The sequence below is a fragment of the Bacillus tianshenii genome, from assembly GCA_020524525.2.
GTDB lineage: Bacteria > Bacillota > Bacilli > Bacillales > Bacillaceae_N > Bacillus_AV.
The window spans coordinates 2,767,528-2,882,870 of sequence record CP129018.1; the positions used below are offsets into that span (position 1 = coordinate 2,767,528).

The following is a 115,343-nucleotide window of genomic DNA, read 5'->3' on the forward strand; positions in this document are numbered from 1 at the left end:
ATTGTGGATTCAAAATAGCATCGAACATTTTTGTTTCACCCTCCTCTCCACTTACTATGAAGGAAATTCCCTATGATTGCAGTACAAATTGAACAACAAAATTAGACACTTTACTTACATAACGTTCTCTTACAAGCTCTTTAGCTCCATCCTTTCCACTTACTTCTACTTTATTCGACTTAATTGGATATTTGTGCATAATCAAACCTAATCTGGAAATCATAAATGATACAAATTGTCTTGAGTAAGGCGGGTGTTTTTTATGCATTGGCGTAAGCACACAGGGTTTTTAGGGAGAATTGAATATATAAAAGATTCATTCGAAAACCCTGCTGATCTAATCATCCATCATATTAAAAAGTCGACTTACTCTGTAGCTGTGATTTACTTCAAAAGTCTAGCTGACAAAGAAATTGTTCAAAGAGAGATTATTGATAGACTCCAACACGCAGAATTGCATGAGCCGTTAACTGAAACTTTCAGAAGAATCATTTCGACACCCTCAACCTTGGAGAAAACGGATGATAAAACACTGCTAGATGAACTATTAGATGGAAGTGCAATCGTTTTAATCGAAGGTGAATCTGATTACATTTGCTGTAGTGTATTTGCAGTTAGAGGACGTGAACCAAGTCCTTCTGAATCTGAAATTACGATACGCGGTCCTCATGAAGCATTTACAGAGCGTTTAGAAATGAATATAAGCTTACTTCGTATGCGTATTCGCCATCCAAAGCTTCGCTTAAAATCTGTAACAGTAGGAAAGGAAGTACGTACTAGAGTTGTTATCGCCTATCTTGAACACATCGCCCCCCAATCCGTTCTTGACGAACTAGTAAAACGATTAAATAAAATAGATGTGAATTATGTCCTGGAATCTCAACAAATTGAAGAAAATATTCAAGATAAAACACTTTCAGTATTCCCGACAATTGCAAACTCAGAACGTACTGACGTCATCGCTGCAAAAATTGTTGAAGGTAGAGTAGCGATATTCACAGACGGTACACCGTTCGTCTTAACTGTCCCAACATTATTTGTAGAGTATTTCCAAACACCAGAGGATTACTATCAACGTTGGGACATTTCAACATTACTTCGTATTCTCAGATTTTCCTCTTTTTTGTGGGGAATATTTGTACCTGCACTTTTTGTGGCACTGACCACGTTTCATCAAGAAATGATTCCAACCGAACTCTTAATCAGTATCGCTGCTCAACGTGAAGGCGTCCCTTATCCAGCTTTCTTTGAGGTAATGGTCATGGAGCTAATATTTGAAGTTTTACGGGAAGCTGGTCTACGAATGCCTAAACCAATTGGTTCTGCCATCTCAATTGTAGGCGCTTTAGTCCTTGGGCAATCAGCTGTACAAGCAGGGTTAATTTCTGCAGCGGTCGTTATTGTTGTATCGATTACAGCTATTGCAAACTTTGTAAGTCCTGCATACAACTTTGGTATCTCAGCAAGAGTTTTGCGTTTTTTCTTTTTGATTTTAGCTGGTTCACTTGGTTTCTATGGCATGTTCTTCGGTATTATGATGGTTCTTATTCATGCTGCGTCACTACAATCCTTCGGCGTCTCATTCCTTTCTCCTTTTGCGCCATTAAACTTAAGAGATTTGAGGGATTCTTATATTAAACTTCCCGACAACTGGGTGAAAAACAAGCTACCAAAGGCAATTGCAAGAAGGAGAGAGCGCCATTGACATACTTCAGCACTTACTTTTGGAAAGTTGTCATCTGTTCGATTATCTTTTTTATGCTTACAGGATGCTGGGATCAAAAGGACATTTCACAATTAGCGATCGTAGATCTAGTTGGATTTGAAAAAGACGAACGCACTGATGAATTCATTGTCTACTTTCAAGTCGTATATCCTTCTGGAACAGCTTCCCAAGAAAAAAGCATAGAAGCAAGTCCAGTCTATACAATCTCAAGTCGCCACACTTCCTTGAAGGAAGCAGTTGAGCTTGCGTCATTAAAGCTGCCAAGAAAATTATTTTTTGCAAAAACGAGAGTAATCTTACTTTCCCAACAACTTACACCAAAGGATTTAACGGAGATTTTTAATTTTCTAGAGCGTTTCCGGGAAACACGCGGTTCCATTTTAATGGCTGTTTCTACCTCGCCTTTAGAAGAAACGATGTATACAATGACGAAATTAAATGTTGTGCCTGGAGCATGGATTTTTAGTAACTTCCAAAACGTTCAAAAACAATATACAGCTACAGACATGAACTATCGAATTCGCGATGTCGTGGAACATTTTTTCAATGAAGGAAATGTGTTATTTCCTGCCATCACCACAACAGACAGCAATACCGACCAAGCATCAACTGATTCATTACATAGTATGGATGCAAGCGAAGGGATGTTTCAGCTTGAAGGAGGGATTGCTTTTCAAAATAAAGGTGAACCCGTGAAGTTTTCCATAAAGGATATGACAATGTATCATTTGTTAATGAATCGATTGGATCAAATACCCCTTACACTTAAGGAAGAAAACGGCTTACCTGAACAATATATTGAACTTACTGAATGCACGGTGCAAGATAAAAAACTCAAAAAGAAATCAATTCCTTCCTACCAATTTGATGTTTTCTGTAAAGCGCAATACTTAAATAGCAAAGGCACCGTTAACTTAAATTTACCTACAATCAACAAATTAGAAAAGATGGCAGAAAAGCAATTAGAAGCACAAATAGGTTCTTTTATAGCGAAGCTTAAAGAAGAAGATATTGATTTATTAAAGCTAACTACAAACCTCCCAAAAGAAGATAAAAACATAAAGCTAAAAGAGGTAAAGGTTAACGTTAAAACAAAAGTAATCTTCAATGAAGTCGGCAATATTACAAACCCATATAAGGAAGAGGAAGGAGGCTAAGCAAAGTGAACAAAACAGCCAATCCGAACCAACAAAAAAATGAGCTTACTACATGGCAGTTTTTCTTAATTGCTGCGAATTACTTAATCGGTCCTACTTACTTTGTTCAGATGAGTGGTTTAATTGGCAGCACAAAACAATGGGCTTGGCTTCCACCAACGCTTGCCTTCCTCCTTAGCTTAGGACCGATATGGGTCTGGCTTCATCTGCATAAGAAGTACCCTGGGAAAAACTTCGCCGAAATTTCAACAGAGCTTCTCGGCAAGAAATTTGGAGCTCTCATTACAATCATTTTTATTTATCTCTTTGTCCTTGTTGCAGCTTTCTCCACCCGAAATGTCGGTGATTTGATTACCACTGTATCCATGAAACGAACACCTATTACTGTGTTTCACTTTCTCACTTTAATTCCAGCTGTATATATGATTTCAAAAGGCGTTCGAACAATGGGACGCCTCGTCGAAATTTTAACCCCGGTGATTTTTTTAATATTCTGGGGGTCCCTCTTTTTGTTAATAGGAGAGTGGAACCAAGATCGCGTAATTCCTCCCCCAGATTCGTTCAATTGGAAAGCAATTCAAACTTCTACATTGGCTTTTTTTAGTTTTCCATATTTACAATTCATCGCAATTACATCCATTCTTCCATTAGCTCGAAATGAAGCTTGGGGAAGAAGAAGCATACTTGGGGCAAGTGCCGTGGCTACGATTTCAACAATTGCCGTCGTGTTTCTATTAATCGGCACAATTGGTGTCACTCGAATATCACATTTAACTTATCCAACCATTGCAGCTGCTCAAGAAATCCGTCTCTTTGGTGGTACGCTTGAAAACCTTGATGTGTTTGTTTCTTCAATTTTAATTAGTACAGTGGTCATTAAAGTTGCTGTCTTATTACATGCCTCTTTAGTATTTATTCAGCATATCTTAAACTTTCCATATCAAATACCGATTCTTATGCTGCTTACATTTGTGACGTTAGCTTTTGCCTTAGGTGTGCATGACAATATTATTGAAAACATTGATATCGCTCAAAAGCTAACACCATACTATTCCTTTTTGTTAGGTATTTTACTTCCGCTCCTCTTACTTGTCGTTTCTCTGTTTCGAAAAAAAGGAGGAGAGGGACAATGAAAACCTTTATGCTATTCTCTTTTCTTACCCCAGTCCTCTCTGTATTCATCTATATTGGCATGAAAAAAGATTGGAAAAGCTTCTTTACTTTTCTCTTACTCGCCTCTCTATCTGGATGGATTTGGTGGACATGGATACAAGGTGAAATAGCTGATCCACTTCAACCTATTCGCTTATTTACAAAGGCATCCCAAAGTATTTTTCCGTTTTTGAAATAGAGAAATCCCCGCTTCAAGTGGAGCGGGGATTAGAGCTAAGAATTTTCGGTAATTTGAGCTATTTCTTTATCTGCAATATGTTCATTTGCTGCTTCAATTTGTCTGTATTCATCTACTGAATCCCCTGCATAGTGGTCAATACTACTGTATGGATGCTCAGAGTTTATGTCTGTTCGAATTCCTACCTCTCCTCCCATGCTTGCTTGATTTGGTATTGGGAACTTTTTTGCGTCTTTCATGTTATCACCTCAATTATAGTTTTTATCGTTCACCTATTATCATGCATCTATTTTTCAAACGACAATTATCATAATTCTCTGCTACAATAATAAATAGCTGAACAAAGAAGGGAAATGGATAAGATGGCAACGGATGGACGTTATCGAAAAAACATTCAACCAGGATTAGAGGTTGACATTGTATTGAAGAAAGACCAAAGAACAGGAAAAACAACTCGAGGTACAGTCAAGGACTTGCTAACAAATTCTCAATATCACCCACACGGTATTAAAGTTCGCCTACATGACGGACAAGTCGGTAGAGTGGATACAATTATTGAGTGAAATCCTACAATAGGATTAAATTTATCTTGACATACCATTAAGAACAATGGTAAAAAAAGATAGTAATAAAAATTTGATATAAAGACATGCATTGAGAGAAATTCAGTAATGTTTCTTTTCCCTGTTATAGAGAGCTGATGGTTGGTGTAAATCAGTACATAGAAGAGCATGAAATTCACTTCTGGAGCAGCTTTTGCAGTATCTTGTAAAAGCCGGTTTTTAAACCGTTAACACAATAAAGTGATGAGGATTCGTCCTCATAACTAGGGTGGTACCGCGATGATAATCGTCCCTACGTAATTTCGTAGGGGCGTTTTTTATAACCTTTATTAGTTATCGGAATAATAATTAAATTTTTACAATTCAATATTTATACGTTGAAAGGAACAACAGTAGCTTCTTTATCCATGTTACAGCGAACTGATGGTTGGTGCGAATCAGTACATATAAAGCAGTGAAATTCATTCCTGGAGTAATACGGTTTGTCTCGATAAAGACTGAAAGAGGTAGAGAACATACAATGTTCTCTGAATTAGGGTGGTACCGCGGTGAAAGTCGCCCCTACGTTTGTGGGGGCGGCTTATTTGCGTCTACATAACAATGAAATAAATGGAAGGAGTAAGGAACATTGAAACAGACAGAACAATGGTCATCAAAGCTTAGCTTTATACTGGCTTCTGCAGGGTCTGCAATTGGACTAGGAGCAATTTGGAAATTTCCGTATGTTGCTGGAAACAGCGGAGGTGGAGCTTTCTTCTTTATCTTTTTACTGTTCACTTTTTTATTAGGCTTACCGCTATTATTAGCTGAGTTTGTTATCGGCAGAAGTACACAAAAAGATGCGATTGAATCTTATAAGGCAATTGCGCCAAATTCATTATGGCAATCGATCGGTTATTTAGGAATGATTACTTGTTTTATTTTGCTTTCTTTCTATAGCGTTATCGGCGGTTGGATACTTATTTACCTTTTCAAAGCACTTACTGGGCAATTAAGCGGGCTAGATGAGGGACAATACGCAGAAATTTTCCAAGCAACGATTTCAGATCCTGTAATCAGTGTCGTTGTACAATTTATCTTTATGTTTATTACAATGTTTGTTGTCGCCCGAGGTATTAAAAGAGGAATTGAGCGTGCTAGTCAAATTATGATGCCTATTCTATTCCTTATTTTTATTGTATTAATTATCCGTTCTGTCTCACTTGAAGGAGCAATGGAAGGAATTCAATTTCTTCTCCTTCCTGACTTTACGAAATTAACTGGAGAAACGATCTTGTTTGCTTTAGGGCAATCATTTTTCACATTAAGTGTTGGGGTATCTGTGATGGTAACGTACAGCTCCTACCTTTCAAAGGCTGAAAACTTACCACGTTCTGCAATATCAATCGTTGGGATGAATATCTTTATTGTTTTGCTTGCCGGTTTAGCTATTTTCCCAGCCGTCTTTTCATTCGGGTTAGAACCGAATGCTGGACCAGTTTTATTATTTAATGTACTTCCAGTTGTCTTTAATCAAATGGCATTTGGAATTGTCTTCTTTATTGCTTTTCTCTTGCTATTCTTATTTGCAGCATTAACGTCAGCATTCTCAATGCTTGAAATTATCGTTGCTGTTATTTCAAAAGGAGACAAAGAAAAGAGACAAAAATGGTCATGGATCATCGGGGGAGCGATTTTTGTCGTAGGTATCCCTTCCGCATTATCTTTCGGAGTGTGGAGTGATATCACCCTATTTAACAAAACAATTTTCGATTTAGCGGACTATTTAGTAAGTAACATCCTTATGCCGCTCGGAGCATTAATGATTGCCATTTTCGTTCCACTAAAAATAAAAAAATCAGCATTGCTTGAAGAGCTGCAACATGGTGGTGGGCTTGCTGTTGGATTATTCCAACTCTGGTATGTACTCATTCGCTTTGTAGCGCCAATTGCAATTTTTCTTGTCTTCCTTCATGTCGTTGGAATATGGAATATGATCTTTGGATAGTAATAACGAGACCTTCACCTGTTGAAGGTCTTTTTTAGTACTAGAAAAAAAAGCCTACTCCAAATTCCTCTGTTTAATAATGAAAAATAAAAGGTAGACAATCACTAAACACCCATTTATATATACAAAGCTTATTAATCATGAAAGACAGAGGCGAAAATCTTTATTGAGGAGTGTATAGAATGCAAGCACAAACGAAAGTGAAAACTGAAAAGCAACAACAGAACAGTAAGCTAGTGAAGGGTATGGTTGCAGGCGCAATTGCCGGTGCAGCGATTACAATGTTAGATTCTTCGACCCGCACACAAGTAAAAACAAAGACTAGAGGAGCGACTAGCTCTGTCAAACGAATAACAGGCAAAGTAAAAGAAAATCCTTCTGGCACTAAAGACCAAGTGATGGAACGTGTCCAAGGAGCTTCAGAAGTTCTGAAGGAAGTGATTAATGACCTTCAAAACATTTACGAGAAAGCAAGCGGAGATATCGTTGAAAAAGTAAATGACGTACAAGAAGATTCACAAGAAGCTTTCTCTTCTACAAAAGAAGCAGGAAAAGACTTAAAACAAGTTGGCGGAAAGCTTAAAGAGGCAAAGGAAGAATTAGTGAATGGGGCGGACCAATCACTTGAAAGTGAAATTAATGAACAAAGACGTGTGACACCTCCAGAATTGTAATATTCTCCACACAAAACCTAAGCCACGCCCTATTTGGGTCGTGGCTTAACATATGGCTAAGACCCCAATCCGACTGAAGGATTGGGGTTTCTTTAGTGAGTTTCCTCAATTAATAAAGAGCAATTTTTTGTGCCTAAACGCGCTTTATGTCGATTATTGTCGTTTTGTAATGGATACAATAATCTTACCGAATAGGTCATAAGGAGGGATTTAGAGATGTTCATTAACATTACAATTGGCTTAATTATTCCGTGGTTAATCGGTGTTTACTTATATAGGAAAGCACCGATTATGGTTATTTTAATCGCTCCAATCGGTGGGCTTATTTCTTTCATCTTAAATGATTGGGGATTTAATTATTTTTGGGAAGTTACACCTGTCTATAAGAACACCTCATTATCTGCTCTTCCTTATTGCCTTGGGTTGTATCCGATTTTAGCTTGCTCCTTCATTTATTTTTTGCAAAAGAAAGTCATAAATGACCTTATCTTGATGTTGCTATTCACCATTGTTTCCACCATTTCTGAGCGAATTGCAGTCATGCTTGGTAAAATCCACTATACAAATGGATGGAGTATCTTTTTTACCCTTACCTTCTACTTTGCTGGCTTTTTAACGACCTTTATTTATTATCGAATTTTAGTCAACCGAAAAATTTTACCGAAATAAAAAAGAGCAAACCACTATCAGTTTGCTCCCTTTCTCTCTTCTTATTATACATCCTTTAATTTATTGTTAATTGTGACACCTTCTGGCTTATAGTGAAGCTTCACATTTGTAATAACCTCTTTTGCGCCTGAATCGACGCCTACTTGTTGTGCTTCTTCAACAAGGTTCAAAATTTCTTTCACATTTCCTTCCACAACTGTTTCCATTGGGCCTACTTCATATTTTAACCCTGAGTTTTTAACAACTTCGACTACCTTTGGAATAAGACCATCCGTATCCATATCTTTTCCATTCGGCAATACTTGAATGCCTGCAGTCATTGTTGGCACTGTATCTCTCCTTCCTATTTTTGTCGTTTGTAAACCGTTCCTTTTTTCAATATTTATTAAACATGGTGGTTAGCTGTTTTACCAATATTTCTAAAGGGTAAAGCGCTAGTAGATTCCATTAATTCGATAAAGGAATGTACACAATGATGTTCAAAAAACTACTACCTCTTGAAATCCAGAAATATCTAGCTATGTCAAAGCGACAAAGACAATATGAGCTTTCTTTAACCTTGTGGTATATGCCTCTTGTTTATATCGGAGTAGCGTTACTACTTGTAGCTTTAACACTTTATTTAGACTTAAGATTAGAGATTTCTAATTATGTAGGTTCATTCTTTCACGCAAAAGCACAGCCTACTCGTTTGTTAGTAAGTGCGCTAATCGGGGGTATTTTAACACTTAGCGCATTTACTTTGAACTCTGTACTCGTTGTTTTAACAACGTTTAGCGGTCAATTTTCTCCCCGAATGTTACTAAACTTTATCTCAGACAGAATTACTCAACATATTCTTGGTATTTTCCACGGAAGCTTTGTCTATGTATTAGTTGTCTTTCTTTTTATTACAAGCAAACCAGAGGAATACTTTGTTGCAGTGCCAAGTATGACTGTTTTACTTGCTTTCCTTTCAGCTGTAACGTTTATCTTCTTCATTAACCATGCAACAAGCTGGATGCAAGTTCATAACATTACGTACAACATGAAGAATGAATCAAAAAGTATTATTAAACAGTCATTGAAAGATGAACTTGAACGATATCGAGTTGTTAAACCAGGAAACATGTTAGAAGATTATCGAAACCATGAAAAATTAGCGCTTTCCCCTCAGTCAGGTTATGTTCAATGGTTCAACTTTCGAAAAATGCTAGAAGAAGCACGAAAAGATGATATTGTTATTCAGTTATATAATAAAGTTGGCGATTATACGTTGAAAAATAACCGGCTTTTTTCTTATTGGGGACCCGGCGCAGAACAAATTGATGTAGCTAAATACTGCAGTTTAATTGAAATCGGCTACAAAGAGACAGAAATTCAAGATATTAAGATGGGGATGAATAAGCTTACAGAGATCGCAATCAAATCACTCGGCAATGACGACCCAAAAACAACAATTACAACTATTCATCAAATGGCTGACCTACTTTTAGCTGTCGAAGGTGACATCACCTTTACCCCATACTTAGCAGACAAAAACAATCAAACTCGTATCGTCATGGCCTCAGAAGATTTTAATTATTATTTATATCGAGGGTTTGGTTATATTCGTCATTATGCAGGTGATAATTATCTAATCATTACAGAAATTATCCTAGCACTCAGCATGATTGCTCAATCAATCAACAGCGACAAACTTGAAACGATATGGGAATTCAGCAGAAATACAATCGACCACATTCCAACTGAATTTATATACGACCTAGATCGTGACTATTTATTAGAGAAGCTGTACCATTTAGCTTTATTCACAGACCACGAAGAAGACTATTATACTGTAGAAAGACGTTTACTAAAAATCGAAGAGCAAATATAACGAAACGATGGCTGCTATTGCTTAAGCCATCGTTTTTCTGTTTCTAGGTTATTCGATACACTCTTGTTTCATACGGCTTTAATGTAAAGCTTTTTATTGCTTTGTGCTTTCTAACCGGATAGTTGTTTAATAATAACTGTTCAAATTTCAGAAAGAAATCATCTGCTTTAAACCGTACTCTTTTTGTTGATAAATTACATATCACCAAGGCTCTATCTTCATCAATGGTTCTTTCATAGACAAAGGTATGTTTATTTTTTGGGTTCAGCAGTTTATACTTCCCATAAGTAAACACAGGATTATCTTTTTTTAATTGAATCATTTGTTTATAAAAATGAAGAATGGAGTCTTTTTCATTTAACTGTTTCTCAACATTAATGACTTTATAGTTTGGGTTAACTTTCAACCAAGGTTTGCCTTCTGTAAAGCCGGCATTGGGCTTGTTTGACCATTGCATCGGTGTCCGGCTATTATCACGGGACGATGCCCAAATGAATGCCATTATTTCATCATGTGATATGCCTTCTTCTTTTTTCTCAGCGTATAAGTTTTTGGCTGCAATATCATCGTAATCCTCAATAGAAGGAAATTGGACATTCGTCATCCCAATCTCTTGCCCCTGATAAATAAATGGCGTGCCTTGCATTAAGAAATACATCGCCCCCATGGAAGTCGCGCTTTCTTTCCAGTACTCATCGTCGTTTCCCCATGTTGAAACGACCCGTGGTTTATCATGATTTTCAATAAACAGCGCATTCCACCCATCCTCTTCTAAGCCATTTTGCCATTTCGTTAATACTTTCTTAAATTTTACGATATCTAATTCTGGCTTTGTTTCAGCGTCCCAAAGCCCTAAATGTTCAAATTGAAAAATCATATCCATCTTACCTTTTGCTTCACCAACCCAAAGGTCAGCCTCTTCAATACTGACGCCATTCGCCTCTCCAACGGTCATCACATCATAATTACCATAGGTACGGTCTTTTAATTCTTGAAGAAATTCGTGAATGCCAGGTTGATTCATATGCATCGCAAATGAGGAAACATACTTTTTCTTCTTTGGGTTTGGCATATCTGGTAAATGAGGACGTTTTTTGATATGACTAATCGCATCAATTCGAAATCCATCTACTCCTTTATCAAGCCACCAGTTTACCGTATCGTAGAGTGCATGTCGTACTTCTTCATTTTCCCAGTTTAAATCAGGCTGCTTCCTTGAAAATAAGTGTAAATAATATTGTTGGGTCTCTTCATCATACTCCCATGCAGATCCGCCAAAAATACTCTCCCAATTATTTGGTTCCTTCCCTGATTTTCCGTCTCTCCATATGTACCAATCTCGTTTACTATTTTCTTTAGAGGAACGTGATTCAATAAACCAAGGGTGTTCATCACTTGTATGGTTCAGCACAAGGTCGATGATTAACTTCATTCCCCGCCTATGCACCTCGTGAAGAAGTTGATCAAAGTCGCTCATTGTACCAAAATCAGCCATGATATCTTGGTAGTCAGATATATCATAGCCATTATCGTCATTCGGTGACTGATATACTGGACATATCCAAATGACATCAATCCCTAAATCTTTCACGTAATCTAATCGTTGAATAATTCCTTGCAGGTCACCAATGCCATCCCCATTTGAATCTTGGAAGCTACGCGGATAGATTTGATAACCAATTGCTTCTTTCCACCATTTTTTCTTCTCCACATCATAACCCCCTCTTCATGTTCATAATACCCTGAATTTTCGTTTGTATGTCTTTGTTTAGGATAATGGATGAGCTTAGGGATTTGAGCCAGTTCCTTTCTTCCCTTTTAACTTAGAGAGCAGGAATTCTAATTTACTAAATAACCATTGAATAGCTAAACCATGCAGAATAACGCCAATGATGGAGGTAATAGTAAGAAGCCATAATGTAGCTGTAGTTGGAGCAACCCCGGAGTTATGACCAAAAAACATCAGTTGCCTTATTATAAAAAGTAATGAAGTATGATATGCACCAATGCTTTCTTCTATTTGCCAGATTATAAGAGCTTCAGTTGCTAAAAATACAAAAATTGAAAGGAAGAGCATGGTTTTCGATTTGTAGGTTAGTTTGTCAACGAGAGGCTGGAAATAATACTTTGTAATCGTTTTGATTCGAAATAAGTAAATGATCCGTACAACTCTTGCTACTTGAAAAAACTGATCAAGCGGAATAATCGCAATCACAAGAAAAGGATTCTGCTTCAGAAACTCCCACTTATTCTCCGAACGTATAAATCGCACTAAAAAATCAAGAAAAAAAGCAGCCCAAACAATTAAATTAATTGTTGTGTTATATGATTGATTTGTCCAAAGAGTAAGGATTGTAAGCATAACAAGTACAATCATTATCACTTCATAAATTCGTTTCATCACACTTTGCATAGCTCATCCCCCATTTATAAGCTCTAGTTCCATTATACTTGTTCTTTCTGGAAATCGCTTACATATTGAGATAATTTGCAATAGAAAAGCTCACTTCCTATACAATAAGAAAGTGAGCTTTTCGAAGAATGGAGCCAAGGGGGCTCGAACCCCTGACCTTCGCGCTGCCAGCGCGACGCTCTCCCAGCTGAGCTATGGCCCCGTATATGTATATCTAATATTTTATTCACAATTCCTTCTATTGTCAATCATTCTCATATATACGTACAAACCTGCCTCAATAAATTGTATAATGAAGTAAAGCTAGAGAAAGGATGAGCGCCAAGATGGGAATGCCGCTTGAATTAATTACGAATATCATTACGAATGGAGAAGCAAAACGAATTCAAGACAATACCTTTGAACTTATAAAGGATGGATATCGTCTCTATCCATTGGATGTAGTACTTGAAGTGCGGAAGACTGAGGACGGCGATGTAAATGCACAAGCGATGATTCGTAAAATTACGTGGGAAGATAACAAAACGATTTTAATTTATGATTTAACAAGCTTACATTCACCTAATTAACAGTTCGCGCAAAGCGAGCTGTTTTTTTGCTTATACCCTTCTTGTATTCTGCCCATACTGTAAAAGATATCATAGAAGGAGGGCAGCGTATGAGAAACAGTCGAACAATCGGCTCGTTGTTACGTGCTTCAAATATTTTACGTTTATTTTTTATCATGTGTGGGTTAATCGTAATTTTCGGCATTATTATTCATTTTCTTGAGCCGAATATTTTCCCAACGATCTTTGATGGAATTTGGTGGGTTGTAATTACCGCTTCCACTGTCGGGTATGGCGATTATGTACCAACCAGTACTGCTGGTCGAATTATCGGTATTCTATTGATCTTGTCTGGCGGTGCTTTTGTGACGTTTTACATTACAGCCTTGTCTGCGTCAACGATTAATTTTTTGAATGCTTACAATGAAGGGGCAGCCACTTTTCGCGGAGAGAAGCATGTTGTTTTTGTCGGTTGGAATCAACGGGTTAAAAGCACGATTGAACAAATTCTTAACTTAGAGCGTAACACTCATGTTGTTCTAATTGACCAAACCCTACAGCAAAATCCATACTCCTTACCGAAAGTTCATTTCGTAAAAGGCGATCCAACAGATGATGCTACCTTACAACAAGCAAACATTCAAAGGGCTGAAACAATCTTAATTACAGCTGATCAAAATAAAAATGAAAAAGATGCAGATATGAGCTCTATTCTTACGCTAATTACTGCAAAAGGATTAAACCCACAAATCCATAGTATCATTGAAATTTTAACTGCTCAACAAGTCGCAAACGCCAAAAGAGCTGGTGCTGATGAACTAATTGAAACGAATACTTTTTCAAGCTTCGTCATGATGAATAGCTTCTTATCACACGGAATGTCAGATACCATCTTTACAATGTTGAATCATATTAAGGGAAGTAAGCTGAAATTTGTTGCAGCACCTGAAGATTGTATAGGAGCGATATTTGGAGAATGTAGTCAAGCTTTTCTCAAGGAGCAAAAATTATTGCTTGGAGTAAAAAGAAACGACGAATCCATTGTGAATCCGCCGCTTGACTTTCAAATTGCTAAAGGAGATTATCTATTAGTTATCGAAAATTAAACATGTAACACTTGTTCCAACTCTTTTACTAATGACTCTCCTACTTGAACAAGCTCCTTTGGAAATTCTGCATCTGGGTCTTCAGGTTCTGAGAACTGGTCAAATGAAGCTTTGAAGTTAAAAACGTGCACATTATCATCTAATCCACGCTGGTATTTATGTGACAGTAGAAACGGCTTCTGAAGACGTACAGTACATCCCTTCGAATCAAGCTGTCCGTCAACGGCTTCAAACGGCACCCGTAGAAACTGATAGCCTACTTCATCATCAATTTTATAGTCGAAATAACCATGATCATAATCCCAGTTTCCACCAATATCATATCCAATCGGCTTCAGTGTTTGTTCTAACTCAAACAATCCGATGACCTTTCCTTCGACCTTTGAATTTACTGGTATCATAAGCTCGGACACCACCCTTTATATCATTCTGTTATTAGATTGCCCAATCATTTAAGAATCATAATCAAGTATGCTAATTTCCATATTATACAAACAAGCAACTTGTCGTTTTTCATACAATAACGCTTTTCTTCATAGGTATAAATATATGTGTCTTAAGGAGGCGTAATATTTGAAAAGAATTGTACTCTTATTGCTGAGTTGTTTGTCCCTCCTTCTTGTGCCTACCATGTCTTCTGCAGCGCTTAAGATAAATCCACCGATCTATGTTTTTGTTGATGGAAAAGAGCCAAACTTTGTTAATCAACCTTATGTGAAAAACGGCACAACTATGGTTGAATTTCGTCCGATTTTTGAAATGTTAGGTTTAACAATTGATTGGAATGCCAAACAAGGAAAAATTACAGGCAAGAACAGCAATAAAATTATTCAGTTATTTCTTAATCAACGAAATGCCTACATTAATAACAATAAACAAATCCTTACTAATGCTCCGGTGCTCAAGAATGGCAAAACAATGATACCACTTCGTTTTGTAGCCGAAGCAACAGGTAAAAAGGTCTTCTGGGATGAAAAGACACAGATGATTATTATTAATGATGGTAAGTTTGCAAAAGCTGATTTTTCTTTTTCATTAGATGATTTAAATGAGCAGTTTCTTAAAGATGCCGAAAATGGATTCCTAGGACCCTTTCATGCCTCACTTACAGCTAATTCATTAGGACAAGTCGTTAACACGTATGGCTTTCCAGAATATCGTCATAACGGCTCTTACGCCTCAGAAGACATACCTGGACTGAAATACGGGCATTATTGGATTTTCTTCCTCGGTGAGAAAGGAAATACGTATCTCCTTCAGCCGAAAATTACCGAAATTGCTGTGAGCTTACCGAATAAAACAACAAATGCCCATATTACGAATCGCATCGGAAGTCCACATGAAATCGACGAAGGACTCTACACAAATCTACGCTACTATACTGGACCATATACTCTGACCGTTCTTTCAGCAAACAGCAACCTTGATGGGAATGCGTGGTGGCTGAAGATTAATTAAGTAAACCATCCTCTTATCAGACTCTAAAACAACAAAGAGCTTCGCCGCTTAACACGGTGAAGCTCTTTGTCATCATGAATTATTTTTTAAGGCGCAGTTCTAATGCGGCTTTGTCTGCTTCATAGCCAGGCTTTCCTAAGAGGGCAAACATGTTTTTCTTATAGGCTTCAACACCAGGCTGGTCGAATGGGTTAACGCCTAACAAGTAACCGCTCATTGCGCATGCTTTTTCGAAGAAATAGACAAGGTAGCCAAATGTATAGGCATCAAGCTGCGGTAAGTGGATGACAAGGTTAGGCACGCCGCCATCTGTGTGGGCAAGCATTGTTCCTTCATATGCTTTCTTATTGACGTAATCAACTGTTTTTCCTGCAAGATAATTCAAGCCATCTAAGTCTTGTTTATCTTCATCAATTGTGACTTCTTTGCGCGGCTTTTCAACCATTAATACTGTTTCAAATAAGTCACGGCGACCTTCTTGGACGTATTGACCGAGAGAATGTAGGTCTGTGGAGAAGTTTGCAGAAGCAGGGAAAATTCCTTTTCCATCCTTTCCTTCACTTTCTCCAAATAACTGCTTCCACCACTCGCCGAAATATTGTAGGGCCGGTTCATAATTGACAAGCATTTCAATAGACTTTCCTTTATTATATAAAGCATTTCGAATAACAGCGTATTGATATGCAGGGTTTTGCTCAAGTTCAGACGCACTCAGTTGTTCACGTGCATCGGCTGCGCCTTTCATCATCGCTTCAATATCAATACCACTTGCCGCAATCGGAAGTAGACCTACTGCCGTTAGAACAGAGTAACGACCACCAACATCATCCGGAATGATGAATGACTCATAGCCTTCTTCTTCGGCTAGAGTTTTAAGTGCACCTTTTTCTTTATCTGTTGTAGCGTAGATTCGTTTGCGAGCTTCTTCTACGCCGTATTTCTCCTCTAGATGCTTTCGGAAGATACGGAAAGCAATTGCCGGCTCTGTCGTTGTACCAGATTTTGAAATTACATTAATCGAAACGTCTTTATTTTCAATTACATCAAAAATATCCTGCAAGTATGTGGAACTAATATTGTTTCCAACAAAGATTACTTGCGGTGTTTTACGTTGTTCCTTGCTTAACGCGTTATAAAACGAGTGATTTAACATTTCCATTGCTGCACGCGCACCAAGGTATGAACCACCAATCCCAATAACAAGCAACACGTCAGAATCATTTTTTATCTTCTCTGCAGATTTTTGAATACGAGAGAATTCTTCTTTATCATAATCACGCGGCAAGTCTACCCAACCAAGAAAATCATTGCCTGGACCTATTTTCTCATGAATCGCATGATGAGATACCTTCACAATATCACGCAAATATGTAAGCTCGTGTCCTTCGATGAAATCTGAAACATTTGAGTAATCAAAACGGATATGTGTTGTCATTAAATTGTTCCCTCCATATTTAAAGGTTGGCTCTTTCACTTTATCGAAAGAAAACAGCGGAAGCAAGAAACTAACCAAATGTAAACGTTGACATCCCCAAAAAAGTTCAAGTTCCCATCGTTAAGGCAATTTCCCGCTCCGCTGTTTCATAAAACATTGGAATAAATGATATTATTTAACTGTAATCCGAGCCTTTACTTCGTCTAGTTCGATTGCCATGTCATTATATTCATCAATACAATTTTGTTCATTTGTATAAACCATATCCATTGGCGTAAATGCAACATAATATATTGGGCCAACTTGGGACAATAAGCCATCTTTGTATTTACTGTTCTTTACTTCTTGCTGATACTCTTCTTTTTGAATTTGTGCAAGTGAAAACAATGACTGTTTGCTTTCGGATTCTTTACAAATGTGCAAGACCTCTAATCTGTTTCCATCTTCAACGACTTCATATTTTCCAGTCCAGCTTTTTGGTGTTGCAAAGCTGACATCACCTAAGCCAAATTGTTCAGTAATTGGACCTTCACCATTGTTCGTATTTTGCCCCGTACAACCAGCTGATATGAAAACGACAACCATCATAACGAAGAGAAAGAACTTTTTCATTTTGACAACTCCATTCAAAAAATGGTTATGATTTCATATTCTATCGCATTTCACTCAGCAAAGGTATGAACAAAAAAGTACAAAAGAGCTTGGACAAATCAATTTTGCAAAAAGAAAACCCGAACAAAGTTGTTCAGGTTTTCTTTAAACAGCAACAAATGCAGTGACCGCTCCGTCAACATACTTCGCTTTCCGCGGGCACGGCCTCAGCCTCCTCAGAAAGCAAAGACCGCGCTTTCTTGCGGGGTCTTCGGATCGTGCTGTTCCCGCAGGAGTCTACGTATGTTGACTACGCTAAAGCTTATCCATTTGATGAATAATCTTTCATTGTTCGTCTTTTCTATTAACAATTAATGTTGTTGTCTCAGCTTCTTCTAACTTAAAGAGACATATGCAATATTTGCAGTACGTCCTCTCTATTTAATTTTTTGAAGTTACCAAATTCGCCATTAACCATTGCTTTATCTGCAATAACCTCTAGCTTAGAGTCGTCAATATCATAATCAGCAAGGCGTTCAGGTGCACCAAGGTAGGACCAGAAAATACGCACTTTTTCAATTCCTTCAAGTGCAATTTCTCGGTCAGATTTCCCTGATGGATTAACATCAAATACACGAATCGCAAACTGTTTAAACCGTTCAACATTTTCATCTAGTACATGCATCATCCAGTTTGGGAAAAGAATCGCAAGTCCACCAGCATGAGGTATGTCATAGACGGCTGAAACAGCATGCTCAATGTTGTGACTTGCCCAATCACCACGAATCCCTACTTGAAGCGAGTTATTCAAGGCGATTGTACCAGAGTACAGAATCGTCTCGCGATGCTCGTAGCTTTCTAAGTCTACCAACAGCTTTGGTGCTGTTTCGATAACTGTTTTCAATAACCCTTCACACATCCGATCTAGGAGCGGGGTATTTGGCGTATTATGAAAATATTGTTCAAACGTATGCGACATCATATCAACTATGCCATAAATCGTATGATCCTTCGGCACGCTCATCGTATACGTTGGGTCCATAATCGAGAATTTTGGATAGACAAGCGGACTGTTCCATCCATATTTCTCTTGTGTTTCCCAATTTGTAATTACAGAGTTCGGATTCATTTCTGACCCCGTCGCCGCTAATGTTAGGACTGTACCAAGTGGAAGTGCTGTTTCTGGCTTAGCTTTTTTCGTAACAAAGTCCCATACATCGCCCTCAAATGGCGCTCCTGCTGCAATCGCCTTGGCACAATCAATAACACTGCCACCACCGACAGCTAACACAAACTCGATACCTTCAGCTTTACAGATTTCAACACCCTTATGTACAGTCGTCAAACGAGGATTAGGCTCAACACCAGTCAATTCATGCACTGATGCATCTATCTTCTTTAATTCAGCTAACACGCTGTCATATACACCATTCTTCTTAATGCTTCCTCCTCCATAAACAAGAAGCACTTTTTTTCCGTAGGAAGCAACTTCCTTCCCTAGCTTTTCAATTTGATCTTTACCGAAAATTAATTTAGTCGGATTGTAATAAACAAAGTTATTCAACTTCTCCACCTCCATCAAAAAATTAAGAAGCCCTTTATTATTATGAACGTACTAAAAAATAAAAGTAAAGCAATATACATTTTGTTAAAAAATGAATGAATAAATAACCATATCAATTCGCATGATATCAAGTGAACGATGAAATTTAAGGAGGCAATAATATGAGTGGTTTACAACGTACAGCACTTGCACTTGTTATTATCGGTGCAATCAACTGGGGACTTATTGGTTTCTTCAGATTTGACTTAGTCGCAGCAATCTTCGGAGGACAAGACGCTGCTCTTTCACGCATCGTCTATGGCCTAGTAGGCATCGCAGGCCTCTACGCCCTTACACTTCTATTCAAACCAGACCAAGAACTAGAACGCGCCCCAGAACCAAGCCGTTAATACGAAAAGCGGAGGCGCCTTGCTCAGGGGCGACAAGCATAAGACAGAATGCGGAGAGGACCGCTTTTTGTCCTCGCAGCAGGCTGACTTATGACCTCGAGCCCCTAGGCGCCGCAGCTGGATCAAAGGAACGCTGGCTAAGAACGTCACGTCCTGTGACAACGCCTGCACTAGCACATCCTGTGCGTCGAAAGCGGAGGCGCCTTGTTCAGGGGCGACAAGCATAAGGCAGAATGCGGAGAGGACCGCTTTTTGTCCTCGCAGCAGGCTGACTTATGACCTCGAGCCCCTAGGCGCCGCAGCTGGATCAAAGAAAAGCGGAGGCGCCTTGCTCAGGGGCGACAAGCATAAGGCAGAATGCGGAGAGGACCGCTTTTTGTCCTCGCAGCAGGCTGACTTATGACCTCGAGCTCCTAGGCGCCGCAGCTGGATCAAAAAAGGAAGGCGTCCACATGGACACCTTCCTTTTTCACCTTAATTACTTCTTAAGGAATTTTTTACGGTCTGAAGACTGGTCAATCCACTCTTCCAGCTTGTCTTTCAATGTGTTGAAACCAGCTGGAGTTGTTTCTTCTTCCTGCTTCTTCGCATTGTTTTGACGCTTAGGACGACGCTCTTTCTTTTCCTCTTGTTTTGGAGGCTCTTGTGTTGCACGAATTGATAGGCTGATTTTGCCTTTTGCTTCGTCAACTGAAAGAACTTTCACGTTTACTTCATCACCGATTGAAAGATGCTCATTTACATCTTTTACATAGCCATGAGTAATTTCAGAAATATGGACAAGACCTTGAGTCTCTTCATCCAAAGCAACGAACGCACCGTATGGTTGAATACCAGTTACCTTACCTGTTAATACACTTCCAACTTGATATTTTTCTGCCAATGGAAACACTCCCAATTTTTCGTTTTTGCGCAATTTTAGATTATAGCACAAGTCGGGAAATAATGCAAAGAACTGTTTGTCTTTCTGGATGCTTCAAGCTTGCTTGCTACGTGCATAATAAATTGATAATATTTCTTAAAATATTGTCACTGCATCGGTAGCCAAGATACCTTCCAAATACCTTGATCATTCTTCAATAATCGAAAGTACTTTGGCTCCTGCTCTTCAGTTAGGATTATTTTCACAACTCGTGTTTGCTCATCAATTGATTCTGTATCAATTGAATCAATTTGTTCATTAATTGATTTCCAGTCAACTGAAGGAACTTCATTCACTGAGCTCATATATTCATCCTTCGCAGGAACATAATAATTGTTACCATGCATATATAACGCATACTTTGTTTCAATATCATTGATTTCTTCTGCATGTACATATAGACGCATCACATCAAGCGGACTTAACCCTTTTAACTTGGCTTCATCCTTAGAACTTGCAAATTCCCTATATACGCTTGATAAGTCATCTCCTAGTGGAAGAAGCTTTTCTTCTGATTCGGATTGTTTTGGTGATTGAATTGAAACTCGCTGACTTAATCCTCCGATAACATAGGAAGAAGACTCTTTCGAACGTACAAATTGATTTTTTTGCAGGATATCATAATAACCTTTAATTGTATAGTATGTTTGTTGATTATCGTACATTTGCATAAAACGTTCATAGCTGTCTTTCACTTCCGGTAGTAACTTTCCATTCGAATCAAATACAGGTGAATTATCTATCCCAAAAAGATAATAGGTTAAAAATTGGTAATAATATTGATGCAAATCAGGACTCTTACTGAAAGTAGGATTTCTCATCATAAAATCCTCAAGATTGATAATACGATCAGCTAATTCATCCCAACTAATTGTTAACGTTCCATCAGATACGACATTAAGGTTTTGGCGAATTGCAAAATAATCATTTATTTGTGCAGATAATTCATCATACAATTGCTTCTGCATCCATTTATAATTTATTGCAATCCCGAGCATTCCTTCTCCATTTTCCACAAAGACAAGACCATTTTTCTGAACAAATTCTGCAAAATGACGAACTTGAGCATTTTCTATCGTACTTGGTTCATTCAAACGATGAATTAACTTATCTTGCGGAATAGAGGAAACCTGCTGACGGAAATTCTTTTCCTGCCATTCAACGATCAAAATTTCACTTAATTGTTGTTGTTTTTCTAAAATATCAAGAAGCTGTTCTTCGCTCTCATACCACTCAGCTCCATTTTTTTCAAAGGCTTGAAGATTGGCTGCTGGAATATTCAATTTATAATCTAGATACGCTTTTGCATCTTTCTCAATTCCCTTTGACGTCTTCTTATCCCCAACATATAGCATATCTCCATGTTCATAAATGGTATATAAATTCTCATTCACTTGTTGTACAACCTGGTCGACATAATCTATTTGCTCTAAATTTGTTAACGTTGTCATGCTTCTTAATTGCTCAAGCTTCTTGTCAATATGAGTATTGATTTCCTCTTTAATAAGAGCTTTTTCTTTGTCTGTCAGCTGGTCAGCCTCCTCTTTCGCTGAAAGAACTTCTGACCCTTCCTTACTTAGCTGCCCATCATTTTGTGGAAGAATATATTGAGCACCTAATATGCATGCAATTAAAATAACAGCAACACTACTGACAATAGAAGGAAGCTTTGAGAAACGCATCTTCTTACATCGCTTCTTCTCTTGTGTAAAGACATAATTAGTTACCTTATCAGCAGATGTTGAAGAAGGCATTTTTTCATATTCATCTTTTAATTTATTTAGGCGTTTTTCTAATAATCGATCATCCATGATGCTCACCACCTTCTGCTTGTTCTTTCAACAGCTTCTTCAACATTTGTTTGGCCCGTAGCATACGGGTTTTCACAGTCGGAAGGCGGACATCTAATATATGGGCAATTTCATCGTATTTTTTGTCATGAAAATAAAACAATAAGATCGGTAGTCGATATTTTTCGTCCAGCCTTTGGATGCATTGATGCAACACCCTGTCATCTTCATCCTGCAAAATGTATTTTTCCACAGGAGGTTGGTCCTCTGTACGTTCTTTTTTAATCTTGACGACTTTTCGAAGGTTTTGCGACTTCTTCCTTGCCATATCACGTGTAACGTTTAATGTGATTTTATAAAGCCAAGTCGAAAATTTATTTTGAGAAAACTGATCTAGAAACCTGTATACCCTCAGGAAGACTTCCTGTACGATATCGTCGACTTCGTGATGTGGATTTCCTAGCTGAAAGGCAAAACGTTCGACAGTTGGGTAATACATTTCAACAAGCTGCTGAAACGCTTGGCGGTTCCCATTTTTTGCTTTTATTATGAGTTCTTCTTCCGACATTCCCTTGCTCCCCCTCTCACCTCATTAAACGCATTTATCCTTTTATTTGTTTCATTGCCTCTAAGAATTTTTTCCCAAGTTGACAAGCAAGCAAGGACATTTTATAGTGAAAAAATCGTTTAAACTTGACAAGTAAAAAATGAAACAGTTACAGCAAAGGAGTGGTACAGCTATGACAAATCATGAACAATGGTCCTCAAAGATTGCTTTCATTCTTGCTGCAGCCGGTTCAGCAATCGGCTTAGGGGCAATTTGGAAGTTCCCATATATGGCCGGAATGAATGGTGGAGGCGTCTTTTTCCTTTTGTTCTTAATTTTCACAATTTTCCTTGGAGCTCCAATGCTTCTCGCAGAGTTTGTAATTGGACGCCGCTCTCAGAAAGATGCGGTGGATTCATATCGTACACTGGCTCCGAATAGTAAATGGCACTATGTCGGCTATTTAGGAGTTGTAACGTCCTTTCTATTACTTTCATTCTACAGTGTCGTTGGCGGATGGATTCTTTCTTACCTATTCCGTAGTCTCACAGGGCAACTAAGTAACTTATCAAATGATGGGTATGGTCAATTATTTAATTCCATTATTGCTAACCCGTGGGAAGTGCCGATTGCACAGTTTATTTTTATGCTCCTCACAATTTTCGTTGTACAAAATGGTGTTAAAAAAGGCATTGAAACAGCCAGCAAATATATGATGCCAGCACTATTTATTCTTTTCATTGTGCTTGTGATTCGCTCCCTTACACTTGAAGGGGCAATGGAAGGCGTTAAATTTTTATTAAGCCCTGACTTTTCAAAATTAACAGCTGAGACGGTGATTATGGCGTTAGGCCAAGCATTCTTTGCGTTAAGTGTTGGAATCTCAGTAATGGTAACGTACAGTTCTTACTTACCAAAATCAGAAAATCTTCCACGGTCAGTCACATCTGTTGTTTCGTTAAATATCTTGATTTCTTTATTAGCTGGACTAGCAATTTTCCCTGCTGTTTTCGCGTTAGGGTTTAATCCAAGTGCTGGACCTGAGCTTATTTTCATCATCTTTCCAGCTGTATTCGATAAAATTGCTTTTGGTGGTTTTTTCTTTGCCATTTTCTTAATTCTTTTGTTATTTGCAACATTAACATCAGCATTTTCAATTCTTGAAATTGTTGTTGCTTCTGTGGCAAAAGATGATACAGAGAAAAGACGGAAAAGCTCTTGGATTATTGGCTTACTCGTATTTATTACAGGTATTCCTTCAGCCCTTTCATTCGGGTTGCTTGGAGAATTCACACTGTTCGGTAAGGTTTGGTTTGATTTCGCAGACTATCTTTGCAGCAACATCTTGCTTCCACTAGGCGGCTTATTAATTGCTTTGTTTGTAAGCCGGCGTATGTCCAAGGAAAGTCTATTTGCTGAGGTAAATGAAGGCGGTACAATGAGCGCCTCATTGTTTGCAATCTGGTATAACGCTGTTCGATACCTACTGCCTATTGGCATTATTCTCATCTTCCTTAATGCAGTTGGGCTGATTTAAAATATACCAAAAAACGCTTGCCCAATGATTCTATTAGGCAAGCGTTTTTTGCGTTTAAAAGGAGGTTATACTGGTTAAAGTATTAATGTATAAACAGTATTCCCCCCTATTTTTGCAAAGCTACGTATGTGGCTTTGCTTTTTTTATACAGGCGCTTTTCTATTTGGCTAGCTTCAAGCGCCATCGGCTCGAGGTCACAAGCCATTCACTTCTGAAGGCAAAGAGCGCCTTCGACAGTGCTCGTCTTGTGCTTGTCGCCGATAACCGGGCGCTTTCCGCTTTTCTAGCTTCCGGTTTTTGCTTTGATGGTTGGCTTTACGTTGATTTTCTCCATAAAGCGACCCATTCGTTTAATTGCTTCTTGTAATTGTTCAATTGATGATGCATATGAACAACGCAAATGACCTTCACCGCCGGCGCCAAACACATTACCAGGAACAACGGCTACACGTTCTTCTTTTAATAGATTTTCAGCGAATTCTTCGCTTGTCATGCCCGTTTGCTTAATTGAAGGGAATGCATAGAACGCGCCGCCAGGCATATGACAGTCCATACCAATTTCATTTAATGAATTAACAAAGTAGTTACGACGGCGGTAGTAATCTCTCCGCATCTTTTCAACATCTTCTTGACCATGTCGAAGCGCCTCTAATGCTCCATGCTGAGCCATCGTAGGGGCACACATCATTGCATACTGATGAATCTTCAGCATCGATTGCAATATCTCTGCAGGAGCAGCTGCATAACCGAGACGCCATCCTGTCATCGCAAAGCCTTTCGAAAATCCATTAATTAAAATCGTCCGTTCAAACATTCTTGGTAAAGAAGAAAAACTACAATGTGGGTCGTCATAGCTTAGTTCTGAATAAATTTCATCAGAAATGACGACAAGGTCATACTTCTCTACGATTTCTGCAATTGCAGACAGCTCTTCTTTATTTAGAATCGAGCCTGTCGGATTATTTGGAGTACATAGCATAATTCCCTTAGTACGCTCTGTAACAGCTTCTTCAATTTGTTCTGGTTGAAGCTTGAACTCATTTTCACTCGTTGTTGCTACTGAAACAGGCTTACCTCCAGCTAAAGAAACGAGCGAGCCGTATGAAACGAAGCTTGGTTCAACAATAATTACTTCATCACCAGGGTCTACAATTGCCCGTAACGCTAAATCTAATGCTTGTGAAGCTCCAACCGTGACAAGAATTTCTTCCTGTGCTGAGTATTGTACTCCATAAGACTGCAACAAATATTGAGAAATAGCCTCACGCAATTCCAACAAGCCTGCATTTGCTGTATAAGCTGTAAATCCATCTTCCAATGATTGAATACTTGCTTCACATACAGACCATGGTGTGACAAAATCAGGCTCTCCAACACCAAGAGAAATGACGTCATCCATGCTTGCCGCTAAATCAAAAAAACGACGAATACCAGACGGCTTCAATTCTTGGACAGTCTTCGATAAGTATGTTCCACTCATGGTGACACCACAATTCTGCGATCTTTTTCTTTTTCAGCAAAAATCGTTCCGTCATGCTTATATTTTTTCATAATAAAATGAGTCGTAGTTGATAAGACAGAATCCAATGTTGATAGCTTTTCTGAAACAAAGCGCGATACTTGGTGAAGTGTTTTTCCTTCTATGATAACGGACAAATCATATGCCCCAGACATCAAATAGACTGACTTCACTTCATCAAAACGGTAAATTCTTTCGGCAATATCATCGAACCCGACATCTCTTTTTGGTGTAACTTTCACGTCAATCATTGCTGTTACACCTTGCTGGACATTCACTTTTTGCCAATCAACAACTGTTGAATATTTTAAAATGACTTTCTCCTCTTCTAACTGTGAAATCATTTTTTCAATTTCAGCGTCCGTACAATCAAGCATCTTTGCTAGATCTGAGATTGGCAACCGTCCATTCTTCTCTAATACTTCCAGTAGCTCAAGTTCCTTTTCCCCCATGTTAACGAACATCCTTTCCTAACTGATTTCAATACGATGAATAAAAGATTTTCTACCCATTATAGCAGAAAATACTGATAATTTAAGCTTCATTAATGGAATTTTCTCATAGCTTTTATATAACAGATTATTTTTTGCTGAAAACAAAGGGATTAACGGCCTAATTCTTTCCACAATTTATAAAAATAAGCTGTATTTTGCTGAACAGCAGAAGCATCCTTCGCTTCAATGGCACCTTTCATTTGATAGATTGAAGCTGTAACGTCATTAATCGATTCCCTCTCCACACTATATTGAATTCGGTTTACGACTTTTTCCCAGGCCTTTGTTAAATATTCAGCTTTTTCTTCTGCACGCTCCCAATTTTTTTGTTTTGCTTCCGCTTCAATTGCTTGGACAGCCTCTAATACTTGGTCATTTTTACTATAAGAGTCCTTCACCCACTGTCCACTTGTCATCACGACAATACTTACAACTATAAATAACCCTGAAATGATATAGATAAGAAGATGCTTCATGCCATCACCTTTATACATTAATATGCTTATTGTTCTTCACTGTTCAAATAAGGATCACTTTGAAGTTGATCTTTAAATCTGTCCACATACAGCTTGTTGTTAGGCAATAGTGCGGCATAAGCCACTTCGCTAATTTGCCTCACACCTTGCTTATGTAGTTCATCTAACAGCCAATGTACCTCTTTATTACGTTTATGAAGGTTTCCTTGTAGAATTAACCCATCATAAATGACATCTGTACTTAACCCTGTTTCGTTAACAGTTAAAGATAGATCCTTTGGAGTAACTGAACGATATTCTCCTTTTAATAAAACTGATAACTTTCCATTCGGTTCCATTACCCCATATTGAACTTGCGTTATATCAAAGATATCTTTCTGCCTCAACAAAACGAGTAATTCATCCCGGGTGACACGCATCTTTTTCAAATTCTCCTCTAGCATCTTTCCTTCCTGTAAAACGATGATTGGATCAGATGCGACCACCTTTGCTAATCCTCTGTTCTTTAAACCAATTAATTGCAATGTAAAAGCAATCGCAATAAATGTTGTTAATCCGACCCAGTGAACCCACGCCTTCGTTGATAGGTCAGTTGCTAATGCTCCGCCAATCGAGCCGATCGTAATGCCGTTTATATAATCAAAGAAAGATAAATTTCCCATCTGCTGCTTTCCCAGCAACCTTGCATAAATAAGCAATGAAAAGAACGTAATAAACGAACGGACAATGACAACAATTGTTTCATCCATAGCTTTGTTTCCACCCCTACATGACACCTTATTGTCTTATCATTCGTAAAAAACTGCTTGTACATGCAAAACGTTCCCTATAAAATACAATACAAGAGTTATAAAAATAATCTATTTAAAGTAAAAATAACCAAACGTTATACCTATTTTTTATTTTAGGAAGGTACATAAGGAGGAAAAATAATGCATTATGAAACGTATATGTTAAAAGGAAGCTTAGAAAATGAAAAAACAGCAACACAGTTAAAATACTCACTAAATGCTTGGGCGGAGGAAGGCTTCACTCTTCATACAATTATTCCGCAAGTGGTTGAAGGAACAACACAAGGCCATTTATTAATCTTCGTAAAAAGCAAATAGAGAAGCGGGCATCTGCCTGCCTCTCTATTTCATTTGTGGCAATTGAACCGTGACGGTGGTACCTTTCCCTTCTTCACTGTCAATATGCCATTTGCCATTATGCTTTTGAATAATATTCTTCACTATTCCAATTCCCAGGCCTGTCCCTCCACTTTCTCGAGAGCGTGCTTTATCAACTCGATAGAATCGTTCACCAATACGGTGGAGGCTTTCCTGTGGAATACCGACTCCTGTGTCCTCTACAGACAAACGACAATATTCAGTCCCTTCTGTTAAACGAACGGTGATAGCCCCTCCTGAGGGTGTATATCGTATTGCATTATCTACAATATTATGAATAACTTGCTCCAGCCTGTCTTCGTCTCCTAGCACAATAACATCAGGGTTCAAGTCTGTTTTGAGCTTTAAGTTTTTTTCGACCAAAGGATGCTCGAACTTTTCTAACGTATCTTCAATCAGTTGAGCGAAAACAAGTGGGGTCTTCTCTAGCGGAAACAGATCACCTTCCATTTTCGCTAGTTCTAATAAATCATGGACAAGCCGCTGCATTCGCTTCGCTTCTCGATGAATAATTCCAAGATACTTCTTCTGGTCTTCTTTCGATTCAACAATTCCATCCTTTAAGGCTTCGCTATAGCCTTTCAAATAACTAATCGGTGTTCGCAGCTCATGTGAAACATTGCCTAAGAATTCTTGTCTTCGTTCATCTTCTTCTTTCAATGCATCTGCCATTTGGTTAAACGCCTTGCCCAGTCGGCCTATTTCATCATTTGTCGTAATTGGCACCTTCTCTCGAAACTGTCCTTGTGACATTTGATATGCGATCCGTTCCATCCTTTTGAGCGGGCTAGTTAATTTCTTAATAATCACTCTGCCAATTAATAAAATAGCGATTGTAAATAACGCTCCGATTCCAATAATCAGTAACCGTGCTTCTTGAAAGATTTCATCAACCGTTGCAAGCGGGATATATAAGTAGATAATACCTTTTAAACGATTTTCATCGAGAAGCGGCATAATCACACCCATTATTTGCCGATTAAAACGCTCCTCATAGCCAAGTTTTGTAATCACTTTGCCATTTACAAGCTCTCTTCGCTCTTTCTCGCCAATAATGGATTGGTAATCAATGTCGAACGGCAAACAAGCACTTAATTCACGAGGGTTATTGACAAGAAATACTTCTGCCTCTGACACTTTGTTATACCATTCAACCTTTTCTTGAAGGTCAGGGGAAATGTCACCACCCGTATACTCTGCTGCAAGCGCATCTGCTTCATTGCGCAAGGATGACTCCATTTGTTCGACATATAATTTTTTATAAAATATATTTGTTCCTGCATAAGCGACAATTACGGCAGCTACTACCATAAGGATGACAGTTAACCAAAGCTTTTGATTTAATGAAAATGTCAAAGAGAATCGCCTTTTCATTACGCAACCTCAAATTTATAGCCAATTCCCCAAACTGTTTGGATATAGTCCCCTGCTTCGTTCAGCTTAAGCCGTAATGTCTTCACGTGCGTATCAACTGTCCGTGGGCTACCAACATAATCGTACCCCCACACCCGTTCAAGAAGTTGATCTCTTGTTAAAGCTTGTCCTTCATGAACAGTGAAAAAGATTAATAACTCATATTCTTTTAAGGTAAGTGTAATCTGTTGGCCATTCACTTTCACTTGTCTTCCCTTTTCATTAATTTCAAGGCTCCCGTACTGTTTATAATCGGTAGGTTGTTGTTTTGCATAGACATTTGTACGTCGTAATACTGCTTCAACACGAGCCGTTAATTCCTGATGACTAAATGGCTTTACGATATAATCATCCGCTCCAAGCTTCAATCCATGCACACGATCCCATTCATCGCCACGGGCTGTGAGAAAAATAATTGGAATATTTGACGTTTCGCGAACTTTCATACAAAAGCGGAACCCATCTAAATTCGGCATCATAATATCAAGTAAAATTAGATCAACTTTTTCTACTTTCATCACCTGCAAAGCCTCTTCTCCATCCCCTGCTTCCAAACATACATAGCCAGCTCTTTCAAGATACATGCTAACTAGCTCTCTCATATCTGGTTCATCATCAACAATTAAGATAACTGGTTGCTCCATTAGTTCTCCCCTCCCCACACTAACAATTGAAATGGTCCTTCACCTGTTTGCATCGTTGCCTTTTTCTTCATTGTATCCGAATCCACTACTTGAATTTCATTGCTGTCATAACCTGCAATATAGATCTTTCTTTTAGATGTTGTTAACGTAAAAGGGTTTGCCCCTACCGTAAGCGTTTCCTTTATTTCTTTTGTAGCTGGATCAATTTTTCGCAATGTGTTTGACCCATGACTTAGTGCAAAAATATCCTCGTCTGCTTGTGCAAAAGCAACAGGCATAACAGGTGCCTCGATTTCTGAACTAATTCGTCCTTGTTCTAGTGAAAGCACGGAAATCTTATTCTGAACTTCCACACCTGCTCCATGCCCTCCAAACCAAAGCTCCTGTTGGTCTTCTAATAAAATCAGCCCTGTTGCCGCTTCTTTTGCCGGAAGCTTACGAACAACGTTACGTGCCTGAACATCAATGACATCAATTTCGGCCTTTTCAAAATGAAGAACATATAACTCTCCTCCTGTCTTGCTCTCAACCATTGAGAGCGGGGCCTTTCCGACTGAAACCGCACCTTTTTCCCGGCCCTCTAAATCAAAGAAGCGGATTTGACTTTCACTCTCATCAGCAACATAAAACTGTTCTCCACGATGAGAAAGCCGGACATTTGTTATTCCCTTTCCTGTTTCCCACTTTTCAACCTGCTTTCCTGTCGTTAAATCATATACATAAACTTGCTCTAATCCCTTTCCATATAAAAGAACCTTTTCTCCATCTGGAAAAAGCTCAGCACCTGTTAATGGAAAAGGCAAGTCCCATGTAGCAAGTTCTTTATACTCAGATACATCAAAAAACGACAAGCTGCTATCAAAAACATTTACACTAATCAGCACTTCTTCTTCAGGTGATAGTGCTTCATATTGTTCCTGATTACATCCAGTTAATATTCCGATTAATAAGCTGAAGTACAGTACAGCTTTCTTCATCCGCATCTCCCCATTTAACAAGGTCATTTTTCAATTATTATACGCTTTAAATGTGAGGAAAAAATGAAGTTCATTCGAAAGATTTCTTTTTTCCCATATACCTTTCACACACTTCTCTCACATCTGCCTGCTACATTCATTGTTAAGAACAATCTATTCATTTCAAGGGGGAAAAAACATGCAGGGTAAGGTATTAGTCGGTACAGCTTTAGTGATAGCACTTCTTACAGGATGTGCCCAACAGAATACAGAAGAGGCTGCTCCTCAAACAGAGCAAAATGAGCCAACTAACAGCCAACTAACAATCGCCGAAACGGATAACGAGCAACAAATAGCAATCCAGCCTCAAGAACCAGCAGAGGATGAAAAGTGCGCTTTCTGTAACATGAAGGTGTATCAAAAAGATGAAGAGATGGGTGCTTTCACAGCACAAATGGTGACAAAAGATGGTGAACATCTTTTCTTTGATGACTCTGGCTGTCTGCTGAACTATAGTCGAAAAACAGGCGAAGAGCCTCAAATTTCCTGGGTACGTGACCATGATACATTAGAATGGGTCAAGCTTGAGGAAGCAACGCTTGTAAAGGCTGACCTTAAAACACCAATGAAATATGAAATTGCCTTTTTCGCTTCGAAAGAAAATGCAGACAAATTCCTTGCAGATAACCCAGAGAAAAATGGCGAAATTATTATGCTCGATGCATTAGATACAGAGGCTGAACAACGGATGAAAAAGAAAATGGAAATGATGAAAGAAAAGAATGAAGGAATGGAAAGTGAAGGTCACGAGGGTCATATGCATGAATAGCAGTAAAGCGGGTTACTCATTAGAGCTACCCGCTTTTTTGTGTATGATGAATGGTTTGAAAGAAAATTTTTTCAAGTCCGCCTATTTCGTTGAACTTATCAATTGTTTGTATCGTAAGCAGCTGACCTTCATTCAAAAATGCTGCCCGGTCTGCTACTTCTTCAACATCATGCATAATGTGAGAGGTATAGATAATCGTTGTTCCACGCTTTTTCTCGTCTTGAATCATTTCTTTAAATCGATATACCCAGTATGGATCCATTCCGTTTGTCGGTTCGTCTAAGATTAATAACGGAGCCTGCGGTAACAGTGCTTGTGCTAAAGCGAGCCGTTGCTGCATGCCTTTTGAATACGTTTGTGTTTTATTATTCGCAGCTTCCAACAACCCGACCCTATCCAGCAACTCTTCAACTCTTTCAAGCGCAATACCTTGAAGCTTAGCAAAGTAAAGAAGGGTTTCATATCCTGTAAGTGTCGAGGGAAACAATGTATGGTCAGGCATGTACGAAAATAATCGCTTGTAGGAAACATTTCTCTGGGAAGGCTGGCTACCGAGCACATTTATTTCACCGCTTGTTGGCTTTAACTGCCCTGTTAAAATATTTAAAAACGTACTTTTCCCTGCTCCATTTCCTCCACATAAGGCAAAGCATTCACCACGATATACTCGAAAACTGACATCCTGCAAACGGCTTTTTTTCTTCGTCACCTTCTGAAGATTACTTACTTCTATTACTGTTTCCTTACTCATACTGAACACCTCGATTCAGGATCAAATACGAACATGCAAGCGGAAGAATAATCCAAGCTATGACCGACAGAATGAACAGCAATTGACCAACCGTACTTTCACTCCACACCGTTAAATCATATAAGTGAGGGCCAAAGATCGAGGCACTGTTCATCGCCACAATTGTCCATACCCTAATCAATTCGGCAGGGTTTAATAGAACAGATACCGTTAGGAGCGAAATAGCTGCCTGCTGCTGTACAATTGTCAGAAGCCCCATCACGATAAATTCATAAAACAATACAAAACCAGCCCAAGCAAACAAACTAAGTCCAAGAGCTTGAAGACGACTTTTTGAAATCATTCCTATTAAAAAACCAACAGCAAGAAACATTGATGCAAGCAGCAATGTAAAACTAAAAAATAGAAAATAAACCGAGGGCATAAAGGAGTCTGTTTGAAATAAGAAGACACCCGAAATGCCAAATCCAAAGCACACTGCACTCCCGACACCGATTAGCATTCCGATATATTTCCCAGTAAGAATGCTTCCAATTGAAACTGGATACGTTAATAAAAGCTTCAAATGCCCGTCTTCCTTTTCACCTGAAAGTGAAACTGCCCCTGTCATTAAAGACAATAATGGGACCAAAAAAAGCGAGCTATTCAACATTGAAGCTGTTAAGCGGTTAAACCCTGTAAAGCTGCTACCCTCATCCGTACCACCAAAAGTAATCATCATAAATGAAAGCAACGCAAACAACAAAGCGAAGCTTATGATCCATTTGCTTCTCATCATGACAGTCAGCTCTTGTTTTATTACCGTTCTAACTAGTTGAGTCATCACTAAAATCCCCAATCAAATGTCTTTAAGTCTTCATATTGGAGCAGTTTTCCTTTTTTCTGTTCTGCTATATATGCTTCTGCCTTTTCCTTAGAAGAGAATGAAACGACACCATAAGCCATCGGAGTCCAAAACTCCTCATCATATACATAAACAGCCTCATTCATCTTAATCCAATCACCGTCTTCTAAGTCTTTCACAAATGCTCCTGCAACATCTTCCTCGTCAATTTGCTTCTCCATATATTCCATCATACAACCCAAGTCATCAAAAATATGTGACTCCCCATTTTGTTCAACGATTTGCGTAGCAAAATCTGTATGAACAATCGACATTTGACAAACAACACATGCATCTACCTCTGGTTTTATCTCTCTTGGCTGTACTTCTTTTTCTTTTCCACATCCGCTCATTAACAGTAGTATTGCTCCTAATAGAAACAACCGTTTATACACGTTGCTTCCTCCTCCCACTATAAAAGATACCTAAACTCCCTAGAGTACTTATAACCCCAACAATGAATACTTCAAATGGAAAGGACCCTGGAACCGCCTCAGGTGTAGTTTTATATAAGTCATTTGGCGATACCGACGGCTTTTCTTCAATCAAAGAGCTTTCCTCTCGAACAGGGAGCATCCGAGAGATTCTTTGCTGAAGCATTAGCGCCGGACTTTCAAAATAAAATTGAAAATAAGGATTACGGTCTGTTAGAGCTTCACTCGCTTGATATGGGATTTCACCAAAGCCATCACCATTCAAGTCACCGCCGCGGTAGTCGTCCCAGTAGTTTCCGCTGCTTTCAATACGGACATCTTCCTTAATCGCTTTCTCTTGTAATTGAATGACATTCCCAATAACGTTATTTTTCATTAGGCTTGTATCAACATTTTCACCTGTCAGTTCGATTCCTACATGATTACCAGCAATGACATTCGAGCGTACTAAGCTGCCCTCCGAATATTGAAGAGCAAGGCCTGTACTGTTTGAAATTATTCGATTGTCTTGCAAGGTTACATCATCCGTTTCATACAACAAGACACCATAGCCTCGAAAGTGAAGGTTTTTTAGAATGTCATTATGAAAGATGTCAACATATTTCGTACTCATCACCATAAGGCCATTAATATTGTTAGAAAGCTTGTTTTCACTCACAGCGGCCTTCTCTGAAAACATTAAATGAACCGCATACCGTGCATTTGTTATCTCATTTTTCGTTACAGCTGTGTTTTTGGCAAAGTCAAAGTAAATCCCATCTTGAACATGCGATATATTATTCTCTGCAATTGTTGTATGTGTTGCATGAAAAAGATGAATCCCATTTCCCCGCTTTGAAAAATGTGTATCATCCCCAATAATCTGATTATCGATTATTTGTACAGCATCTGCTTTTGCAATGTAGATACCATAATGAACTCGTTGCAAGCTGTTAGATATAATTTGTGCTCGGTCTCCCTCTATCCGTATACCAGCCTCTTGTTTCAAACTGCCGCTATTTTGAATTTCAATATTTTCCAACCGAACGTTGGGTGCCTTAATTACAATAACGTTTCCTTCTCCTCCCCCATCAATTACTACACCTTGTTTCCCTTTAATTTTGAGTGATTTATTAATTTTGATTTTTTCATTATATACACCTGGAGTAAGAACAAGTTCATCCCCTTCTTTAGCAGAAGCGATCGCTCTTTGTAGAGCACCTTTCTCAGGCGTAACGCTTACCTCTTCTCCTTCAACAGGAGCAGGCATACACCAACTTATAACAACAAATAATATCGGTAAAATCAGCTTGTAAGTATGCGTCATACACCTTCCCCTTGCCTTATAAGATGCTGTTAGCATAGCAACTAAATGTGAGGAAAATACGAAATCCATGTGACGAACTCGCAAACTAAAAACGCTCTAAACGAAAAAAAAGAGTGAGAGGCTGTTAACCTTATCACTCTTCTGCTTTCTTTTCTTGTTCAGTTTGAATCTCTCCACACAACACGCGCTTGCCTCCGTCACCGGCAGGTTGTGTCATCCCGTCATCTGCATTCTCATGAATAACAAGGGCCGTGCCTCCTTCTTTCAATAAGGAGTTCTTCCCTTCTTTTAACGTAACATTCGGCGCCATAACATCTACTTTCACTTCTCCATCTTCATTTGCTTCAACATTCGGCAGATCACCTGCATGTGGTCCCTTTGGATTCAACAGTCCGTGCTCCATATCTTCTGGGTTATAATGAGCTCCAGCTGATTTAAAATCTGGTCCTTCACATGTACCTTCTTCATGAATATGAAAGCCGTGCCAACCGCTTTCCAACCCACTTACATCTAATTCTATCTTTACACCATCTGCTTTTTCTTGAAGTTTCGCCGTTCCAGCAGAATCACCATCTGTATTAAATAATTCCACTTCCAATGAAGAAGGGTGTTGATTTTTATTTGCACAAGCTGTTAATAGAATGAGAAGCATCCCAAATAGAAACACTCTTTGCATGATATACCTCCAGTCCTTCAAGTTGTTCCTTTGCATTATCTCCAAAAAAACACAAGTCTATAAGAAAACTGAAGGCCGAAACAAAAAACATTTAGAGGAATTTATCTATAAATACCAGCTCTTTCTCCAAAAAAAAGAAGCCGTTCAATGACGGCCTCTTTATTAATGAGAAGAATGGTTTGGTTGATTTTGTTTATCTTCAAGTTCGTAACCAAGCTGTTTTTCTAATTCTTTTGCTTTAACCATTTGGCGGTTTGAGATCTTCTTAAAAAGGATTACTGTTAAAACAGCAGCAACAACAATAATAAGAAGCATAATGACAGAAGGAATATACTCTAGCTTATTTTCCGGAAAATAAAGGTAGTCCCCCAAAGTTGCTGCGCCTCCTTCCACTTCAAATAAAAAGCACAATGTCGAACATTGCACTTTTCATTGTAACATATTTTCACAGCTGTCATAAAGAATCAACTTTATGATAAATTTCGTCCAAAAGTTGAACAACCTCTTGAGAAGCTTCATCTAGTAATTGAAAATCTTTTTCTAGATTTTCCTCATTCCTTGCTTTGATATCACGGAATATTTGCTTGGCAATGTCATGAACACGCTGATGTGGATCTTTTAACAATTTAAATGCCTGTAGTCCGGTGATTTCTGACTGACTGCGTTCCATCGCATCATACCATTTTCCGAGACGGCATTTATGTGCATCAACTAATTCAGATTCACTTATGTGGTGGTAACCTAGAGCTGCATTATAGAGCCACCACTTCCATAACTTATGCTCTGTCTTCACAATGCGTAAGATGTGCCTGTCTTGTAATGTTTGAATACTTTTAATTGAATCTCTTCTACTTTTATCTGTACGTACACTTGCCTCATAAACATTTTGTCCCATCAAATTTACACTTTCTTCGATATCATTTACATTTGTGAGTACTTCAAATATACGCTTGGAAATATCCTCTGTTGCAACAGACTGCTCTTCAGATATCGCTGCAATATTATTAATTTCTTTTCCAATACTCTGAATATTTGTGACGATTTGATCAATAGCAGAAAGAGAATCTTGTGCTTGCTCAACCCTCGTATTGAGTTGGTTTGACATATTATTAGACATATCACCAACATCCACCGCTTCTTTCACAATTCCTTGCATCGTTTCTGTAATTTTGTTAACAGATTTGGTCGTTTCTTCGGCTAACTTTCTTACTTCTTCAGCTACAACAGCAAAGCCCTTACCTTGTTCCCCAGCTCGAGCTGCTTCAATTGAAGCGTTTAATGCGAGCAGGTTTGTCTGCTCCGCAACACCGCGAATAAATTGCACAACATCAGCCACTTTTTTCATCTCATCAGAAAGCGTACTTATTTTTTCTTTCATATCCATGAAATCATCAGCCATTGTTAAGAAGCCTTTCAATGAGTTCTCAATGACCTCTTGTCCTTTGTTGGCCTGTTGTACGGTATTCTCTGTATTCTCAGCTACACCAACAGCAGCTTTGGCAACATCTTCAACGGAGGCAGTAAGCTGTTCTGCCGCTGTACTTACCCCTTCACTCTCGTGTTTCGTATGTTCTACTTTGTCAAGCACGTCTTTCACTTGATCAATGCCCATCATAATTTCCATCACTTGGCTTTGACCATCTACCACTTTAAAGTCATTTTCGCTTTGATAGGAGTCGAGGACAATTTGAGAGTCAAACGTAATAGCACGAAGCAAAGCAAGTAAGATATCAGCCATTTCACTAGGTTGATTACGATATTCACTAATAATCGCAGGGATTAAGTATTCATAGACTCGCATATAAGAACCTGTGTACCATTCAGGAGTTAACTTAATTTTACTATGTATTTGACCAATTTTCGCTCTACTTCTAATGTATCCAGCACCAAAATCAGCTTCTGGTATTGAACGAAGATATTGTACAAATGTCTTAGAAAGTCGGTCAACGGTGCTGTGTGTTTGGATAATCTCGTCTAATCCCCGAAACTGCTGAAGCATCTCATAATGACGTTCTGTGATCGGCTGAACATACTCTTCAATTAACGGAGTCAGTTTCTTCAGCTGCAACAAATCTTTTTGCCTCATTTGCAAGAAATTCAGCTTGTCTTGCGCACTCTCCATTGCATCGATATCCGTTTTTTGTAATGGATGAACATAACCTTCAACATTCACTTTCTTCGTAAAAAACACGCCCATTCCCCCTTAACTACCTCCCATAAGCTTCTAGAAACTGCCATTAAATATCTATGTTATAATTATCTCACAAGAAATTCACATTTTGTAAGAATTTTATAACATTATTTCAAAAAAATGTACTAAGCTGAGGTGTAAATTTAATGCAAACAGAACTTCAAATTGGTGATGTTGTCACAGGAATGTATAAGACAGGAAAATATATTGGTGAAATTACAGATATTCGCCCTCGTCATTATCTCGTTCGAATTCTTGCTGTTCTGAAACATCCGCAACAAGGAGACCTTCATAACCCGCAACAAGCAGATGTACCGCTTTTCCATGAGCGAAAAGCGCTTGCCTATCGGGAGCAAACAAATATGCTTAAGCAACAAGTGAAGCCCTATGAAGAAGAGGTTCCACCATACGACCAATCTCTTCGGCAAGCCCTCGATGAACAATTAGCAAAGCTCAAGACAGAAGAGACGCTATGGGCTGAACGTTCGATCACTAACCTTAAAGAGCTTGAAAAGGAATATTTTTCTTCTTAATAGTCTATGGGAATTATAGCATCTCATTAATTTTTTCAATAATTTAAACTCTTTCGCCAAAGACAATGCTGATGCATTGTCTATTTTTTTATACAAAACAATGACTAAAGACCTATATTTAACGAATTATTTATGAAAATCGTTACGTTCGTCTTGTTATTTTGCTAAAATTTTCATATAGATATAAAGGAGTTTATTTGGTATGGGATTGTGAGATGGGGATCAAAGGGGGATAAATCATGAAAGGCTTAAATGGAAAGCTTGTGCTGTCATTTTCACTCATTCTTATTTTAGTGTGTGCGGTATTAGGTATCGCAGCCTATAATCGGGCATCGACTGCACTAATAGCAGAAGCTGAAGTTGGTTTGTTAAATAAAGCTGTGGATAACTCGAAAGTGATTGAGGAACGAATGAAGAAGAAATTCATTGAATTAGAAATGCTTGCAGCAAACCCACAAATTTCGAGCATGCAGTGGGGTATTCAAAAGCCTCTTCTTTCTAAAGAAGCAGAGCGTCTCGAATATCTTGGTCTTGCAGTTGTCTCAACCGACGGAATGGCTCATTATGTTGATGAATCAAAGCTGGATTTAAGTGACCGCAGTTATATTAAGAAAGCGCTAACAGGCGAAGCAAATATGTCTGATGTCATCATTAGCCGCAAAACAAACTCTGCAGTTATTATGATGGCAGTCCCTATTAAGCAAAATGAAAACATTATCGGTGCTTTAATCGCACGAATTGATGGTTATTACTTAAGTGATATCTTAAAAGATATTACGTACGGAAAATCTGGTTACTCATTTATCATTAATAATAAAGGAACGTTTCTTGGTCATGAAAATCGTGATTTTGTATTAAATCAAGTTAACTATGTAGAAGAAGCAGAAAAAGAACCGACACTTAAGCCACTATCAGATCTATTAATGACAATGACAAAAGGGGATAAAGGGATAAACCATTTTAAATTAGAGGGTATTGATAAAGTAGCCGGCTATGCGCCAATTAATGGAACAGACTGGTCATTGGCTGTTACAGCCCCTGAAAATGAATTTCTTGAAGGACTGGATGAACTAAAATGGCTTACATTTATTACTTCCCTTATTATGCAAGTGATTGGAATGGCAATTGCTTTATACTTAGCACGAAGCATCATCAAGCCAATTCGAGCAACAATTGCTGTCGGAGAAAAACTAGCCGAAGGGGATTTTACCCATCATATTGACAGTAAATATGTAAATCGACGTGATGAAATCGGTAGTCTTGCACGAGCTTTTGAGCGAATGAGCGAAAGCATGAAGAAGATGGTCTCCAAAGTTCATGAAAGTGCGAATGACCTTGCCTCTTCTGCTTCAAATATGCGCTATAGTATTAAACAAACGACAAATGCTGCTAATGAAGTAACAAGCTCCATCCAAGAAGTCGCTAAAGGAGCTGATACCCAACTTCATAGTGCGGAAGAAAACACAAGAGCACTAGAAGAAATGGCAATAGGTATTCAACGTATTGCTGAGACAGCCTCAACGATTACAGATGAAGCGGTTCATATGGATGAGAAAGCTCACGACGGAAATGATGCCGTTCAAAAGGCAATTAAGCAAATGCGTGAGATTGAAGAAGGTACAAATAATGCACGTGATACAATTTACCTTTTAAACAAAGATTCAAATGAAATTGGACAGATTATTCAAATCATTACCGACATCTCAGAGCAAACAAATTTACTTGCATTAAATGCTGCCATTGAAGCAGCAAGAGCAGGAGAGTTAGGTAAAGGATTTGCAGTTGTAGCAGAAGAAATTCGTAAGCTTGCTGATCAAACAGGCCAATCTGCGGCTAAGATCAGTTCATTAATTGTTAAAATGCAAGACAACACAAAAAATGCAGTAACATCTATGGAGCATAATAAAGATGATGTCGATAAAGGCATCGAAGTTGTTCATGCATTTGGCAGCATGTTCACAGATATCTTACATTCAATCCATGACATTACCCAAAGGATGGAGGATATGACCTCAATCTCTCAGGAAATGTCAGCAAGTACGGAAGAAGTATCTGCTTCTATGGAAGATATGGAAAGCACTGCGAAAGAAGCGTCAGCTAATACGCAAAACGTAGCTGCTGCATCAGAAGAACAGTTAGCAGCAATTGAGGAAATTAACACGTCTTCTCGCCACCTTGCCCAGCTTTCAACACAATTAAAAGAGCTTGTCAGTGAGTTCAAACTTTAATTGAAACTAAAAAACCCCATTTCGGGGTTTTTTTTAGTCCATTTTCAATAACCGCAGCACCATTTCTTGTCTCTTCTCTTCTTGTGCCATTAATGCTAACGAGTTAAAGAGTGTCGCTGCATGTGTCGATAAATAGTTAAGGTAGACCCAAAGGGATTTATTCTCACCCTCTGCCCTCCTACTTACTATTTTAATTTTTTATGTGACGATTTCCCTGATTATACCTAATAGAAAATTTTTTATTTTTTATGAAAGAGTGAGACGACAATGAAGTTCTTATCAGGCGTATTTATGAATTTATTTTTATTAACTAGTTTTCTATTAGTCTTTCTCTTTTTCTATCAAGAGTTAAACAAGGCGCAAACAATTGATGAGTATCTTAATGAAGAATTGTTATTTGACGACATCACCTTGAAACAAAATAGCTATATGACGGATACAAACGGAGAAATTATTTCTGAAATATACGGTTTAGAAAATCGTATATTTCTCAATACAGAAGAAATTCCCGATTTGGTAAAAAAAGCTTTTGTGGCAGCTGAAGATAAGCAGTTTTATACACATAAGGGGTTTGACGCATCAGCGATTGTCCGAGCTGCTGTAACAAATGCAAAGCAATCCGATATCGCCCAAGGCGGCAGTACGATTACTCAGCAATTGACGAGAAATGTTTACCTATCACAAGAACAAACATATGAACGAAAGATAACTGAATTACTTTATGCTTATCAGCTGGAAAAGCGTTATACAAAAGAGGAAATATTAGGGCTTTATGTCAATGCGATTTATTTTGCGAATGGGAATTACGGAATTTCAGCGGCCAGTCATTATTATTTCGGACAGCCTGTTGAACAATTATCATTAGCACAGATCGCATTCTTAGCGTCAATCCCGAATAACCCGACTTATTATAACCCTGTTGATTACTTTGAGCATACAAAACAGCGGCAAGAATGGATATTGAAAAAGATGTACGAACAGAACATGATTCCAGCAACCACCTTTGCCCAAGCTCAAGGAGAACAAATCAAACTAAAAGTCGAACAAAAAATTGACCGTTATCCAAACTATACGACATATGTAATGGAAGAATTAAAAGAATTGGTCGCTCAAAATGAAGGATATATGGAAAAGCTCGCTACATCAGATGAGGAAAAACGAAAAACAACAGAAAATCATGTAGAATATCGTGTTCAAGAGTTACTCGAAAAAGGTGTGCGCATCGAGACCAATCTTGAACCAAACATCCAACTACATATGAACAAAACAATACAGCAACGACTTGGCAGCCTGCCGCTTGAAGGGTCCGCCGTCATTATCGAAAATAATACACGACGAATTGTCGCCCTTTCAGGAGGTAAAGATTATAAAAAGCATGAGTTTCATCGAGCGTTCCAAGCATACCGACAGCCTGGTTCTTCAATAAAACCACTTCTCGTGTATGCACCATATTTAAATGCTACAAACCGCTCCATTCATAGTAGTGTAAATGCAGCTTCTTTCTGTAAAGATGGCTACTGTCCACAAAACTATGATAATGCAAAATACGGAACAACTTCTTTAAACACAGCTTTAACCTATTCATATAATACAGCAGCTGTTCGCTTACTTGATACAATTGGCGTGGAAAAAGGATTTTCTTATCTTACACAAATGGACTTTGCGCGTATTGTTCCAGCTGATTACCGGCTTCCTGCAGCAGTTGGGGGATTCACTTACGGAATGACACCATTAGAAATGACAAATGCGTATACAACATTTGCTCATAACGGCACCTATAAGCATGCCCGGGCAATTAAACAAGTAACCGATCTGAACGGTAAAATCCTTTACTCTTGGAATGACAGTGAAAAGCAGCTTTGGTCGAAAGATACTAATCATAAAATGAGAGAAATGCTTGCCTCTGTTGTGAGAAGCGGAACAGCAAGAACGACATATGTACCTACAGAATATATTGGCGGAAAAACCGGGACGACAAATGATTTCAAAGACTTCTGGTATATCGGTGTAACTGACCGCTATACAACAGGTGTATGGGTAGGGAAAGACATGCCCGAAAACTTAGAGCGTTATTACCATTCACTTCCACACCAAAAATTATGGCGAGACTTAATGATGCCATTGCACAAATGAGGACAGGGGCATCCCTGTCCTCATTTATTATTCATGAATTAAATAATCTTTCAGTTTATCCCGCAATGCTCGTTTCAAGAACTTCCCTACAGATGTCTTCGGAATTTCATCCATAAAGACAACATCATCAGGAAGCCACCACTTTGCAAATTGCGGTGCGATAAAATCAAGCAATTCTTCTTTCGTTACTTGTTCCTTAGAAGCATCTTTCAGTACGACACAAGCAAGTGGGCGTTCTTGCCAATCGGGATGCGGAACTGCAATGACACTCGCTTCAAAGACGGCCGGATGCGCCATTAAAGCGTTTTCTAAATCAACTGAAGAAATCCATTCTCCACCGCTCTTTATTAAATCCTTCGTACGGTCAATGATTTTAATAATTCCTTCTGAATCAACTGTTACAACGTCACCTGTATGAAGCCAGCCATCATGAAACGCTTCAGCTGTCCGCTCATCTTGGTAGTACTCATCAGCAATCCATGGTCCTCGAATAAGTAATTCACCCATCTCTTCCCCATTCCACTCAATTTCCCCGTTACCACCAATCACTTTCATATCAAGACCCGGCACAAGTATACCTTGCTTTGCACGCTCATCGAGTTTCTCTTCTGCATTTAAGTTTTCTTGATAGCTTTTGAGTCTTGAAACGGTTGCAAGCGGACTTGTTTCAGTCATGCCGTATGCATGAAGAAATGGAACATTATAAGTTTCTTCAAATGCCTTAATCATCCCTCGAGGAGCAGCCGAGCCTCCGCATAATACAGCGCGAAGACTGCTCGTATCATAATCTCCTTCTTCAAATTCTTTCAATAAGCCAAGCCAAACAGTTGGCACACCAGCCGTTAAGGTAACACCTTCTTCTGAAATTAGCTCAGCGATCACCTTCGGGGTAAAGCGCGGACCAGGCATGACTTGAGTGGAACCAAACCAAGTCGCCGCAAACGGTAATCCCCATGCATTTGCATGAAACATCGGCACAACAGGCATCGCTGCATCACTCTCCGAAAGTGCTGTCGTATCAGCCAAACCGAGTGCATAGCTGTGAAGGACAATTCCACGATGAGAGTATACAACACCTTTCGGATTACCTGTTGTTGCGGATGTATAACACATTCCAGCTGGATCATTTTCGTTAATATCTTTCACAAACTCATAATCAGGGTTTCCTTTCTCAAGAAGTTGTTCATAGGAGTAAAGTGGTTCAAGAGAGGATTCCGGCATTTGTTCATTATCTGTCATCACAATAAATGCCTTTACAGGTTTCAGTTCATCTTTAACTGCTTCCACTACCGGCAGAAGGTCTTCATCAATAAATAACACCTGGTCTTCTGCATGATTGACAATATAAATAATATGTTCAGGAGAAAGCCTAATATTGATTGTATGCAAAACCGCACCCATACCCGGAGCTGCGAAATAGATTTCCAAATGTCGATGATGGTTCCAGGCAAGTGTTCCGACTCTTGCTCCTCTTTCGACGCCAAGCTGTTCAAGTGCACTTGCTAACCGACGAGTCCGTTTGCCGATTTCTGCATACGAGTGCCTCACTGTACCTGCCGACATTCTTGAAATCACTTGCTTCTTCGGAAAAAACTTCTCTGCACGCTCGAGCAATGAACTAACTGTTAACTGAACATTCATCATAACGCCTTACCCCTCCCTATAAAATGAAATTTCAAAAGCCTATCCTTCAACAGGTAAACTCGTTTCGAGTTGCTCAAACAATTTGCCGATTGTCGTGTACATGAGATCTGCTCCAATTATTTAGTTAGTCAAGACGTTCAATAATCGTTGCATTTGCCATTCCGTGACCTTCACACATCGTTTGTAAGCCATAACGTCCACCTGTTCTTTCTAATTCGTGCATCATCGTTAGCATTAAGCGTGACCCACTTGCACCAAGTGGATGTCCAAGTGCAATCGCCCCTCCGTTAGGGTTGAGCTTCTTCGGGTCTGCACCTGTTTCTTTCAACCAAGCAAGTGGTACAGGGGCAAAGGCTTCATTCACTTCAAATATATCAATATCATCAATTGAGAGATTCGCTTTCTTAAGTGCTTTCTCTGTAGCTGGAATCGGGCCTGTGAGCATTAAAGTTGGGTCCGAACCGACTACAACACGTGTTAAAACTCGAAAGCGTGGCTTCAACCCAAGTTCAACCGCTTTTTCTCGCGACATAACGAGTACAGCTCCTGCTCCATCACTTATTTGACTAGAGTTTCCAGCGTGGATGACACCATCTTCCTTAAATGCAGGCTTAAGACTGCTAAGCCCTTCTAATGTGCTTCCTTTTCGTGGTCCTTCATCATCTTTCATAATCGTATTAGTACCGTCTTCAAGCGTGACTTCTAAAGGGAGAATTTCACGTTCAAAGCATCCTTTTGCTTGTGCATTCAATGCTTTCTCATGACTTTCTAACGCAAACTCATCAAGCTGCATTCGACTGAAGCCCCATTTTTCTGCAATACGCTCAGCTGATAAGCCTTGATGAATCATTTCATAACGATTTGTAAGCTTGTCACTGAAAGGCTTCGCACCTTGATAAGCTGAGCCAATTGGCACGCGTGACATATTTTCGACTCCACCTGCAACCACAATGTCCATATCTCCGCTCAAAATAGCTTGAGCCGCAAAATGGACGGCTTGCTGACTTGAACCACATTGCCGGTCAATCGTCACCCCTGGTATCTCAATTGGATAACCAGCTGTTAATGCTGCCACACGGGCAATATCCCCACTTTGCTCTCCACCTTGTGTAACACAACCCATAATGACATCATCCACTATCTCTGGTGAAATATTTGCCTTTTCAACAATCTCCTTAAGGACAATCGCTGCTAATTCATCTGGACGTGCATTTTTCAATAAGCCGTTTCTCTTTCCAACAGGTGTGCGAACTCCACCAACAATTACTGCTTCTCTCATCATCTGTCATCCTTTCTATGTAGGTTCTATAAGCCTAGATTCTTTGCAATAATCACTTTCATAATTTCATTTGTTCCAGCATAAATGGCAGCCACAGGGATATCGCGGTAACGCCTTGCAATCTGGTATTCTTCCATGTAGCCATAGCCTCCATGGAGCTGCATACATTCAGCTGCTATATTTTTTGCCATGTCGGTTAAGCGCCACTTTGCCATCGATACTTTTGTCACAACATCGTTTCCAGCCATATGCTCCGCTATTAATTGATCAAGGAAAGCACGCCCCATTGAAATTTCTGTTGCCATCTCCGCAATTTTAAACTGAGTATTCTGAAACTTACCAATCGGCTTTCCGAATGCTTCACGGCTTTTCACATAATCAAGTGTCAAATTAAGCATTTCTTCTGCTGCAGCTTGTGCAGCGATTGCTACAACCAACCGTTCTTGCTGAAGCTTATCCATCAAATAAAGAAAGCCTTTTCCTTCTTCACCTAATAAATTTTCCTTCGGCACACGGCAATCCTCAAAAATTAACTCCGCCGTATCCTGGCAATGCAACCCGACTTTATTAAGCTTACGCCCTCTTGAAAATCCAGGTGTATCCCGCTCCACGACAAGCAGGCTAATTCCTTTATGCTTTGGTTCCGCGTGTGGATCTGTCCGACACGCAACAAGCACTAGATCTGAATGAATTCCGTTTGTAATGAACGTCTTTTGACCGTTTAGGATATAGTGGTCGCCTTCTTTTATAGCTGTTGTTTTGATATTCGCTAAGTCGGAACCTGCTCCTGGCTCTGTCATAGCAATTGCTGTAATTGTTTCACCTGTTACACAACGTGGCAGCCAGCGTTTCTTCTGCTCCTCTGTGCCGTATGCGGTCAAATAAGGCACAACGATATCACTGTGCAGACCAATCCCAACCATTCCAGAACCTACGCGTTCTAATTCTTCGTTTATTACAACTGAAAAACCCCAATCCACTCCAGACCCGCCGTAGGCCTCATCAACATCTGGACAAAGAAAACCGTTTTCACCCATCTTCAACCAAAACGAGCGCGGAATTATTCTATTCTCTTCCCATTCCTCATAGTATGGATAGGCTTCTTTCTCTAAGAACTTCCGCAACGCTTTACGAAAAATTTCATGCTCCTCTTGTAAATACAAATGCGTCATCGCCTCTTCTCCTCCTCAAAAACGCTTATCTAAAAAGAAACCGCTTTCAAAAGTTATGACTCAACTTTTTTTAAATTTTTACGAAGCTGATATTTTAATATTTTTCCTGAGGCATTTCTTGGCAAGGCGTCAACGAAAACAATTTTCTTAGGTGCTTTGTAGCCTGCAAGCTTCTCACGACAAAATTCACGGAATTCTTGCTCATCAATCTTTTCATTTTCCCGTGGCACGACAACTGCTGTCACAACCTCTCCCCACACTTCATCAGGCATGCCTACTGCCGCTGCTTCAAGCACTTTGGGGTGCTCATACATCACTTGCTCGACTTCAATGGAATAAACATTCTCGCCGCCAGAAATAATCATATCTTTCTTGCGATCGACTAATGTGATATTTCCTTCTTCATCAATAACGGCTAAATCTCCTGTATGGAGCCAGCCATTTTTAAATGTTTTATTTGTTTCTTCGATCTTTTTGTAATACTCCTTCATAATCGTTTCTCCACGCAGGACAAACTCACCAACTGCCCCAGGCTTCACATTATTTCCCTCTTCATCTACAACCCTCGCTTCTGTTAAGAAGAATGCCTTTCCACCTTTCCCTAAATGCTTCTTATGTCCTTCAGGACCGAGGATGATCCCTCCTGGTCCTGCTTCTGTTAAGCCGCATAGGTTAAAGAAACGGTCAGTCTGAAACAGCTTCATGCTTCGCTTAACAAGCTCTGGAGCCATCGGAGCCGCACCATACCCACAACGCTCGACTGATGACAAATCATATTCTTCAACATTTGGAACCTGCAATAAAAAGTTATACATAGCCGGAACACCAAAGAAGTGAGTAATACGATATTCTTCAATTGCTTCCAATGTTTTAACAGGATCAAATTCACGATGAATCACATGTGAGGCACCAAGTACAACTCCTGCAACCATAAATAGGTTTAACTGAGCTGAATGAAAAAGAGGTGCTAAATGTAAAAAACGGTCCTTCGCATTAATGCCCATACCTGTAATCATCGTAAGCCCTACATTAAAAATACGCCGATGATCAAATAAAGCTCCCTTTGGCCTTCCTGTCGTACCAGAAGTATAGAGGATTTCTAAGTCATCTGTTTCGGATACTTCTATTTCAGGGTCTGAATCGTTTGACGATAGAAGATCTTCAAAAGAAAGATGTTCAGCATAAGTCGGAGTACCGACAGTGACGACTTTTCTAATAAGCGTATCTTCTACAGCTACTGCAATTGTTTCTTCAAACTCGATGTCACAAATAACGGCAATGCTATCGGACTGCTGTAAAAGATAGTGAACTTCGCCTTTGGTTAGCCTAAAATTCACCGGCACAACGACAGCACCAATTTTTGCAATAGCAAAATAAGCAAACATAAATGCATCCGAGTTCTTCATCATTAATGCTACTTTTTCGCCTTTTTGTATGCCAACTGCTACAAGACCATGTGCTAACCGATTCACTTGCTTATTAAATTCCTCATAATTATATGTTCTTCCTTCACACGTTATCGCCCATTTTTCGGGATGTTTCCTTGCATTTTGAGCAAGATACGAACCAATGTCCATGCACAGTTCCTCCTTTTTTGAGCAAGAATCAATCATTCTAACAATAAATGTTGCAATTTTTGTGCCAATATTCAGATATTTATTACGTGCGGTTATTTTCAATGTTATATAGAGGAAACTGTCTGAAATGTACACAATATAAATAAAAAGCGTCCATTATCTGGACACTTCTTTATAGTTCATATTTTTTTATTTTTTCATATAAGCCTGAGCGGCTAATTCCAAGTATCCTCGCAGCTTGTGCTTTATTTCCATTTGCTTCAGCAAGCGCTGTTTGAATTGCTGACACTTCTGCGCTTTCGGCTAAAGCTCGTTGTGAAACAGATGCATTTGCTGTCATTTCAACCTTTTCAATCATATAATCTGGCAAGTCCTCATATTGTATTTTTCCAAACTCCGCAAATGTCATCGCTCTTTCAAGTATATTACGTAACTCTCGAACGTTCCCTGGCCAATCATACGCCATGATCACTTTTCTTGCTTTCTCTTCCACACCAGTAATACTCGTGCCGATCATACGGTTTAAATCTTCCATCATTGTTTCCATTAATAATTGAATATCATGCTTACGCTTCCGAAGCGGTGGGATTTGAAGAGAAATGACATTAAGTCGATAGTACAAATCTTCACGAAACTCTCCGGCTTCAACCATCTTTTCTAACGGACGATTTGTGGCTGCGATAATCCGAACATCGACATGAATTCGGTCTGTACCACCTACACGATAAAATTCCCGCTCTTGCAGTACACGCAATAATTTCGCTTGAAGCGCTAGTGACATATCGCCAATTTCATCAAGGAAAAGTGTTCCTCCATCTGCAAGGTCGAACTTGCCCAGCTTCCCTTTTTGCTTTGCTCCTGTAAATGCACCGGCTTCATAGCCGAAAAATTCTGATTCAAGCAAGTGCTCTGGAATGGCTGCGCAATTTACGATAATGAACTTTCCATCCTTTCGCGCACTGCTCTTGTGGACAGCATGAGCAAATAGTTCTTTTCCTGTTCCACTTTCACCACGGACAAGCACTGTCGAGCGCCCTTTTGCAGCTTTGCGTGCACTTTTTTTCAGCTTTTCCATAAATGGATCTTTCGTAATAATTTGCTCCCACGAAAATCGCGCTGTTTCGGTTTGCTTAAGCTGATTGTGATAGTATTTTGCCTTATTCTCTGCCTTCTCTAACCTTCTAAAAAGCTCACTTACTTGATTAAGCTGACGAAATGTCACCTTTCCAAGCGCTCCGATTATTTCATTTCCTTGCTTAACAGGAATCCTGTTCACAATATAGCGAATCCCATTTATCTCCATGAAATCACTAAATTCTGCTTCTTCACTTTCTAACACAGAGGTTAAGTTCAACTGGGGAAGTACTTGTTTAATGCTCTTTTCAAGAATTTTTTCTTTCTCAAGACTGAATAACTCAAGCAACGGAGGGCTGACAAACTTCACTTTTGCTTGCGTATCAATCATAATAATGCCATCATAAGCATGCTCAATGGCTGTATCAAGCGTACGCTTCAAGCTCTTAACAGTTTGAAGCTCCTGCGCCATTTGTTCAAAATCAGACATATCTTGAAACAAAGCAATTGTTCCGCTCTTCCCTCGGACTGTCCGATAAGAGGAGAGGCGAAGGACCGTTTGTCTCTCCCCTAGTTGAACATCCTTCACAATAGATGAAGAAACATCAAGGTTCGGTAAAACTTCTGAGAATGCCTTCCCTACAATTCCTTCTGCTTGGATGCCTTTCATTTCACAAAAAAACTGATTTGCATAAATAATTCTCTCATTCCCATCTGTCATCAAGGCACCGAGATGTGAGTTATGTAAGATAGTCTCGAGTTGTTCGGTTAACGATTTCGTTGCATTTAAAAGGGCCATCACCATATCCGGCTTTGTAAATAGACCAATTACCCTCTCTTCCTCATCAAGAACCACACCTGTACCGACGTGACTTTTTTCTACTATCTTCTCGATCACATCATACGGCGTGTTCAATGGGAGCGCGACAACTTCTTTCCGAATGTAATTTTTAATGGGTGTATGCAACGGCTGATCATCAAGAATCATTTGATATAACTGACTACGTGTAAAGACACCTCGGAGAAATCCTTCTTCATCTGTAATCGGAAGAATACTATACTTATATTCCTTCATTACGTTAACTGCTTCGCTTAAGCTACTAGTCTCGTGAACCTTACAATGGACCTCTGTCATCATGTCCTGTAATTGAATCACTGCCCCACCCCTTTAGCTCATCGTTTCCATTATGTTTTTATTCTATCGTAATTAAAAAAAGAGAGGAAGTTATCCCCTCTCTTTGGCTCATTATTTCGGTTGCATTCGGATAGCTCCGTCTAGACGGATAACCTCCCCATTTAGCATTGGATTTTCAATTATGCTTGAGACAAGCTTTGCATATTCAGCTGGATGTCCGAGACGTGATGGAAATGGCACCATCGCTCCAAGCGAATCTCTCGCTTCTTCTGGAAGAGTATCAAACATAGGCGTATGAAACAATCCCGGCGCTATCGTCATGACTCGTACACCAAAGGAAGCATACTCTCTTGCAATCGGAAGGGTCATTCCGACGATACCGCCTTTAGATGCACTATAGGCAGCCTGACCAATTTGTCCATCAAATGCTGCTACAGATGCTGTATTGATAATGACGCCACGCTCACCTTCTTCATTCGCTTCATTTTCTTTCATGTGCTCACCTGCAAGCCTGATTACATTGAACGTACCTGCCAAATTAACATGAAGCACATTGGAAAACACTTCAAGCTCGTGAATACCGCTTCTGCTTAGTACTTTTTTTGCTGCCGCAATGCCCGCACAATTAATTACAGTGTTAATATTACCAAACCGCTCTTTTCCAAGGCGCAAAGCATGACGGACACTCTCTTCATCAGTTACATCTGTTTTCACAAATAGCGTCTGCTCTTCAAATTCTTGCTCAAGCTTCTTCCCTCTTTCATCTGCTAAGTCACCGATGATTGCGTTCCCACCAGAAGCAACTATTTTACGAACCGTTGCTTCACCAAGGCCTGAAGCACCACCTGTTACGAATGCCACACACTCTTTCATATTCATAGATGTTCCTCCTCTGCACAATTTTATCTCATTACCTTTTAATGCAAATACTGTGCCAGAACGGAATAACAGAAGAACACCTTTAAGTTCTGTTCAAAGTGTCTAATTCTTGGACAGTTGTCCTGTATCTTCAAAACACAAAAGAGCACCCGCCTAATCAGCAGATACCCTTTATACAGGTAGGCTTTCTAAAACATACCGATACGTACGTAAAAGTAAAAAGCCGAAGCCAAGCATAAAACTAAGCCAAAATAACATTTGAAAAAAAACAAACCCTACAAGACCTGACGTTGTGAAATGATTACTCATTCGATAAGTAATAAACACAAAATAAGACAGCCCAGTAAGTAAAAAAATAACGGATAAAAGCCAAAAAAGTTGACTAAATAATAGCGAGAGAACCCCTCCTGCTAAAAACAGAAAACGTCCTTCCTTCATTCGTTGGTCATGCTCTTCTTGTTTATCATCCGCAAAGAACAAGCAAGAAAATTGAAGCATCATGTCTGCCAATACCTTTAATGCACTAAGCAACATAACAAAGCAAAGTACAAAGCTACCAAACAACAGCAATTCAATATTTCCTGCAGAAAAGAATTCGCTTAATGCATGATAGATACCTATTTCTTGTAGAAGCGCCACAAGCTTCTTTTCGAGACTAACAGCAAATGCAGCACTAAATAATAAAATCGATAAAAATGGAAAATAGCTCGTATAATAGAGATTCTTAACTCCCGGCAATTGTACAACCTTCTTTAACAAATCAAAATTTACAAAAAGAATCACAAGCCTTAGCCTATGATCCTCTCATTATCTTATAACCGCCCACTCAAAGTTTCAATCTTTTTCCTAATTTGATTCTAAAATACCTAATGTCCACAAGCGAATGCTTAAATCTAATAGGAAGATATCATCTGTATCGTTTAATGAACAGCCTGTAAGTGATTCAATTTTTCGTAGTCGATATAACAAAGACTGACGATGCAAATTTAATTCCCGTGACGTCTGACTAACATTCCCACGATGCTTACTGTACGTTAAATACGTTTGGATTAAGTCAATTCCTCGTTCTGCATCATAGGTCAATAGCGTACCAAGTGTTGCACTCGTTATCTTCTGCAAATCATCATTTTGCATTAATGTCATCAGTGCGCGATCAAGGCGTGAATCTGCATACCAACTCTTATGTCCTTTTCCTTTTTGTTTCTTTCCGATCTCAATTGCCGTTTGGGCCTCTTGATAGCTTTCATGAAATTGCTGCATTCCAATCGTTTTACTAACTCCCCAAGAAAAAACAAGCTCAGGAAAGATTTGCTGTAAACGCTTTTCAAAATGATCTAAAAACCGATAAACCGTTTCATTTCCCGTTTCTTGCTTCGCCTCTAAGAAAATAATAAATTGCTCCCGCTGAAATGTCGTCATAATATGAGAATAAATCGACCTTGCTGCATAGAACATTTCATCCTCTAATGTACGCACCATACTTGAAAGCCAATGTTCAAATGCGGTCTGTTCCTCAAGCCGTTTATAAATTTTTTTCATATTTTCTGGCTGAGCGACAAGGCAGACAAACGGCAAGCTCACGTTATACCCCAAAGTCCTCGCTCTCGACATCACACTATCCCAAGAATGGATATCGCCTTTTGCCAACCCCCACACAAAATCATCTCTAAGACGCATTTCGGTCTCTCGAATTGTATTTTCTCGTAAGAAGCAGAGGGCTACTGCAGTTACAGCATGCTCTAACATATGAACAAATGAAGGGTTTAACAAGATATCTGCATCTTCTTCATCAACATTTCCAACAAGTAAATGCCCTTGCACTTCACTTGATGTTTGAATAACAAGCTGTAACACTTTATGTTCTTTCATAGTAATAAATCTCATATTCTGCGCTGCTATCGTTTGATGGAAATCTAGCGGTGTCATTGAAATTGGAAAGTCCTCACTATGCAAGTAGTCTTCCCAATCAGAAATAAGGTTTTTTGAACGTTTACTCCTTCCTTTTATAAAGCCGCGCTTATCCACAATGACGACTGGATAACCATTTTCTTTAAAAAGGAAATTTGCAACTTCGTCTAAGCCGCCGCCTCGTAGAATAAGATTCAATAGCTTTTGTTGATCATTCTTTGATTTCTCTTTCATTCGAATATTTTCACTATCAAGCGCCTGCACGACAGACTGAATCACGTCTGCAAAGCGCACCTCCCAAGGAAGGAGAATAATTGGGAAGTGATGCTTCTTCGCTAATTGTTCTACAGAATACGGGATTTCATCAATATATTTGCCAATCGCTACAGCAAGTGCAGCTGCTTCTGAATTAATGACGGCTTCAACAAACTCATATAGCGCCTGTTCATCTTCTCCACAGCCTATTCCTGTAGTCAATACAAATTCATTCTTCCGTACGAAGTTTTCCACAGGCGTTTCAATAACTGAAACCCATTCAACTATACGTTCTTCCAAACGATCAGTACCAGTTTGAATGGTTGCACGCTTCAATATATTTAAATCAGCAATATCTCTAACAGTTACTTGCATCCAGCAGCACCTCCGTTTCCCTATACTCTTTTACATTATTTTGTAATAAGTCTTAAGGATGAGTCAACTATTTTACTTAGACAACCAAATTGACTAACAGTAAAAGGATATTTTCTTACAATTTTTCGAATATTCAAGCAATGTGTTGTTTCGTACTATAGAAGTAGAAGACATAAAGAAATAATTCCAGAGAAGGAGTGACGATAGATGGCAAAAAAACAAGATGTAACAATGGCGACGAAATCTGTATGGAGCGGTGAAAGTGACTATCTAGCCTTTGGTGCTACACAAGTTCCTGTTGTTCATAGTGTTTCTTTTGGATATGACGACGTGGATGAATGGTTTGATGTGGCAACAGGTAAGAAAGAAGGTCATATTTACGGACGGAATACAAATCCAACTGTTCAAGCATTCGAAGATAAAGTAAAAGAATTAGAAGGCGCTGAAGCTGCAACGAGTTTTTCAACAGGGATGGCTGCAATCAGCAACGCACTTCATACTTTTTTAAAGCCAGGAGATCGAGTGGTAACTATTAAAGATACTTATGGTGGAACCAACAAGATCTTCACAGAATTTTTGCCTCGATTGAATATTGATGTCGTTCTCTGTGAAACGGGTGACCATGAACAGATTGAAGCAGAGGTTGCAAAAGGCTGTAACATCCTCTATCTCGAAACACCGACAAATCCAACCGTTAAAATTACGGACATTGCCCGGATGGTGAAAGCAGGTAAAGAACAAGGTGCACTAATCTTTGTGGATAACACGTTCGCAACGCCAATTAATCAAAATCCTCTTGAATACGGAGTGGATATCGTTATCCACAGCGCTACGAAATTTCTTGGCGGCCATGCAGACGCATTAGGTGGTGTTATCTGCGGAAGTGCAGAGCTTGTGGAAAAGGTTTATCACTATCGTGAAATTAACGGAGCAACACTTGATCCAATGTCTGCTTACCTATTACTTCGCGGTATGAAAACATTGGACTTACGGTTGAAGAAGCAAGCGGAAAATGCAATGAAAGTCGCTCAATTCCTAGTCCAGCACCCTGCCGTGCAGGATGTCTTCTACCCTGGTCTTGAAACACATCCACACCACGATATTGCAAAGGCTCAAATGCGAACATTTGGCGGGATGCTAAGCTTCTCACTGAAAGGAGAAATGGATGCGGTTAGACGTTTCCTTCCACAATTGAAATTCGCGAACAAGGCAGCAAACCTTGGCTCTGTTGAAACAGTTGTAGGACCAGCAAGAACGACAAGCCATGTCGAATGTACGGTCGAAGAACGAAAAGCATTAGGCATCCCTGAAGGTCTTGTCCGCTATTCAGCCGGAATTGAAGACGCCGATGACCTAATTGAAGATTTGAAGCAAGCATTATCACAGCTTGTGTACGCGTAAGGAGGTGCTAAGCATGCCTCATCCCATTTTAAAAAAGGCTCAGCAACTTTCCACAGAACTCACAGCTATTCGTCGTCACTTACACCAGAATCCTGAACTAAGCTTTCAAGAAATCAATACAACATCCACAATTGTTCAACATTTACAAACACACTCGAACCTTACCGTTCATTACGGAAAAGACCACACAGGGCTTGATACAGGTGTAATCGCAACATTAAATAGCGGAAAACGACCTGTGATTGCCATTCGTGCAGATATCGATGCATTACCGATTCAGGAGTTAAATGACACTTCTTATAAATCACAAAACGATGGGGTTATGCACGCCTGTGGGCATGATGCACACACAGCAATCGGGATCGGTGCTGCCAAAATTTTAGCAGAGATTTTTGAAGAAGAGACCATTGATGCCTCCGTTAAGTTTATCTTTCAACCGGCGGAAGAGGATACAGATGAACACGGTTCAACAGGTTCACCTTACCTCATTAAAGCTGGTGTATTAGACGATGTAGATGCAGTGCTTGCTCTGCATATGAACCCTGAACAACGTGTTGGAGAGGTTCTTCTAAATGAAGGAAACAGCATGGCTGCTATTGATACATTTGACGCCGTTCTTAAAGGGAGCGGCGGCCATGCTGCTTATCCACAACTTGGAACCGACCCGGTCTACATGCTCAGCTTTGTACTGCAAGCGATCCAAGGAATTATCGCAAGACGAACATCACCATTAGAACCCGCTGTCATAAGTGTTACACATGTGGAAACATCACCATCTTACAACGTCATTCCGTCAGAAGTGCATATACGCGGCACAATTCGCAGCTATAACGAAGACGTCCGAAGGGAGCTTGAAGAAGAGCTGCATCAAGCCCTTAAAATTACCCACACATTTAAAGGTGATTATGAACTGACTGTACGCAACGGCGAACCTGCACTAAAGAATCACCCTGTTGTTATCTCATGGCTGGCACAGACGGTAAAAGACCTATTACCTGATTTTCATATCCATAAAGGACCATACGGAATGGGCGGGGAAGACTTTGCTTACATGACACAGAAACGACCTGGTGCAATGTTTTTTATCGGTGCAGGGTTGGATGAAGGTGATGAACAGGGGTTACACATGCCTCGTTTTGATATCGATGAATCGGTTCTTGTATATGGTGCTGCCATTCTTGCAGAGACTGCTTTACGTTATGTGAAGAACGAATATACATTGCCCACTTAACCTTGGAAGGAGTGATTTATTGTGGCACACAAGCTTGCATTTATCGGCTTTGGCGGAGTCGGCCAAGGCCTTCTAGATATATTAAGAACGAAAAAACATTCACTTGAGACGGAGTTTGAGGTTGTTTCGATTGCTGATTTAAAGAAAGGCTCCATTCATAACCCGAACGGCTTAGACTTAGAGCAAATTCATGACATTATGCAAACAAGCGGAAACTTAGAAGATTATCCTGAAAGTGAACAAGTCATAAAAGGATGGAACAGTCTGGAGACCATTGAAAACAGCAATGCTGATACAGTTATTGAAATTACGTTCACGGACGTAAAAACAGGTCAACCAGCAATCGATCATTGTAAAGCCGCATTCCGCAGCGGAAAAAATGTCGTGATGAGCAATAAAGGACCTGTCGCTCTTGCTTACGAGGAACTGGCGGCGCTCGCAAAAGAAAATAACGTGAAGTGGGGATTTGAAGGAACAGTAATGAGCGGTACCCCTGCAATCCGCATGCCGCTCGTTTCCTTAACCGGGAACCATATCAGAGAAGTTCGCGGTATTCTTAACGGAACAACGAATTATATTCTTTCTAAGATGGAAGAAGGCGTTACCTATGAGGGCGCCTTGAAGAAAGCACAGGAACTTGGCTATGCAGAGGCTGATCCAACGAGTGATATCGAAGGCTATGATGCCCTCTATAAAGTTGTTATTCTAGCAAATGTCATTTTAGATGTTCCGCTTAAAACAGAAGATGTTGAACGTCAAGGTATAGCTGACCTGACGCTAGAGGATATTGAACAAGCAAAACAAGAAAAGATGCGTTGGAAGCTGCTCGGTAAAATTTCAAACCAAAATGGAAATGTAACAGCTTCCGTGAAACCTGAAAAAATTCCACTTGATGACCCGCTTGCAGGTGTGGCTGGTGCAACAAATGCAATAAGCTATGACTGTGATTTATCAGGCGAAATTACTTTAATGGGGCCTGGAGCTGGTATTACAGAAACAGGCTATTCCTTACTAATCGACTTAATTAACATTGAACGAAACCAACTAACCTTTTAAAACTACATTCTATTGAAAGGCGGCGATATGATGAATGCACAAACAATTACGATGAAGATGTTAGTCGCTGGAAGCTGGGTAGACCGTACTGAAAAAATTGAGGTGCGCGACCCTCAAAACAATGACCTTATCGCCACAATTCCTAAAGCAAGCCGCGAAGATGTACTTTCAGCCATTGAAGCAGCAAAAGCTGGAGCAGAAACAGCTGCTGAAATGCCTGTTCATCAACGAATTACAATTTTAAATAAAGTTGCACAGCTGCTTGAGGAACGACAAGAGGAATTTGCTCGAACTATTTCACGTGAAGGAAGCAAAACCATTAACGAAGCACGTGGAGAAGTAAAACGAAGCATTGAAACGCTGCGTATCAGCGCCGAAGAAGCAAGACGTATTCGCGGAGAAACAATTCCATTCAGCCAAATGCCTGGCAGTGAAAATCGCATCGGTTATTATTACCGTTTTCCTGTCGGTGTTATCGCAGCAATCACACCGTTTAATGATCCGTTAAACCTCGTGGCTCATAAAATAGGCCCTGCGATTGCTTCAGGTAATGCCGTTATCATCAAACCTGCCTCCGCTACGCCATTAAGTGCACTCAAACTTGCTGAGCTGTTTGTAGAAGCTGGGATTCCCGAAAAGATTCTCACCGTCATTACAGGAAGTGGCCGAGAAATTGGTGAAGTTCTTGTCTCAAGCGATGATATTCAGATGATTTCATTCACAGGCGGTGTCGATACAGGACTTGACATTTCCTCCAAAGCAGGAATTAAGAAAATGGGAATGGAACTTGGCTCGAACTCCCCTGCTATCGTTCTACGAGATGCTAATTTAACTGAGGCAATTGATGCGACAATTTCAGGTGCTTTTTCTGCAGCTGGACAGAACTGCATAGGCGTTCAGCGCATATATATTGAGAGAGAGGTCTTTGACACATTTACTGAACAATTCACCCTCAAAGCAAAACAATTCAAAACAGGTGATAAACAATCAACAGAAACAGATATGGGTCCAATGATTAATGAAAAGGAAGCACAGCGGGTTGAAAGCTGGGTAAACGAAGCGATTGAAAAAGGAGCCATCCTTCATTGCGGCGGAAAACGCAATGGTGCTTTCTTTGAACCAACTGTCCTTTCAAACGTTCCTGTTGATTGCATCATTGCAAATGAAGAAGTCTTCGGGCCTGTCGTATTACTTTATTCGGTCTATGATCTCGAAGAAGCAATTGAACGTTCGAATGCTGTCAATTATGGACTTCAAGCTGGCATTTTCACAAGTCATCTTGATAAAGCATTCAAAGCTGTTCAAAAGCTTCACGTTGGCGGTGTAATGATTAATGATAGTAGTGATTATCGAATGGACTCAATGCCATTTGGAGGGGTGAAAAACTCAGGACTTGGCAGAGAAGGTGTCCGCTTTGCCATCGAAGAAATGACCGAACCAAAAGTTGTCTGTTTGAACCTATCTCAGTAATAGATAGATAGATATTAAGCAACATGTCATTTGAGGGGCATGAAGGAAGGATGTGTCTTGCCGTGTTTACAGCTGAAGAATTCAAAGATCGCTTAAACCGTACAAAACAAAAGATGAGTGAAGAAGGAGTAGAAGTCCTGCTCGTTACGAACCCCTCTAATATGTATTATTTGAGCGGTTATAATGCCTGGTCTTTTTACGTACACCAAATGCTTATTGTAATGATTGATGAGCCACAACCTATCTGGCTTGGTCGTCAAATGGACGCAAATAGCGCAAAAGTCACTACTTGGCTCGATCATGACAATATCATTCCTTATCCTGATGATTATGTCCAATCTGAAATCAAACACCCTATGCAATTTACAGCCAATATTCTTAAAGAAATTGGTCAAGCAAAACGCGTAATTGGCTTAGAAATGGAAACGCATTTCTTCTCTGCCCAAAGCTATATGAAATTTACTGAAGCACTTCCTAATGCAGCTTTCAAAGATGCTAGTAAGCTTGTGAACTGGGTACGGATTATTAAGTCTGATAGAGAAATCGAATATATGCGACGTGCTGCACAAATTGTAGAACAAGCAATGCAACGCGGCTACGATACGATTGATGTAGGTGTACGGGAATGTGATGCTGCAGCCGAGATTTATCACGCCCAAGTAAGCGGTACTCCTCAATTCGGCGGCGATTATCCTTCCATCGTGCCAATGATGCCTTCCGGCGAGCAAACATCATCACCTCATTTAACATGGACAGATAAAAGATATAAACCAAACGACCCGGTCATTATCGAAATTGCCGGCTGTTATAAACGCTACCATGCGCCACTTGCGCGAACAATGGTATTAGGAGCTCCGTCTCAGCATCTTCTTGATGCTTCACAAGCCGTCCAAGAAGCCTTACACCAAACACTAGCATCCATTAAACCAGGCATGACAGCAGAAGAAATTGAATATAAGTGGAGTGTTTTTATTAAGAAACGCGGGTATTACAAGAGTTCACGCCTTGGATATTCAATCGGAGCGAGCTATCCTCCAGATTGGGGTGAGCACACTGTCAGCATTCGGCCAGGCGATAAAACCGTTATCAAGCCAAATATGACATTTCACCTTATTCCAGGGTTCTGGTTTGACGATTGGGGAGTTGAAATTAGTGAGTCTATACGAATTACAGAAAATGGCTGTGAAAGGTTAGCTAACTTCCCACAGGATCTCTATGTCAAAACTAACCCACCACGCTATAATATACTGTAAAAAAATGCCTCCAATAAAGGAGGCATTTTTAGCTTCATAAGATTTAATCTTCCATTGTTGATAAATCACCAGTCGGCAACCCTAGATCCCATGCTTTAAGCACGCGGCGCATAATTTTTCCTGAACGTGTCTTAGGAATCGTTTCTCTTACTTCAATCATACGAGGCGCAGCATGTGCAGCAAGACGTGTCTTAACGAATTGACGAATTTCATCTTTCAATTCATCACTTTCTTCATACCCATTACGCAGTGTAATAAATGCTTTGATCGCTTCTCCCCGAACAGGATCTGGCACCCCGATAACACCAGCCTCCGCTACAGCTGGATGTTCAACAAGTTTACTTTCAACCTCAAATGGTCCAACACGCTCACCTGACGTATTAATAACATCATCAACGCGACCTTCAAACCAGAAGTAACCATCCTCATCCTTGTAAGCTGAATCTCCTGAAACAAACCAGCCATTCAAGAAGTACTGCTCATATTTCGCATCATTGTTCCAAACCTTCCGTACCATTGCCGGCCATTGCGGGCGAATTGCCAGGTTACCCATGCGACGAGGCGGCAGTTCGTTCCCATCATCATCAATGATTGCCATTTGAATCCCAGGCATCGGCTTACCCATTGAACCAGGACGGATTGGATTACAACGGAAGTTTGCACAAATACATGAGCCAGTCTCTGTCATCCACCAGTTATCATGAATACGACGATCTAATGTATCTAAGCCCCACCGAATGACTTCTGGGTTTAACGGTTCTCCTGCTGATAAAATGTGACGGACGCTTGAGATATCATATTTATTAGGAAGCTCATCCCCTGCAGCCATCAGAAGACGGAATGCAGTTGGTGCACTAAACCAAACATTTACATTGTATTTTTCAATTGTTGCATACCAGCTTTCCGCGTCGAAGCGGCCACCTTTAAGGACTGCTGTTACCCCATTCAACCATGGTGACCACATCCCAGCTGAAGTACCTGTTACCCAGCCTGGATCCGCTGTACACCAATAAACATCGCCTTCTCGTAAGTCATATGCCCATTTTCCTGATAAATATTGATGAAGCATTGCATCGTGTACTTGAAGTACTCCTTTCGGCTTACCCGTTGAGCCAGATGTGTAATGCAACAGCATGCCATCTTCGCGATCAACCCATTCGATCACGTAATCATCAGATGTATTCATCAAATCTTGATAAAGCTTTTGGTTATCTTGCTCTGCTTTGTCTGCTCCTACTAAAATTACATACTCTAAATCAGGCAACTCGTCTGCAGGAATACGTTCAAGCAGTTCAGGCGTGGTTACGACTGCTTTTGCTCCACTATCTAACAGGCGATCCTTCACTGCTTCCTCCATGAAAGCTTCAAATAGTGGACCTGCAATGGAACCGTTCCGTATGATACCAAGCATTGAAATATACAATTCTGGGCTGCGTGGCATGAAAATAAATACACGATCACCTTTTTCAACGCCTAATGAACGAAGTCCATTTGCAAATTGACATGACTGCTTCTTCAAATCTTCATACGTATAAGCTTCATCTCGTTGGCCATCTGTATAGAAAAGAGCTGTTTGACTTCCACGCCCCTCATCAACATGACGATCAATTGCTTCATAAACCATATTTACATTTCCTGTTGTATACCAGCTGAAATTTTTCTCAACTTCCTTCCAATCAGCTGATTGAACCGCTTCATTGTAGTCCTTCAAATTAGCTGTATTGTCTAACATCATGACTTCTTGATTAGCGCTTTTTGTCGTCATCTGTAAAATCCCCCTGTCTCATTTTCTGTTATATAACAATTTACCACAAAGTTCTCCATATTTCATGACTTTTCGGAAAATAGCTAATTATTTGCAAGTTTCTATTACTATTTTGCGAAAGGAAACTAAGAACAAGGAGGGGAAGATAAACAAATTATCAAAAACATGCTAAATAGAAAAAAAAGCGTTCTGCATCAAATACAGAACGCTTCTTTCATCCATCTTGCAAGTCAATTAACACATACAATAATATAAAAAATATAGTCCACCACATAAATATCACTCCGCCATGTCCAATCACATAATTCGTGGAGGACGTATTCGGCAACTGGCTGGCTTAGACAATTTTGTCCGTAGCCCCTTTAGCTTTGCGTCACCATCTTTCAATGGCTTTGCCGTTCTCGTACGAATTTATGTGTTACTTTTATCATAGCTTAAAAGCTCTGTTTTTTCTTGCTTCTATGGTTCCAAAATATCTATTACTTTAGACTCATTTATCTATATTTTTACTTTAGAGATTTATTTTACCTTTGAATCTTGCTCACTTTGAAGCTCCGCCCTTTTTCCTTCCTTGCATTCACTTCCCTGTACTTTTCTATTAAAGCGGTGTGAGCGGAACTATACTTTATCTATATAGGGCATTAATTTCGAGTCATACGGTCCAACTTAGATTACAGGCAACAACTTTGTGTGGAGCTCCGCCCTTTTTCAAAAAACCCATAAAAAATACCGAGAATCTCTTCTCGGCATCTTTTATTAATAATATGGGGAAATCATAAGGTAGACAAGCACCCCTGTAAAGCTAACATATAACCAAAGCGGCATTGTCCAACGAGCAATTTTACGATGTTTTTCTACTTGCATATTCAACCCACGCGCCACGGAAGTTAATGCTAACGGTACAATGACAGCTGAAAGTACAATGTGTGTAAGCAACACGAAATAATAAACGTACTTAATTACACCTTCACCGCCAAAATGTGTGGATTCAGCAAGTGCATGGTAGGTTACATACGATACTAAGAACAGAGCAGTAGAACCTAATGCAGCAAAGATAAAACGGCGGTGACTTGTAATATTTCTCTTCTTAATCGCTACTAATGCAGCAACTAAAAATACAAATGTAAAACTGTTTAAGACAGCATTCAGGAATGGCAAGAATGTTAAATCTACATCACCAAGTCCCTCATACTTAGGCATAAAGAACAAAACGGCGACAAGAGCATTAATCAAGATAGTCAGCGTAACAATGACAGGTGTATAATTTCGCTGTTTTGTTTCATAATGATGGTCCATAAATTGTTGTCTCCCTTCTCTATTGTTGCAATTGGCTTGTACAAAAAGCATAGCCACAAACAACAAAATCTATATCTGCGCTTTTTTGTAAGGCATATACTGCTACTATTGTACAACGCATTTCCCACAGAACAAAGGGACAACTTTTAAACATTGTGTTAACAAAGCACATTCAGAAAAACGATTAGGGGCTCCTATTACTAGTTAGGGCTATTCATTCCCACTTCGGCAAAGAAAAACTGCCCGCAGTGGCGAGCAGTTAAAGTGTAATTCTTTCCTCCGTTTTCAACGTGGAAAATAAGTCTGTTAAAGCTTTCATACCTTTTTCGATATTCTCTGGTGTGGAATTTGTATAATTTAATCTCATCGTATTTTGTCTTGCTTTTCCAACATAGAAAGGTGCTCCAGGTACATATGCTACACCTTGTTTTACTGCTTCTGCCAGTAGGTCTGTTGTATTGACTTCCTCAGCCAGCTCAAGCCACAAGAACATTCCACCCTTTGGCTCAACATACGTCAGCCCTGGTAAATAACTTTTTTCAAGCTGATTCATCATAATTTTTAAGCGTTCATGATAGACACTCGTAATCTTTGAAACATGCGCATCAAGATCGAAATCTGTTAATAGATGATAAAGCATTTGTTGAGATAACGAATTCGAGTGCAAATCATTCGCTTGTTTTGCTTGTGACATAATACGGATAACTTGCTGCGGACCAGCGATCCAGCCCGTCCGAAGAGCAGGTACAACCGTTTTACTGAACGTACTTGTATAAAGAACATGTTCGCCATTATCCATCGCAGCAATTGGTGTATATGTTTCCTCTGGATTAAATTGAATTTCACCATACGGATCATCTTCAAAGATGACGGAATGATATTTCTTTGCAAGCTTCAATAATGTCTCTCTCCGTTCTTGAGACCATACTCTACCAGCAGGGTTTGAGAACGTCGGAACAACATAAATACACTTCGGCCGGTACTTTTTCATTTTTGCTTTCAAATCTTCCGGCACCATTCCATGCTCATCTGACTCAACTGCAATGACATGTGCTTCATAAGATTCAAATACTTGCAATGCCGCTAGATACGTTGGGTTTTCAGTAAGGATTATATCTCCAGGATTAAAGAAAACCCTCGAAAATAAATCAATCGCTTGCTGAGAACCAGTTGTAAGCAATACATTATCCGCTGACCATTGGTCCATTCCTTTACGCTTCATCCGTTCAATAAGTTGCTCACGCAATGGTCCATAGCCTTCTGTTTCAGCATACTGCAATGCTTTATTACCTGATTCCATCGTTTTTGCAAAAGAGTCTTTGACTGCTTCAAACGGAAACAATGTATCATCTGGTAGTCCGCCAGCAAAAGAAATAACATTGTTTTGATTTACAACTTTTAAAATATCACGCACAGCAGAAGATTGTAGATGTCTAACCCGTTTCGCAAATGGATACTTCATTTTTTCCACCTCAAGATTTATAAAAATTCTGATAATTATCTGTATATCATACTCTTTTTTTGTATGATGTCAACCACTTCCTGCATATTAAACGAAAAATTATATTATTCTAGAAAAATTTCATCTCTGCAACTCATTTTGTAACAGTCTCTAGGCAAAAGCATAGAATATAGCGAAGTTGCTTAGAGGAGAGGATAACATGTATTATTATGATTTTTCAATGCCTTATTATGACGAGTTAAGGCAAGGGCAGCCACCGTTTGGACCACCGGGTTTCCCACCTTCTCAAGGACCGGGACAGCCGTCGTTTGGACCACCAGGTTTCCCACCTTCTCAAGGGCCGGGACAACCGCCGTTTGGACCGCCGGGCTTTCCGCCTAGTCAATCACCATTTGGACCAAGTCCTGGAGGAGGACCTGGTCAAGGAGGAGGACCGCCTACATCACCACCTCCTTCCTTTACACCTCAACTTTCAGCTCAAGCTGGCTCACCACAGCTAACAGCGGTTGATCCAGGCTCAATTGCTGGTTGCTTATATCGCTACACTTATGTATGGCTACGCGGATGGCAATCTTTCTGGTTCTACCCTACATTTGTAGGACGCCGTTCGGTTTCAGGCTATCGTTGGGATGGCTGGAGATGGGTGTACTTCGGCATCGGTTTACGTCAAATTCGTTCCTTCCAATGTTATTAAGATCAAACTAAAAGATTTGCTACTTTACTCGAATTAAGCATCTCACTGCTATTGAATAAGGCATATTCCAAAAGAACGGAGTATGCCTTTAAAAGTTTTGACTATACCAAATAGCTCCAACTAAGATAACAACGATAAATGCAATAAAGAGAAAAGAATATTTTGTTGAGATAGATGCCCGTTCTTTTTCTAAATAAGTAGCAGGTCGAATTCCTGTTACCCAAAAGATCAAGATAGCAGAGAGCAAGACACATGTTACATTAACTAATGTTAACAAAAGCGCTCCTGTCATTTGCTCCCACTGTCCACCACCTGTTAATAACCCAACTACAGCAGCAGGAGGCAAAAGAGCAACAGCAACCATAACTCCAACTAACGCTGACGAAAACCGTTGTAGTATTGATAGCGCACCAGCAGCACCAGCAGTAAGTGCAAGCAATACATCAAGCATGCTAATAACAGTTCGTCGCTTAAATGCTTGGCTGTCATACGGCACATCAAAGGTGATACCAAAAGCAACCGCAATTAGAAATGAAATACCTAAGCCAAACACCACTGTGATTAATGAGCTCTTTGCCATCGTTTTGTCTCCAAGCATAGAGGCAAATGCGAGTGAAATAACAGGACCGATTAATGGAGCAATTGCCATTCCACCAATAACGACTGCTTCACTATTTTTTATAATACCAATTGTAACTACAATAGCTGACAGTATAGAAAGAAGAATATAGGCCATATCTGGCTTACTTACTTGCTTCATTGTCACATAGAGTTCCTGCTGACTTGCTCGCTGAATATGTGTCTTCTCTTCTTTCTTTTTCACTTTATCTTTGTTTGATTGACGCGCTATATACGTATCAATTGGGTGAAGGATTACTTCAAACCCGTCAATTATATGCGAAACATTTTCAAAGAAATTCAGAAGTTCCTCCGTTTCATCTTTATTCACCATCAAACGATAAAGAATAAACCCGTGATCTTCTTCAAGCGTCCAGCGAGTTAAAATCGTTTCGGAATGTTTCTTTAAAATCTCATCTACTTTATTGCGATATCGCTGAGGGAAATAAACTTCAATTAATTGCATTTCCATTATCTTGTGCTCCATTTCTAGAAGTGCATTTTTATCTTAAATATTCTTCCCTCAGCAATAGCTTACAAACTGTTAAATGCTCCCTTGCCATTCATTTTCAAGCAAGCTCATTTCAATCATATTCCAATAATCTCCTTGGACAGAGACGACTTCACGTAACAGGCCATCCCTTTGAAAACCAATTTTTTCGTAACACCGAATCGCTCCAATGTTAAAATCAAATACACCTAAGCCGATACGATGCAAGTTAAATTCCTCAAAGCCTATTTGACATACCTCTCGCATCATCCATTCTCCAATACCTTCACCTTGTTTTGCTGGCGAAACAAGCACTCTCCCGATCCGACCTGTGCGATGCTTGTGATTCAACATTCCAAGTGAAATATGACCAACCATTTGACCTGTTTCAGACTCTATCGCTTTATAAATCATACGGTCCGAGCTATCTTTATTGTTTGAACCATAAAGAAAAGATTTTAATTGTTTCTTATCAAGGGGATAATTCATACTTGGACCTGCCCACTGTAACAAGAAACGCTCATCACCGCTCCAATCAATTAATGTTTGAAAATCACTTTCTGTTACAAACTGAAGCTTATACATAATACCCCTTCCCTAATTTTAAAAAAGCCGCCTTATGATAAGACAGCTTTATCGATCATTTGCTTTTAATGACAATAGCTTTTGTTTTAATTCATTTTCCATATTCATTAATTCATGTTCGGCACTGCGGCGCTTTTCCCTGCCTTCTTGCTGTATTTTTAACGTTTCTTCAAGTGTCGAAACAAGATTCGATTGGGTTGTTTTCAATGTTTCCAAATCGACAATGCCTCTTTCATTTTCCTTTGCTGTTTCTATTGTATTTGTTTTCAGCATTTCAGAGTTTTTCAGAAGCAGGTCATTTGTTGTCTTTGTTACTTGCTTCTGTGCTTCGACAGCCCTTTGCTGACGGAAAAGTGTCAAGGCAATCACCACTTGGTTTTTCCAAAGCGGAATGGCCGTTAAGATAGATGACTGAACTTTTTCCACAAGTGCTTGGTTCATATTTTGAATCATTCGAATTTGCGGGGCACTCTGCATCGTAATTTGGCGACTCAGCTTCAAATCATGCATTCTTTTTTCTAAACGGTCTGCAAACTGAATAAGGTCATTTACCTCTTGTACTTTCATTTGATCGCCTGATTGTTCTGCTTCACGCTTAAGCTTTGGAATATCGTTCGTATGCAGCTCTTGAAGCTTCTCCTCGGCGGCTGCAATATAAATATTAAGCGCCTCAAAATACTCACGGTTTTTCTGAAAAAGCTTCTCAAGTGTCTGAATATCATCCAACAGGCCTTGCCTTGATTTATCAAGCTTTACAGAAATTTTATCGATTTGAGTGCCTATTTTTTGGTATTTTGAAAGAGTTTGATTAATCGATTGTTTGACATTCCCAAATATTTTCGAGAACATACCCTTCTTTTCACCTTTGAATTCGTTAGGATTGACCTCTTCAATTTTGGACATTAATTCACTGATTACTTCACCAACTGGTCCTGTATCCTTCGTTTGAACATGGTTTAACACTTCGTGGGAAAATTGCGATAAATTCGATTGTGCAGCAACCCCATATTGTAGAACTGCTTGATGATTCTTAGCGTCGATCTGACTAGCAAGCTTCTTTGCTCTTTCTTGATTTTCAGTTGAAAGCTGACTAAATATCGTTTGCGGTCTCTGCTGTTGATCCTCTTGTTTCGTTAGAGACTGCTCATCTCCTGTAACAATATCTCCAAACGGATTAGCAAGTAACTCATCTAACTGACTGGAAGGTGTTCCAAATAACTCTTCTTGCTGACGCTCTTTCTCAAGATTCCAACGTTCACTCAAACGAAACGACCCCTTTCATTATCCAAATTTACTTTCGCCTAGAGCTCGTCCTTTCTAATGACTGCTTAAAGACATCTAACTCCAAGTCAAGGTTCTCCATGTCTTCTGAAACTACATGTTTTAACTCTCTTTCAAGGCATTCTTCCATTTCCTTCAGCATTCTTTCAGTTCGAGCGAGTGCTTCCATATATTCAGCATCACGAACCGGCTGTGATGATAAGAACATATAACGCTCAACAATTTCGGCAGCTGAATCTAAATTACTGTAGAAAAATTCATTAGCTAAGTAGAAGCGTTTTGGCTCTTTCTCAACAACATCATAAATCGTCTTTGCATATCGATAAATTTGGTTAACTGATTTAAAAAGCTTAACTGACTTGGCTTTGAAACGATTCCGCTGTAAAATAACCAACTTTTCTTTTGCTTCTTTAAGTGCTCGTTTAATATCTTTGTATTCACTGCTTTTAAGATGATTTTTACTAGCGATATTACGTTGATGCCTTGCTTTCATAAGTGTCGTTACACCAAAAAAACTGATCGGCACAGAACCCGCAGCAAGAAGCCAGTCAACCTCAAATCCTAACCATAAAACAAGCGATACAATTGCACTAGCGTTTAGCCCGACAAAACCTCTCCATGTTTTAAATAAAAAGGAACGCATCTTTATCGACTCCTGAATGTTTTTTCCTTTACCTATAGATATTCTTCCTTCATTATACTATTTTTAGTATTCAAGGCGACATTCGACAATACTTATTATATTTTACGTCAATTCGAATCATTAAGTTTCATTTTAGATAAAAAAATAAAGCTGCCACCCATCATAAGGTGACAACTTTCTATTAACCTGCACGTCGTCCAAGCTCTTCATCAAAAACAAGCAATGCGGCCTTATCATCGCCAATCATTTTTAACTTTTCTACAATATACATACTTTGACCTTCTTCGTCTACTTGCTCATCTAGGAACTTTTGAAACAATGAAGCACTTTGAATATCCTGGGCTGCCACTGCAATGTTATAGGCCTTTTGATAATTTTGTGTAACATATTGTTCATGCTCTAAAATCTTTGTCCACGCTTCCAACGGTGTTCCGAATGAGGAAGGCATAGCGGCAATTTCTTTTAATTGAACTACTCCTCCTCGCTCAATTAAATGATCAGTTAATTGTAAGGCATGCCCTTGTTCTTCCTTCATTTGTAAGCGAAGCCAATGCGCCATTCCCGGCAAATTCATTCGTTTAAAATAATTTGAAACAGCTTGATAGAGTTGTGCCGAATAGTAATCAAGCTGGATGAGTTGATTAAAAACTGTCTCCATATTTTTACTTATCATTTATATCCCTCCTCTAATCTACACATCTGCCTATATATCGTATGTTGTAAAAAAGCATTCGTGCATAGACACAGAGGGAAATCGACCTTTCTTTTTGTAAACTTAAATGCAAACGTTGTTGACATTAATATACGGATTCAATATCATAAAATTAAATGTGTTATTCGAAAGCGGGGTTAATAAATGAAACAAAAACGTTCCTTTCAAACAGTTGAATTAATTTTGGCCGCAATGTTTGTGGCTCTTATGGCAATCGGTTCAAATATAACATCATGGGCACCATTTCTGCAGATTGCTGGTGTACCATTATCAATGGGGCCGTTCCTCAGTATTTTAGCTGGCCTTTTACTTGGAAGCAGATTAGGCGCGTTATCAATGCTTGTTTATTTACTAGTGGGTATCGCTGGCGCTCCAGTTTTCTCGCAATTTAAAGGCGGTATCGCAGTTGTTTTTGGAAATACGGGCGGATTCTTAATTTCTTACATTGTAGCTGCTTACGTTGCAGGTAAGATTATGGAGAAAGCGCAAGCTCCAACACGTTCTACTTTTTATATCGCTTCATTTGTTGGAATTGGGATTATTTATATCATCGGTACAAACTACATGTACGCGGCACTTAACGTATGGCTTGGAGTGGATATGGGGTATGCAGCAGCTTGGAAGGTAATGGCGGCTTTTGCTGTGAAAGACATTGCCTTTACGATTCTAGGGGCAACCATTGCTCCACGTATCTATCAAGCTGTACACCGCTCTGGGACGTTAAAATCATTGGATCGAACTGTATCTTAATAGAAGAAAAGAGCTGACGAATTCGTCAGCTCTTTTCTATTAAAGCATAATGGCCGCAAGCCAACCAAACAGCACAAGTGGAATATTGTAGTGTAAGAATGTTGGCACACATGTATCCCAAATATGATTGTGCTGACCATCTGCATTTAAGCCTGCAGTTGGTCCTAGTGTACTGTCAGAAGCAGGAGAACCTGCATCCCCTAACGCCGCTGCTGCTCCAACAAGAGCTGTCGTTGCAAGCGGACTAAATCCTAATTGCAATGCTAATGGAACAAAGATCGTTGCAATAATTGGAATGGTTGAGAACGAAGAGCCTATTCCCATCGTTACAAGCAAGCCGACAACAAGCATCAGAAACGCTGCTAATGATTTATTATCACCAATCATGCCTGCCGCTTGGTCAACAAGCATTTCAACATGCCCTGTCTCACGCAACACGCTTGCGAAACCAGACGCTGCAATCATTACAAAACCGATGAAAGCCATCATTTGCATGCCTTCAGTCAGCATTGTATCCGTTTCTTTCCACTTTACATTTTTATTAAAGAAGAAACCAAGATAAATTGTAATAATACCTGCTAATGCACCGATAATCATTGATTCTGAGATTGTTTGGAAGACAAGAGCAGCAACGACGGCTACAAGTGCAAATCCAACTGCAATAGAAGAAATTTCTTCTTTCTCCTTCTCTTCGACAACCAACTCAACATCGTCATAAGCACTTTTTGTTCGGTATGAAAAGAAAATCGCAACCAACAAACCAACAACCATACCAAGTGTCGGCAGAAGCATTGCCTTCGGAATCATACCCATCTCAATTTCTAAGCCGCTTTCTGCCATATTTGTTTGCAGAATTTCATGGAAAATTAACCCGAAACCTGCAGGTAACAAAATATACGGCGCTGTCAAACCAAAAGTGATAACCGTAGCAATTAAACGACGGTCAATGCCCAATTCATTGAATACCTTCAATAATGGCGGAATTAAAATTGGAATAAATGCAATATGAACTGGAATTACATTTTGTGAAAAAATTGAAATCGTTAAAATAACAAGTACAAGAAGCACCTTTGCCATCGCTTTCTTTTTGCTTTCACCTTCTTTTCCTACAAGACGAAGAGCAAAGTTCACAAGAAGCTCTGGAAGGCCTGTACGAGCAATCGCAACTGCAAATCCTCCTAATAACGCATAGCTTAAAGCTACTTCTGCGCTTCCCCCTAATCCACTTGTGAAAGCTTCAATTGTTGCTGACATTGAAAGCTCACCCGTAAGTCCACCGATAATCGCACCTGTGACAAGGGCGAGCACAACATTGACACGGAATAAGCTTAAGATAAGCATTACCAAAACCGCTACAATGACTGCGTTCATAAATCTTCCCCCTCATTCAATCTATTCTTTAGTCTGATAAATTACTAATGTACTAAAACATAAATAAACCTAACATGGAATAAGACCAATGTCAATTGCTTTTTCAATATAACAGCAGTACCTTTTCATCATTTTTTAAGTATAAAAAAACTGACGAAATCATTTAAAACGATTTCGTCAGTTAAATAATTTATTCGTTTTTCTCGCCCATACGGTCAGCGAGCACAGCAAGTGTTCGTGCCATCACACCTGTAGCCCCGCTTGGTCCAAGGTCAGTAGCCGTTCTCGAAGTTGCTGTCCCTGCAATATCTAAGTGTACCCAAGGTGTTTCTTCAGCAAATTCAGCAAGAAATGCTCCTGCTAGAATCGCATGTCCCTCACGTCCTGGTGAGTTATTCAAATCAGCCATCTTCGAATTTCGCACCCGCTTCCGCTCTGTCTCGAATAATGGCAGCATCCAAATACGCTCACCTTCCTCATGCGAAGCCTGTAACACTTCTTCATAATGCTCTTCATTATTTGTCATCGCACCTGTTGTCTGCTCACCAAGTGCGACTACAACGCCCCCTGTTAAAGTCGCCACATCTACAAGATAATTCGCTCCGTGATGTTTCGCATAAGTAATTGCATCTGCTAATGCAAGGCGTCCTTCTGCATCAGTATTTAATACTTCAATTGTTTTACCATTCATAGATGTAATGACATCGTCTGGCTTCAATGCTCCACCGCTAATCATATTATCTGTTGATGGAATGACAGCTACAACGTTCTGCTTCGGCTTCATTTCCCCAATAATCTCCATTGCACCTAAAACAGCTGCAGCGCCACCCATATCTGTTTTCATGTCGACAATGCCGTTCTTCGGCTTAATAGAGTAACCGCCTGTATCAAAGGTAATTCCTTTTCCGACAAGCCCTAGTACATCTTCCCAAGTATCTGTGCCTTTATATTTTAAGACAATCATTTTTGGTGGTTCATCCGAGCCTTGGTTGACCGCGAGAAGAGCCCCCATTCCGAGCTTTTCCATTTCTTCTTTGTCTAGAATTTCATATTCCATGTCATACTTCTTAGCAATAGAAACCGCATAGTTCGCTAAATCAGTTGCTGTTAACATGTTACCAGGTAAGTTCGTTAATGTTCGAGCTGTATTTGTGCCATTTCCATGAGCAAAACCTAGTGCTAACCCGCCTTCAACTAAGCCCTGTTCTGCTTCTGTAATGACATCTACAGCCGTAATGTCTTTTTCTGGTTCATTCGGCTTCTGTTTATAGTCTCGAATTTTATATGTAGCTAACGGCAACGCTTCCGCAAGTGCATGAGCGGCATCATAACCATCTTCATCCTTTTTCAAGAAAGTATCCAACGCTACACTTACCCGCTCTATTTTATCAGCTTGTAATGTTTTGAAGAGCTTCCCAAATGCTTCACGTAATTCTGGGAACTTCAGCTTCTTTTCATCACCAAGACCAAGCACATAAACGCGCTTTGCACCAATCTTGCCAAACGAAAATACTTTACTGACTGCTTTTGCTTTGTTAGAAAGATCGCCTTCACGAATTAACTCTAACAATTCACCGTCAAAAGCACCATCAACTTCTTTTAAAATCCCTTCTAACTTTTTTCGATTTGAAAACACCCCGATTACCAAGGCATCATTTTTTTCATTACGGTTAAATTGTTGTATTACATTAAACAATGTTAGTCCTCCCTTACGTTTCCCAAATCCTATCATTCACATTATAGCGAAAGGTGTATCAAAATTCGAATTAACCCTCTTCTTCTAAATATAAAATCAAGTCTGGGAATTTCGGAAGTTTGTCAACCTCCTCAAATGGTACACGTTCAATATCCTGTGGTATAATAGAAATACATTGTTCAATGAAATCATATACATTCTCTAAGTCTAGACCCCAATATTTTGGGCGATATTCATTTAAATACTTATGCGCGGCGTTCATCATCAAACGAGCGCCTTTTACATTTCCATATTCGTAATGATAAATAGAAACGCACATTTGCAATAAACCTTTTAAGAAAAGATTTGCTTTATCTGTCATCCATATTTCTTCCAGTAAATCATGGCATGTATAGTAATCACCTTCATTGAATTTAACGAAAAATTCATAATATTCAAGTGGATAAGTGTGCACAGAAAACACCCCAGACATAAAATTATTCGTTGCTTTATATCATAACAAAGCTTAACAGAACATTAATGTTTATTAGCTCTAGCGAAGTGTAAAATCAAACTATATCTTTGTATACCCTTTATTATTCTGTTTAAATTGTTATGTCAGCCTTCCAATGCGTCATAACAGGAATCTTTGCAGTAGAAAGGACGATCCTCTTTTTTATGGAACTTTTGACAAACTTTCCACTATGGGCATCACTCTGTGCTATCTTCTTTGCGCAATTTGTAAAGGTGCCGATTACTTTTTTCGCAACAAAACGTATTAATTGGTCCTTGCTTACAAGCACGGGTGGTATGCCAAGCTCACATTCAGCTGCAGTTACAGCGCTAGCGACCGGAGTCGCTCTCGATACAAGTCTCGGTTCTGCTGTTTTTGCAGTGGCAACGATCTTTGCAATTATTACAATGTTTGATGCAACAGGGGTACGCCGACAAGCCGGTGAACAAGCCATTGTGCTTAATCAACTCGTTACAGATTTTAATAAGCTTGTTTCCGAAGCAAAAAGCTGGCCGAAAAAAGAAGAAGAAGAGAAACGCCAAGAATTGAAAGAACTACTTGGCCATAAGCCAATTGAGGTGTTTTTCGGTGGGTTATCAGGTGTTTTGTTAACTCTTTTACTCGATTACTTATTTCGTTAAATAAAATGTAGGGGGAAAGATGAATGCGTATTATCTCAATTTGCCCAAGTAACACTGAACTTGCTGCCTACCTTGGCTTAACAGAACAGCTTGTTGCAGTTGATGATTATTCAGACTGGCCCGAACAAATCCACACACTACCGCGAGTAGGAAAAGACTTGGATATTGATATGGAAAAAGTTGAAGCACTTAAGCCTGACTTAGTGCTCGCTTCATTAAGTGTTCCGGGTATGGAGAAAAACATCGAAGAGCTTGAAAAACGCAGCCTTCCTTATATTATTCTAAATCCTTCATCATTAGAGGAAATAGGAAGTGACTTACTAACAATCGGAAAGCATGCTGATTGCGAACAGCATGCACAAGAAGTAAAACAGCGATATGATGCTTTTATTGAAACGTACCGAAAGCGAGCATCCAAAGCCCAAAACCGCCCAACACTTTATTGGGAATGGTGGCCAAAGCCTGTCTTCACTCCTGGTAAAACAAATTGGTTAACAGAAATAAGTGAACTTGCAGGGGCACGAAATGTTTTTGATGATCAAGAAATGGATAATGTTCAAACGACATGGGAAGATGTTTATCAGCGTAAACCTGAACACATTTGCCTTGCATGGGTTGGTGTTCCATTTGATAAGGTAAAGCCTGAAATTGTCCGTCAACGGCCTGATTGGGAAAGCTTAGAAGCAGTGAAGAACGAGCACCTTCATGTCCTTGAGGAACCGCTGTATTGCAGGCCATCGCCTAGACTTTTAGTCGGTTTAAAGAAGCTTGCTCACCTTGTTCATCCAGATATTTTCCCAGAGGGTGACTTAACCGACCCACTGCTCTCATCTCCATCAGTTAAATAAAAACCTCCCACCTGGGAGGTTTTTTTAGCCCTTAATATATTGGTCACGAAATACTTGCATTGAACGATTTTCATTTAATTTCTGAAGCTCTTCTTCTGTAATCTTGCCATCTCCACGCTTCACGACATATACCTTAATTTTCTTTTTACCCCAATTCTGATAAACCTCTTTGACGGTATCATAATATAAATCAAGCTCTTTACCCTTTATTGCACCCCCGATATCTGAAACTACCCCGTACCCATAGCCAGGGATAAATAAAATTGTTCCAAGCGGGAATACATCTAGGTCTGCTGCTATTGTCGAATATAAATCACGCTTCACACGTACCCCTGAATATGTAATACCGTATGAAGGGTGCCCTTCTGTCTTTCCAGTTGATTCAAAACCTGCCGTGTATCCTGTAGCAACAACAGTTTCAGTTGGATACTTACCCCAATCAACTGCATCCTCTAATGAAGCAGGCTTTGTAATGATATGGCTAGAAATTAAGGATTCTTCCTTCATAAAACGATTAAACTGCTTTTTCTTCATATGGACTGCCTTTAATGAATGATCAGCAGTACTGAACTGCTTATGCTTCTTTGCTTCATATCCAACCCAAAATGGAACGTCTTTTGCTTCTACTCCAGATATTGATTGTACAGTTGTTAACATCGCTAAAATGAACAACATCATCATGGCACTTCGTTTCAGCCATGCTTTTGCAAGTTTCATTTTGCTTATTCAACTCCTCTCGCGTCTATTTATTTCCTAGCGCGAGAAGAAATATACATATGCGTTTAGTGGTTATTTTTGGATAAAAACAAATAAGAAGCTCCCCGCACGTACGCGGAAAGCTCCTTACTAAAACATTTGATAACCTCTAACACGCAGCATCTTAATGATGACACCTGAAAGCACTGCACCAAAGATTCCTGAAGCAAGGATCAATATATCTGCCGTTCCTAACGCCAAAATATTGTTCCTCAATGTAGTGAATGCAGTAGAGGTATTCTGAAAGTACTCGATAAAGCGAATATTATCAACAATAAGAATGACCACCACTGGATAAATAACTGCCATTACCCAAGTCATCCTTAACAGCATATTCAACAAAAAGCCAATCCCGAAAAACAACACAACAAATAATAACATTGAAACTAATAATTGCGGCAGGCTCACCGTTCACACCTCCATACTATCCATAAGTTAGTGTACTCCGAACGGCTTGCTCCGTCAATTGTATTTACCTTGTTCTATGCGTCCTTACCGTTTCCTTCACAATTTGGACAAGTCTCCGAACCACCGAGAATTAATTGGAAATAACCTTTTCCTGAACAATATGGACAAGTCTTTTTATCTTTATGTTTCATTTAAAGCACTCCTCTTATCAGATTTATTATAATTTTCTGATAATAATAACAGTTTTACTTAAAAAACGCAAGAGAGCAATGCTTTAATGGAAAAACTCACTTAAATATTTTATAATTTGTATATCCAAATTGGTCACCGGGATGAATATCTGTCCGCTCTGCTAATGGATATGTATGCTGTTCTCGCAGAAACAGCTTCAACATATTAGACGAAGCACGATCTTGAAGTAATTGTTCGGGGCTTAGAAAAGCTGCTTCAAATAATTCTGTCAGCTGAGGTTGAAGCTGGCCTCCGACCGCTTTCATCGAAAAGATAACCATGTTATCACTAATTGTATCTTGAATAACCCCTGTACGAATGCCTGATAACCCTGTTATTTCACATTCAATCCCAGTTTCTTCTTTTACTTCTCGCAAAGCAGCCTCATCCATTGTTTCTCCCTCATCCACAAAACCTGCCGGAAGCGACCACTTACCCTTTAAACCACTATAGCGCTTCTTCACCACTAATACCTTTTCATCTTCAACAACAAAACCAGCTACTGCAATCCATACATTTCCTCTTTTTCTTTTCCTCATCCAGTTCCCCCTTATGAAAATAATAAAAGCAAAGGCAAAAATGCCTTTGCTTTTATTTTAACAATATGAGTATAAATTAGAACATTTTTAGCTTACCTTTTTTCAAGACAAGACCTGCGCCGCCTAGTTTTAATAGGTAACGGTTGTCAATGACCTTCTTCATGAAGGCAGCTGTTTTTCCGAATACTTTCTTGTCTCCGATTACACCGATTGCATCATCTTCTCCAAGAGAACATACTGTACCGCGAATTTCAGGAGTAAAGCCTTCAAGCTCACTTCCGCCCTTAACAAGTGTCGCAAGGTTTTTCGCACATACTTCTGCTTCTTGAATTGCAATTTGTGCTGTTGGAGGGTATGGTCGATTAATTTCTTCGTTAATAATAAGTGCACAGTCACCTACGATAAATAAATCATTAAACCCAGGAGCACGAAGGTCTTTTTCAACTTTCACACGACCGCGCATTGTTTCGATACCTGATTGCTCCATGATTGGATTACCACGTACACCTGCAGCCCAAACAACTGTCGCTGCTTTAATTTCTTCAACGTTATCATCTTTCTCAACGATAATGCCTTCTGGCGTACATTCTTTGATTGCTGTACCAATACGGAACTCTACGCCTTTACGTTCAAGTTGTTCCATTGCATATTCAACAAGCTCTGGATCGAAGCCTGGAAGAGCAGTTGGAGCAGCTTCCACGTTAATAATACGAACTTTACTGCGGTCAATATCGAACTCTTCACAAAGCTCTGGTACACGATTTGCAAGCTCACCTACAAATTCAATACCAGTAAAGCCTGCACCACCAACTACGATGTTTAATAACTCATCACGTTGGTCATTGTTATATTTTGAGAATTGATACTCAATATGCTCACGAATCTCACGCGCTGCATTAATACTGCGAATTGAGAAAGCATGCTCTTTAAGACCTTTGATACCAAATGTTTCAGATTCGAACCCAAGAGCGATGACAAGATAATCATACGTTAGCTCACCATTTTCAGTGACTACTTTCTTTTCATTCGTTTTGATTTCTTTCACCGTATCTTGTACAAAATTAACTTTGCTTGCATTGATTACATCTTTAATTTGAATGCGTGTTTTATCATGATGAAGTGTTCCTGCAGCATTTTCATGTAACCAAGTTGTTTGATAATGGTAATTATGCTTGTTTACAAGTGTGATATTCGCATCATCCACACCAAGTTGCTTACCTAAATTTACTGCTGTCATAATCCCGCCGTAACCTGCACCTAGAATCAGAATGTCTGGCTTTTTCAACCCTATCACATCCACCTTTAATTTATATTAATGTACTGCCTGTTGAAACTCAGGAGCTTTATTCCGTGCCCCTACCCGAAACCTGCTTACAATTCGACAAAGATGATGAACTGCTTTTGTGAAGCTTGTCCATAAGGTGATAGAAAAAAGTAACGTTCACTGTCTGCTTTAATAATCCATTCCATCCGTAAGCACTATTTTCTATTGTGACCTTTTTCACGAAAACTCACAATAGAAAAACTTGGCTACACCAAGCGACTTTTCACTACCTTCACTTACAACAAAACTTCCTGCCAGTTCAATAAAAAATAAGTAGAGAAACCTTATCTACGTCTACCCTAATTTAATAAAAATTGTCACAAAAAATTTAAAAACTCGCCTACATCACATCATATTCATTTTTACGACAATTTTCAACCCTCTGTTTAAGGTTGTAAAAAATATTAATTTTCAAACGTTTTCATCTAATTATTTTTCAGGAGATATTAACCAACGATTTTGTTTAAAAAACCAATTATCCTCCTTTAGCTTTTATATTTTCAACATTACAGCTTATTTTTGCGCTTAATTCTTCTATGCGTTAATGCTCTATTGGATTAAAATAATATAAACTATTTTTTTTATTATTTCAACATTTTTCTTAAAGTGGTGCCTTTTTTTCTTACATGCACCACAAGAATTTTCAATCAATTTGTGATAGAATAAACAATACAAAATATATACATTTATAACGGGGGGATTTAGTTTGAACGAAGATAAAAAAGTTTATGATATTACAGTTATCGGTGGGGGCCCTTGTGGTATCTTTACTGCGTTTTACAGTGGTATGAGACAAGCAAGTGTCAAAATTATTGAAAGCCTTCCACACCTTGGCGGCCAACTCTCTGCTCTCTACCCTGAAAAATATATTTATGATGTTGCAGGTTTTCCGAAAGTTCGAGCACAAGAACTTATCGACAACTTAGTTGAACAAGCGAAAAAGTTCGAACCACAAGTAAGCCTAGAGCAAGAAGTTCAAACGGTTGATAAATTAGAAGACGGCTCCTTTAAAATCACTACAAACTCCGAGATTCATTATACAAAAACAATTATTATTACAGCTGGAAATGGTGCATTCCAGCCTCGTCGCATAGACTTGGACAATGCTGCTGAATTTGAAGGCAAAAACCTTCACTACCATGTCGATGATTTAAATAAATTTGCAGGTCAACGTGTTGCAGTTTGCGGCGGTGGAGACTCTGCAGTAGACTGGGCCCTTATGCTTGAGCCAATCGCGCAGGAAGTTTCCATTATTCATCGTCGTGATAAATTCCGCGCTCATGAGCACAGTGTTGAAAACTTAAACAATTCGAAAGTGAATATCTTAACACCATTTAATCCAACTGAGCTTATTGGTGACGATAAGATAAACCAAATCGTATTAGAAGAAATAAAAGGTGATCGCAAAGAAACACTTGATGTCGATGCAGTAATTGTGAATTACGGCTTCATCTCTTCTCTTGGACCAATTAAAGAATGGGGCCTTGAGATTGAAAAGAACAACATTGTCGTGAATTCGAAGCAAGAAACAAATATCCCAGGCATTTATGCCGCTGGTGATATTTGCACATATGAAGGAAAAGTCAAGCTCATTGCCTCAGGCTTTGGCGAAGCACCAACAGCTGTTAATAATGCTAAAGCATATATGGATCCAAAAGCACGTGTACAACCAATGCACAGTTCAAGCATGTTCTAAAAACGTTAGAAACCGAGCGGAACAAAATCCGCTCGGTTTTTTAATTAAAACAATGCATTAAAAAGCTGTCCCGCCATATTTTGCTGCATTTTTTGTGTAGCGAAATATGTTTGTTGCAATAAATCAGAGCGGTTCATCTCCATAACTTGCTGTGCGATATCCGCATCGCGAATACGTGATTCTGCTGCCTGCATATTTACTTGTTTGTTGGTACTGACGTTTATTGCATGATCAAGACGATTATTCTTAGCCCCGATTGTAGAGCGGGAATCGGAAATTTGTGCAATTGCCCCATCAATGACTTTCAAAGCATCTTCAGGGTTTGATTGCAGGTTCACATCTGCTAGCGTCATACCTGACTCACCGTCGCCTAAATTAGCTGCTAGGGCACTGCTCAAACTCATTTGCATGCTTTCACCATTCGCATTAACGGTTGTATTAGCTTCCTGCAGGCTTCCATCTAACAGATTCTTCGTATTATATTGCGTATATCTTCCAATCGAATCCAAGGAGTCGCGCAATTGCGAAAATTCCTGTTGGATCATCGCTCGGTCAGAATCTGTTAACATCCCATTATTAGCTTGCACAGACAGTCCCCTCATCCGTTGCAGTACAGAATGCGAAGCATTTAAGGCTCCTTCAGCAGTCGCATACATTGACTGACTATCACGCATGTTTCGTGTTGCAACATCTTCCCCTCGTACTTGGCCACGCATTAACTCAGAAATGGCTAATCCCGCTGCATCATCTGCTGCAGAATTAATTCGTTGCCCTGAGCTCAAGCGCATCATTGCTAATTGTTGCGTATTTGCAGCATCTACTCTCATTCATTCCACCTCCCTTTATACTTGTTATCGGTTAGGGTGAGGAGTAGCTTTACTACAATAAAGTCCTCAATCGAAAAAAACCTCCTCAACCATTATTGGTGAGAAGGCATTTTCTATAGCTTAGCAGTCCTCAGGTGTACCTGCATTCTCTTTCGTACGGAATGAGCTTCCACAACCACATGTAGCAATCGCATTCGGATTATCAATCGTAAACCCGCCGCCCATCATATTTTGTTTAAAATCAATCACTACGCCCTCTAAAATCTTGGCATCATCTTTATTCACAACAACTTTAATATCATGTTGTTCAAATGTTGTATCACTATCACCGGCTTCCTCATCAAAGCCCATACCGTAGGAAAGACCGCTACATCCGCCACCTTTAACACCAACACGTAGCATTAAGCTTTCTTTTTCTTCAGCTTCCATCATTTCTTTAATTTGATGAGCAGCTGCATCTGTTATCGTTAGCATGTGAATGCCTCCTTTACTTCTCGTTACCTTTAGTATAGTGGTAACGGTCCAATAATATCAACAAAGCCGCCTTCATTGTTTCGGATAATAAACACCTTCACAAATAGTTTCAGCACCACCGCGCATTAAGATTCGCCCTTCTTCTGTCCATGTAATATGCAAATCTCCACCTGCAAGATGGACAGTCACTTCCTTGCCTTGTGACGCTTTTCCATTTAAGACAGAAGCTACTACTGCAGCGCACGCTCCAGTTCCACATGCTTGTGTAATCCCTGAACCGCGTTCCCACACTCGAAAATGAAGTTCTTCCTCACTGACCATTTCAATAAATTCAACATTAATACCTTCTGGAAAACGAGCATCTTTTTCAATTATAGGCCCCAACGTCGTAAGTGGTGCCTCCTCTATTTTATCGAGGAAAAATACAGCATGTGGATTTCCCATTGACACACCTGTCATACGTAACTTTGCGTTATGAAAGGTAACGAGTTCTTGAATCACTTTATCTTCTTCAGGTCCTTCCATCGGCAAATCTGCGCGCTTTAGCCGTGGTTCTCCCATATCAATTGTTACCTCGGTGACCTTTTCATTTTCAATATGAACAGTTGCATCGACAATACCTGATAACGTTTCGATTTGAAAATGACTGTTATCTACCATCTTATGCTCATAGACATATTTCGCTACACAACGAAGGCCATTTCCGCAGTTCTTTCCTTCTGAACCATCGTTATTAAATATACGCATCTTTACAGGAGCACGTTCTGAAGGACAAATAAGAATCATCCCGTCTGAGCCAATTCCTGTATAAATACTTGAAACTTCTTGAGCAAGTTCAGGCAACCTTGCTTCTTCAAGCTGCTCTTCAAAAAGGTTGATATAAATATAGTTATTTCCTAGTCCATGCATTTTTGTAAATCGAAATGGCACCATGTGAACGTCTCCTTATTTTTTTACTTTTATTCAGTATAAAATTTCTTTAATTGGAGCACAATATAAATATCCCCCGTTTCTCAATATAGATTCGCATGAAAAGCCTTAAGAGTCGACTTGGGGCTTTTTGTGCGTTTTCGTCCTTTTCTTCTTTTCCACTAGTTTTATGTGGTATAATTTTCTTAGTAAAATTTTCTTAAAGGGGGAGATGGTTTTGGAACAAGAACTTCATCCTTTATACGATAAACACGAAACATGCTTAATGTGCAAAAATGAGTTTGTTTCCAAAAAAGTAAGAACGAGATTTCTGCGTATAGAAGATGTAGAAAGTGATTTCTGTCCAATCTACAAAGATGAAGCAGTAAGTCCTTTATTATATTTCAATAAAGTATGCCCAGAATGTGGCTTTACATTTAATGAGCAATTCTCACCTTATTTTCCTCCAAATACAGAGGAAGAAATTAAACATAACATTTCTGAAAAGTGGGTTCCTCATGATTTTAGCGGTGAACGAACGTATCACCAAGCAATCCAGACATACAAGCTCGCAATTTATTCAGGTCAGTTAAAGAATGAACGCGCGATTGTAATGGCTGGGCTCGAATTACGTATCGCATGGCTTTATCGAAAAATGGGGAATGAAACAAAAGAAAATCGCTTTCTAAAGTTTGCACTCTCAACACTTGATGAAGCATACACAGAAAGCAACTATACGAATACAGATATGAATGACGTCCGTGTCTTATACTTAATTGGTGAATTACATAGACGTTTCAATGACCCGCAAAAAGCAGTTTATTATTATTCAAAAGTGGTGGAGCGGCAAGGTCAAACACTAGAACACAAAGTGATTGAACGTGCTCGAGAACAGTGGCACATCGCCAGAGAAGAATATAAGCAAGCTTTGAATAAAGAATAAAAAAAATTCCCGACCATTGAAGTGGACGGGAATTTTTATTAAAACATCGGATTTTCCTCTAGATATTTGTAAATATTATCAACGAGCACATCTGGCGTTTCACCTGTCACGACATCACCATTTACAAGAGCAAACAGGTTTTGAGCGCATTTTCCACAATAACCAAGACAACCATACTCAATGACATCTAGGTTTGGATCTTTCTCAAGCTTAGCTCTTGCAGCCTGTGAACCATTTGCCAGATTGCTCATGCAAAATTCAATAATTGGCTTCATATGGTATCACCTCTTCTGAAGTCCTATCCTAACGTGTTTCAAAGGGGACGTCAATTTATTCAGTTATATTTTACACTTCATCATATATTAATTTAATTGTTTATCATGAAATCTGCTGAATTACTAACGAATTGTTGTTATTTTGTCACAATTTCGATATAATTTACAATGGATTTTCTAGTTGCATTACATATCAAGCCAAGCATTTTGTTATCGTTTACACAAGAGTCACTTCATTTTATTCTAAGGTATTATCCGAAACACAATTGTGCAGGTAAAAGGGGACATTTCACGATGAAAAATTTAGTAATACTTGGCGGTGGATACGGGGGCATGCGTTTACTTCAAAGAATACTTCCGAACCTACCACGGGATATTCATGTAACACTTGTCGACCGTATGCCTTATCATGGGCTAAAAACAGAATACTACGCGTTAGCGGCAGGAACGATTTCGGACAAACATACACGGGTCGAATTCCCGACTCATCAACAACTCAGTTATAAAAATGCAGAAGTCTCAGAAGTTGATTTAGAAAATAAACAAATATACTTCAAAGACTGTGAGCCGCTTCCGTATGACGACTTAATTATCGGTCTAGGCTGTGAAGATAAGTATCACAACATTCCTGGTGCCGATCAATACACGTACAGCATTCAGACAATCGAAAGAGCACGTGAGGCTTATCAGGCATTAAATAATTTAAATTCAAACCAAGTGGTTGCGATTGTTGGCGGAGGACTAAGCGGAGTTGAGATGGCAAGTGAGCTAACAGAAAGTCGCCCCGACTTAGAAGTAAAACTATTTGACAGAGGTGAACGAATCCTTTCAAGCTTCCCAGAAAAGCTCAGTAACTATGTAGAAAGCTGGTTCAGAGAGCATGATGTGGGTATTGTTCATCACGCTAACATTACAAAAGTAGAAGAAAATACCTTGTACAACAACGGTGAACCGCTTCATTTTGATGCGATTGTTTGGACTGCAGGTATTCAGCCTAACCGAATCGTTCGCAATTTAGAAATTGAAAAAGATAATTTCGGCCGTGCCGTACTCGCTACACAGCACTATCTTCCGAACGATGATCATGTCTTTGTTGTTGGTGACTGTGCAAGTCTTCCACACGCTCCAAGTGCCCAACTTGCAGAAGGACAGGCCGAACAAATCGCAACAGTTTTACAGAAGCGCTGGAATAACGAAGCAGAGCCCGAATCATTTCCCCCAATTAAACTAAAGGGTGTCCTAGGCTCTCTCGGTAAGAAAAGCGGCTTCGGCTTAGTAAAAGACCGCGCACTTACTGGACGTGTACCACGCTTACTGAAATCAGGCGTACTTTGGATGTACAAAAACCATAACGGTTAAAATAAGAAAATGCTCAAACGAAACCCCTCCATGTGCGGAGGGGTTTTATGAAATACTCATTTCTTGAACACCATGCTGTTCTAATTCCGCATAAATTCGCTTTAACTGAGGGTTTCCTTCTCCAACTACTACATCGTTCACAAGGACGACCGGATAGAAGAATTCACCTTCTACTACTTGCTCTGCAAATTGTTTATGTTCAGCAGACGGCTTCTCAATATCAACATATTCGAACATCACTTCATCTTCGTTATATTTCCGTGTAATTGCGGCTTGCAGCCACTCGAACGTTTCTGTTGAAGATGGTTGATGGACACAGCTTGGACAAGGCATATCACTTCCAAAAACAATAACCTTTACCTGTTTCCCCACATCAAAACCTCCCTTATCTAACAACTCAGTTGTTACCTTTATAATTCATTTTACAATTATTCAAAAAATAAATAAACACTATATGGATAGAAAATACTGCCCTTTTTAGGTCTCATTCATAGATTTTTATCCGCTCAGATATTATAATAAGAACTAGGAAAGGAGTCGATTCGAATGACAGAACAAGTACAAGAAGTTCTAGAAAAACTTCGTCCGTTTCTTCTTCGTGACGGAGGAGATGTAGAGCTTGTAGATATCGAGGAAGGCATCGTAAAACTTCGCTTAATGGGAGCATGCGGTAGCTGCCCAAGTTCGACAATCACACTTAAAGCTGGTATTGAGCGCGCTCTTCTAGAGGAAGTGCCTGGTGTGAAAGAAGTAGAACAAGTATTCTAATTCAAAAAAACAACCCTTTTAGGAATTTTGCCTAAAAGGGTTGTTTTTCTTTCTCAATGATTGTCTCAAATGAAACTTGAACACCAGTACGATCGATTACCAGTTGGTCAACTTCTGCGTTTGTGAAATGCTTCTTCAATCCTTTTGTGAGCTCTTCCCCTTTGCCGACAGGAGCAAAGCAAATCATTGTTGGACCTGCACCACTTAATGCAATTCCGTAAGCACCTAATTCATCTGATAAAGCAATCATCTCTTCCATTTCGTGTACTAATTCGCCTCGATATGGCTGATGGAATTTGTCGCGGCGCATCATTTTCCCTGCTAAATCCCAACGATTTTGTAAAATTGCTGCCACAAGTACGTTGCTTATCGCACTCGCTTCAACAGCTTCCTTATACGGAAGCTCACTTGGAAGAACACTGCGTGCCTTCTCTGTTTTCAGCTCATATGAAGGAATATAGACGACAATATCTACCTCTGGATAGATACCATGAATCACATCTGTATCATCATCACGATGACTACCAATGACAAGCCCACCATACAGGGAAGCTGCCACATTATCTGGATGCCCTTCAAAGAGACTTGCAATGCGCAGTTTTTCCTGCGGTTCTAGCTCAAGCCGAAGCAGTTGGTTACCAAGCTCTATACCAGCCACAATTGCCGCGGCACTACTTCCAAGCCCCCTTGATAACGGGATATCACTTGAAACTTCCACTAAATGTGGAGCTAATGTACGGTCTGCATATTTTGCGACGGCCTCAATTGCCTTATAGACAAGGTTATCTTTTCCCTCAGGAATACCCTCTAGCTCTGTAGACTTCGGGATGAATTTCCATTCTTTACTAGGAGTGGCTTCTAAAGTTGTATAACGGTTAAGCGCTAAGCCAACCGAGTCAAAGCCCGGGCCTAAATTGGCTGTGCTACCCGGTACCTTGACAGTGACTTTCTCTTTCATCATTGTGTTACAACTCCTTGAATGTGGTCGAAGACAATCTTCTCGTCGTTTTCAAGTACTGTTGGTTTCACAATTGCTGTATCCATTGCACAATCAGGATCTTTCAAGCCGTTTCCTGTAAGGACACAGACAATTTTTGAACCTTTTTTGATTTCTCCTGATTTTAACTGCTTAATAACACCTGCAAGTGATGCACATGAAGCTGGTTCAGCAAATACACCTTCATATTGTGTAATCATTTGGTATGCTTCTAAGATTTCAGCATCCGTTACTTCATCAATTTTACCTGAAGATTCGTTTGCCGCATTTACTGCTTTATCCCAGCTTGCAGGGTTCCCGATACGAATAGCAGTAGCCACTGTTTCAGGATCTTCGATTACTTGATTACGAACGATTGCTGCGGCACCTTCAGCCTCGAAACCACGCATTTGTGGAAGGCCTGTTCCCTTCGCCTCGTGATATTCCTTGAAGCCTTTCCAATAAGCTGTGATATTTCCAGCATTACCAACAGGAATTGCTAATACGTCAGGTGCTTCTCCTAATTGGTCGCACACTTCAAATGCTGCTGTTTTTTGCCCTTCGATACGATATGGATTTACAGAGTTCACAAGCGTAATTGGTGCTGTTTCACTCAATGTACGAACCATTTTTAACGCTTGGTCGAAGTTCCCTTTAATTGCGTAAATCTCAGCTCCATACATAACAGCTTGGGCAAGCTTCCCTGCTGCAATCTTTCCATCTGGAATTAAGACGATACAACGCATACCAGAGCGTGCAGCATATGCAGCTGCAGCTGCGGAAGTGTTTCCTGTAGAAGCACACATAATCGCATTGCTTCCATCTTCCTTTGCTTTAGCAACCGCCATTACCATGCCGCGGTCCTTAAAAGAGCCTGTTGGATTCGCACCTTCATATTTGACGTACAATTCTACTCCATACTTCTCCGAAAGTGTTTCTAAAGGAAGTAACGGTGTATTCCCTTCATTTAAAGAAAGTAAAGGCGTATTTTCATTTACAGGTAAATATTCACGATAATGACGAAGTAAACCTCTCCACCAATTCATAGCTTTTATTCTCCTTCCACACGGTAGCTGCTTTTTACTTGCTTTACAACATCTAAATCATTAAGCTTTTGCATCACTGTTTCATAATCTGCTTTGCTTGCTTTGTGTGTAATCATCACAATTTCAGCAAGTTTTTCTTCTTCTTCAAATGGGAGCTGAAGAATTTTCTCAAAGCTGACATTATGATTTGAGAAGATAGATGTAATTTCTGAAAATACCCCTGCTTCATCCTTTACATGAATACGCAAGAAATATTTTGAGTAAATTTCATTGTCTTCTTTTAGTTTTTTATCAAATTGAGGTGTAACAACACTGCTTCCATTCACACCTAAACGTTTGTTCTTCATCACTTCAACTAGGTCAGAGACAACTGCTGTTGCAGTCGGCATCTTCCCAGCCCCAGGACCGTAGAACATCGTTTCACCAACTGCTTCACCGTAGACATAGACCGCATTGTATTCATCATTTACAGATGATAATGGATGCTCCTGCGGTAACAGTGTAGGCTCTACGCTTATTTCTACTTTATCACCACAACGGCTTGCAATACCGATAAGTTTCATTGTATAACCAAGATGCTTGCTGTAGTCAAGATCTTCTTCTGTAATACCTGTAATTCCTTTAACAGATACATCTTCAAGATCAAGGTGCATTGAGAAGCCTAATGTGCCAAGGATCGCCATTTTGCGAGCTGCATCTAAACCTTCGACGTCTGAAGTTGGATCAGCTTCAGCATAACCTAAGTCTTTCGCTTCCTGCAGCACTTCATCATACGTACGGCCTTCTTGTGTCATCTTCGTTAAAATGTAGTTCGTCGTTCCATTGACAATACCCATCATTTTCAAAATGCGGTCTGATGCCAATCCATCTACAAGGCCACGCAAGATTGGAATACCACCTGCAACACTTGCTTCATAGAAGAGGTCACAGCCATTTTCCGATGCAGTAGCATGAAGCTCTGCTCCATAGACAGCCATTAAGTCTTTATTTGCACTGACAACATGCTTTTTGTTTCGTAATGCTTTTAAAATGTATTCTCGTGTATGTTCAACCCCACCCATCACTTCAATTACAACATCAATTTCTGGGTCTGCTAATACATCGTCAGGGTTTGTTGTTAGCTTTTCTTGTGGATAATCCATGTCACGCTTTTTATTCACGTCGCTGACGAGAATTTTCGTAATTTCAACTGGACACCCAACTTGATGCATTAATTTATCTTGATGTTTCTCTACAATTTGGACAACACCGCTCCCAACTGTGCCAAGTCCGAGCAGTCCTACTGAAATTTTCTCTGTCATGGTTCCCATCCCCTTTTATTGTGTCTTCTTTAGAAGAACATTTGTATTCTGTTAAAGGACATTATAGTAATAAACTCCTTTTATGACAAGGGGTGAATTCCACGATTTTTCCTCTGAAAGCGTTCCCTTTATGTCTATTACAACTATTCTGTCTATAAAGATTTTTCAGAAAAATTTTAAGCTATTTCGGCAGGGATGTAAAGAACAATCGGCTGTTTCAATAAAAACAGCCGAAAATCGCTCTATTTTTCCTTATTCATTCACTGGTGTTTCGGCATTTTCACCATTTAACACACGGAAAATATTTTTCACTGCCAATAACATCATCGCTTTTCTCGTTTCAATACTTGCACTGCCTATATGAGGTAAGCAGATCGCATTTTCAAGAGACATAAGAGGGTGGTCACTTGAAATAGGCTCCTCTGTAAAAACATCCAAGCCAGCTCCCGCAATATCTCCCTCTTTCAATGCGTTATAGAGAGCATCCTCGTCAACAACAGGACCTCGAGAAGCATTCACAAACACAGCTGTTTTCTTCATCTTCTTGAAAGCTTCAGCATTGAGCATTCCTTTTGTTTCGGGTGTTAACGGCGTCATACAAACAACGAAATCACTCTGTTCAATTAATTCTTCAAATGAACAATATTGCGCGCCAAGCTCTCGTTCCGCTTCTTCTTTACGGGAACGGTTATGGTAAAGGATCTTCATATCAAAGCCTGTTGCTCGTTTTGCAACAGCCTGTCCAATTCGCCCCATTCCTACGATTCCTACTGTTTTATGATGAATATCTTGTCCAGCAAGGAGCATCGGTGCCCAATTGTTCCATTTATCTTTACGAATATAGTCGTTCGCTTCAAGCAAACGTCGAGCTGCCGCCATCATTAATAAAAACGTCAAATCAGCGGTTGTATCATTTAGGACATCTGGTGTATTTGTCACAATCACATTGCGCTTCGTTGCGGCCTCAACATCAATGTTATCGTATCCAACAGCTAAGTTGGATACAACTTTTAATTTCCCAGCCTTATCAAGCAGTTCTTCATCCACTTTATCTGATAGCATTGTTAGAAGCGCATCTGCCTTACTTGCCTCTTCTAACAATACCTCTCGTGGAACAGGCTCTTCTTCACTTTCCCACATGTGCACATCTGCTATGTCATTCAATGATTGAACTATTTCTTTGTCTATACGTCGAGTGATAAATACATATGGCTTCGTCAACTGCTTCACTCCTTGTGCAAAATCTTCGAGTCTGTACTTCTATCATAGCATATGAAGCCAAGGGAAAGGCCAATTGTTTACAACCATCCTAGTTCTGGAAGTTGCAATCGTTGGGCAGACAGTCCAATTCCCGTATAAAAATCTCCCAAAAACTGCTCATATTGTCCGCTATTTTCAATCATATGCTGTAACCTGCGTGTTAGCTGTTCCTTCTGACTCTCTGAACTTGATGTAAAAAATGACTCCACGCATTGAAAATAATGAAGCGGAAAGATTAAGCGACCATATACCATTCGCCATGTAAATAAAGAGACACCGCCTCTTGCTTCATAATCAGTCAAAAAAGCATTCACAGCATTCATGCAATTTGGATACCCTTCTTCCCAATATAGAGACCGAATCCATTCGGAGATATCTCTAGACGAATGATCATACAACCATTCTGACGGATGAATCGCATCTCTTCCTTCCCCATTTACTGTAAAACGGTCCGTACAAAGTGTCCCTTCATATTGCTCGCCCCGTTTGTCCTCCCATTCATTATCTCCAATGTACTGAATCGCATTTTCTGTTAAACCCATATAATATGGAAAGCTTTCAACAAACTTTTTTTCAAAAGTTGATAATGGTTGTTCGAATACACGCGAAAACCAATATTTTTCCATTTGTTCGAGCCGTGAAGCCCAAAGTTCCTTCCACTTCCCAAGGCGTGTTTGATGCTGTACTGGATATGGGTAGCTTCTTCCTTTCGTGTGACGCTCTCTCAAAGCACGCCCATATGAAGGCTTCACCCCTTGTTTCATACGACTATTTGTTTCCAACGATAACAGCATCATTGGTTGATTTTCCTCATTCACAAAAAGTTTTTGCTCAAAAGTTGGTACAATCTTGAACAAATTGGACTCCCCTTGCATATACATATAATCACTCAACATCTTCATTTCCATCACGACCTCTTCGTCTTCTCCGTGTAGTGTTGAAAAAGTAAAATGTTGATTACCCTGTTGAAAGACTGATCTTCCATTCTCAGCAAATTTACGCTCTGGTTGAAGACGATAATGCTGAAGTAGTATTTTTTCATTCATCTCTACATTCCTCCTGCCATTCCATCTATTTACTTCATGTGTATTCAGACTTTTTCATAGATATGGCAGAATGTTCTCTCGTTCACTCAGAAACAATAGGTATAGGTATCTTTGCTCGATTAAGAAAAAACCTTCATGAGGTAGGTGACGTGCATGTCAAAAGAAAAACAATTAGATGCTGTGGGGCAGAAAGCGTTAGAATGGATGGAAATGCGCGGTGTGACCATCCAAGACTTAGCTGACCTTGTGTACTACCTTCAAGAAAAATATCATCCCGACTTATCAATGGAAGATTGCATTCATAACGTGACCCGTGTACTCGCGAAGCGTGAAGTTCACAATGCCATATTAACAGGCATTCAGCTTGACCTTTTAGCTGAAAAAGGTGGACAGCTAGAAGAACCATTACAAAGCATCCTTATAAAAGACGAGGGCTTGTATGGCATTGATGAAATCATTGCTTTATCAATCGTTAATGTTTATGGCTCCATTGGATTTACAAATTACGGCTATATCGATAAGCAAAAGCCTGGCATTCTACAAAGACTGAATGACAAGTCAACAGGGCAATGTCATACATTTTTAGATGATATTGTAGGAGCAATCGCTGCTGCAGCTTCAAGCCGGCTTGCCCACCGTGCTGCACATACAGAATAAGATAAGCCGAAGGGCAAAGGTCCCTTCGGCTTACATTTTTTCAATCCACTCCAATAATGAATCACCTGTATATGTCGGCTGTACTTCATACGTAATCAGCATTTCCTTAGATGTTACACCTGTATGGACAAGCAATGTATCCAACCCAGCGTTCATCCCAGCTTGAATATCTGTATCGTAGTTATCTCCCACCATTAATGTATCTTCCTTACTTGTGCCAAGCTTCTTCAACGCTTGCTTCATAATAATTGGCTCAGGCTTACCGATAAAGGTTGGGTTTGTTTGGGTTGATACTGTAATAACAGAAGTTAATGAGCCATTCCCTGGCAGAAATCCGCGTTCAGTCGGAATCGCAATATCGCTGTTCGTTGAAATGAAGGTTGCTCCAGCACGCACGCCAAGGCATGCTTTTGCGAGCTTTTCATAATTAATATCACGGTCAATTCCGACTACAACATAATCAGGCTGCTCTTCTACAAGCTTTATCCCATTACTTTTTAACGCGTACTCTAAACCTTCTTCACCAATGAAGTATGCCGATGCCCCTGGCTTTTGTTCTGCGATATAGCTTGCAGTTGCCATACTTGTCGTGAAAATTTGCTCAGGTTCAGCAGGGATATCAAAAGATACTAACTTCTCAGCCACTTGCTCAGGCTTACGAGAAGAATTGTTAGTTACAAATAAATGCGGTAACCCACGCTCGCGAAGAGCTTTCACAAAATCAGAAGCAGCCTCAATCCGCTCGGTGCCGCGATACATCGTCCCATCTAAATCAATTAAATAGCCTTTATATTTTTTCATAAATCATACTCCCCTCTAAAACATTCAACATTAGTTTATCCTCAAGATGTCTGTGAAACAAATATTTAAAACTTGGTCAAAAATAAAACGCGCTCCAATGAGGAACGCGCAGCAAGCCGTTATGCATCTTTTCGAATAATATAATCACAAACATCGTCCCCGCTTCCCATACAAGCACTGCGGGTAACCTTATCAGTATCAAGTAAATCTCGAAATAAATTTAATTCACATTGGCATGCATTCTTATATTTGTCAGCCACTTGTGCAATTGGACAATTATGTTCAATAAAACGATAAGTATGCTCATCCTCTTGCTTTACTTCCGGCATATATCCGTTCGCAGCTTGAATGTCTGCAAGCTTTTCCAGCTTTTCTTTAAATGATTTTCCTTCAAGCTTGCTCTTATAACTTTCCTGAAGCCGTTTTTGCCGTCTTTGGAAGAGCTCTAGTAGCATTTGTTCGCCGCCGATCTCTTCAATATCTTCTAAGAGGTCAAGCATTAAGGCGCGATAATTACGCGGGAAGAGCTCTTCACCACTTTCTGTAAGGGAATAAACTTTTGTCGGCCTCCCCATCGCTTGCCTTACAAGTGACGCTTTTACAAATTCATCTCGCTCTAATGTATTCAAATGACGACGCACAGCCATCTCAGTAATTTGTAAACGCTGAGCCATTTCAGTAACGGTTAATCGTTTTTCTATTTTTAACATTTCAAGTAATTGTTCACGTGTAGAAGAGGGGACTTTTCTCATTATCATCACCATCCTCTTCCTATTATAGCACGGGTTTAACATATTTCTAAATTAAAAAGTATCAAAAGTTACGCTTTAAATGCTGAAACAGGGCCAAGCTCTTCCTCTAAGTAGCGACGTACTTTCGTTGCAAATTCAGGAAGGATGGATGCATGCTGCTTAAATACTTGTCCAACCTCTTCATGAACGATTGTTAAGTAATTTTGAACAAGTGATTTACGGAAAGCAATAAACTCTTTTAAAACCTTTTCATCTTCATCATTAATGACTTTTTCATCAAGAAGAATGTCAATTACATCATCATAACTGCCTGGGTCCCTCATAATAAACCCGTCGATCATCGCGTTCCCTACATCGATGACTGCTTCGATTGCCATATGTGCTGCACGCTCTAATGCCATTTGCTCTGTTACCGTTTCGAACGATTCTTGCTCATTCAACCACTCGGCCAGCTTTTCTAAATACACTAATGTTTCTTCGATTTTACCACGATCAACAAAATACATATTCACAGCTCCTTTATTAATGGAAACGTTTTATTTTTTAAATAAGTCTGTCCTTATTTTAGCATATTCGATAAATGCATTAGCAATAAAGACAAAATACGTTAATCTGATGGAAAGCTTTTATTTTTTTCGCTTGCTTTGCTATGATATAAGAGGAATTATTTCGTACTGGAGGAGAAAACTTTGGATCGTGAATTAGCACTTGAACTGGTCAGGGTAACAGAAGCAGCAGCTATCGCATCAGCACAATGGCTCGGCCGCGGAAAGAAAAATGAAGCAGATGACGCAGCAACAACGGCAATGCGTCAAATGTTTGATTCTGTGAATATGGACGGAATCGTTGTAATCGGTGAAGGGGAACTAGATGAAGCACCGATGCTTTATATAGGTGAAGAGCTTGGTACTAAGAATGGACCTGCTGTTGATATTGCAGTAGACCCGCTAGAAGGAACAAATATTGTAGCAAAAGGGCATCAAAATGCATTAGCTGTTATAGCAATTGCTGATAAGGGCACCTTGCTTCATGCCCCAGATATGTATATGCAAAAAATTGCTGTCGGCAAAAATGCTGCAGGTAAAATTTCGCTTGATGACCCAATTGAGAAGACAATTGATATCGTTGCAGAAGCAAACAATAAGCGTGTTCACGACTGCACGGTTATTATCCAAGAACGCGAACGTCACGCTGAAATTATTGAGCGGGTTCGTGCTAAAGGTGCTCGGGTAAAGTTATTTGGGGACGGAGATGTTGGTGCATCCATTGCAACTGCTCTCCCACAAACAGGTGTCGATTTATTTGTCGGAATCGGCGGTGCACCAGAAGGCGTTATTTCTGCAGCAGCTATTAAAGCATTACGCGGTGACATGCAAGCTCGTCTTGTACCATACTCAGATGAAGAAATGGAACGTTGCATCTCAATGGGATTGAAAGACCCGCGTCAACTCCTTACGTTAAATGACCTAGTAAAAGGGGATGACGCAATTTTCGCTGCAACTGGCGTATCTGAAGGTGAATTAGTTGATGGTGTTCGTTTCTTAGGTGGAGACTTAGCTGAAACTGACTCAATTGTTATGCGTGCAAAAACAGGTACTGTCCGTTACATCAAAGCACATCATCATTTAAACAACAAGCCGCACCTTCGTTCTGAAGACTAAATTCTAATATCTAGGAGGCTCTATATGACTGAACGTTTTTTCTTATATGATGAAAGAGAAAACACTGAAACACGCTTCATTAGCTTTATGGGAGAAAGCCACCGATTTGATTTAGCCATTATCAAGACAAACCGTTATTATGGCAAGCAGCTTGTGCTTGATATTCAAAGCGGCCGATTTGCCATTATTGGTTCTGATGATGTGAATGAGGAAGGCTACTTAGAACATGCCTACAACTTAAATGAAGAAGATGCCGAAGAACTTCGTGAATTTTTGCGGGAAATTACGGCATAATGAAAAGCACCTCCACCGGCTACACTAAACGGTAAGGAGGTGCTTTCTTAATGGATAAAGAGCATGATCAATATACTGACTTCTCAAATGTTGAAACACAGCGAAATTTCCTTATTCCTGAAACATTACCTGAAGGGCCGTATGGTTCTCCACGAAATAAGAATACACCGGTCTATAATAAAAGCACACCTTGGCAGGAAGGGCAGCGCTACTATAGTGCTTTTAACTATGAATTTAAATCCCTTCACCAAAACCTCCCTCGCCTTGATCCAGGGTCTCACCCTACACATGATGATCCTGAGAAAAACGAAGAGCTGCCATATACAAGCAAATAACTTCGTGAGCTGCACACCATTGTTGTGCAGCTCTTTTACTTGCGTATTTTCTTTAAGACAAAATATGCGCAGCCAAAATTGCAATATTCATACAGCCACTCTGACAATGTGCTGATTTTTGTATCGTATGTTGCACGTTGATTTTGATCATCAAAGAAACCGCGTAGTCGAAGTTGGTTGTATCCCCAATCTCCAACAACATAATCGTATCTATGTAAAATTTCGCTATACCTTTCCTTAAAAACCTCTTCATTGAAACCTTCTTTGACATTTTCAATTATTTCATACTGAATGCCATCGATCTGAACCAATTTTATCACCTCAGCTTTGTTCTATTTTACCACAGTTTAGCGGTTTTGAAATCTCTCCTCTTCCTCCCACGCCCAACAATTACTAAACATTCGTTTCAAGAAATTAGGTCACCATATGGAATAAGGAGGTGTTTTGAATGTATAAATCTTTAGCAGCTTTTGGACTTTGTGGCGCAATTCTTTTAAGTGGATGTCAAGCTGATAACGAGGCAGGTCAAGGACCTTATGACCGAAATGGCAATACCCTTAATGTGACAGAAACAGAAGAACAATATAACCGACAAATGGGTGGTCCTGATACAATGGCGAAAAACTTCGGTTTCGTTCGTCATCAAAAGAGCCCCGTCCCTGGTAAAACGATCGATAATGATGATTTACCTATTTTAAACCGTGAACAGGTTGCAAACATGATTAGTAAAATGTCTGTTGGCATCCCTAATGTCAATGATTGTGCAACGCTAGTAACAGATGAAGAAGTGTTAATTGCCTATAACAGTGATACAAAAAACCGTTTTGAAACAGCTGACCAAGTTAAGAAAACAGCATTATCGGTGGTACCACGTTATTATCACGTCTATGTGTCTGATGATCCAAAGATGTTAAATGACATCGAGCGTTATTCGCAAATGAATGTCGCTACTAAAAATGTCGAAAATGAAATCGATGGTGTCATTAAAGAAATGCTTAAATCACCACAAGGTCGTAAGCTAAGCACTGGCGAAAATGAAAATGGTGAAATGCAAGGCGAAGTAAATGAACAGATGGATAAAGATATGGGCGAAAAAATGAACAACAAGCAAAATATGATGAATCGCTAATCCATATGAAAAGCCGCCCTTCAAAAAGGCGGCTTTTTCATTAGCTTTGTGCAGCATTAACTTGTTCATCAGCATGATAAGAAGAGCGAACAAGCGGACCAGCTTCACAATGACTGAAGCCTTTGCTTAATGCAATCTCTCTTAATTCTGCAAACTCATCTGGATGATAATATTTTTGCACTTTTAAGTGTTTCTTTGTCGGTTGAAGGTATTGACCAATGGTAATGATATCAACATTATTTGCTCGTAAATCATCCATTGTTTCAATGATTTCTTCTTTTGTTTCACCAAGCCCAACCATAATGCTTGATTTCGTCGGTATATCTGCATGCATTTCTTTTGCACGGCGTAGGAATTCAAGAGTACGGTCATATTTTGCCCGTGCACGGACTCTAGGTGTTAAACGACGTACAGTCTCGATATTGTGATTTAAAATATCAGGGCGAGCATCCATCAAGATTTTCAAGCTATCCTCAACACCATTCATATCTGAAGGAAGCACTTCTACTGTCGTTCCTGGTGAGAACTCGCGAATCTTTCGGACTGTTTCGGCAAAGATTTCTGCTCCGCCATCTCTTAAATCGTCTCTTGCTACCGCTGTTACCACTGCATGTTTCAGTTTCATCAGCTTAACAGATGCTGCAACACGCTCTGGTTCCCCGCGATCTAGTTCATTTGGAAGTCCTGTCTTAACGGCACAGAAACGACACGCACGCGTACAAACATCACCTAAAATCATAAATGTTGCGGTCTTACGTTCTCCCCAACACTCATGTATATTAGGACATTTTGCCTCTTCACAAACTGTATGTAGCTTTTTCTCGCGCATCATTTTCTTGAGGCCAGTATAATTTTTATTTGTATTAAGCTTAATCTTTAACCAATCCGGCTTACGCACATGTTGTTCGCTTTTAGCCATAATTGTCACTCCACCTCTATGATGTACTTTAGATAGTCTTACCCTATCTAACATTGTTTGAAAACAAGATACATAATCACTTTATCATATTCAACTAATGAATCCAATTAGAGGTGCTCAAAAACCCTTTTAAACAGAGGATAAATCCTCTATGTACTTTTTACCACCTATGAAATAGGCCATTAGGAAGTACACTATTTAACAAAGAACGGCAGAAAGGAGGGCACTCCATCGTGCAAAAAACATTTTTCTTTTTCGTATTACTGGTTTTATTCCTTTTCCCTTTAGGCGTAAAAGCTGAAGTGGATCATGAATCCAGAATGGGTTTATATAAGAAAATGGAAACCATTACTCAGATCCCGTGGAACTATTTTGCTGCTATTGACCAGTATGAACGAAATATTCGAAACGCTCGTAAAGACTTGCCTGATACTGAATCATTAACAGGCATCTATTTTACACCTTATCAATGGTCAGGTCCTTTAAATCCTAATCCAGAGGATACAAACCCTACTTCAATTCAACTTTTTAACGGCATCGGGTTAGATGGAAATGGGGATGGGAAGGCAGTTCGCACCAATGATGAAGATGTATTATATACCTTTGCTCATTACTTAACCCAATATGGAATTGATAAAGAAAACATTAAGATTGCCCTTTGGGAATATTATAAACGAGATAAAGCAGTTGATTTTATTATCAATTATGCACGTATCTATCAAAAGTATGGAATAAACTTAGAAAAACGCGCTTTCCCTGTTCCATTACACGCTAACTATAGCTACAGAAGCACTTGGGGAGATCGACGCGGCTGGGGCGGGCTACGCATCCATGAAGGAACAGATATCTTTGCTGATTACAGCGTTCCTCTTAGAGCTACTACCTACGGATACATCGAAACAATCGGCTGGAACAAATACGGAGGTTGGCGAATCGGTGTACGTGATATTAATAATGTCTACCACTATTTCGCTCATTTACGCGGCTTTGAAAAAGGAATTGAAAAAGGCCAGCTTGTCGAACCAGGAATGGTGATTGGCTATGTTGGAAGTTCAGGCTATGGACCTCCAGGCACCCAAGGAAAATTCCCACCACACCTGCATTATGGGATGTACAAAGATAACGGCTTAAGCGAGTGGTCATTTGACCCTTATCCTTATTTAAGAGTGTGGGAAAGAAAAGAACGACTTAATAGGAAAAAATAAAAAGACCAGGAAATTTCTCCTGGTCTTTTCCTCTTATGATTTTCGAACAGCATTCATTACACTAGCTACTAATCCACCCCAAATAATGACAACGCCTACTACCATCATAACGATAGCGCTTCCACTCATAATTATGATACCCCTTTCTTTTCATCATGGGATTCAAGCATATTTCCGTTCCATTTCTTTAATGAGAAAAGAATACCGACGACAATTGCTAAGCCTGCTGCTCCCCAGCCGAATGGAAGTAAGAATTCCATTGGATAGCCGCCATATGGCTCTTTAATATTTTGAGTGATTGTACGGAACATCATAATCCCTAATACAATTGGTGTAATAATACCAAGGCAAATTGTCCACCAAGAACCTAGACGAATATCAGAAATTTCATTAGCATGACTTTTCAGATTACTTAAGTTGCGAGCAAACCATGCAATTGCTACAACTTCAACAAGACCTGATAATGCGACACCAAAGTTGTTAATAAATGCATCAACAACATCTAAGTACATTAAACCGCCTTGAGTTGTAAACAAAATCGAGATAACCGCGGAAGTACCGCCACCGATTAATACAGACTTTGTACGTGAAATATTAAACTTATCTTGAACACCTGCAACAAATGTTTCCACGATTGAAATTAACGAAGAAAGACCTGCAAGAACAAGTGATGCAAAGAATAAGAACCCGAATAATCCATTCAGTGCAGGGAACTCATTGATGATTTGTGGGAATACAACAAAGGCAAGACCTACGCCACCTGCAACAACATCTTGCACAGCTACGCCTTGTGAAGCAGCCATGAAACCAAGTGCACTAAATACCCCAATACCAGCTAACAATTCAAATGATGAGTTCGCGAAGCCTGTAATAAAAGCATTATTCGTAATATCTGATTTCTTAGGAAGATAACTTGAATACGTAATCATAATTGCAAATGCAATTGATAAACTAAAGAAAATTTGTCCGTATGCTGCCACCCATACTTTCGGATCAGCAATCATTGACCAATTTGGTTTGAAGAAAGCTTCCAAACCTTGCATTGCTCCATCCAATGTTACTGCGCGCACACAAATAATTAAGAAAAGAACAACAAGCGTTGGGATGAAAATTTTATTTGCAGCTTCAATCCCTTTCTTAACACCTTTCACAAGTACACCAAGTACAATAATCCATACAACTACAAGTGGAATAAACACACTTGGAACAATTGAACCTGTTTGACCAGGGTCAACACTCATTTTTAGATACTCTCCAAATAAGAAGCCTTCTGTATCTGACCCCCAGCTTAAGTTGAATGAAAAGATACTATACATAATTGCCCATGCGATAATCGCTGCATAATACGTGGAAATAACGAAGGAAACAGCTACCTGCCACCAGCCAATCCATTCTGCTTTCTTGTTCATACGTGCATATGAAAGCGGAGCAGAGCCACGGTACTTATGACCCATTGTGAACTCAAGCACTAATAATGGAATACCTGCTGTTAGAAGCGCGAATAAGTATGGTAAAAAGAACGCACCTCCGCCGTTTTCATATGCTGTCGCAGGGAAACGCCAAATGTTTCCGAGCCCGACCGCAGACCCAACAGCTGCCAAAATAAAGCCGGCGCGCGTTCCCCATTGCGGACGATTTTCCATAATAACAACCTCCTTATTAAGTTGATACAACTCTTTTCAAAATTGAAAATATAGGAAAAGAATTGAGATAATTTAGTTTTTTCTGATAATTAAATAAATTACATTTTTAGTATAGCCGCCCTAGGACAATATGTCAAAACATTCTTTAATTTTTTTATGTTATTTGCTATGTCGATATAAAAAAAGTGATCGGTATGTCATTTGACCCAGTAGTAACACAGCCGTATATATCAACATTATTGATATTTTTATTATAAAATATTCCTGTTCATCATATTCTTTTATAATATAAAAAAAGAACAAGAAGAATGCCTCCTTGTTCACATTATCACCAAAGATATATGGAAAATATTATAGCAATAAAAGCTTTTATCCTAATACCTTTCAAATTTTTTCTATATTCGTTCTTATTGTGTTTGTATCATGCTGTTTTCGAGCCTGTACTACGTAATACAAATGCTAGAACAACAAGAAGAACAATACTTGTTGCTAACCCTGCAAATACACTTCCAGTAAAACCAAGCACAATATAACCAACTGAGGTAACAATTGCAGCAAGAATGGCATAAGGAAGCTGCGTTAGGACGTGATCAATATGATGAGCCCCTGCTCCTGTAGAGGAAAGAATTGTTGTATCTGAAATCGGCGAACAATGATCTCCAAAAACAGAACCTGCTAAAACAGCAGAAAGTGCTGGCAATAATAATGCAATGTCTGTTGCCGCTGCTATCTCTCCTGCAATTGGAAGCATAATACCGAACGTACCCCAAGATGTACCTGTAGCGAAGGCCATTACACCTGAAAGCAAGAAAAGCGCAACAGGTAACAGTGCAATATTCATATTTGATTGTTCTACAAGCCCAGCAAGGTATTTTCCTGTTTCAAGCTGTCCAATAATATCAACAATCATCCAAGCAAACACTAAAATATAAATAGCCGGAAGCATTGATTTAACACCTTCTAGAACGCCTGTACCAAGAACACCGCCACCCATTTTATGACGAGCGAACATTGCAAAAGTGACGAGTACCCCAAAGATACCGCCATACAATAAAGATGCTGCAACATCAGTATTTTCAAACACGCTTAAGACCGTCGCATTTCCTTCTGAAGCTTTATAACCTGTATAAATCATTGAAAGAACCGTACCGATGACAAGCCCCACAATTGGAATAACTAGATCTATTACTTTACCTTTTTCACTGACAGGTAAGTCTGATTTCAGTTCACCTGGCACGTCTCCTCTTTGAGGATCAATCACTTCACCAGTTTTCATTGCTAATTCTTCATGCTTTTTCATACTGAAAAGATCGATCTTCCAAATAGCCGTAAGAAACACAAGTAAAATAGCTACAAACACATATAGATTCATCGGAATCATTTGTAGAAACGCTGTGAAAGCTGATACATTCGTTACTTCATGCGCCGCCAAGATCGTTCCAATCAGAGCAATGATGTATGCTCCCCAACTAGAAATCGGAGAAATCACACAAATTGGTGCCGAAGTTGAATCAATTAAATAAGCAAGCTTAGCTCTTGAAATCCGGTGACGATCTGTAAGCGGACGGCTAACTTGTCCAACTGCTAAGCTATTAAAATAGTCATCAATAAAAATAATAATTCCTAAAAATGCTGTAACAAGCTGTGCACCGCTGCGCGTTTTCACTCGCTTCAATGCCCATTCACCAAATGCTTGACTTCCCCCACTAATTGAGATGAATGCAGTCATAACCCCAAGCAATATTAAGAAAAAGAGGATGTAGACATTCCATGTATTTAATGCCCCATCTGAAACAAAAATAGCTGTAAAACTTTCAACAATTCTCTTAAATGTTCCACCCATAGATTCTGTTAAAAGCCATGCACCTGCAAGAATACCAACAGCTAGTGATAACAAAACACGACGCGTTAAGATAACCATCAAAATCGCTGCAATCGGTGGGATAATAGAATAAATTGTACCTTCCATTCCCTAAACTCCTTCCTAACCATACCTTCTCATAATGATTCGATAAGGAAGTGTCACGAATAATCAGGCAACACAAATAGGAAAGGATCCATTCTCCTTTCCATTTTTACGAAAAAATAAAAAGGGTAATGATAGAAAATAACCTATCATTACCCTTGTAATGTTATGTTATCCTCCATCACGATAGGAGCCCTCCGTTGCAAAGTAGTAAACCAAATCAAAATATCTGCAACGACAGTTCCGCCCTTATTCAGGGACAGCCCCAATGAGAGACAAGCGACCTTTCTCTCTCATTTCGGCAAAAAACCCTTTCCAATTCAGTCATCGTTGTCATCCTCGTGAACTGTACTTTTGTTTTTCGCACCTCTACCTCATCGTATATGAGAAGGCAAATCATATATATTTTTGTGAACGTTTTTCATTATATCAGCAAATTATTAAGTTGACAAATCTACGGCAAACCATTTGGAGGTTGAAGCGATGGAGTTACAGCACCCTCCCCATTATTATAAAGATATGGTACTTCGCCTTGGAGAACTCGTATGTCTACTGGGATATCTGTAGAAACGACAGAAGTTTTTGTCGCAAAAGGAATCACAACCTGAACGTTCACTTCAACATGGATTAAGATCTCAATTAACGTATTATTAATCCCATACTCTGTTATTCGTTTATTTACCTCAGCTGTCACATCTCCGATCGAAGTAAACCGAACAGGAACCTTTGGACCAAGGTTTGCGAGTAGAGCATTATTTGTAGCTTGCCCTAATGGCATTTCATAGACAATACCACTGCGGCGCTTTTCAGGATCATCGACTTCAATATCAACATCAGGGGGCAGACTTGCATCAGGCACATACCCTTCCTCTACCTGACTTAAATACTCTTGAACCCGATAGGTTGTTTCACGTAAGACAGTATTAACAACAGTCGGATTCCAGCCAAGCGAGGTGATTTTCCCCGAACTATCTTTTTCAATAAAAACAAGCTGTTCTACATTCAAATCTTTAGCAAGCTTTTTATTAAATGCTTGATTAATCGCCTGTTTCGCAATTTGCTGTGTTTTTGTTTCAGCAATGTTCATTAACGTAGGCTCAATTCCTTTGTTAATAATCCATAACCCTTGAAACGTGAATAAAATAAATATAATAAACGTAATGACAACTACATGTCGAAAAGGGAGCGGACCTTTTCGTATGATACGACTCTTGCGTCTAGACAAGGCTGTTCCCTCCTTCGTACACATTTATATGCACGAGAAAGAGGACTAAACCCTATTACTTTCAAAAAGCCTATAAAATCATATCCGCTCCAACAATGACCGACGTCAAATCCTTAGCTAAATCTACTTCATATGGAGCGACTACTTTCACATTATTCTCTTCTACAATTCGAATTACCGGACGTTCACTAAGCCCTATATTTGGACGAACAACAATACCTTTTCTTCCGTCATTTAAATTAACTTTCAAACCAGCAGGGTAGACGACGATTGCTTTACGGAAAGCTTCTACAAATTCATATTCAAATTGTGTACCTGCTCCTGCATACAATATTTCTAACCCTTCATGAGGAAGCATTGCCTTTCGATATACTCTGTTTGTTGTAACAGCATCGAAGACATCCGCTATCCCTATAATCCGGCTATAGAGGTGAATTTCATCACCTTTGAGTCCACGTGGATACCCGCTTCCATCAATCCGTTCATGATGCTGATAGGCGCAATGGGCAGCCACCAATGGAACCGTAGAAATGCGTCTTAGAATTTCGAAACCATACTCACTATGCTTCTTCATTTCTTCAAACTCGTGGTCATCTAACCTGCCTGGTTTACTTAATACTTCCAAGTCAATTTGCATCTTCCCAACATCGTGAAGCATAGCACCAAGACCTATTTCTTTTAACTGCCGTGGCGTTAAATTCAGACGGGAAGCAAGCGCTAACGAGTAAATCGTAACATTTAACGAATGAGCAAAAATATAGTTATCATGCGCATATACGTCGGTCAAAAGAGAAAGGGCGTCTCCATTGTTTTGAATATCTTTGAGAATATCCTGGACTAGCGAGGAAAAGGTCTTATCTAATCCTTGCTGAACAAATATTCGCGAAAGATCTTTTCCATTATGTACGGTCTCTAGAGTACTTTTGATTGTCTGCATCGCTTTCGTTCGTGTTTCTTGCTTTAATACTTCTTTAACTTCAATACCTGCCGATTCAGGGTCATCGACATAGACTGTTGTAATCCCTCTTGCTTTCAACCGCTCAATTAACCGTTCAGTAAGCGGCACACCTTCTCCTAATAAAATCTGTCCACTTTCATTATAAATTGGCTTCTTAAGTGCAATATTCGTTTTAATTGATTCCAAGTTAACTAATCTCATAACAGGCCCCTATTTATCATTTTTTTATCATTGATTTATCCCATTACTTTACTTACTTTTTCGACATATTCCGCCTTAATTTTACCTCATTATTCATATAAAGCCAAAAAATCCTTTATTTTTGATAAAAAAGACCTGGTTTCACGTAAATAAAAAGAGTGCTCTATGCGAACACTCTCATCCATTATAACATCTTCAGCAGGGCGTCTTTCCCTTTCATCCCCTTATGAATACCGATGTTTTCTGCTTCTATCGTGACCATTTCAAGCGGCGCCTCTAATAGCTGGTCGATTGTTCGGACTCCCACTGCTCGCCCAGCGATAATTTTCCGTTCTTTTAATTTCTCATTAAGAAGCGATACATCAAGGGCACCACACATAATATAGCCTTTCTCACTTGTTACGGCCATGAAGTTTGTTTTTGGCAAGCTAAGTGTAATAGCAGTAAAACCTTTACCTTCAATCTCAATAGGTACGACATGGATCACTTCTAAACACTCCTTTCCCCTATTAACGTATGCAGATAATAAGGAAAAGTGTCCTAGGCAAATGCTTATTTATAAGTATTTTGAAGCTTCCAAGCAAGCACGTCACGTAACATCTCAGGCATATAATATGTTTTCTTATCAATTTTAGACATTTCTGGATACAGATAGCCGAATGTAAACATATCAAGTGTAGCGATTTCATACTCTCTATCTGCCTTCACTTGCTCACCATTTAAAATGATATATTTCACCACAGGTGCTTCATCATTCAGCTCATCCCACTCAACAAGCAAATTATCAAAAACCATTGCTCCCATTACCTTGCCTCGAAAGCCAAGACCTTTGAATTCGAGCTCCTGCATTTCTCTTGTAAAGGCTTTTTCGATTATAGTAACTAACTCAGCACCTGTTAGTATAACTTTACACGGGTTGATTGGATGCGGACAGATCCGGTGCAAATCTTTTTTTGTTACCGACCCAACAGGAAGGTCTTGAAGAATAACACCCGCATTAAGCATCGCTGCCTCTGCTCCGACCCACTCTCTTAATCCTTGAGCAAGAAGCTTTGTACTCAATGAATCTGAAAACCATGACAACGATAAAGGCTTCTTCAAGTGAACAACTTCTTCATTGTGAAGGGAATCAGCCTCATGCTCTAAAGAGTGAAGCAAATGCTTTGTGTCTGAAGACTCTGCTTCTTCTTCCATAGAATATGCTATAGCAGTTTTTTTGATAAGCTTTCTCTCTTTATCATCAAATGTTAAACAAATTTCGCCTGCATACTTTCCATGCTTCGCAGCAGCTGCAAGCAATGTCCCATTCATTATTTTCCCATCTTCAAATAAATGGTGGGTATGCCCTCCCATGATAACATCAATATCGTACGCCTTCGCAATCGCTTCATCATCTTTTATACCGAGGTGAGAAAGCAGGACGATAACATCAGCCTTCTTGTTAAGCTCTGGTAAGTAACGATCTAATTCTTGATAGGGAGATGAAATTGACCAGCCTAGTTGTTCATAAAACTTTGAGAATTTCACGGTAAGACCTATAACAGCGACTTTCATGTTGTTATTCAACGTATAAACTTGATAAGGCTTCACCCATTTCGGTCTTTCTCCGTTTTGTTCATATACATTCGCCGCAAGTACCGGAAACGTTGCTTCTTTATAAAGCTGGTCAAGCGATTCTTTTGCTAATGTAATCCCTTCATTATTCCCAAACGTGACGGCATCAAAGCCGACTTCATTCATCAGGGTGACATTCGCTTTCCCTTTTGTTGCATCGCTGAGCCAATGAGCTCGATCCATATGGTCTCCAATATCAAAAAAGAATGCTTCTTCATTGTTTTTCTTGCGTTCTTCACGCTTACGCTTAAAGAAACCACTAACACGTGTCCACGCTGCAAAATGGCTATGTAAGTCATTTGAATGGTAAAGATAAACTTGCGACATTATCCCTACTCCCTTAACTTGTTAGAATGATTGATAAATGAGACGAACCCCGATAACTACCAGTACGACTCTTAGTAAAATAACAACTGAATTCCCTTGCATTTTCTTATTAATTGCAGCACCTAGTCTTCCACCGATCCATGCTCCAGGAATAAGTGATATGGCGTATAGCCATTCAATATGACCAAGCGCAATGTGTGCAGTTGAGCTAACAATTGAGGAAAGAAAAATCATCATCATTGAAGTGGCAACAGCAACATGGGGCGGGAATTGAAACAGCATCATCATAATCGGTACCATTAAAGAACCACCGCCGATACCAAACAAGCCTGATAGCAAGCCTACAATAAACGAGACTCCCAAGCCTGTGATTGGGCTGAAGCCATACACATATTCTTTCCCTTGAGGATCTCGGAATCTACGGACAAACCCTTTAATTTCTTTTTCTTCAACTTGCTTCATTTTGTCCCGAAACATTAGAACAATAGCGAGAAAAATCATAAGTAAACCAAAATAAAGCTGAAATTGGTCAACATTTAAATACCGATTAATATAAGCTCCGACAATGCCGCCGGGTCCGCTTCCCGCAAAGAACAGAAAGGCACTCTTGTAGTCAACAGTCCCTTGTTTCATATAACTAAGTGTGGAGGCAAGCCCTGTAAAAATAATAACTAACAAAGAAGTCCCTACAGCCATTTGCGGGGAGATCTCAGTTAAAATAGATGTATATGTACCAAAGAAAAGCATTGCAGGCACTAAGATGATGCCTCCCCCAAGACCTACAACACTCCCCAAAATCCCAGCACATAACCCAATTAAAAACAACATCACCCAAGTCAACGAATTTCACCAGCTTTCTTTTCTCAAAACCTAATCAAACAAATCAAGTTGCCGGGGCGCAAGATCTTCATATTTAATCTCTAATAAATCAAGCATTTGCTTTGCATTATCTGCGGCATCACCGCCAGAGTTATTATTAAAGATAATATAAATATCTTTCGTTTGCTTCTCTAATTGTTTGATCTTCTTGCACCAGTCTTTTAACTCCTCTTCATTATAACGATAAAGGTAACGAACTTCACGCCAGTTGCCTTTCGAGGGTCTGCGCCAGCCTTCTTTATTTCTGCCATGAAAACGAATAAGCGTTTTTTCTGAATCACTAGCATGCAATACAGTCGGCACACTACCCTCTCCAACTTGCGGCTCATCACACACTGTATGAATCCAGTTCTCTTTATACATAAATTGAAGCGTCTGCTCATAAAATTCTGGCTGGTACCATGTTTTGTTCCGAAACTCAAGTGCTGCAGGTACATCTCCAATCATTTCACGGCAATACCGCAAATACGTTACATGCTCTTTTGTACAATCAAACCATGGTGGAAATTGGAACAACACCATTCCTATTTTACCTGCTTGCTGCAGGGGTTGAAGAGAAAGTCGAAATGCTTCAAACATTTCCTTCTTAGAATCAAATGGAATTTCACCTCGTTGGTGACCTGTCATTCCTTGATAAGCTTTAACAACAAATTGAAAACGATCTGGTGTTTCAGCTGTCCATTTTTCCATATTTCGTTGAGGCTGCACAGCATAGAAGCTTGAATCTAATTCCACGATCGGAAAGTGAGCAGCATATTCACTTAATTTATCACGGCTTTGGATTTTGTCCGGATACAACGTATCATGGTCTCCCCAGCCTGCTAATCCAATATAAATCATCAAACGACCTCTCTTTGATGTGTTTTTTAATGAAGAGAAAGAGAGCTCCAAAGGGAACTCTCTTTATGCTCTGCGTAAGATAACCGTCTGTAAAATCATAAAAACATTTCCGACAATCCAATATAGCGGAAGAGCTGCAGGCATTTTAAGAGCAAAAGTAAAGATCATAATTGGCATCATTACTTGCATTACTCTCATTTGCGGGTTCGCAGCTTCCATTTGAGCTTGTGACAGCTTCACTTGCGTAAAAGTCGTCAAAGCTGCAATAATCGGTAAAATATGAATTGGATCTGCTTGACCTAAGCTAAACCATAAGAAATTGTGGACCGCAATTTCTTGCGTTCTTGCAATCGCATAATAGAAGGCCATCAAAATCGGCAGCTGTACAATCATCGGCAAACAGCCACTTAATGGGTTAACACCTTCTTGTTGAAAGAGCTTCATTATCTCTTGTTGTTGCTTTGCCTGGTCATCTTTCTTTGTTTTATCATACTTTTCTTTAATCTCATCCATTTTCGGCTTCAATATCTGCATACGCTTTTGCTGCTTATACTGAGAAAGATTCAGTGGCAGCAAGAAGAAGCGAATTAACAGGGTAATAACAATAATAGCTATCCCATAGCTTCCTCCGAGAATATGAGCTGCGCCCATAATAAGACGGGAAAAGGAATAGACAAAATAATGATTAAAAAACCCTTCCGTCTCCCCTGTAATTGGTGCTTGCGTAGAAGAACAGCCTGTTAACACTAAAACGAGAAGTACAAACCATAAAAAATATTTTAAAGTCGGCTTGAGCGAATGAATCAACGTACGTATCACTTATAAATCCTCTCCTTGTAAAATGTATTTACATTAGCTACAAGGAGAAAAATAGTCTTCTTTATCAGGTGCCTCTTTCCGAATCAAGCACCTTAATAATGCATTCCAAATGATTTGTGGAATAAAGCCTAACCGATAAATCTGCTTAATCAGTTGCTTTGTATCTATTTCATTTTCTTTGTACCACTTATTAGGAATTGGAAAACTTCGGTAAACATGGCCAATAAAAATCCAGCCAAACACAAGCATCGTAGTTCCCATCAGTAAGAGGGAATCCACTAATTCTATTGAAAGAATCTCCAAACGCTCACCTTCTTCTTACTCAAACTTATAGCTGTATTGTAGCATAAGCAATCAAAAAAAGTATAGAAAACCCCATCTACCACAACGGGCAAATGGGGTCATGAATTTCAAATATTAACCGATTGAACCTTCCATTTCGAACTTGATTAGACGGTTCATTTCAACTGCGTATTCCATTGGAAGTTCACGGGTAAATGGCTCGATAAAGCCCATTACGATCATTTCTGTTGCTTCTTCTTCAGAAATACCACGACTCATCAAGTAGAATAACTGCTCTTCAGATACTTTTGAAACCTTTGCTTCATGCTCAAGTGAGATATTTTCATTAAAGATCTCATTATAAGGAATAGTATCTGATGTTGATTTGTTATCCATAATTAGCGTGTCACACTCAACATTTGCACGTGCGCCATCTGCTTTACGGCCAAAGTGTACGATACCACGATACGTTACTTTACCACCGTGCTTAGAGATAGACTTGGATACAATTGTTGAAGATGTGTTTGGCGCTAAGTGAATCATCTTCGCACCAGCATCTTGGTGCTGACCTTTACCTGCAAGTGCAATGGAAAGTGTCATACCACGTGCACCTTCACCCTTTAAGATGACAGCAGGATATTTCATTGTCAGCTTCGAACCGATATTACCGTCAACCCATTCCATCGTTGCGTTTTCTTCACAAACTGTACGCTTCGTTACAAGGTTGAAAACATTGTTTGCCCAGTTTTGGATCGTTGTATAACGGCAATATGCGTTTTTCTTAACGATGATTTCAACAACCGCACTATGAAGAGAGTTAGTTGTATACACAGGCGCTGTACAGCCTTCTACATAGTGTACAGATGAATCTTCATCCGCAATAATTAACGTACGCTCGAACTGACCCATATTCTCAGAGTTAATTCGGAAATATGCTTGAAGTGGCGTATCTGTCTTCACACCTTTTGGTACATAGATGAATGAGCCACCTGACCATACTGCAGAGTTCAACGCAGAGAACTTATTGTCTGCTGGAGGAACAACTGTACCGAAATATTCCTTAAATAATTCTTCATTTTCGCGAAGAGCAGAGTCTGTATCTTTGAAGATAATTCCCATCTTCTCTAAGTCTTCCTGCATGTTATGATAAACAACTTCAGACTCATACTGTGCAGATACACCTGCTAGATACTTCTGCTCAGCTTCAGGGATACCTAGCTTATCGAAAGTTCGTTTGATTTCTTCTGGCACTTCATCCCAAGAACGCTCTGACTTCTCTGAAGGCTTCACATAGTAAGTGATTTCATCAAAGTTTAAGTCGTTTAAGTCTCCGCCCCATTGCGGCATTGGCATATTGTAGAAATGCTCTAATGATTTCATACGGAAATCAAGCATCCATTGTGGTTCTTCTTTCATTCTTGAGATTTCCTCAACGATTTCCTTCGTTAGACCGCGTTTAGAACGGAAAATGGAAACGTCTTTATCATGGAAACCATATTTATAATCACCGATTTCAGGCATCTTTTTAGCCATTATCGTTCCCTCCTTGCTTATGGTTAACTTCCTTGAGCCCGGCTTGCAATTACTCGCTGTTCTCCTCTTCAGAAACGCCCTTCTCCATTGCCTTCCAAGCAAGGGTTGCACATTTGATTCGTGCTGGGAATTTCGAAACACCTTGTAGCGCTTCAATGTCGCCAAGGTCTAAATCTAGTTCTTCTTCATCGTAATCCTCGCCTTGCATCATATCGGAAAAAACCTTTGAAAGCTTTAATGCTTTTTCAACTTCAAGCCCTTTAATCGCTTGTGTCATCATTGAAGCAGATGACATGCTGATTGAACAGCCCTCACCGTCGTATTTCACGTCTGAAACCACACCATCCTCAACTTTCAAATGAAGCTGGATACGGTCCCCACATGTCGGGTTGTTCATATTGACGGTGATATTGTCATCTTCGAGAACGCCACGGTTACGCGGGTTCTTATAATGGTCCATAATTACTTGACGATATAGTTGGTCAAGATTGACATTAGATGAAGACATCACCGAAATACTCCTTTGTTTTAATTATTCCGTCTGCAAGCTTATCAATATCCTCTTCTGTGTTGTAGATATAAAAACTTGCACGAGCAGTAGCAGAAACTTCTAACCATCTCATTAATGGTTGAGCACAATGGTGACCTGCACGTACTGCGATTCCTTCTGTATCAAGTACTGTTGCAAGGTCATGCGGATGCACATCATCAATGTTAAAGGTAACAAGACCTGCGCGTTCACCTGAGCTTGGTCCGTAAATTTGCATGCCTTTGATTCCAGATAGACGCTCCATTGCATATTGAGCTAGCTTGTGCTCATAAGCTTCAATGTTGTCCATTCCAATCTCTTCAAGGAAATCAATTGCTGCACCTAAACCAATTGCCCCTGCAATAATCGGCGTCCCACCTTCAAATTTCCATGGAAGTTCTTTCCACGTTGAATCGTAAAGGTTTACGAAATCGATCATTTCTCCACCGAACTCAACAGGCTCCATTTTTTCTAAATGCTTTTTCTTCCCATATAACACACCAACACCTGTTGGGCCGCACATTTTATGAGCTGAAAAAGCGTAGAAATCACAGTCAAGGTCTTGCACGTCCACTTTCATGTGTGGTGTGCTTTGTGCACCGTCAACGACCATGACAGCACCATTTTCATGAGCAATTTGAGTAATTTCTTTAATAGGATTTATCGTTCCAAGTACATTCGACACATACATAACTGCAACAATTTTTGTATTGTTTGTTACTGTCGTACGAACATCTTCTAATGCGATTGTGCCGTCTTGTTGAAGTGGGATATATTTCAATGTTGCACCTGTTTCCTTCGCAATTTGCTGCCAAGGAATAATGTTGCTATGGTGCTCCATCGGAGTGATGACAATTTCGTCACCCTCCGATAGGTTTGCACGTCCATAGCTTGCTGCAATTGTATTGATTGCTGTTGTTGTCCCACGAGTAAAGATAACTTCTTTACTATTTTCAGCATTAATGAAACGGCGAACCTTTTCACGCGCCCCTTCATAGCCATCGGTTGCACGAGTACCTAGTGTATGCACGCCACGGTGTACATTAGAGTTATACCCGCGATAGTAGTCACTTAACGTGTCAATAACAGAAGCAGGTTTTTGTGAAGTTGCCGCACTATCAAGATATACGAGCGGATGTCCATTGACTTCTTGATTCAGAATCGGAAACTGTTCACGAATCGCTTTAACATCCATTATTGAACTTTCCTTTCGATAACCTCAACCAGCTGCTTCTTAACACCTTCAATTGGAAGTTCTTTCACCACTGGTGCAAGGAAACCATGAATTACAAGGCGTTCTGCTTCTTTTTGTGGAATACCACGACTCATAAGATAGTACAACTGCATTGGGTCGACACGTCCAACAGATGCTGCGTGACCTGCAGTAACGTCATCTTCATCGATTAGAAGAATTGGATTCGCATCTCCACGTGCTTTTTCACTTAGCATTAAGACACGAGAAGACTGTTCAGCATTTGATTTTGAAGCACCATGTTCAATTTTACCGATCCCATTAAAGATGGAGCTTGCTGAATCTTTAACTACCCCATGGTTGAGAATGTAGCCTTCAGAGTTTTTAGCAAAGTGTGTGACGCGAGTTGTGAAGTTCTGCTTCTGGCTGCCGCGTCCGACTGTTACTGTTTTTGTATCTGCATATGAACCTTCGCCAATCAGGTTCGTTGTGTTGTCTGATACTGTATTACCGTCGTTCATTTGCCCAAGTGCCCACTCAATACGAGCATCACGCTTGGCAATACCGCGGCGGTTTACATAGGTTGTCATACCTTCGCCAAGATAGTCTACTGCACCGAAGTGAACATTTGCATTTGCGCCTGCAACAACTTCAGCTACAATGTTTGAAACTGATTCTTCCTTACCGAATGACAAATAGTTTTCGATATATGTGACAGCACTATTATCTTCAGCAACTACGATCACATGGTTGAAAAGTGCTGTATCTTTATCCTGCCAGTACACAGCTTGAATTGGGTCTTTAATTTCAACGTTCTTCGGTACATATAGGAATGCCCCGCCATTCATCAATGCCGTATGCAATGCAGTAAGTCGATGTTCATCAACTTTTACAGCTTCTGTCATGAAATATTTTTTCACTAGATCACTGTGTTCACGTGCTGCTGTATGAATGTCGGTAAAAATAACGCCCTTATCCTTCAAGTCATTTGAAAGAGAAGTAAATACATTGGCGCCATTGTGTTGTAATAGAAGGTTTTTGTCTTCTGCTTCAACATCAATTAATGTTTTAATTGCTTCTGGTAAGTCACTTAGATCATTAAGTGAGCCTTCAGCAATTTCATGTTTGAACTCTGTAAAGTTCCATTTGTCAATCTTTGTTTTATCTGGACGAGGCATTGGTAGGTCTTCTGCCTTCGCAAGTGCGTCTTGACGTAATTCTTTAAGCCATTCCGGTTCATTTAATTGGCTCGATAATTGGCTGACGTATTCTTTATCGAATGGGAGTTTCGTTTCCACAGTCATCATATTCCTCCTTACTGCTTACGCTTCCTGTTCAACTGTTTCGTCTTCAATACCTAGTTCTTGCTTAATCCAATCGTAGCCTTCAGCCTCAAGACGTTGAGCCAATTCTGCGCCACCGGATTTCACAACGCGACCTTGCATCATAACGTGTACTTTGTCTGGTGTA

At 39.6% G+C, this 115,343-nt stretch carries 120 protein-coding genes, 1 tRNA gene, 2 riboswitches and 2 other annotated features (2 of these 125 only partly in view); of the genes, 38 read left to right on the forward strand and 83 right to left on the reverse strand.

The genetic code is table 11. The annotated features are described in order from the left end of the window. Both LC040_14005 and LC040_14010 read right to left on the reverse strand, forming a co-directional pair. Window positions 1–28 carry the start of a PAS domain S-box protein gene (locus LC040_14005; protein ID WLR50369.1) on the reverse strand. Its footprint begins 2,159 nt before the window's first position, so 28 of the gene's 2,187 nt are visible here — the first part of the coding sequence; its start codon is at window positions 26–28; the stop codon falls past the left edge of the window. Between the two features lie 42 nt (window positions 29–70). Then, window positions 71–268: a hypothetical protein gene (locus LC040_14010; GenBank protein ID WLR50370.1), complete on the reverse strand. Its 198-nt coding sequence runs from the start codon at window positions 266–268 to the stop codon at window positions 71–73. Between LC040_14010 and LC040_14015 the strand changes: the two genes are divergently transcribed. The 4 genes from LC040_14015 to LC040_14030 are packed head-to-tail and all read left to right on the forward strand — an operon-like array spanning window position 263 to window position 4,234. Further along, window positions 263–1,705, forward strand: coding sequence for a spore germination protein (locus tag LC040_14015; GenBank protein WLR50371.1), 1,443 nt, complete (start codon window positions 263–265; stop codon window positions 1,703–1,705). The two genes, LC040_14010 and LC040_14015, sit on opposite strands and share 6 nt — an antisense overlap. Next, entirely contained in the window at window positions 1,702–2,883 is a 1,182-nt protein-coding gene (locus tag LC040_14020; GenBank protein WLR50372.1) for a Ger(x)C family spore germination C-terminal domain-containing protein, read from the forward strand. The genes LC040_14015 and LC040_14020 overlap by 4 nt, the downstream gene beginning before the upstream one ends. A 5-nt stretch (window positions 2,884–2,888) precedes the next feature. Further along, entirely contained in the window at window positions 2,889–4,016 is a 1,128-nt protein-coding gene (locus tag LC040_14025; GenBank protein WLR50373.1) for an endospore germination permease, read from the forward strand. Further along, window positions 4,013–4,234 (forward strand): hypothetical protein, encoded by a 222-nt coding sequence (locus LC040_14030; protein WLR50374.1) that lies wholly within the window; start codon window positions 4,013–4,015, stop codon window positions 4,232–4,234. Before LC040_14025 ends, LC040_14030 begins: the two co-directional genes overlap by 4 nt. A gap of 35 nt (window positions 4,235–4,269) precedes the next feature. Here LC040_14030 and LC040_14035 read toward each other — a convergent pair whose 3' ends face one another. Further along, entirely contained in the window at window positions 4,270–4,473 is a 204-nt protein-coding gene (locus tag LC040_14035; protein ID WLR50375.1) for a hypothetical protein, read from the reverse strand. Window positions 4,474–4,596: 123 nt separating this feature from the next. On the opposite strand from LC040_14035, the gene LC040_14040 reads away from it, so the two are divergent. From LC040_14040 to LC040_14055, 4 genes are all read left to right on the forward strand, one after another. Continuing rightward, window positions 4,597–4,797 (forward strand): YwbE family protein, encoded by a 201-nt coding sequence (locus tag LC040_14040; GenBank protein ID WLR53301.1) that lies wholly within the window; start codon window positions 4,597–4,599, stop codon window positions 4,795–4,797. Window positions 4,798–4,879: 82 nt separating this feature from the next. Continuing rightward, window positions 4,880–5,094: a binding site (T-box leader), on the forward strand. 71 nt (window positions 5,095–5,165) lie between these two features. Next, window positions 5,166–5,363: a binding site (T-box leader), on the forward strand. 62 nt (window positions 5,364–5,425) lie between these two features. Continuing rightward, window positions 5,426–6,784 carry a sodium-dependent transporter gene (locus LC040_14045; GenBank protein WLR50376.1) on the forward strand — a complete coding sequence of 453 codons (1,359 nt, stop codon included), beginning with the start codon at window positions 5,426–5,428 and terminating at the stop codon, window positions 6,782–6,784. Between the two features lie 182 nt (window positions 6,785–6,966). After that, window positions 6,967–7,458, forward strand: a complete 492-nt coding sequence (locus LC040_14050) for a YtxH domain-containing protein (protein ID WLR50377.1) — start codon at window positions 6,967–6,969, stop codon at window positions 7,456–7,458. A gap of 216 nt (window positions 7,459–7,674) precedes the next feature. Next, complete coding sequence (locus tag LC040_14055) at window positions 7,675–8,127, forward strand: hypothetical protein (protein WLR50378.1); 453 nt, start codon at window positions 7,675–7,677, stop codon at window positions 8,125–8,127. Between the two features lie 44 nt (window positions 8,128–8,171). Here the strand turns inward: LC040_14055 and LC040_14060 are convergent, their stop codons facing one another. Continuing rightward, window positions 8,172–8,447, reverse strand: a complete 276-nt coding sequence (locus LC040_14060; GenBank protein WLR53302.1) for a thiamine-binding protein — start codon at window positions 8,445–8,447, stop codon at window positions 8,172–8,174. Between the two features lie 152 nt (window positions 8,448–8,599). Between LC040_14060 and LC040_14065 the strand changes: the two genes are divergently transcribed. Next, window positions 8,600–9,985 carry a DUF2254 domain-containing protein gene (locus tag LC040_14065; protein ID WLR50379.1) on the forward strand — a complete coding sequence of 462 codons (1,386 nt, stop codon included), beginning with the start codon at window positions 8,600–8,602 and terminating at the stop codon, window positions 9,983–9,985. Between the two features lie 43 nt (window positions 9,986–10,028). Here LC040_14065 and LC040_14070 read toward each other — a convergent pair whose 3' ends face one another. From LC040_14070 to LC040_14080, 3 genes are all read right to left on the reverse strand, one after another. Further along, a complete protein-coding gene (locus tag LC040_14070) occupies window positions 10,029–11,696 on the reverse strand; it encodes an alpha-glucosidase (GenBank protein WLR50380.1) in 1,668 nt (555 codons plus the stop codon). Between the two features lie 75 nt (window positions 11,697–11,771). After that, window positions 11,772–12,398 (reverse strand): transporter, encoded by a 627-nt coding sequence (locus LC040_14075; protein WLR50381.1) that lies wholly within the window; start codon window positions 12,396–12,398, stop codon window positions 11,772–11,774. A gap of 129 nt (window positions 12,399–12,527) precedes the next feature. Continuing rightward, window positions 12,528–12,600: transfer RNA gene (locus tag LC040_14080), tRNA-Ala, on the reverse strand. A 124-nt stretch (window positions 12,601–12,724) separates the two neighbouring features. Here LC040_14080 and LC040_14085 point away from each other — a divergent pair. Both LC040_14085 and LC040_14090 read left to right on the forward strand, forming a co-directional pair. Beyond that, window positions 12,725–12,967, forward strand: a complete 243-nt coding sequence (locus LC040_14085) for a DUF2584 domain-containing protein (protein ID WLR50382.1) — start codon at window positions 12,725–12,727, stop codon at window positions 12,965–12,967. Window positions 12,968–13,056: 89 nt separating this feature from the next. Beyond that, a complete protein-coding gene (locus LC040_14090; GenBank protein WLR50383.1) occupies window positions 13,057–14,052 on the forward strand; it encodes a potassium channel family protein in 996 nt (331 codons plus the stop codon). Here the strand turns inward: LC040_14090 and LC040_14095 are convergent. Then, window positions 14,049–14,453 carry a YugN-like family protein gene (locus tag LC040_14095; GenBank protein ID WLR50384.1) on the reverse strand — a complete coding sequence of 135 codons (405 nt, stop codon included), beginning with the start codon at window positions 14,451–14,453 and terminating at the stop codon, window positions 14,049–14,051. The genes LC040_14090 and LC040_14095 overlap by 4 nt on opposite strands. Before the next feature lie 172 nt (window positions 14,454–14,625). On the opposite strand from LC040_14095, the gene LC040_14100 reads away from it, so the two are divergent. Continuing rightward, window positions 14,626–15,510, forward strand: coding sequence for a copper amine oxidase N-terminal domain-containing protein (locus tag LC040_14100; GenBank protein ID WLR50385.1), 885 nt, complete (start codon window positions 14,626–14,628; stop codon window positions 15,508–15,510). A gap of 79 nt (window positions 15,511–15,589) precedes the next feature. On the opposite strand, the gene LC040_14105 is transcribed toward LC040_14100, so the two are convergent. From LC040_14105 to LC040_14115, 3 genes are all read right to left on the reverse strand, one after another. Then, window positions 15,590–16,945, reverse strand: a complete 1,356-nt coding sequence (locus tag LC040_14105; protein ID WLR50386.1) for a glucose-6-phosphate isomerase — start codon at window positions 16,943–16,945, stop codon at window positions 15,590–15,592. A 171-nt stretch (window positions 16,946–17,116) separates the two neighbouring features. Further along, window positions 17,117–17,557, reverse strand: coding sequence for a hypothetical protein (locus LC040_14110; GenBank protein WLR50387.1), 441 nt, complete (start codon window positions 17,555–17,557; stop codon window positions 17,117–17,119). A 379-nt stretch (window positions 17,558–17,936) separates the two neighbouring features. Then, entirely contained in the window at window positions 17,937–19,100 is a 1,164-nt protein-coding gene (locus tag LC040_14115) for an iron-containing alcohol dehydrogenase (GenBank protein ID WLR50388.1), read from the reverse strand. A gap of 161 nt (window positions 19,101–19,261) precedes the next feature. Between LC040_14115 and LC040_14120 the strand changes: the two genes are divergently transcribed. After that, on the forward strand, window positions 19,262–19,489 hold the full coding sequence (locus LC040_14120) for a DUF378 domain-containing protein (GenBank protein WLR50389.1): 228 nt from the start codon (window positions 19,262–19,264) through the stop codon (window positions 19,487–19,489). 478 nt (window positions 19,490–19,967) lie between these two features. On the opposite strand, the gene yugI is transcribed toward LC040_14120, so the two are convergent. From yugI to LC040_14135, 3 genes are all read right to left on the reverse strand, one after another. Beyond that, a complete protein-coding gene (gene yugI / locus LC040_14125; protein ID WLR50390.1) occupies window positions 19,968–20,372 on the reverse strand; it encodes a S1 domain-containing post-transcriptional regulator GSP13 in 405 nt (134 codons plus the stop codon). 146 nt (window positions 20,373–20,518) lie between these two features. Then, window positions 20,519–22,222, reverse strand: a complete 1,704-nt coding sequence (locus LC040_14130; protein WLR50391.1) for a hypothetical protein — start codon at window positions 22,220–22,222, stop codon at window positions 20,519–20,521. Continuing rightward, entirely contained in the window at window positions 22,215–22,769 is a 555-nt protein-coding gene (locus tag LC040_14135) for an RNA polymerase sigma factor (protein WLR50392.1), read from the reverse strand. The genes LC040_14130 and LC040_14135 overlap by 8 nt, the downstream gene beginning before the upstream one ends. Window positions 22,770–22,941: 172 nt before the next feature. Between LC040_14135 and LC040_14140 the strand changes: the two genes are divergently transcribed. Then, the gene (locus LC040_14140; GenBank protein WLR50393.1) at window positions 22,942–24,285 is read left to right on the forward strand and encodes a sodium-dependent transporter; all 1,344 of its coding nucleotides are present in this window, start codon (window positions 22,942–22,944) and stop codon (window positions 24,283–24,285) included. Between the two features lie 283 nt (window positions 24,286–24,568). Here the strand turns inward: LC040_14140 and LC040_14145 are convergent, their stop codons facing one another. The 4 genes from LC040_14145 to LC040_14160 form a co-directional block, all read right to left on the reverse strand. Then, window positions 24,569–25,765 carry an aminotransferase gene (locus LC040_14145; GenBank protein ID WLR50394.1) on the reverse strand — a complete coding sequence of 399 codons (1,197 nt, stop codon included), beginning with the start codon at window positions 25,763–25,765 and terminating at the stop codon, window positions 24,569–24,571. Next, window positions 25,762–26,256, reverse strand: coding sequence for an Lrp/AsnC family transcriptional regulator (locus LC040_14150; protein WLR50395.1), 495 nt, complete (start codon window positions 26,254–26,256; stop codon window positions 25,762–25,764). Before LC040_14150 ends, LC040_14145 begins: the two co-directional genes overlap by 4 nt. A 152-nt stretch (window positions 26,257–26,408) precedes the next feature. Further along, window positions 26,409–26,774, reverse strand: a complete 366-nt coding sequence (locus tag LC040_14155) for a DUF4363 family protein (GenBank protein WLR50396.1) — start codon at window positions 26,772–26,774, stop codon at window positions 26,409–26,411. 26 nt (window positions 26,775–26,800) lie between these two features. After that, on the reverse strand, window positions 26,801–27,523 hold the full coding sequence (locus LC040_14160; GenBank protein WLR50397.1) for a DUF421 domain-containing protein: 723 nt from the start codon (window positions 27,521–27,523) through the stop codon (window positions 26,801–26,803). A gap of 183 nt (window positions 27,524–27,706) precedes the next feature. Between LC040_14160 and LC040_14165 the strand changes: the two genes are divergently transcribed. Further along, window positions 27,707–27,883: a hypothetical protein gene (locus LC040_14165; GenBank protein ID WLR50398.1), complete on the forward strand. Its 177-nt coding sequence runs from the start codon at window positions 27,707–27,709 to the stop codon at window positions 27,881–27,883. 24 nt (window positions 27,884–27,907) lie between these two features. On the opposite strand, the gene LC040_14170 is transcribed toward LC040_14165, so the two are convergent. From LC040_14170 to LC040_14180, 3 genes are read right to left on the reverse strand one after another with little or no spacing between them, the layout of a single operon-like run. Further along, window positions 27,908–29,317: an ATP-binding protein gene (locus tag LC040_14170; protein ID WLR50399.1), complete on the reverse strand. Its 1,410-nt coding sequence runs from the start codon at window positions 29,315–29,317 to the stop codon at window positions 27,908–27,910. Beyond that, complete coding sequence (locus LC040_14175) at window positions 29,317–30,000, reverse strand: response regulator transcription factor (GenBank protein WLR50400.1); 684 nt, start codon at window positions 29,998–30,000, stop codon at window positions 29,317–29,319. The genes LC040_14170 and LC040_14175 overlap by 1 nt, the downstream gene beginning before the upstream one ends. Further along, window positions 30,000–30,977, reverse strand: a complete 978-nt coding sequence (locus LC040_14180; protein WLR50401.1) for a YncE family protein — start codon at window positions 30,975–30,977, stop codon at window positions 30,000–30,002. Before LC040_14180 ends, LC040_14175 begins: the two co-directional genes overlap by 1 nt. A gap of 178 nt (window positions 30,978–31,155) precedes the next feature. Here LC040_14180 and LC040_14185 point away from each other — a divergent pair, with 178 nt between their 5' ends. Beyond that, entirely contained in the window at window positions 31,156–31,785 is a 630-nt protein-coding gene (locus LC040_14185; protein ID WLR50402.1) for a nitrous oxide reductase accessory protein NosL, read from the forward strand. A 25-nt stretch (window positions 31,786–31,810) separates the two neighbouring features. Here the strand turns inward: LC040_14185 and LC040_14190 are convergent, their stop codons facing one another. The 7 genes from LC040_14190 to LC040_14220 form a co-directional block, all read right to left on the reverse strand. Beyond that, on the reverse strand, window positions 31,811–32,536 hold the full coding sequence (locus LC040_14190; GenBank protein ID WLR50403.1) for an ABC transporter ATP-binding protein: 726 nt from the start codon (window positions 32,534–32,536) through the stop codon (window positions 31,811–31,813). Continuing rightward, window positions 32,529–33,359 carry an ABC transporter permease subunit gene (locus LC040_14195; GenBank protein ID WLR50404.1) on the reverse strand — a complete coding sequence of 277 codons (831 nt, stop codon included), beginning with the start codon at window positions 33,357–33,359 and terminating at the stop codon, window positions 32,529–32,531. The genes LC040_14190 and LC040_14195 overlap by 8 nt, the downstream gene beginning before the upstream one ends. 2 nt (window positions 33,360–33,361) lie before the next feature. Beyond that, window positions 33,362–33,814 (reverse strand): nitrous oxide reductase accessory protein NosL, encoded by a 453-nt coding sequence (locus LC040_14200; protein ID WLR50405.1) that lies wholly within the window; start codon window positions 33,812–33,814, stop codon window positions 33,362–33,364. Next, window positions 33,807–35,159, reverse strand: a complete 1,353-nt coding sequence (gene nosD, locus LC040_14205; protein ID WLR50406.1) for a nitrous oxide reductase family maturation protein NosD — start codon at window positions 35,157–35,159, stop codon at window positions 33,807–33,809. Before nosD ends, LC040_14200 begins: the two co-directional genes overlap by 8 nt. Before the next feature lie 133 nt (window positions 35,160–35,292). Beyond that, window positions 35,293–35,835: a superoxide dismutase family protein gene (locus LC040_14210; GenBank protein WLR50407.1), complete on the reverse strand. Its 543-nt coding sequence runs from the start codon at window positions 35,833–35,835 to the stop codon at window positions 35,293–35,295. A gap of 162 nt (window positions 35,836–35,997) precedes the next feature. Next, window positions 35,998–36,207 carry a hypothetical protein gene (locus LC040_14215; GenBank protein ID WLR50408.1) on the reverse strand — a complete coding sequence of 70 codons (210 nt, stop codon included), beginning with the start codon at window positions 36,205–36,207 and terminating at the stop codon, window positions 35,998–36,000. Window positions 36,208–36,289: 82 nt separating this feature from the next. Continuing rightward, the gene (locus tag LC040_14220) at window positions 36,290–38,026 is read right to left on the reverse strand and encodes a methyl-accepting chemotaxis protein (protein WLR50409.1); all 1,737 of its coding nucleotides are present in this window, start codon (window positions 38,024–38,026) and stop codon (window positions 36,290–36,292) included. 146 nt (window positions 38,027–38,172) lie between these two features. Between LC040_14220 and LC040_14225 the strand changes: the two genes are divergently transcribed. The 3 genes from LC040_14225 to LC040_14235 all read left to right on the forward strand — a co-directional run bounded on the left by LC040_14225 (window position 38,173) and on the right by LC040_14235 (window position 42,920). Then, window positions 38,173–38,559 carry a kinase-associated lipoprotein B gene (locus LC040_14225; GenBank protein WLR50410.1) on the forward strand — a complete coding sequence of 129 codons (387 nt, stop codon included), beginning with the start codon at window positions 38,173–38,175 and terminating at the stop codon, window positions 38,557–38,559. 239 nt (window positions 38,560–38,798) lie between these two features. After that, on the forward strand, window positions 38,799–40,787 hold the full coding sequence (locus LC040_14230; GenBank protein ID WLR50411.1) for a methyl-accepting chemotaxis protein: 1,989 nt from the start codon (window positions 38,799–38,801) through the stop codon (window positions 40,785–40,787). Between the two features lie 267 nt (window positions 40,788–41,054). Further along, window positions 41,055–42,920 (forward strand): transglycosylase domain-containing protein, encoded by a 1,866-nt coding sequence (locus tag LC040_14235; GenBank protein ID WLR50412.1) that lies wholly within the window; start codon window positions 41,055–41,057, stop codon window positions 42,918–42,920. Between the two features lie 27 nt (window positions 42,921–42,947). On the opposite strand, the gene LC040_14240 is transcribed toward LC040_14235, so the two are convergent. The 8 genes from LC040_14240 to LC040_14275 all read right to left on the reverse strand — a co-directional run bounded on the left by LC040_14240 (window position 42,948) and on the right by LC040_14275 (window position 54,218). Beyond that, a complete protein-coding gene (locus LC040_14240; protein WLR50413.1) occupies window positions 42,948–44,564 on the reverse strand; it encodes a long-chain fatty acid--CoA ligase in 1,617 nt (538 codons plus the stop codon). A gap of 124 nt (window positions 44,565–44,688) precedes the next feature. After that, window positions 44,689–45,843 (reverse strand): thiolase family protein, encoded by a 1,155-nt coding sequence (locus LC040_14245; GenBank protein ID WLR53303.1) that lies wholly within the window; start codon window positions 45,841–45,843, stop codon window positions 44,689–44,691. 26 nt (window positions 45,844–45,869) lie between these two features. Further along, complete coding sequence (locus LC040_14250) at window positions 45,870–47,015, reverse strand: acyl-CoA dehydrogenase family protein (GenBank protein ID WLR50414.1); 1,146 nt, start codon at window positions 47,013–47,015, stop codon at window positions 45,870–45,872. 53 nt (window positions 47,016–47,068) lie between these two features. Then, entirely contained in the window at window positions 47,069–48,592 is a 1,524-nt protein-coding gene (locus tag LC040_14255; protein WLR50415.1) for a long-chain-fatty-acid--CoA ligase, read from the reverse strand. A gap of 172 nt (window positions 48,593–48,764) precedes the next feature. Further along, window positions 48,765–50,822 (reverse strand): sigma 54-interacting transcriptional regulator, encoded by a 2,058-nt coding sequence (locus tag LC040_14260; protein WLR50416.1) that lies wholly within the window; start codon window positions 50,820–50,822, stop codon window positions 48,765–48,767. A gap of 90 nt (window positions 50,823–50,912) precedes the next feature. Continuing rightward, window positions 50,913–51,680 (reverse strand): 3-hydroxyacyl-CoA dehydrogenase, encoded by a 768-nt coding sequence (locus LC040_14265; GenBank protein WLR50417.1) that lies wholly within the window; start codon window positions 51,678–51,680, stop codon window positions 50,913–50,915. A 171-nt stretch (window positions 51,681–51,851) separates the two neighbouring features. Next, the gene (locus tag LC040_14270; protein ID WLR50418.1) at window positions 51,852–52,418 is read right to left on the reverse strand and encodes a DUF5366 family protein; all 567 of its coding nucleotides are present in this window, start codon (window positions 52,416–52,418) and stop codon (window positions 51,852–51,854) included. Between the two features lie 108 nt (window positions 52,419–52,526). Beyond that, the gene (locus LC040_14275) at window positions 52,527–54,218 is read right to left on the reverse strand and encodes a PucR family transcriptional regulator ligand-binding domain-containing protein (GenBank protein ID WLR50419.1); all 1,692 of its coding nucleotides are present in this window, start codon (window positions 54,216–54,218) and stop codon (window positions 52,527–52,529) included. A 207-nt stretch (window positions 54,219–54,425) separates the two neighbouring features. Here LC040_14275 and LC040_14280 point away from each other — a divergent pair, with 207 nt between their 5' ends. The 5 genes from LC040_14280 to LC040_14300 are packed head-to-tail and all read left to right on the forward strand — an operon-like array spanning window position 54,426 to window position 60,629. Continuing rightward, window positions 54,426–55,619, forward strand: coding sequence for a cystathionine gamma-synthase family protein (locus LC040_14280; protein ID WLR50420.1), 1,194 nt, complete (start codon window positions 54,426–54,428; stop codon window positions 55,617–55,619). A 13-nt stretch (window positions 55,620–55,632) separates the two neighbouring features. Continuing rightward, window positions 55,633–56,850, forward strand: coding sequence for a M20 family metallopeptidase (locus tag LC040_14285; protein WLR50421.1), 1,218 nt, complete (start codon window positions 55,633–55,635; stop codon window positions 56,848–56,850). A gap of 21 nt (window positions 56,851–56,871) precedes the next feature. Next, entirely contained in the window at window positions 56,872–57,906 is a 1,035-nt protein-coding gene (locus LC040_14290) for a homoserine dehydrogenase (GenBank protein ID WLR50422.1), read from the forward strand. A 27-nt stretch (window positions 57,907–57,933) separates the two neighbouring features. Continuing rightward, entirely contained in the window at window positions 57,934–59,376 is a 1,443-nt protein-coding gene (locus LC040_14295) for an aldehyde dehydrogenase family protein (protein ID WLR50423.1), read from the forward strand. Between the two features lie 50 nt (window positions 59,377–59,426). Further along, entirely contained in the window at window positions 59,427–60,629 is a 1,203-nt protein-coding gene (locus tag LC040_14300) for a M24 family metallopeptidase (protein ID WLR50424.1), read from the forward strand. A 43-nt stretch (window positions 60,630–60,672) separates the two neighbouring features. Here the strand turns inward: LC040_14300 and acsA are convergent, their stop codons facing one another. From acsA to LC040_14315, 3 genes are all read right to left on the reverse strand, one after another. Next, entirely contained in the window at window positions 60,673–62,394 is a 1,722-nt protein-coding gene (gene acsA / locus LC040_14305) for an acetate--CoA ligase (GenBank protein ID WLR50425.1), read from the reverse strand. A 320-nt stretch (window positions 62,395–62,714) separates the two neighbouring features. Then, window positions 62,715–62,801, reverse strand: a riboswitch (cyclic di-GMP riboswitch). 349 nt (window positions 62,802–63,150) lie between these two features. Then, window positions 63,151–63,690 carry a DUF420 domain-containing protein gene (locus tag LC040_14310; protein ID WLR50426.1) on the reverse strand — a complete coding sequence of 180 codons (540 nt, stop codon included), beginning with the start codon at window positions 63,688–63,690 and terminating at the stop codon, window positions 63,151–63,153. A gap of 259 nt (window positions 63,691–63,949) precedes the next feature. Next, entirely contained in the window at window positions 63,950–65,152 is a 1,203-nt protein-coding gene (locus tag LC040_14315; protein WLR50427.1) for a PLP-dependent aminotransferase family protein, read from the reverse strand. 220 nt (window positions 65,153–65,372) lie between these two features. Between LC040_14315 and LC040_14320 the strand changes: the two genes are divergently transcribed. Further along, complete coding sequence (locus tag LC040_14320; GenBank protein WLR53304.1) at window positions 65,373–65,846, forward strand: hypothetical protein; 474 nt, start codon at window positions 65,373–65,375, stop codon at window positions 65,844–65,846. An 88-nt stretch (window positions 65,847–65,934) separates the two neighbouring features. On the opposite strand, the gene LC040_14325 is transcribed toward LC040_14320, so the two are convergent. The 5 genes from LC040_14325 to LC040_14345 form a co-directional block, all read right to left on the reverse strand. Further along, the gene (locus LC040_14325) at window positions 65,935–66,936 is read right to left on the reverse strand and encodes a TIGR00341 family protein (protein ID WLR50428.1); all 1,002 of its coding nucleotides are present in this window, start codon (window positions 66,934–66,936) and stop codon (window positions 65,935–65,937) included. Between the two features lie 72 nt (window positions 66,937–67,008). Then, the gene (locus tag LC040_14330; GenBank protein WLR50429.1) at window positions 67,009–67,539 is read right to left on the reverse strand and encodes a GNAT family protein; all 531 of its coding nucleotides are present in this window, start codon (window positions 67,537–67,539) and stop codon (window positions 67,009–67,011) included. A 48-nt stretch (window positions 67,540–67,587) separates the two neighbouring features. Further along, on the reverse strand, window positions 67,588–68,802 hold the full coding sequence (locus LC040_14335; protein WLR50430.1) for a toxic anion resistance protein: 1,215 nt from the start codon (window positions 68,800–68,802) through the stop codon (window positions 67,588–67,590). 28 nt (window positions 68,803–68,830) lie between these two features. After that, complete coding sequence (locus LC040_14340; GenBank protein ID WLR50431.1) at window positions 68,831–69,463, reverse strand: 5-bromo-4-chloroindolyl phosphate hydrolysis family protein; 633 nt, start codon at window positions 69,461–69,463, stop codon at window positions 68,831–68,833. A gap of 181 nt (window positions 69,464–69,644) precedes the next feature. Further along, window positions 69,645–70,136, reverse strand: a complete 492-nt coding sequence (locus LC040_14345; GenBank protein ID WLR50432.1) for a ferritin — start codon at window positions 70,134–70,136, stop codon at window positions 69,645–69,647. Window positions 70,137–70,319: 183 nt separating this feature from the next. On the opposite strand from LC040_14345, the gene LC040_14350 reads away from it, so the two are divergent. Beyond that, the gene (locus LC040_14350; GenBank protein ID WLR50433.1) at window positions 70,320–70,925 is read left to right on the forward strand and encodes a biotin transporter BioY; all 606 of its coding nucleotides are present in this window, start codon (window positions 70,320–70,322) and stop codon (window positions 70,923–70,925) included. 39 nt (window positions 70,926–70,964) lie between these two features. Here the strand turns inward: LC040_14350 and LC040_14355 are convergent, their stop codons facing one another. From LC040_14355 to LC040_14365, 3 genes are all read right to left on the reverse strand, one after another. After that, complete coding sequence (locus LC040_14355) at window positions 70,965–72,296, reverse strand: SLC13 family permease (GenBank protein ID WLR50434.1); 1,332 nt, start codon at window positions 72,294–72,296, stop codon at window positions 70,965–70,967. A 190-nt stretch (window positions 72,297–72,486) separates the two neighbouring features. After that, window positions 72,487–73,992 carry a leucyl aminopeptidase gene (locus LC040_14360; GenBank protein WLR50435.1) on the reverse strand — a complete coding sequence of 502 codons (1,506 nt, stop codon included), beginning with the start codon at window positions 73,990–73,992 and terminating at the stop codon, window positions 72,487–72,489. 70 nt (window positions 73,993–74,062) lie between these two features. Continuing rightward, complete coding sequence (locus tag LC040_14365) at window positions 74,063–74,446, reverse strand: DUF309 domain-containing protein (protein ID WLR50436.1); 384 nt, start codon at window positions 74,444–74,446, stop codon at window positions 74,063–74,065. Window positions 74,447–74,649: 203 nt separating this feature from the next. Here LC040_14365 and LC040_14370 point away from each other — a divergent pair, with 203 nt between their 5' ends. Beyond that, on the forward strand, window positions 74,650–75,126 hold the full coding sequence (locus LC040_14370) for a divergent PAP2 family protein (protein WLR50437.1): 477 nt from the start codon (window positions 74,650–74,652) through the stop codon (window positions 75,124–75,126). Window positions 75,127–75,149: 23 nt separating this feature from the next. Next, on the forward strand, window positions 75,150–75,974 hold the full coding sequence (locus LC040_14375; GenBank protein ID WLR50438.1) for a cobalamin-binding protein: 825 nt from the start codon (window positions 75,150–75,152) through the stop codon (window positions 75,972–75,974). 24 nt (window positions 75,975–75,998) lie between these two features. On the opposite strand, the gene LC040_14380 is transcribed toward LC040_14375, so the two are convergent. The 5 genes from LC040_14380 to LC040_14400 form a co-directional block, all read right to left on the reverse strand. Beyond that, entirely contained in the window at window positions 75,999–76,691 is a 693-nt protein-coding gene (locus LC040_14380; GenBank protein WLR50439.1) for a 3D domain-containing protein, read from the reverse strand. A 129-nt stretch (window positions 76,692–76,820) separates the two neighbouring features. Further along, window positions 76,821–77,138 carry a YuiB family protein gene (locus LC040_14385; GenBank protein WLR50440.1) on the reverse strand — a complete coding sequence of 106 codons (318 nt, stop codon included), beginning with the start codon at window positions 77,136–77,138 and terminating at the stop codon, window positions 76,821–76,823. 74 nt (window positions 77,139–77,212) lie between these two features. Beyond that, window positions 77,213–77,329, reverse strand: coding sequence for a YuiA family protein (locus tag LC040_14390; protein WLR50441.1), 117 nt, complete (start codon window positions 77,327–77,329; stop codon window positions 77,213–77,215). Window positions 77,330–77,425: 96 nt separating this feature from the next. After that, window positions 77,426–77,908, reverse strand: coding sequence for an NUDIX domain-containing protein (locus LC040_14395; GenBank protein ID WLR50442.1), 483 nt, complete (start codon window positions 77,906–77,908; stop codon window positions 77,426–77,428). A 76-nt stretch (window positions 77,909–77,984) separates the two neighbouring features. Further along, entirely contained in the window at window positions 77,985–79,202 is a 1,218-nt protein-coding gene (locus tag LC040_14400; protein ID WLR50443.1) for an NAD(P)/FAD-dependent oxidoreductase, read from the reverse strand. A 736-nt stretch (window positions 79,203–79,938) separates the two neighbouring features. On the opposite strand from LC040_14400, the gene LC040_14405 reads away from it, so the two are divergent. After that, the gene (locus LC040_14405; protein ID WLR50444.1) at window positions 79,939–80,928 is read left to right on the forward strand and encodes an NAD(P)/FAD-dependent oxidoreductase; all 990 of its coding nucleotides are present in this window, start codon (window positions 79,939–79,941) and stop codon (window positions 80,926–80,928) included. Between the two features lie 44 nt (window positions 80,929–80,972). Here the strand turns inward: LC040_14405 and LC040_14410 are convergent, their stop codons facing one another. The 3 genes from LC040_14410 to dapF all read right to left on the reverse strand — a co-directional run bounded on the left by LC040_14410 (window position 80,973) and on the right by dapF (window position 83,162). Next, window positions 80,973–81,755 carry a flagellin gene (locus LC040_14410; GenBank protein WLR50445.1) on the reverse strand — a complete coding sequence of 261 codons (783 nt, stop codon included), beginning with the start codon at window positions 81,753–81,755 and terminating at the stop codon, window positions 80,973–80,975. A 120-nt stretch (window positions 81,756–81,875) separates the two neighbouring features. Further along, a complete protein-coding gene (locus tag LC040_14415; GenBank protein ID WLR50446.1) occupies window positions 81,876–82,229 on the reverse strand; it encodes an iron-sulfur cluster assembly accessory protein in 354 nt (117 codons plus the stop codon). A 72-nt stretch (window positions 82,230–82,301) separates the two neighbouring features. Then, complete coding sequence (gene dapF, locus LC040_14420) at window positions 82,302–83,162, reverse strand: diaminopimelate epimerase (protein ID WLR50447.1); 861 nt, start codon at window positions 83,160–83,162, stop codon at window positions 82,302–82,304. Between the two features lie 208 nt (window positions 83,163–83,370). On the opposite strand from dapF, the gene LC040_14425 reads away from it, so the two are divergent. Beyond that, window positions 83,371–84,081, forward strand: coding sequence for a DUF2225 domain-containing protein (locus LC040_14425; GenBank protein ID WLR50448.1), 711 nt, complete (start codon window positions 83,371–83,373; stop codon window positions 84,079–84,081). A gap of 38 nt (window positions 84,082–84,119) precedes the next feature. Here LC040_14425 and LC040_14430 read toward each other — a convergent pair whose 3' ends face one another. Next, window positions 84,120–84,356 (reverse strand): YuzB family protein, encoded by a 237-nt coding sequence (locus tag LC040_14430; GenBank protein WLR50449.1) that lies wholly within the window; start codon window positions 84,354–84,356, stop codon window positions 84,120–84,122. A gap of 294 nt (window positions 84,357–84,650) precedes the next feature. On the opposite strand from LC040_14430, the gene LC040_14435 reads away from it, so the two are divergent. Next, complete coding sequence (locus LC040_14435) at window positions 84,651–85,715, forward strand: NAD(P)/FAD-dependent oxidoreductase (protein WLR50450.1); 1,065 nt, start codon at window positions 84,651–84,653, stop codon at window positions 85,713–85,715. 45 nt (window positions 85,716–85,760) lie between these two features. Here the strand turns inward: LC040_14435 and LC040_14440 are convergent, their stop codons facing one another. After that, window positions 85,761–86,087 carry a DUF1462 family protein gene (locus tag LC040_14440; protein ID WLR50451.1) on the reverse strand — a complete coding sequence of 109 codons (327 nt, stop codon included), beginning with the start codon at window positions 86,085–86,087 and terminating at the stop codon, window positions 85,761–85,763. Window positions 86,088–86,261: 174 nt separating this feature from the next. On the opposite strand from LC040_14440, the gene LC040_14445 reads away from it, so the two are divergent. Then, window positions 86,262–86,483 (forward strand): NifU family protein, encoded by a 222-nt coding sequence (locus LC040_14445; GenBank protein ID WLR50452.1) that lies wholly within the window; start codon window positions 86,262–86,264, stop codon window positions 86,481–86,483. 31 nt (window positions 86,484–86,514) lie between these two features. Here the strand turns inward: LC040_14445 and thrB are convergent, their stop codons facing one another. The 5 genes from thrB to yutH form a co-directional block, all read right to left on the reverse strand. Further along, complete coding sequence (gene thrB / locus LC040_14450) at window positions 86,515–87,441, reverse strand: homoserine kinase (protein ID WLR53305.1); 927 nt, start codon at window positions 87,439–87,441, stop codon at window positions 86,515–86,517. Then, window positions 87,441–88,505, reverse strand: coding sequence for a threonine synthase (gene thrC, locus LC040_14455; protein WLR50453.1), 1,065 nt, complete (start codon window positions 88,503–88,505; stop codon window positions 87,441–87,443). The genes thrB and thrC overlap by 1 nt, the downstream gene beginning before the upstream one ends. Before the next feature lie 5 nt (window positions 88,506–88,510). Then, window positions 88,511–89,806, reverse strand: a complete 1,296-nt coding sequence (locus tag LC040_14460) for a homoserine dehydrogenase (protein ID WLR50454.1) — start codon at window positions 89,804–89,806, stop codon at window positions 88,511–88,513. Between the two features lie 252 nt (window positions 89,807–90,058). Further along, window positions 90,059–91,027 (reverse strand): D-glycerate dehydrogenase, encoded by a 969-nt coding sequence (locus LC040_14465; protein WLR50455.1) that lies wholly within the window; start codon window positions 91,025–91,027, stop codon window positions 90,059–90,061. 77 nt (window positions 91,028–91,104) lie between these two features. Then, entirely contained in the window at window positions 91,105–92,112 is a 1,008-nt protein-coding gene (gene yutH, locus LC040_14470; protein ID WLR50456.1) for a spore coat protein YutH, read from the reverse strand. A gap of 153 nt (window positions 92,113–92,265) precedes the next feature. Here yutH and LC040_14475 point away from each other — a divergent pair, with 153 nt between their 5' ends. After that, complete coding sequence (locus tag LC040_14475) at window positions 92,266–92,769, forward strand: phosphatidylglycerophosphatase A (protein ID WLR50457.1); 504 nt, start codon at window positions 92,266–92,268, stop codon at window positions 92,767–92,769. 30 nt (window positions 92,770–92,799) lie between these two features. Here LC040_14475 and LC040_14480 read toward each other — a convergent pair whose 3' ends face one another. The 3 genes from LC040_14480 to LC040_14490 form a co-directional block, all read right to left on the reverse strand. Then, window positions 92,800–93,570 (reverse strand): TIGR01457 family HAD-type hydrolase, encoded by a 771-nt coding sequence (locus tag LC040_14480; GenBank protein WLR50458.1) that lies wholly within the window; start codon window positions 93,568–93,570, stop codon window positions 92,800–92,802. 119 nt (window positions 93,571–93,689) lie between these two features. Further along, entirely contained in the window at window positions 93,690–94,322 is a 633-nt protein-coding gene (locus LC040_14485; protein ID WLR50459.1) for a transcriptional regulator, read from the reverse strand. Window positions 94,323–94,390: 68 nt separating this feature from the next. After that, window positions 94,391–94,828: a DUF86 domain-containing protein gene (locus LC040_14490; protein WLR50460.1), complete on the reverse strand. Its 438-nt coding sequence runs from the start codon at window positions 94,826–94,828 to the stop codon at window positions 94,391–94,393. 183 nt (window positions 94,829–95,011) lie between these two features. Here LC040_14490 and glpX point away from each other — a divergent pair, with 183 nt between their 5' ends. The 3 genes from glpX to LC040_14505 are packed head-to-tail and all read left to right on the forward strand — an operon-like array spanning window position 95,012 to window position 96,612. Next, window positions 95,012–95,983 (forward strand): class II fructose-bisphosphatase, encoded by a 972-nt coding sequence (gene glpX, locus LC040_14495; GenBank protein ID WLR50461.1) that lies wholly within the window; start codon window positions 95,012–95,014, stop codon window positions 95,981–95,983. A gap of 24 nt (window positions 95,984–96,007) precedes the next feature. Continuing rightward, a complete protein-coding gene (locus LC040_14500; GenBank protein ID WLR50462.1) occupies window positions 96,008–96,277 on the forward strand; it encodes a DUF3055 domain-containing protein in 270 nt (89 codons plus the stop codon). 50 nt (window positions 96,278–96,327) lie between these two features. Then, a complete protein-coding gene (locus LC040_14505) occupies window positions 96,328–96,612 on the forward strand; it encodes a cytosolic protein (GenBank protein ID WLR50463.1) in 285 nt (94 codons plus the stop codon). 35 nt (window positions 96,613–96,647) lie between these two features. On the opposite strand, the gene LC040_14510 is transcribed toward LC040_14505, so the two are convergent. Then, a complete protein-coding gene (locus tag LC040_14510) occupies window positions 96,648–96,923 on the reverse strand; it encodes a DUF1027 domain-containing protein (GenBank protein WLR50464.1) in 276 nt (91 codons plus the stop codon). A gap of 137 nt (window positions 96,924–97,060) precedes the next feature. Here LC040_14510 and LC040_14515 point away from each other — a divergent pair, with 137 nt between their 5' ends. Beyond that, the gene (locus LC040_14515) at window positions 97,061–97,741 is read left to right on the forward strand and encodes a YhcN/YlaJ family sporulation lipoprotein (GenBank protein WLR50465.1); all 681 of its coding nucleotides are present in this window, start codon (window positions 97,061–97,063) and stop codon (window positions 97,739–97,741) included. 40 nt (window positions 97,742–97,781) lie between these two features. Here LC040_14515 and lipA read toward each other — a convergent pair whose 3' ends face one another. Continuing rightward, complete coding sequence (gene lipA, locus LC040_14520; GenBank protein ID WLR50466.1) at window positions 97,782–98,660, reverse strand: lipoyl synthase; 879 nt, start codon at window positions 98,658–98,660, stop codon at window positions 97,782–97,784. Window positions 98,661–98,923: 263 nt separating this feature from the next. On the opposite strand from lipA, the gene LC040_14525 reads away from it, so the two are divergent. Continuing rightward, window positions 98,924–99,865: a M23 family metallopeptidase gene (locus tag LC040_14525; protein ID WLR53306.1), complete on the forward strand. Its 942-nt coding sequence runs from the start codon at window positions 98,924–98,926 to the stop codon at window positions 99,863–99,865. A gap of 33 nt (window positions 99,866–99,898) precedes the next feature. Here the strand turns inward: LC040_14525 and LC040_14530 are convergent, their stop codons facing one another. From LC040_14530 to sufC, 16 genes are all read right to left on the reverse strand, one after another. Beyond that, window positions 99,899–99,994: a methionine/alanine import family NSS transporter small subunit gene (locus LC040_14530; protein WLR50467.1), complete on the reverse strand. Its 96-nt coding sequence runs from the start codon at window positions 99,992–99,994 to the stop codon at window positions 99,899–99,901. A 2-nt stretch (window positions 99,995–99,996) separates the two neighbouring features. Beyond that, window positions 99,997–101,508: a sodium-dependent transporter gene (locus LC040_14535; protein ID WLR50468.1), complete on the reverse strand. Its 1,512-nt coding sequence runs from the start codon at window positions 101,506–101,508 to the stop codon at window positions 99,997–99,999. 421 nt (window positions 101,509–101,929) lie between these two features. After that, window positions 101,930–103,477: a Na+/H+ antiporter NhaC family protein gene (locus LC040_14540; GenBank protein ID WLR50469.1), complete on the reverse strand. Its 1,548-nt coding sequence runs from the start codon at window positions 103,475–103,477 to the stop codon at window positions 101,930–101,932. Window positions 103,478–103,657: 180 nt separating this feature from the next. Continuing rightward, window positions 103,658–103,854, reverse strand: a riboswitch (Lysine riboswitch). Between the two features lie 74 nt (window positions 103,855–103,928). Then, window positions 103,929–104,699, reverse strand: a complete 771-nt coding sequence (yunB, locus tag LC040_14545; protein ID WLR50470.1) for a sporulation protein YunB — start codon at window positions 104,697–104,699, stop codon at window positions 103,929–103,931. 70 nt (window positions 104,700–104,769) lie between these two features. After that, entirely contained in the window at window positions 104,770–105,858 is a 1,089-nt protein-coding gene (locus LC040_14550; GenBank protein ID WLR50471.1) for an HD-GYP domain-containing protein, read from the reverse strand. A 184-nt stretch (window positions 105,859–106,042) separates the two neighbouring features. Then, a complete protein-coding gene (locus tag LC040_14555; protein WLR50472.1) occupies window positions 106,043–106,345 on the reverse strand; it encodes a DUF1805 domain-containing protein in 303 nt (100 codons plus the stop codon). Window positions 106,346–106,410: 65 nt separating this feature from the next. Continuing rightward, the gene (locus LC040_14560) at window positions 106,411–107,799 is read right to left on the reverse strand and encodes a bifunctional UDP-sugar hydrolase/5'-nucleotidase (protein ID WLR50473.1); all 1,389 of its coding nucleotides are present in this window, start codon (window positions 107,797–107,799) and stop codon (window positions 106,411–106,413) included. A gap of 21 nt (window positions 107,800–107,820) precedes the next feature. Beyond that, on the reverse strand, window positions 107,821–108,639 hold the full coding sequence (locus LC040_14565; protein ID WLR50474.1) for a sulfite exporter TauE/SafE family protein: 819 nt from the start codon (window positions 108,637–108,639) through the stop codon (window positions 107,821–107,823). A gap of 30 nt (window positions 108,640–108,669) precedes the next feature. Next, the gene (locus tag LC040_14570; protein ID WLR50475.1) at window positions 108,670–109,518 is read right to left on the reverse strand and encodes a DUF72 domain-containing protein; all 849 of its coding nucleotides are present in this window, start codon (window positions 109,516–109,518) and stop codon (window positions 108,670–108,672) included. A gap of 63 nt (window positions 109,519–109,581) precedes the next feature. After that, the gene (gene yidC, locus LC040_14575) at window positions 109,582–110,334 is read right to left on the reverse strand and encodes a membrane protein insertase YidC (GenBank protein WLR53307.1); all 753 of its coding nucleotides are present in this window, start codon (window positions 110,332–110,334) and stop codon (window positions 109,582–109,584) included. Between the two features lie 36 nt (window positions 110,335–110,370). Then, entirely contained in the window at window positions 110,371–110,640 is a 270-nt protein-coding gene (locus LC040_14580; GenBank protein WLR50476.1) for a hypothetical protein, read from the reverse strand. A gap of 114 nt (window positions 110,641–110,754) precedes the next feature. Further along, window positions 110,755–112,152 (reverse strand): Fe-S cluster assembly protein SufB, encoded by a 1,398-nt coding sequence (gene sufB / locus LC040_14585; protein WLR50477.1) that lies wholly within the window; start codon window positions 112,150–112,152, stop codon window positions 110,755–110,757. A 49-nt stretch (window positions 112,153–112,201) separates the two neighbouring features. Next, complete coding sequence (locus LC040_14590) at window positions 112,202–112,660, reverse strand: SUF system NifU family Fe-S cluster assembly protein (GenBank protein ID WLR50478.1); 459 nt, start codon at window positions 112,658–112,660, stop codon at window positions 112,202–112,204. Next, window positions 112,647–113,876: a cysteine desulfurase gene (locus tag LC040_14595; GenBank protein ID WLR50479.1), complete on the reverse strand. Its 1,230-nt coding sequence runs from the start codon at window positions 113,874–113,876 to the stop codon at window positions 112,647–112,649. Before LC040_14595 ends, LC040_14590 begins: the two co-directional genes overlap by 14 nt. Next, complete coding sequence (gene sufD, locus LC040_14600; protein ID WLR53308.1) at window positions 113,876–115,177, reverse strand: Fe-S cluster assembly protein SufD; 1,302 nt, start codon at window positions 115,175–115,177, stop codon at window positions 113,876–113,878. Before sufD ends, LC040_14595 begins: the two co-directional genes overlap by 1 nt. Before the next feature lie 18 nt (window positions 115,178–115,195). Next, window positions 115,196–115,343: the final stretch of a Fe-S cluster assembly ATPase SufC gene (gene sufC, locus LC040_14605; GenBank protein WLR50480.1), read on the reverse strand. The gene runs 635 nt beyond the window's last position; the window shows 148 of its 783 coding nt (coding positions 636–783); the start codon falls outside the window, past its right edge — the gene reads right to left on this strand; its stop codon occupies window positions 115,196–115,198.

Coding starts and splice junctions, on each gene's coding strand:
- LC040_14015 (WLR50371.1), top strand. CDS start 263: ATGCATTGGCGTAAGCACACAGGGTTTTTAGGGAGAATTGAATATATA.
- LC040_14010 (WLR50370.1), bottom strand. CDS start 268: ATGCATAAAAAACACCCGCCTTACTCAAGACAATTTGTATCATTTATG.
- LC040_14030 (WLR50374.1), top strand. CDS start 4,013: ATGAAAACCTTTATGCTATTCTCTTTTCTTACCCCAGTCCTCTCTGTA.
- LC040_14035 (WLR50375.1), bottom strand. CDS start 4,473: ATGAAAGACGCAAAAAAGTTCCCAATACCAAATCAAGCAAGCATGGGA.
- LC040_14040 (WLR53301.1), top strand. CDS start 4,597: ATGGCAACGGATGGACGTTATCGAAAAAACATTCAACCAGGATTAGAG.
- LC040_14050 (WLR50377.1), top strand. CDS start 6,967: ATGCAAGCACAAACGAAAGTGAAAACTGAAAAGCAACAACAGAACAGT.
- LC040_14055 (WLR50378.1), top strand. CDS start 7,675: ATGTTCATTAACATTACAATTGGCTTAATTATTCCGTGGTTAATCGGT.
- LC040_14060 (WLR53302.1), bottom strand. CDS start 8,447: ATGACTGCAGGCATTCAAGTATTGCCGAATGGAAAAGATATGGATACG.
- LC040_14065 (WLR50379.1), top strand. CDS start 8,600: ATGATGTTCAAAAAACTACTACCTCTTGAAATCCAGAAATATCTAGCT.
- LC040_14075 (WLR50381.1), bottom strand. CDS start 12,398: ATGCAAAGTGTGATGAAACGAATTTATGAAGTGATAATGATTGTACTT.
- LC040_14085 (WLR50382.1), top strand. CDS start 12,725: ATGGGAATGCCGCTTGAATTAATTACGAATATCATTACGAATGGAGAA.
- LC040_14090 (WLR50383.1), top strand. CDS start 13,057: ATGAGAAACAGTCGAACAATCGGCTCGTTGTTACGTGCTTCAAATATT.
- LC040_14095 (WLR50384.1), bottom strand. CDS start 14,453: ATGATACCAGTAAATTCAAAGGTCGAAGGAAAGGTCATCGGATTGTTT.
- LC040_14105 (WLR50386.1), bottom strand. CDS start 16,945: ATGACAACACATATCCGTTTTGATTACTCAAATGTTTCAGATTTCATC.
- LC040_14110 (WLR50387.1), bottom strand. CDS start 17,557: ATGAAAAAGTTCTTTCTCTTCGTTATGATGGTTGTCGTTTTCATATCA.
- LC040_14120 (WLR50389.1), top strand. CDS start 19,262: ATGAGTGGTTTACAACGTACAGCACTTGCACTTGTTATTATCGGTGCA.
- LC040_14130 (WLR50391.1), bottom strand. CDS start 22,222: ATGGATGATCGATTATTAGAAAAACGCCTAAATAAATTAAAAGATGAA.
- LC040_14135 (WLR50392.1), bottom strand. CDS start 22,769: ATGTCGGAAGAAGAACTCATAATAAAAGCAAAAAATGGGAACCGCCAA.
- LC040_14140 (WLR50393.1), top strand. CDS start 22,942: ATGACAAATCATGAACAATGGTCCTCAAAGATTGCTTTCATTCTTGCT.
- LC040_14145 (WLR50394.1), bottom strand. CDS start 25,765: ATGAGTGGAACATACTTATCGAAGACTGTCCAAGAATTGAAGCCGTCT.
- LC040_14150 (WLR50395.1), bottom strand. CDS start 26,256: ATGGGGGAAAAGGAACTTGAGCTACTGGAAGTATTAGAGAAGAATGGA.
- LC040_14155 (WLR50396.1), bottom strand. CDS start 26,774: ATGAAGCATCTTCTTATCTATATCATTTCAGGGTTATTTATAGTTGTA.
- LC040_14160 (WLR50397.1), bottom strand. CDS start 27,523: ATGGATGAAACAATTGTTGTCATTGTCCGTTCGTTTATTACGTTCTTT.
- LC040_14165 (WLR50398.1), top strand. CDS start 27,707: ATGCATTATGAAACGTATATGTTAAAAGGAAGCTTAGAAAATGAAAAA.
- LC040_14170 (WLR50399.1), bottom strand. CDS start 29,317: ATGAAAAGGCGATTCTCTTTGACATTTTCATTAAATCAAAAGCTTTGG.
- LC040_14175 (WLR50400.1), bottom strand. CDS start 30,000: ATGGAGCAACCAGTTATCTTAATTGTTGATGATGAACCAGATATGAGA.
- LC040_14180 (WLR50401.1), bottom strand. CDS start 30,977: ATGAAGAAAGCTGTACTGTACTTCAGCTTATTAATCGGAATATTAACT.
- LC040_14185 (WLR50402.1), top strand. CDS start 31,156: ATGCAGGGTAAGGTATTAGTCGGTACAGCTTTAGTGATAGCACTTCTT.
- LC040_14190 (WLR50403.1), bottom strand. CDS start 32,536: ATGAGTAAGGAAACAGTAATAGAAGTAAGTAATCTTCAGAAGGTGACG.
- LC040_14195 (WLR50404.1), bottom strand. CDS start 33,359: ATGACTCAACTAGTTAGAACGGTAATAAAACAAGAGCTGACTGTCATG.
- nosD (WLR50406.1), bottom strand. CDS start 35,159: ATGACGCATACTTACAAGCTGATTTTACCGATATTATTTGTTGTTATA.
- LC040_14210 (WLR50407.1), bottom strand. CDS start 35,835: ATGCAAAGAGTGTTTCTATTTGGGATGCTTCTCATTCTATTAACAGCT.
- LC040_14225 (WLR50410.1), top strand. CDS start 38,173: ATGCAAACAGAACTTCAAATTGGTGATGTTGTCACAGGAATGTATAAG.
- LC040_14230 (WLR50411.1), top strand. CDS start 38,799: ATGAAAGGCTTAAATGGAAAGCTTGTGCTGTCATTTTCACTCATTCTT.
- LC040_14235 (WLR50412.1), top strand. CDS start 41,055: ATGAAGTTCTTATCAGGCGTATTTATGAATTTATTTTTATTAACTAGT.
- LC040_14240 (WLR50413.1), bottom strand. CDS start 44,564: ATGATGAATGTTCAGTTAACAGTTAGTTCATTGCTCGAGCGTGCAGAG.
- LC040_14245 (WLR53303.1), bottom strand. CDS start 45,843: ATGAGAGAAGCAGTAATTGTTGGTGGAGTTCGCACACCTGTTGGAAAG.
- LC040_14250 (WLR50414.1), bottom strand. CDS start 47,015: ATGACGCATTTGTATTTACAAGAGGAGCATGAAATTTTTCGTAAAGCG.
- LC040_14255 (WLR50415.1), bottom strand. CDS start 48,592: ATGGACATTGGTTCGTATCTTGCTCAAAATGCAAGGAAACATCCCGAA.
- LC040_14265 (WLR50417.1), bottom strand. CDS start 51,680: ATGAATATGAAAGAGTGTGTGGCATTCGTAACAGGTGGTGCTTCAGGC.
- LC040_14275 (WLR50419.1), bottom strand. CDS start 54,218: ATGCAAGTAACTGTTAGAGATATTGCTGATTTAAATATATTGAAGCGT.
- LC040_14280 (WLR50420.1), top strand. CDS start 54,426: ATGGCAAAAAAACAAGATGTAACAATGGCGACGAAATCTGTATGGAGC.
- LC040_14285 (WLR50421.1), top strand. CDS start 55,633: ATGCCTCATCCCATTTTAAAAAAGGCTCAGCAACTTTCCACAGAACTC.
- LC040_14295 (WLR50423.1), top strand. CDS start 57,934: ATGATGAATGCACAAACAATTACGATGAAGATGTTAGTCGCTGGAAGC.
- LC040_14300 (WLR50424.1), top strand. CDS start 59,427: ATGTGTCTTGCCGTGTTTACAGCTGAAGAATTCAAAGATCGCTTAAAC.
- acsA (WLR50425.1), bottom strand. CDS start 62,394: ATGACGACAAAAAGCGCTAATCAAGAAGTCATGATGTTAGACAATACA.
- LC040_14310 (WLR50426.1), bottom strand. CDS start 63,690: ATGGACCATCATTATGAAACAAAACAGCGAAATTATACACCTGTCATT.
- LC040_14315 (WLR50427.1), bottom strand. CDS start 65,152: ATGAAGTATCCATTTGCGAAACGGGTTAGACATCTACAATCTTCTGCT.
- LC040_14320 (WLR53304.1), top strand. CDS start 65,373: ATGCCTTATTATGACGAGTTAAGGCAAGGGCAGCCACCGTTTGGACCA.
- LC040_14325 (WLR50428.1), bottom strand. CDS start 66,936: ATGGAAATGCAATTAATTGAAGTTTATTTCCCTCAGCGATATCGCAAT.
- LC040_14330 (WLR50429.1), bottom strand. CDS start 67,539: ATGTATAAGCTTCAGTTTGTAACAGAAAGTGATTTTCAAACATTAATT.
- LC040_14340 (WLR50431.1), bottom strand. CDS start 69,463: ATGCGTTCCTTTTTATTTAAAACATGGAGAGGTTTTGTCGGGCTAAAC.
- LC040_14345 (WLR50432.1), bottom strand. CDS start 70,136: ATGATAAGTAAAAATATGGAGACAGTTTTTAATCAACTCATCCAGCTT.
- LC040_14350 (WLR50433.1), top strand. CDS start 70,320: ATGAAACAAAAACGTTCCTTTCAAACAGTTGAATTAATTTTGGCCGCA.
- LC040_14355 (WLR50434.1), bottom strand. CDS start 72,296: ATGAACGCAGTCATTGTAGCGGTTTTGGTAATGCTTATCTTAAGCTTA.
- LC040_14370 (WLR50437.1), top strand. CDS start 74,650: ATGGAACTTTTGACAAACTTTCCACTATGGGCATCACTCTGTGCTATC.
- LC040_14375 (WLR50438.1), top strand. CDS start 75,150: ATGCGTATTATCTCAATTTGCCCAAGTAACACTGAACTTGCTGCCTAC.
- LC040_14380 (WLR50439.1), bottom strand. CDS start 76,691: ATGAAACTTGCAAAAGCATGGCTGAAACGAAGTGCCATGATGATGTTG.
- LC040_14390 (WLR50441.1), bottom strand. CDS start 77,329: ATGAAACATAAAGATAAAAAGACTTGTCCATATTGTTCAGGAAAAGGT.
- LC040_14395 (WLR50442.1), bottom strand. CDS start 77,908: ATGAGGAAAAGAAAAAGAGGAAATGTATGGATTGCAGTAGCTGGTTTT.
- LC040_14410 (WLR50445.1), bottom strand. CDS start 81,755: ATGAGAGTAGATGCTGCAAATACGCAACAATTAGCAATGATGCGCTTG.
- LC040_14415 (WLR50446.1), bottom strand. CDS start 82,229: ATGCTAACGATAACAGATGCAGCTGCTCATCAAATTAAAGAAATGATG.
- dapF (WLR50447.1), bottom strand. CDS start 83,162: ATGGTGCCATTTCGATTTACAAAAATGCATGGACTAGGAAATAACTAT.
- LC040_14425 (WLR50448.1), top strand. CDS start 83,371: ATGGTTTTGGAACAAGAACTTCATCCTTTATACGATAAACACGAAACA.
- LC040_14430 (WLR50449.1), bottom strand. CDS start 84,356: ATGAAGCCAATTATTGAATTTTGCATGAGCAATCTGGCAAATGGTTCA.
- LC040_14435 (WLR50450.1), top strand. CDS start 84,651: ATGAAAAATTTAGTAATACTTGGCGGTGGATACGGGGGCATGCGTTTA.
- LC040_14445 (WLR50452.1), top strand. CDS start 86,262: ATGACAGAACAAGTACAAGAAGTTCTAGAAAAACTTCGTCCGTTTCTT.
- thrB (WLR53305.1), bottom strand. CDS start 87,441: ATGAAAGAGAAAGTCACTGTCAAGGTACCGGGTAGCACAGCCAATTTA.
- thrC (WLR50453.1), bottom strand. CDS start 88,505: ATGAATTGGTGGAGAGGTTTACTTCGTCATTATCGTGAATATTTACCT.
- LC040_14460 (WLR50454.1), bottom strand. CDS start 89,806: ATGACAGAGAAAATTTCAGTAGGACTGCTCGGACTTGGCACAGTTGGG.
- yutH (WLR50456.1), bottom strand. CDS start 92,112: ATGAATGAAAAAATACTACTTCAGCATTATCGTCTTCAACCAGAGCGT.
- LC040_14475 (WLR50457.1), top strand. CDS start 92,266: ATGTCAAAAGAAAAACAATTAGATGCTGTGGGGCAGAAAGCGTTAGAA.
- LC040_14480 (WLR50458.1), bottom strand. CDS start 93,570: ATGAAAAAATATAAAGGCTATTTAATTGATTTAGATGGGACGATGTAT.
- LC040_14485 (WLR50459.1), bottom strand. CDS start 94,322: ATGAGAAAAGTCCCCTCTTCTACACGTGAACAATTACTTGAAATGTTA.
- LC040_14490 (WLR50460.1), bottom strand. CDS start 94,828: ATGTATTTTGTTGATCGTGGTAAAATCGAAGAAACATTAGTGTATTTA.
- LC040_14500 (WLR50462.1), top strand. CDS start 96,008: ATGACTGAACGTTTTTTCTTATATGATGAAAGAGAAAACACTGAAACA.
- LC040_14505 (WLR50463.1), top strand. CDS start 96,328: ATGGATAAAGAGCATGATCAATATACTGACTTCTCAAATGTTGAAACA.
- LC040_14515 (WLR50465.1), top strand. CDS start 97,061: ATGTATAAATCTTTAGCAGCTTTTGGACTTTGTGGCGCAATTCTTTTA.
- lipA (WLR50466.1), bottom strand. CDS start 98,660: ATGGCTAAAAGCGAACAACATGTGCGTAAGCCGGATTGGTTAAAGATT.
- LC040_14530 (WLR50467.1), bottom strand. CDS start 99,994: ATGAGTGGAAGCGCTATCGTTATGATGGTAGTAGGCGTTGTCATTATT.
- LC040_14535 (WLR50468.1), bottom strand. CDS start 101,508: ATGGAAAATCGTCCGCAATGGGGAACGCGCGCCGGCTTTATTTTGGCA.
- LC040_14540 (WLR50469.1), bottom strand. CDS start 103,477: ATGGAAGGTACAATTTATTCTATTATCCCACCGATTGCAGCGATTTTG.
- LC040_14550 (WLR50471.1), bottom strand. CDS start 105,858: ATGAGATTAGTTAACTTGGAATCAATTAAAACGAATATTGCACTTAAG.
- LC040_14560 (WLR50473.1), bottom strand. CDS start 107,799: ATGTCGCAAGTTTATCTTTACCATTCAAATGACTTACATAGCCATTTT.
- LC040_14570 (WLR50475.1), bottom strand. CDS start 109,518: ATGATTTATATTGGATTAGCAGGCTGGGGAGACCATGATACGTTGTAT.
- sufB (WLR50477.1), bottom strand. CDS start 112,152: ATGGCTAAAAAGATGCCTGAAATCGGTGATTATAAATATGGTTTCCAT.
- LC040_14590 (WLR50478.1), bottom strand. CDS start 112,660: ATGTCTTCATCTAATGTCAATCTTGACCAACTATATCGTCAAGTAATT.
- LC040_14595 (WLR50479.1), bottom strand. CDS start 113,876: ATGGATGTTAAAGCGATTCGTGAACAGTTTCCGATTCTGAATCAAGAA.
- sufD (WLR53308.1), bottom strand. CDS start 115,177: ATGACTGTGGAAACGAAACTCCCATTCGATAAAGAATACGTCAGCCAA.